104 protein-coding genes, 1 tRNA gene and 1 pseudogene (1 of these 106 cut by a window edge) are annotated in these 114,152 nt (G+C 70.8%); 60 read left to right on the top strand and 46 right to left on the bottom strand.

Annotated elements, in window-relative coordinates:
* Positions 1-32: 32 nt before the first annotated feature.
* From HFV08_RS03105 to HFV08_RS03045, 13 genes are all read right to left on the bottom strand, one after another.
* A complete protein-coding gene (locus HFV08_RS03105; RefSeq protein WP_168535512.1) occupies positions 33-848 on the bottom strand; it encodes a F0F1 ATP synthase subunit delta in 816 nt (271 codons plus the stop codon).
* Positions 845-1,402: a F0F1 ATP synthase subunit B gene (locus HFV08_RS03100; RefSeq protein ID WP_312885324.1), complete on the bottom strand. Its 558-nt coding sequence runs from the start codon at positions 1,400-1,402 to the stop codon at positions 845-847. Before HFV08_RS03100 ends, HFV08_RS03105 begins: the two co-directional genes overlap by 4 nt.
* Before the next feature lie 42 nt (positions 1,403-1,444).
* Entirely contained in the window at positions 1,445-1,669 is a 225-nt protein-coding gene (atpE, locus tag HFV08_RS03095; RefSeq protein ID WP_168535510.1) for an ATP synthase F0 subunit C, read from the bottom strand.
* Positions 1,670-1,745: 76 nt separating this feature from the next.
* Positions 1,746-2,564 carry a F0F1 ATP synthase subunit A gene (gene atpB / locus HFV08_RS03090; protein WP_168535508.1) on the bottom strand — a complete coding sequence of 273 codons (819 nt, stop codon included), beginning with the start codon at positions 2,562-2,564 and terminating at the stop codon, positions 1,746-1,748.
* A gap of 225 nt (positions 2,565-2,789) precedes the next feature.
* The gene (locus HFV08_RS03085; RefSeq protein WP_168535506.1) at positions 2,790-3,236 is read right to left on the bottom strand and encodes a Cg1360 family ATP-synthase-associated protein; all 447 of its coding nucleotides are present in this window, start codon (positions 3,234-3,236) and stop codon (positions 2,790-2,792) included.
* A 613-nt stretch (positions 3,237-3,849) separates the two neighbouring features.
* The gene (locus tag HFV08_RS03080; RefSeq protein ID WP_168535504.1) at positions 3,850-5,277 is read right to left on the bottom strand and encodes an MraY family glycosyltransferase; all 1,428 of its coding nucleotides are present in this window, start codon (positions 5,275-5,277) and stop codon (positions 3,850-3,852) included.
* Positions 5,278-5,544: 267 nt separating this feature from the next.
* Positions 5,545-6,828 (bottom strand): serine hydroxymethyltransferase, encoded by a 1,284-nt coding sequence (gene glyA, locus HFV08_RS03075; RefSeq protein ID WP_168535502.1) that lies wholly within the window; start codon positions 6,826-6,828, stop codon positions 5,545-5,547.
* Positions 6,829-7,208: 380 nt separating this feature from the next.
* Positions 7,209-7,892, bottom strand: coding sequence for an arsenate reductase/protein-tyrosine-phosphatase family protein (locus HFV08_RS03070; RefSeq protein ID WP_168535500.1), 684 nt, complete (start codon positions 7,890-7,892; stop codon positions 7,209-7,211).
* A complete protein-coding gene (locus HFV08_RS03065; protein WP_168535498.1) occupies positions 7,889-8,536 on the bottom strand; it encodes an L-threonylcarbamoyladenylate synthase in 648 nt (215 codons plus the stop codon). The genes HFV08_RS03070 and HFV08_RS03065 overlap by 4 nt, the downstream gene beginning before the upstream one ends.
* An 85-nt stretch (positions 8,537-8,621) precedes the next feature.
* On the bottom strand, positions 8,622-9,503 hold the full coding sequence (gene prmC, locus HFV08_RS03060) for a peptide chain release factor N(5)-glutamine methyltransferase (RefSeq protein ID WP_052482181.1): 882 nt from the start codon (positions 9,501-9,503) through the stop codon (positions 8,622-8,624).
* Between the two features lie 78 nt (positions 9,504-9,581).
* A complete protein-coding gene (prfA, locus tag HFV08_RS03055) occupies positions 9,582-10,658 on the bottom strand; it encodes a peptide chain release factor 1 (protein ID WP_040248321.1) in 1,077 nt (358 codons plus the stop codon).
* 191 nt (positions 10,659-10,849) lie between these two features.
* Positions 10,850-11,071: a 50S ribosomal protein L31 gene (gene rpmE, locus HFV08_RS03050; protein ID WP_168535496.1), complete on the bottom strand. Its 222-nt coding sequence runs from the start codon at positions 11,069-11,071 to the stop codon at positions 10,850-10,852.
* 215 nt (positions 11,072-11,286) lie between these two features.
* Positions 11,287-12,420 (bottom strand): LCP family protein, encoded by a 1,134-nt coding sequence (locus HFV08_RS03045; protein WP_168535494.1) that lies wholly within the window; start codon positions 12,418-12,420, stop codon positions 11,287-11,289.
* Between the two features lie 865 nt (positions 12,421-13,285).
* Between HFV08_RS03045 and HFV08_RS03040 the strand changes: the two genes are divergently transcribed.
* Both HFV08_RS03040 and HFV08_RS03035 read left to right on the top strand, forming a co-directional pair.
* Complete coding sequence (locus tag HFV08_RS03040) at positions 13,286-14,266, top strand: helix-turn-helix domain-containing protein (RefSeq protein WP_168535492.1); 981 nt, start codon at positions 13,286-13,288, stop codon at positions 14,264-14,266.
* Between the two features lie 173 nt (positions 14,267-14,439).
* A complete protein-coding gene (locus HFV08_RS03035) occupies positions 14,440-15,423 on the top strand; it encodes a helix-turn-helix domain-containing protein (RefSeq protein WP_168535490.1) in 984 nt (327 codons plus the stop codon).
* A 146-nt stretch (positions 15,424-15,569) separates the two neighbouring features.
* Here the strand turns inward: HFV08_RS03035 and rho are convergent, their stop codons facing one another.
* The 6 genes from rho to nrtL form a co-directional block, all read right to left on the bottom strand.
* The gene (rho, locus tag HFV08_RS03030; protein WP_168535488.1) at positions 15,570-17,588 is read right to left on the bottom strand and encodes a transcription termination factor Rho; all 2,019 of its coding nucleotides are present in this window, start codon (positions 17,586-17,588) and stop codon (positions 15,570-15,572) included.
* 386 nt (positions 17,589-17,974) lie between these two features.
* Positions 17,975-18,892, bottom strand: coding sequence for a homoserine kinase (thrB, locus tag HFV08_RS03025; RefSeq protein WP_168535486.1), 918 nt, complete (start codon positions 18,890-18,892; stop codon positions 17,975-17,977).
* Positions 18,893-19,202: 310 nt separating this feature from the next.
* Positions 19,203-20,261: a threonine synthase gene (gene thrC / locus HFV08_RS03020; RefSeq protein WP_040248331.1), complete on the bottom strand. Its 1,059-nt coding sequence runs from the start codon at positions 20,259-20,261 to the stop codon at positions 19,203-19,205.
* 6 nt (positions 20,262-20,267) lie between these two features.
* A complete protein-coding gene (locus HFV08_RS03015; RefSeq protein ID WP_210429726.1) occupies positions 20,268-21,587 on the bottom strand; it encodes a homoserine dehydrogenase in 1,320 nt (439 codons plus the stop codon).
* Between the two features lie 134 nt (positions 21,588-21,721).
* A complete protein-coding gene (lysA, locus tag HFV08_RS03010) occupies positions 21,722-23,113 on the bottom strand; it encodes a diaminopimelate decarboxylase (RefSeq protein WP_168535484.1) in 1,392 nt (463 codons plus the stop codon).
* 131 nt (positions 23,114-23,244) lie between these two features.
* Positions 23,245-24,387, bottom strand: a complete 1,143-nt coding sequence (gene nrtL, locus HFV08_RS03005; protein WP_168535482.1) for an ArgS-related anticodon-binding protein NrtL — start codon at positions 24,385-24,387, stop codon at positions 23,245-23,247.
* Between the two features lie 190 nt (positions 24,388-24,577).
* Here nrtL and HFV08_RS03000 point away from each other — a divergent pair, with 190 nt between their 5' ends.
* Entirely contained in the window at positions 24,578-25,204 is a 627-nt protein-coding gene (locus HFV08_RS03000; RefSeq protein WP_168535480.1) for a hypothetical protein, read from the top strand.
* Between the two features lie 212 nt (positions 25,205-25,416).
* On the opposite strand, the gene HFV08_RS02995 is transcribed toward HFV08_RS03000, so the two are convergent.
* Entirely contained in the window at positions 25,417-27,021 is a 1,605-nt protein-coding gene (locus tag HFV08_RS02995) for a S8 family serine peptidase (RefSeq protein WP_168535478.1), read from the bottom strand.
* 713 nt (positions 27,022-27,734) lie between these two features.
* Here HFV08_RS02995 and HFV08_RS02990 point away from each other — a divergent pair.
* Complete coding sequence (locus HFV08_RS02990) at positions 27,735-28,661, top strand: phosphotransferase enzyme family protein (RefSeq protein ID WP_168535476.1); 927 nt, start codon at positions 27,735-27,737, stop codon at positions 28,659-28,661.
* 7 nt (positions 28,662-28,668) lie between these two features.
* Here the strand turns inward: HFV08_RS02990 and HFV08_RS02985 are convergent, their stop codons facing one another.
* A complete protein-coding gene (locus tag HFV08_RS02985) occupies positions 28,669-30,018 on the bottom strand; it encodes an NsdA family TPR-like regulatory protein (RefSeq protein WP_512700953.1) in 1,350 nt (449 codons plus the stop codon).
* Positions 30,019-30,282: 264 nt separating this feature from the next.
* On the opposite strand from HFV08_RS02985, the gene HFV08_RS02980 reads away from it, so the two are divergent.
* Genes HFV08_RS02980 through HFV08_RS02970 form a run of 3 tightly spaced genes read left to right on the top strand, consistent with a single transcriptional unit; the run spans position 30,283 to position 31,404 of the window.
* A complete protein-coding gene (locus HFV08_RS02980) occupies positions 30,283-30,801 on the top strand; it encodes a bifunctional DNA primase/polymerase (protein WP_168535472.1) in 519 nt (172 codons plus the stop codon).
* A 40-nt stretch (positions 30,802-30,841) separates the two neighbouring features.
* Positions 30,842-31,087, top strand: coding sequence for a hypothetical protein (locus HFV08_RS02975; protein ID WP_210429821.1), 246 nt, complete (start codon positions 30,842-30,844; stop codon positions 31,085-31,087).
* Positions 31,084-31,404, top strand: a complete 321-nt coding sequence (locus HFV08_RS02970) for a hypothetical protein (RefSeq protein WP_210429725.1) — start codon at positions 31,084-31,086, stop codon at positions 31,402-31,404. The genes HFV08_RS02975 and HFV08_RS02970 overlap by 4 nt, the downstream gene beginning before the upstream one ends.
* An 85-nt stretch (positions 31,405-31,489) precedes the next feature.
* Here HFV08_RS02970 and HFV08_RS31300 read toward each other — a convergent pair.
* Positions 31,490-31,588 (bottom strand): annotated as a pseudogene (locus tag HFV08_RS31300) (DNA-binding protein); the annotation flags it as partial.
* Positions 31,589-31,846: 258 nt separating this feature from the next.
* Here HFV08_RS31300 and HFV08_RS31295 point away from each other — a divergent pair.
* Both HFV08_RS31295 and HFV08_RS02955 read left to right on the top strand, forming a co-directional pair.
* Positions 31,847-32,593, top strand: coding sequence for a hypothetical protein (locus tag HFV08_RS31295; protein ID WP_246341430.1), 747 nt, complete (start codon positions 31,847-31,849; stop codon positions 32,591-32,593).
* Positions 32,594-33,352: 759 nt separating this feature from the next.
* Positions 33,353-33,916 (top strand): hypothetical protein, encoded by a 564-nt coding sequence (locus tag HFV08_RS02955; RefSeq protein ID WP_168535470.1) that lies wholly within the window; start codon positions 33,353-33,355, stop codon positions 33,914-33,916.
* Between the two features lie 555 nt (positions 33,917-34,471).
* Here HFV08_RS02955 and HFV08_RS02950 read toward each other — a convergent pair.
* Positions 34,472-36,049 carry an RNA-directed DNA polymerase gene (locus tag HFV08_RS02950; RefSeq protein WP_168535468.1) on the bottom strand — a complete coding sequence of 526 codons (1,578 nt, stop codon included), beginning with the start codon at positions 36,047-36,049 and terminating at the stop codon, positions 34,472-34,474.
* A 515-nt stretch (positions 36,050-36,564) separates the two neighbouring features.
* Between HFV08_RS02950 and HFV08_RS02945 the strand changes: the two genes are divergently transcribed.
* The 3 genes from HFV08_RS02945 (at position 36,565) to HFV08_RS02935 (ending at position 40,316) form a co-directional block, all read left to right on the top strand.
* Positions 36,565-38,967, top strand: coding sequence for a dsDNA nuclease domain-containing protein (locus tag HFV08_RS02945; RefSeq protein WP_168535466.1), 2,403 nt, complete (start codon positions 36,565-36,567; stop codon positions 38,965-38,967).
* Positions 38,968-39,288: 321 nt separating this feature from the next.
* Entirely contained in the window at positions 39,289-39,735 is a 447-nt protein-coding gene (locus HFV08_RS02940) for a GntR family transcriptional regulator (RefSeq protein ID WP_168535464.1), read from the top strand.
* An 11-nt stretch (positions 39,736-39,746) separates the two neighbouring features.
* Positions 39,747-40,316 (top strand): HD domain-containing protein, encoded by a 570-nt coding sequence (locus tag HFV08_RS02935; RefSeq protein WP_168535462.1) that lies wholly within the window; start codon positions 39,747-39,749, stop codon positions 40,314-40,316.
* On the opposite strand, the gene HFV08_RS02930 is transcribed toward HFV08_RS02935, so the two are convergent.
* On the bottom strand, positions 40,304-40,777 hold the full coding sequence (locus tag HFV08_RS02930) for an NUDIX domain-containing protein (RefSeq protein WP_168535460.1): 474 nt from the start codon (positions 40,775-40,777) through the stop codon (positions 40,304-40,306). The two genes, HFV08_RS02935 and HFV08_RS02930, sit on opposite strands and share 13 nt — an antisense overlap.
* Positions 40,777-41,544, bottom strand: coding sequence for a helix-turn-helix domain-containing protein (locus HFV08_RS02925; protein WP_168535458.1), 768 nt, complete (start codon positions 41,542-41,544; stop codon positions 40,777-40,779). The genes HFV08_RS02930 and HFV08_RS02925 overlap by 1 nt, the downstream gene beginning before the upstream one ends.
* Positions 41,545-41,862: 318 nt before the next feature.
* Here HFV08_RS02925 and HFV08_RS02920 point away from each other — a divergent pair, with 318 nt between their 5' ends.
* The 15 genes from HFV08_RS02920 to HFV08_RS02850 all read left to right on the top strand — a co-directional run bounded on the left by HFV08_RS02920 (position 41,863) and on the right by HFV08_RS02850 (position 53,164).
* A complete protein-coding gene (locus HFV08_RS02920) occupies positions 41,863-42,162 on the top strand; it encodes a hypothetical protein (protein ID WP_168535456.1) in 300 nt (99 codons plus the stop codon).
* Positions 42,159-42,608 carry a Pycsar system effector family protein gene (locus HFV08_RS02915; protein WP_168535454.1) on the top strand — a complete coding sequence of 150 codons (450 nt, stop codon included), beginning with the start codon at positions 42,159-42,161 and terminating at the stop codon, positions 42,606-42,608. Before HFV08_RS02920 ends, HFV08_RS02915 begins: the two co-directional genes overlap by 4 nt.
* Positions 42,605-43,606, top strand: a complete 1,002-nt coding sequence (locus tag HFV08_RS02910) for a DUF2637 domain-containing protein (RefSeq protein WP_168535452.1) — start codon at positions 42,605-42,607, stop codon at positions 43,604-43,606. Before HFV08_RS02915 ends, HFV08_RS02910 begins: the two co-directional genes overlap by 4 nt.
* Positions 43,603-44,253 (top strand): GGDEF domain-containing protein, encoded by a 651-nt coding sequence (locus tag HFV08_RS02905; RefSeq protein WP_168535450.1) that lies wholly within the window; start codon positions 43,603-43,605, stop codon positions 44,251-44,253. Before HFV08_RS02910 ends, HFV08_RS02905 begins: the two co-directional genes overlap by 4 nt.
* Entirely contained in the window at positions 44,253-44,636 is a 384-nt protein-coding gene (locus HFV08_RS02900; RefSeq protein ID WP_168535448.1) for an RRQRL motif-containing zinc-binding protein, read from the top strand. The genes HFV08_RS02905 and HFV08_RS02900 overlap by 1 nt, the downstream gene beginning before the upstream one ends.
* Positions 44,637-44,716: 80 nt before the next feature.
* On the top strand, positions 44,717-46,972 hold the full coding sequence (locus tag HFV08_RS02895) for a P-loop NTPase family protein (RefSeq protein WP_312885319.1): 2,256 nt from the start codon (positions 44,717-44,719) through the stop codon (positions 46,970-46,972).
* A gap of 140 nt (positions 46,973-47,112) precedes the next feature.
* Positions 47,113-47,364, top strand: a complete 252-nt coding sequence (locus HFV08_RS02890; protein WP_168535446.1) for a hypothetical protein — start codon at positions 47,113-47,115, stop codon at positions 47,362-47,364.
* Positions 47,365-47,399: 35 nt separating this feature from the next.
* Entirely contained in the window at positions 47,400-47,588 is a 189-nt protein-coding gene (locus HFV08_RS02885; RefSeq protein ID WP_042167516.1) for a hypothetical protein, read from the top strand.
* Between the two features lie 11 nt (positions 47,589-47,599).
* Positions 47,600-48,208 (top strand): hypothetical protein, encoded by a 609-nt coding sequence (locus tag HFV08_RS02880; protein WP_168535443.1) that lies wholly within the window; start codon positions 47,600-47,602, stop codon positions 48,206-48,208.
* On the top strand, positions 48,205-48,990 hold the full coding sequence (locus HFV08_RS02875; protein ID WP_168535441.1) for a deazapurine DNA modification protein DpdA family protein: 786 nt from the start codon (positions 48,205-48,207) through the stop codon (positions 48,988-48,990). Before HFV08_RS02880 ends, HFV08_RS02875 begins: the two co-directional genes overlap by 4 nt.
* Positions 48,987-49,376 carry a hypothetical protein gene (locus HFV08_RS02870; RefSeq protein ID WP_168535439.1) on the top strand — a complete coding sequence of 130 codons (390 nt, stop codon included), beginning with the start codon at positions 48,987-48,989 and terminating at the stop codon, positions 49,374-49,376. The genes HFV08_RS02875 and HFV08_RS02870 overlap by 4 nt, the downstream gene beginning before the upstream one ends.
* Positions 49,377-49,465: 89 nt before the next feature.
* Positions 49,466-50,365: a bifunctional DNA primase/polymerase gene (locus HFV08_RS02865; protein ID WP_168535437.1), complete on the top strand. Its 900-nt coding sequence runs from the start codon at positions 49,466-49,468 to the stop codon at positions 50,363-50,365.
* Positions 50,362-51,519: an AAA family ATPase gene (locus HFV08_RS02860; RefSeq protein WP_168535435.1), complete on the top strand. Its 1,158-nt coding sequence runs from the start codon at positions 50,362-50,364 to the stop codon at positions 51,517-51,519. Before HFV08_RS02865 ends, HFV08_RS02860 begins: the two co-directional genes overlap by 4 nt.
* Complete coding sequence (locus HFV08_RS02855) at positions 51,516-51,710, top strand: helix-turn-helix transcriptional regulator (protein WP_168535433.1); 195 nt, start codon at positions 51,516-51,518, stop codon at positions 51,708-51,710. Before HFV08_RS02860 ends, HFV08_RS02855 begins: the two co-directional genes overlap by 4 nt.
* Positions 51,707-53,164, top strand: coding sequence for a tyrosine-type recombinase/integrase (locus HFV08_RS02850; RefSeq protein WP_312885317.1), 1,458 nt, complete (start codon positions 51,707-51,709; stop codon positions 53,162-53,164). The genes HFV08_RS02855 and HFV08_RS02850 overlap by 4 nt, the downstream gene beginning before the upstream one ends.
* Positions 53,165-53,212: 48 nt before the next feature.
* Here the strand turns inward: HFV08_RS02850 and HFV08_RS02845 are convergent, their stop codons facing one another.
* From HFV08_RS02845 to HFV08_RS02835, 3 genes are all read right to left on the bottom strand, one after another.
* The gene (locus HFV08_RS02845) at positions 53,213-54,211 is read right to left on the bottom strand and encodes a hypothetical protein (RefSeq protein ID WP_168535431.1); all 999 of its coding nucleotides are present in this window, start codon (positions 54,209-54,211) and stop codon (positions 53,213-53,215) included.
* Positions 54,208-54,798 carry a DUF6932 family protein gene (locus HFV08_RS02840; protein ID WP_210429722.1) on the bottom strand — a complete coding sequence of 197 codons (591 nt, stop codon included), beginning with the start codon at positions 54,796-54,798 and terminating at the stop codon, positions 54,208-54,210. Before HFV08_RS02840 ends, HFV08_RS02845 begins: the two co-directional genes overlap by 4 nt.
* A 226-nt stretch (positions 54,799-55,024) precedes the next feature.
* Positions 55,025-55,096: transfer RNA gene (locus HFV08_RS02835), tRNA-Arg, on the bottom strand.
* Between the two features lie 156 nt (positions 55,097-55,252).
* Here HFV08_RS02835 and HFV08_RS02830 point away from each other — a divergent pair.
* Positions 55,253-55,726, top strand: coding sequence for a response regulator (locus tag HFV08_RS02830; RefSeq protein ID WP_168535429.1), 474 nt, complete (start codon positions 55,253-55,255; stop codon positions 55,724-55,726).
* Between the two features lie 590 nt (positions 55,727-56,316).
* Positions 56,317-56,784 carry an HAD family hydrolase gene (locus tag HFV08_RS02825; RefSeq protein ID WP_312885316.1) on the top strand — a complete coding sequence of 156 codons (468 nt, stop codon included), beginning with the start codon at positions 56,317-56,319 and terminating at the stop codon, positions 56,782-56,784.
* Positions 56,785-56,944: 160 nt separating this feature from the next.
* On the opposite strand, the gene HFV08_RS02820 is transcribed toward HFV08_RS02825, so the two are convergent.
* The 3 genes from HFV08_RS02820 to HFV08_RS02810 are packed head-to-tail and all read right to left on the bottom strand — an operon-like array spanning position 56,945 to position 61,880.
* Positions 56,945-58,498, bottom strand: a complete 1,554-nt coding sequence (locus HFV08_RS02820; protein ID WP_168535425.1) for an MFS transporter — start codon at positions 58,496-58,498, stop codon at positions 56,945-56,947.
* Positions 58,438-60,450 (bottom strand): PEP/pyruvate-binding domain-containing protein, encoded by a 2,013-nt coding sequence (locus tag HFV08_RS02815; RefSeq protein WP_168535423.1) that lies wholly within the window; start codon positions 60,448-60,450, stop codon positions 58,438-58,440. Before HFV08_RS02815 ends, HFV08_RS02820 begins: the two co-directional genes overlap by 61 nt.
* Positions 60,447-61,880, bottom strand: coding sequence for an ATP-grasp domain-containing protein (locus HFV08_RS02810; RefSeq protein WP_168535421.1), 1,434 nt, complete (start codon positions 61,878-61,880; stop codon positions 60,447-60,449). The genes HFV08_RS02815 and HFV08_RS02810 overlap by 4 nt, the downstream gene beginning before the upstream one ends.
* A gap of 568 nt (positions 61,881-62,448) precedes the next feature.
* Between HFV08_RS02810 and HFV08_RS02805 the strand changes: the two genes are divergently transcribed.
* A complete protein-coding gene (locus HFV08_RS02805; RefSeq protein WP_312885313.1) occupies positions 62,449-63,702 on the top strand; it encodes a PAS domain S-box protein in 1,254 nt (417 codons plus the stop codon).
* 113 nt (positions 63,703-63,815) lie between these two features.
* The gene (locus HFV08_RS02800) at positions 63,816-64,634 is read left to right on the top strand and encodes an endo alpha-1,4 polygalactosaminidase (protein ID WP_168535417.1); all 819 of its coding nucleotides are present in this window, start codon (positions 63,816-63,818) and stop codon (positions 64,632-64,634) included.
* Positions 64,635-64,733: 99 nt separating this feature from the next.
* Here HFV08_RS02800 and HFV08_RS02795 read toward each other — a convergent pair whose 3' ends face one another.
* Positions 64,734-65,672, bottom strand: coding sequence for a helix-turn-helix domain-containing protein (locus HFV08_RS02795; RefSeq protein ID WP_312885340.1), 939 nt, complete (start codon positions 65,670-65,672; stop codon positions 64,734-64,736).
* A 304-nt stretch (positions 65,673-65,976) separates the two neighbouring features.
* Here HFV08_RS02795 and HFV08_RS02790 point away from each other — a divergent pair, with 304 nt between their 5' ends.
* The 3 genes from HFV08_RS02790 (at position 65,977) to HFV08_RS02785 (ending at position 68,572) form a co-directional block, all read left to right on the top strand.
* On the top strand, positions 65,977-66,357 hold the full coding sequence (locus HFV08_RS02790; RefSeq protein WP_312885339.1) for a cupin domain-containing protein: 381 nt from the start codon (positions 65,977-65,979) through the stop codon (positions 66,355-66,357).
* 276 nt (positions 66,358-66,633) lie between these two features.
* Positions 66,634-66,876 (top strand): aromatic-ring hydroxylase C-terminal domain-containing protein, encoded by a 243-nt coding sequence (locus HFV08_RS32460; protein WP_376770553.1) that lies wholly within the window; start codon positions 66,634-66,636, stop codon positions 66,874-66,876.
* Positions 66,877-67,102: 226 nt separating this feature from the next.
* Positions 67,103-68,572: an MFS transporter gene (locus HFV08_RS02785; RefSeq protein WP_246341429.1), complete on the top strand. Its 1,470-nt coding sequence runs from the start codon at positions 67,103-67,105 to the stop codon at positions 68,570-68,572.
* A gap of 388 nt (positions 68,573-68,960) precedes the next feature.
* Here the strand turns inward: HFV08_RS02785 and HFV08_RS02780 are convergent, their stop codons facing one another.
* Together HFV08_RS02780 and HFV08_RS02775 are read right to left on the bottom strand one after the other, a co-directional pair.
* Positions 68,961-69,554 carry a TetR/AcrR family transcriptional regulator gene (locus HFV08_RS02780; RefSeq protein WP_246341428.1) on the bottom strand — a complete coding sequence of 198 codons (594 nt, stop codon included), beginning with the start codon at positions 69,552-69,554 and terminating at the stop codon, positions 68,961-68,963.
* A 289-nt stretch (positions 69,555-69,843) separates the two neighbouring features.
* On the bottom strand, positions 69,844-70,440 hold the full coding sequence (locus HFV08_RS02775) for a hypothetical protein (protein WP_168535411.1): 597 nt from the start codon (positions 70,438-70,440) through the stop codon (positions 69,844-69,846).
* Between the two features lie 285 nt (positions 70,441-70,725).
* Here HFV08_RS02775 and HFV08_RS32045 point away from each other — a divergent pair, with 285 nt between their 5' ends.
* Positions 70,726-71,160, top strand: a complete 435-nt coding sequence (locus tag HFV08_RS32045; protein WP_040248360.1) for an SPW repeat protein — start codon at positions 70,726-70,728, stop codon at positions 71,158-71,160.
* A gap of 147 nt (positions 71,161-71,307) precedes the next feature.
* On the opposite strand, the gene htpG is transcribed toward HFV08_RS32045, so the two are convergent.
* Positions 71,308-73,245, bottom strand: coding sequence for a molecular chaperone HtpG (gene htpG / locus HFV08_RS02765; protein ID WP_168535409.1), 1,938 nt, complete (start codon positions 73,243-73,245; stop codon positions 71,308-71,310).
* Between the two features lie 281 nt (positions 73,246-73,526).
* On the opposite strand from htpG, the gene HFV08_RS02760 reads away from it, so the two are divergent.
* Positions 73,527-73,751: a hypothetical protein gene (locus tag HFV08_RS02760; protein WP_052482185.1), complete on the top strand. Its 225-nt coding sequence runs from the start codon at positions 73,527-73,529 to the stop codon at positions 73,749-73,751.
* 72 nt (positions 73,752-73,823) lie between these two features.
* On the opposite strand, the gene HFV08_RS02755 is transcribed toward HFV08_RS02760, so the two are convergent.
* On the bottom strand, positions 73,824-74,528 hold the full coding sequence (locus tag HFV08_RS02755) for a ribonuclease H family protein (protein WP_168535407.1): 705 nt from the start codon (positions 74,526-74,528) through the stop codon (positions 73,824-73,826).
* 517 nt (positions 74,529-75,045) lie between these two features.
* On the opposite strand from HFV08_RS02755, the gene HFV08_RS02750 reads away from it, so the two are divergent.
* From HFV08_RS02750 to HFV08_RS02740, 3 genes are all read left to right on the top strand, one after another.
* Positions 75,046-76,002, top strand: coding sequence for a hypothetical protein (locus HFV08_RS02750; RefSeq protein WP_168535405.1), 957 nt, complete (start codon positions 75,046-75,048; stop codon positions 76,000-76,002).
* 224 nt (positions 76,003-76,226) lie between these two features.
* Entirely contained in the window at positions 76,227-77,681 is a 1,455-nt protein-coding gene (locus HFV08_RS02745) for an amino acid permease (protein WP_168535684.1), read from the top strand.
* Between the two features lie 107 nt (positions 77,682-77,788).
* Positions 77,789-78,646: a GNAT family N-acetyltransferase gene (locus HFV08_RS02740; RefSeq protein WP_168535403.1), complete on the top strand. Its 858-nt coding sequence runs from the start codon at positions 77,789-77,791 to the stop codon at positions 78,644-78,646.
* A gap of 70 nt (positions 78,647-78,716) precedes the next feature.
* Here the strand turns inward: HFV08_RS02740 and HFV08_RS02735 are convergent, their stop codons facing one another.
* On the bottom strand, positions 78,717-79,589 hold the full coding sequence (locus HFV08_RS02735; protein ID WP_168535401.1) for a putative protein N(5)-glutamine methyltransferase: 873 nt from the start codon (positions 79,587-79,589) through the stop codon (positions 78,717-78,719).
* Positions 79,590-80,005: 416 nt separating this feature from the next.
* Here HFV08_RS02735 and HFV08_RS02730 point away from each other — a divergent pair, with 416 nt between their 5' ends.
* Complete coding sequence (locus tag HFV08_RS02730; RefSeq protein WP_168535399.1) at positions 80,006-80,224, top strand: hypothetical protein; 219 nt, start codon at positions 80,006-80,008, stop codon at positions 80,222-80,224.
* Positions 80,225-80,492: 268 nt separating this feature from the next.
* Here the strand turns inward: HFV08_RS02730 and ku are convergent, their stop codons facing one another.
* Positions 80,493-81,659 (bottom strand): non-homologous end joining protein Ku, encoded by a 1,167-nt coding sequence (gene ku, locus HFV08_RS02725; protein WP_168535397.1) that lies wholly within the window; start codon positions 81,657-81,659, stop codon positions 80,493-80,495.
* A gap of 125 nt (positions 81,660-81,784) precedes the next feature.
* On the opposite strand from ku, the gene ligD reads away from it, so the two are divergent.
* From ligD to HFV08_RS02670, 11 genes are all read left to right on the top strand, one after another.
* A complete protein-coding gene (gene ligD / locus HFV08_RS02720) occupies positions 81,785-82,666 on the top strand; it encodes a non-homologous end-joining DNA ligase (protein ID WP_168535391.1) in 882 nt (293 codons plus the stop codon).
* A 101-nt stretch (positions 82,667-82,767) separates the two neighbouring features.
* Complete coding sequence (locus HFV08_RS02715; protein WP_168535389.1) at positions 82,768-83,292, top strand: SRPBCC domain-containing protein; 525 nt, start codon at positions 82,768-82,770, stop codon at positions 83,290-83,292.
* A gap of 292 nt (positions 83,293-83,584) precedes the next feature.
* The gene (locus tag HFV08_RS02710; protein WP_168535387.1) at positions 83,585-84,016 is read left to right on the top strand and encodes an SH3 domain-containing protein; all 432 of its coding nucleotides are present in this window, start codon (positions 83,585-83,587) and stop codon (positions 84,014-84,016) included.
* Between the two features lie 52 nt (positions 84,017-84,068).
* Positions 84,069-85,613, top strand: coding sequence for an FtsW/RodA/SpoVE family cell cycle protein (locus HFV08_RS02705; protein ID WP_168535385.1), 1,545 nt, complete (start codon positions 84,069-84,071; stop codon positions 85,611-85,613).
* Entirely contained in the window at positions 85,610-87,076 is a 1,467-nt protein-coding gene (locus HFV08_RS02700) for a penicillin-binding transpeptidase domain-containing protein (protein ID WP_168535383.1), read from the top strand. The genes HFV08_RS02705 and HFV08_RS02700 overlap by 4 nt, the downstream gene beginning before the upstream one ends.
* A gap of 173 nt (positions 87,077-87,249) precedes the next feature.
* Positions 87,250-87,771, top strand: a complete 522-nt coding sequence (locus HFV08_RS02695; protein WP_168535381.1) for a DUF3291 domain-containing protein — start codon at positions 87,250-87,252, stop codon at positions 87,769-87,771.
* 32 nt (positions 87,772-87,803) lie between these two features.
* On the top strand, positions 87,804-88,595 hold the full coding sequence (locus HFV08_RS02690) for a Clp protease N-terminal domain-containing protein (RefSeq protein ID WP_168535379.1): 792 nt from the start codon (positions 87,804-87,806) through the stop codon (positions 88,593-88,595).
* Positions 88,596-88,825: 230 nt separating this feature from the next.
* Positions 88,826-89,755, top strand: a complete 930-nt coding sequence (locus tag HFV08_RS02685; protein ID WP_168535377.1) for an AurF N-oxygenase family protein — start codon at positions 88,826-88,828, stop codon at positions 89,753-89,755.
* Between the two features lie 70 nt (positions 89,756-89,825).
* Positions 89,826-90,551, top strand: a complete 726-nt coding sequence (locus HFV08_RS02680) for a TetR/AcrR family transcriptional regulator (protein WP_168535375.1) — start codon at positions 89,826-89,828, stop codon at positions 90,549-90,551.
* A gap of 73 nt (positions 90,552-90,624) precedes the next feature.
* On the top strand, positions 90,625-90,900 hold the full coding sequence (locus HFV08_RS02675; protein WP_168535373.1) for a DUF8847 domain-containing protein: 276 nt from the start codon (positions 90,625-90,627) through the stop codon (positions 90,898-90,900).
* Positions 90,901-91,093: 193 nt separating this feature from the next.
* Positions 91,094-92,230, top strand: coding sequence for a C40 family peptidase (locus HFV08_RS02670; RefSeq protein ID WP_168535371.1), 1,137 nt, complete (start codon positions 91,094-91,096; stop codon positions 92,228-92,230).
* An 87-nt stretch (positions 92,231-92,317) separates the two neighbouring features.
* Here the strand turns inward: HFV08_RS02670 and HFV08_RS02665 are convergent, their stop codons facing one another.
* From HFV08_RS02665 to HFV08_RS02645, 5 genes are read right to left on the bottom strand one after another with little or no spacing between them, the layout of a single operon-like run.
* A complete protein-coding gene (locus HFV08_RS02665; RefSeq protein WP_168535369.1) occupies positions 92,318-93,583 on the bottom strand; it encodes a styrene monooxygenase/indole monooxygenase family protein in 1,266 nt (421 codons plus the stop codon).
* Positions 93,584-93,634: 51 nt separating this feature from the next.
* Positions 93,635-94,291 (bottom strand): GTP-binding protein, encoded by a 657-nt coding sequence (locus tag HFV08_RS02660; protein ID WP_168535367.1) that lies wholly within the window; start codon positions 94,289-94,291, stop codon positions 93,635-93,637.
* Positions 94,272-94,673: a DUF742 domain-containing protein gene (locus HFV08_RS02655; RefSeq protein ID WP_168535365.1), complete on the bottom strand. Its 402-nt coding sequence runs from the start codon at positions 94,671-94,673 to the stop codon at positions 94,272-94,274. Before HFV08_RS02655 ends, HFV08_RS02660 begins: the two co-directional genes overlap by 20 nt.
* Positions 94,670-95,212, bottom strand: a complete 543-nt coding sequence (locus HFV08_RS02650; RefSeq protein WP_246341427.1) for a roadblock/LC7 domain-containing protein — start codon at positions 95,210-95,212, stop codon at positions 94,670-94,672. The genes HFV08_RS02655 and HFV08_RS02650 overlap by 4 nt, the downstream gene beginning before the upstream one ends.
* Positions 95,209-98,391 carry a nitrate- and nitrite sensing domain-containing protein gene (locus HFV08_RS02645; RefSeq protein ID WP_312885310.1) on the bottom strand — a complete coding sequence of 1,061 codons (3,183 nt, stop codon included), beginning with the start codon at positions 98,389-98,391 and terminating at the stop codon, positions 95,209-95,211. Before HFV08_RS02645 ends, HFV08_RS02650 begins: the two co-directional genes overlap by 4 nt.
* 367 nt (positions 98,392-98,758) lie before the next feature.
* Here HFV08_RS02645 and HFV08_RS02640 point away from each other — a divergent pair, with 367 nt between their 5' ends.
* Entirely contained in the window at positions 98,759-99,547 is a 789-nt protein-coding gene (locus HFV08_RS02640; protein ID WP_168535361.1) for a protein phosphatase 2C domain-containing protein, read from the top strand.
* Between the two features lie 38 nt (positions 99,548-99,585).
* On the opposite strand, the gene HFV08_RS02635 is transcribed toward HFV08_RS02640, so the two are convergent.
* Positions 99,586-100,101 carry a MarR family winged helix-turn-helix transcriptional regulator gene (locus HFV08_RS02635; protein ID WP_168535359.1) on the bottom strand — a complete coding sequence of 172 codons (516 nt, stop codon included), beginning with the start codon at positions 100,099-100,101 and terminating at the stop codon, positions 99,586-99,588.
* Positions 100,102-100,331: 230 nt separating this feature from the next.
* Between HFV08_RS02635 and HFV08_RS02630 the strand changes: the two genes are divergently transcribed.
* Entirely contained in the window at positions 100,332-101,171 is an 840-nt protein-coding gene (locus tag HFV08_RS02630; RefSeq protein ID WP_168535357.1) for a lysozyme, read from the top strand.
* Positions 101,172-101,331: 160 nt separating this feature from the next.
* On the opposite strand, the gene lon is transcribed toward HFV08_RS02630, so the two are convergent.
* Positions 101,332-103,803, bottom strand: coding sequence for an endopeptidase La (gene lon, locus HFV08_RS02625; protein ID WP_168535355.1), 2,472 nt, complete (start codon positions 103,801-103,803; stop codon positions 101,332-101,334).
* Positions 103,804-104,362: 559 nt separating this feature from the next.
* Here lon and HFV08_RS02620 point away from each other — a divergent pair.
* From HFV08_RS02620 to HFV08_RS02595, 6 genes are all read left to right on the top strand, one after another.
* Complete coding sequence (locus tag HFV08_RS02620; protein WP_376770547.1) at positions 104,363-104,827, top strand: GNAT family N-acetyltransferase; 465 nt, start codon at positions 104,363-104,365, stop codon at positions 104,825-104,827.
* 173 nt (positions 104,828-105,000) lie between these two features.
* Positions 105,001-105,687, top strand: coding sequence for a polyamine aminopropyltransferase (locus tag HFV08_RS02615; RefSeq protein ID WP_168535351.1), 687 nt, complete (start codon positions 105,001-105,003; stop codon positions 105,685-105,687).
* Positions 105,688-105,801: 114 nt separating this feature from the next.
* The gene (locus HFV08_RS02610; RefSeq protein WP_040248405.1) at positions 105,802-106,542 is read left to right on the top strand and encodes a response regulator transcription factor; all 741 of its coding nucleotides are present in this window, start codon (positions 105,802-105,804) and stop codon (positions 106,540-106,542) included.
* Between the two features lie 10 nt (positions 106,543-106,552).
* Complete coding sequence (locus HFV08_RS02605) at positions 106,553-107,689, top strand: sensor histidine kinase (RefSeq protein WP_168535349.1); 1,137 nt, start codon at positions 106,553-106,555, stop codon at positions 107,687-107,689.
* 280 nt (positions 107,690-107,969) lie between these two features.
* Positions 107,970-111,797 (top strand): multifunctional oxoglutarate decarboxylase/oxoglutarate dehydrogenase thiamine pyrophosphate-binding subunit/dihydrolipoyllysine-residue succinyltransferase subunit, encoded by a 3,828-nt coding sequence (locus HFV08_RS02600; protein ID WP_312885307.1) that lies wholly within the window; start codon positions 107,970-107,972, stop codon positions 111,795-111,797.
* A 162-nt stretch (positions 111,798-111,959) separates the two neighbouring features.
* The gene (locus tag HFV08_RS02595; protein ID WP_040248411.1) at positions 111,960-112,142 is read left to right on the top strand and encodes a DUF6104 family protein; all 183 of its coding nucleotides are present in this window, start codon (positions 111,960-111,962) and stop codon (positions 112,140-112,142) included.
* 61 nt (positions 112,143-112,203) lie between these two features.
* On the opposite strand, the gene HFV08_RS02590 is transcribed toward HFV08_RS02595, so the two are convergent.
* Positions 112,204-113,070, bottom strand: coding sequence for an SGNH/GDSL hydrolase family protein (locus HFV08_RS02590; RefSeq protein ID WP_168535347.1), 867 nt, complete (start codon positions 113,068-113,070; stop codon positions 112,204-112,206).
* A 268-nt stretch (positions 113,071-113,338) separates the two neighbouring features.
* Here HFV08_RS02590 and HFV08_RS32040 point away from each other — a divergent pair, with 268 nt between their 5' ends.
* Positions 113,339-114,152, top strand: partial view of a PucR family transcriptional regulator gene (locus HFV08_RS32040; RefSeq protein WP_210429720.1) — the 5' portion only. 644 nt of this gene lie beyond the right edge of the window; the window shows 814 of its 1,458 coding nt (coding positions 1-814); its start codon is at positions 113,339-113,341; the stop codon falls past the right edge of the window.

The raw sequence follows: 114,152 nt of genomic DNA, 5'->3' as shown, positions 1-114,152 counted from the left end.
CCCGCCGGGCGCCGTGCGACGCCCGAGGGCGGTCAGCCGGCCACCCGGCGGCTCGCGTCCTCGATGCGGTCCGCGATGCTGCCGTTGATGATCTCGTCGCCGACCTGCACCCTGATCCCGCCGAGGACCGCGGGGTCCACGTCCAGGTTGAGGTGCATCTCACGGCCGTAGATGCGCGCCAGGGACCTGCCCAGACGCTGCTTCTGCTGGTCGCTGAGCGGCACCGCCGAGGTCACGACGGCGACCGTACGGTCCCGGCGCTCCGCGGCGAGCCTGGACAGCTCGATCAGACCTGCCTCCAGGCTACGTCCCCGGGGGTGGGTCACGAGGCGGCCGACCAGACGCTCGGTCGTCTCCTTGGCCCGGCCGCCGAGCAGGCTGCGCAGCAGCTCGCTCTTGGCGGTGCCGGTCGCGGTGCGGTTGACCAGCGCGGCCCGCAGCTCCATGGAGGATCCGACGATCCGCGCGAAGCGGAACAGCTCGTCCTCGACCTCGTCGAGCGTGCCCGCCTGCTGCGCCGCGGTGAGATCCGCGACGGTGGCCAGCACCTCGAGCGCGTCCACCAGATCGCGCGAGCGCGACCAGCGGGAGCGCACCATCCCGGTCACCAGATCGGCGGCTTCCCCGCCCACCTGGCCGCGGAAGAGGCGGCCGGCCAGCTCGGCCTTGGCGTCCCCGGACTGCGCCGGGTCGGTCAGGACCCGACGCAGCGACACCTCGCGGTCGAGCAGCGCGGTGACGGCGGCCAGTTCCCCGGCGAGCTGCTGCGCGGAGACGGACGTGTTGTCCGTCAGCGCGTCGAGGCGCTCACGTGCGGCGGCCAGTGCCTCGCGGCTCGCGCCGTTCATCGTGCGGCCTCGGCCTTCGACGCGGTCTCGTCGAGTCCGTCGAGGAAACGGTCGATGGTGCGGCTCTGCCGGGCGTGGTCCTCCAGGGACTCCCCGACGAGCTTGCCGGCCAGGGTCGTGGCGAGCGTGCCCACGTCCTGGCGCAGCGTCTGCGCCGCGGCCTTGCGGTCGGCCTCGATCTGGGCGTGACCGGCGGCGATGATCTCCTCACGCTGCCGCTGGCCTTCCGCACGCATCTCGGCGATGAGCACGGCGCCCTGCTCCTGCGCCTCCTGGCGCAGACGCGCGGCCTCGTGACGGGCCTCGGCGAGCTGAGCCTTGTACTGCTCAAGGACGCTGTTGGCCTCGGTCTTCGCGGCCTCGGCCTTCTCCATCCCGCCCTCGATCGCCTCCCGGCGCTCTTCCAGAACCTTGTTGATGTTCGGGAGGAGCTTCTTCGCGAGGAAACCGAAGACGATGACGAAGGCGATCAGGCCGATGACGAGCTCGGGCCACGGCGGAACGAGGGGGTTCTCCTTCTCCGCCTCGGACGCCAACTGAACCAGGGCGTTCACATCAGTGCCTTTCGTCTACGGGGCTGGTCGTCGTGGTTCGTCTTAGTAGACGAACGGCATGACGAGGCCGATGAGGGCCAGCGCCTCACAGAACGCGAAGCCGAGGATCTGGTTGGCACGGATCAGGCCGGCCGCCTCGGGCTGACGGGCCAGGGCCTCGGTGCCCTTACCGAAGATGACGCCGACGCCGACGCCCGGGCCGATGGCAGCGAGGCCGTAACCGACGGAGCCGAGGTCACCGGTGACTGCAGCGAGGGTCTGGGACATGCCAGTTCTTCCTTCTCTTAACGGACCGGTGGGGGTTGGCCACCGGACGACTACGGGTTTCTTGCGGAGGCGGTGCTCAGTGGTGCTCGGCGAGCGCGCCCTGAATGAAGGTGCAGGTCAGAAGCACGAACACGTACGCCTGGACCGCCTGGATGAACAGCTCGAAGGCCGTCATCACGATGACCATCACGAACGAGACCGCGGAGTAGGCGATGCCGATGCCGTTCAGCATGTACCAGCTGGCGATGGTGAAGAGCAGCAGCAGGGTGTGGCCGGCGAACATGTTCGCGAAGAGCCGCACCGCGTGCGTGAACGGCCGGACGATCAGGTTCGAGAAGAACTCGATGGTCATGGCCAGCGGGAGCACCGGACCGAGCGACTTGTCGTAACCGGTGAAGTTCTTGAAGGCACCGACGAGTCCGTGGCGCTTGAAGGTCAGCGACACCCACAGGACGTAGACGATCGCGGCGAGGACCATCGGGTAGGCGATGATCGACGTCACCGGGAACTGCGCGAGCGGGATGATCGACCAGAGGTTCATCATCCACACGAAGAAGAACAGCGAGACGACGAGCGGTACGTACTTCTCGCCCTCGCGCTTCCCGATGGTCTCGTGGACGACCCCGCGGCGCACGAAGTCGTAACCGGCCTCGGCCACCATCTGCAGCTTGCCCGGCACCAGCTTCGGCCGGGCGAAGGCCGCCCAGAAGAAGCCCACGATGACGAAGGAACCCAGCAGCGCCAGCAGCATGGGCTTGTTGAAGTAAAGGCCCTCGGTGTCGCCCCAGAGCGGCTCGAAGAGGAACGAATGCAGGCCCGGAGCCGGAAAGCCACACCCGTCGAAGAGGTGGCAATCGGTCTCGAAGGCGAGCACCTGTGTCGAGTCAGCACTCACCGCGGGCTCCTTCAGCGTGGCGCATAGGTACGGCAACCTCGTTGTGTCGGCGCGGCGCACAGCCGCGGTTCGGCACTGGACTGGTGTTTCGGATGTGGGGGCGGCGGACGGCCATCGAGCCTCGCGCTGGGACAGGCGTCAGCTCGGATGCCCGCGCCCGCAGTGCCGCAGTTGGCACCGGACGATAGCAGGATCGCGAACACGCGTTTATCCCGCCCCTACTTCTCACGACAGAGACCCCGTCTTCTCGGACTCCTTGCTCTGCGAGGGCTCGGGTTCAACGTAAAGGATCTTGGCCTTCAGGTGCGCACGCGTCTGGGCGGCGATCCACGTCAGGGTGGTCGCCACGAGCGTGAGCGCAAAGGACTTGGGGTGGAACAGCTCGGTGTTCTTGAACGCCGCCAGGAAGACGAACAGCAGCAGGATCTGCGTCGCGTACAGCAGCAGCCCCATCATCTGGAACAGCTGCGGCAGTGAACGCGCGGTCCGCTGGAGGACGAAGAGCCCGAGCCCCATGAAGAGGATCACGATCAGCGCCGCGACCGCCGCGCCCAGAGCGCCTTCCCCACCGGCGACGGCCGCAGCGACGACAGCGGCGATCACCCCCGCACCGGCGGTGGGCACCACTGCGGGCAGCAGGGACCGGGCGTCTTTCAGCGACGAGGAGGGCATGGCGGCAACTCCGCTTACTGGGAGGGGGCAGGGTGTCGTCATGGACGAGCGTAGTGCGGGTTTTTCGAGAGAGATCTCGGGTCAAGGGACCCGCGTGAAGCGGGCCTTCGGCTCTGTCCCGGGGTCTCGTGAACGGTATCACAAACTATTTGATGAGGTCTTTACCTGTAAAGTGTGCTTGCTGTCACACATGAGAAGCAAGCTGCGCGTCTGTGCACGCCGCGAGTCGAATCGCGTGCTATTGACCCGTTTTTGGATGCAGAAGGGTACGGTCGCCGCCCCCGCCCCGTCCTCAATTTCCTTGCAGGCGGCCAGAGTCCACGCGGTGCACCGGTAGTCACACGCGCCACATGTGAGGTCTCTCGCCCCACCCGCCCCGGCCGGAAGCGGACAGCCGCACGGCGGCGGACTCCCCCGCTCCCCCGGCCCCTTGACAGCCGCGCCCGCCGCACGGCCACCGCGGAGTCAACCGCTCCGGCGCTGTGCGCTTCGCGGCCGCAACGACGAGCCGGGGGCCGCCGCCCGTGATCGGGCCCGTTTTTCTTTGCGGGCATTTGGTGCCGCGGAGAATGACGTACGAGGCCCGGAGTTGCCGCGCACGGCCGGGCGCCCCTCAGTCCTTGTGCCGACCGGCGGGCCGGGCCCAGGCACTCACCGCGGTGGCGCCGCGCGGGCGGTGGCCCACTCCGGCCACCTCGTTGCCGGCGGTGGAGCCCTCGCGGGGTTCGGCGGCGGTGCTCGCGGCCGAGGCCCCCATCCCCCGGGTCAGCAGGGCCCCTTGGCCGGCAGCCGATGCAGGACTGTTATCCGCGTCGTCGCCCGCTGAGTCCTTCGCCTCCCCCGCGGGGTCCCCGTCCTCCTGCGGCGAGGGCTCCTCGTCGCGGTAGCGCGGCGGCACCATGGCCTGCGCCCACTGCGGGGTGCGGGGGCGGAAGCGCGGCAGCAGGAGCAGGACCAGGCCGACGAAGCTCAGGGCGACCACGGCGAGGACGATCCACATCGAGGCCGAGTTGACCGAGTAGGCGAGGGCGCCGAAGGCGATCAGGGCCGACCAGAAGTACATGATCAGCACCGCGCGGCTGTGCGAGTGCCCGATCTGCAGCAACCGGTGGTGCAGATGCCCGCGGTCGGCCGCGAACGGCGACTGGCCGCGCCAGGTGCGGCGCACGATGGCGAGGATCAGGTCGGCCGCGGGGATGGCGATGATCGTCAGCGGCAGCAGCAGCGGGATGTAGACGGGCACCGTCTGGTGGACCGTCGCGCGCTCGGAGCCGGAGAAGAGGTTCATGGCGTCGGGGTCGACCTGGCCGGTGATGGAGATCGCCCCGGCGGCGAGCACCAGGCCGATCAGCATCGAGCCCGAGTCGCCCATGAAGATCCGCGCCGGGTGCATGTTGTGCGGCAGGAAGCCGAGGCACATGCCCATCAGGATCGCGGAGAAGAGGGTGGCGGGGGCGGCCGCCTCCAGTCCGTAGCCGTACCAGATCCGGTAGGCGTACATGAAGAAGGCGGCGGCGGCGAGGCAGACCATGCCGGAGGCGAGGCCGTCGAGGCCGTCGACGAAGTTCACGGCGTTGATGGTGACCACGACCAGGGCGACCGTGAGCAGGGTGCCCTGCCACTGGGTGAGGGAGACCGAGCCGACGCCGGGGACCGGCAGCCACAGGATGGTCAGGCCCTGCATGACCATGACGCCCGCGGCGATCATCTGGCCGCCGAGCTTGATCAGGGCGTCGATCTCGAACTTGTCGTCCAGGACTCCGATGATCCAGATCAGCGCGGCCCCGGAGAGCAGGGCGCGCGGCTCGTTGGAGTGGTCGAAGACCTCGCTCAGGCTGCTGAGGTGGGAGGCGACGAGCAGGCCCGCGCACAGGCCGAAGAACATCGCGATGCCGCCGAGCCGGGGCGTGGGCTCCTTGTGCACGTCGCGGGCCCTGACCTCGGGCATCGCCCCGGCCACGATCGCGAACTTCCGCACCGGTCCGGTGAGCAGATATGTCACCGCGGCCGTGATGCAGAGCGTAAGGAGGTATTCACGCACGGGCTTCCCCACAGATGTCGCTGACCGGCCTGGCCGGACAAGTCCGAAGTGCCGGGCCCCTCCGCCGGAAGGGCCATGCGGTTCGCCTCCGGACTGCCGCGCCTCGCCCCACACCCTAGATGACTTCGGACCCGCTCATCTCGACGAGGCGGCCACCGGCCGCGGAGGCGGGAGCAGGGCAGCTGCTCCCGGTGACTGTGACTCCCCGGGGCGCCGGATGGTTGCACCGCCCCGGAATCGGTGCCGTCCCGGGGACGATCGGCTCCCTCAGCCTCCGCCGTCCGCCGGGGAGCCGCCGTACGGAGGGAAGTACGCGGTGAGTTCGCCGATCTCCTCGCGGGCGGTGCGGGCGTCCCGCTCGCCGCGCAGGACGGCGGCGAAGAGCCGGCCGATCAGCGCCGTCTCGGGCTCGCGCATGCCCTGGGTGGTCAGCGCGGCGGTGCCGAGGCGCAGCCCGCGGGTCTCGGGGTGCGGCAGCGCGCAGGTGTCCACCACGAGTCCGGCGGCGGCGAGCCGGGTGCGGGCCGCGCGGCCCTCGATGCCGAGCGGTGCCGGGTCGGCGAGGACCAGGTGGGTGTCGGTGCCGCCGGTGATCACGGTGAGCCCCTCCTCGGCCAGGCAGGCGGCGAGGGCGCGGGCGTTGGCGACCACCTGCCGCGCGTAGGAGGCGAACTCGGGGCGGGCGGCCTCCCCGAAGGCGACCGCCTTGGCGGCGACGGAGTTCATCTGGGCGCCGCCCTGGGTGAAGGGGAAGACGGCCCGGTCGACCCGCTCGGCGAACTGCGCCCCGCACAGCAGCAGTCCGCCCCGGGGCCCGCGCAGCACCTTGTGGGTGGTCCCGCAGACCAGGTCGGCGTACGGGACGGGGCTCGGCGCCACCCGGCCCGCGACGAGTCCGAGCGGGTGCGCGGCGTCGGCGATCAGATGGGCGCCCACCTCGTCGGCGATCTCGCGGAAGGCGGCGTAGTCGAGGTGGCGGGGATAGGAGATGGAGCCGCAGACCAGGGCCTTGGGGCGGTGGGTACGGGCGAGGGCGCGCACCTGGTCCATGTCGAGCAGCCCGGACTCCGGGTCGACGCCGTAGCCGACGAAGTCGAACCAGCGGCCGGAGAAGTTCGCGGGCGAGCCGTGGGTGAGGTGGCCGCCCGCGGGCAGCGCCATGGCCAGCACGGTGTCGCCGGGGCGCAGCAGGGCCGCGTAGGCGGCGAGCACGGCGGAGGAGCCGGAGTGCGGCTGGACGTTGGCGTGCTCGGCGCCGAACAGGGCCCGGGCGCGGTCGGCGGCGGTGCGTTCGGCGAGGTCGACGATCTCGCAGCCGCCGTGGTGGCGGGCGCCGGGGTAGCCCTCCGCGTACTTGTTGACCAGCGGGGAGCCGAGGGCGGCGAGGACGGCCGGGGAGGCGAAGTTCTCGGCGGCGATGAGCTGGAGGGTGCTCGCCTGGCGTGCGCTCTCCGCGCCGATGATCTCGGCCATCTCCGGGTCCTGGCCGCGCAGGGCCTCGATTCCCGGTCCGGCGGCGGACTGCGGCGGGGTGGCGTGGCTGACCGGCATCTTCGGCTCCGGGCCTCTGCGGCGGGGTGCCGGTCCGCGCCGCCGGGTCCGGGTCATACGGCGGGCGCCGTGGTGGCGGTCGGCCCGGTGGCGGGACCGTGTGCACTGGGGTGTCCAATGTAGGACGCCTGGTGCCGGTCCGCCCGGTGTGGGCGCCGGGGGCGGGAGACCCGGTCTTCGGGGCGGGACGGGGCCTTCCCGGGGCGGGCGAGGGCTCTCGGACACGGACGGCCGGTGCTCTTGGACACGGACGGCCGGCGCACTCGGACGCGGGCGGCCGGTGCTCTCGGACGCGGGCCGCGGCGCGGGACTCCCGAGCGCGGCCGGGGCGGGCTCCCGTACGGGCGGGGCGCGCCCTCAGGAGCCGGGCCGGGGGCTTCTCAGGTGCGGGCCGGGACGCCGGTGAGGGCGGTGACCACCGGGTCGAGGGCCTGGTGGATCTCCTCGCCGACGGAGCGGAAGAAGGGCAGCGGGGCGCCGTAGGGGTCGTAGACCTCGTCGGCCTCCACGCTGGGGGCGAGCAGCCAGCCGCGCAGGGCGGCGGCGGCACGGACCAGGGCGCGGGCGCGCTCGGCGACGCCGTCGTCGAGGGGGTCCGGCAGGGTCGCCGGGTCGATGGCGCGCACCAGCCGGGTGAACTCCTTCAGGGTGAAGGTGCGCAGCCCGGCGGAGTGGCCCATGGAGATCACCTGGGCGCGGTGGTCGCGGGTGGCGGTGAGCACCAGGTCGGCCCGGATGACGTGGTCGTCGAGGAGTTCGCGGCCGGTGAAGCCCGCGGCGTCGGCGCCGAAGTCGGCGAGCACGGCCTCCGCGTTGGCCTCCATGGGCGCGCCCTCGTGGCCCCAGGTGCCGGCGCTCTCCACCAGGAGGCCGCCGATGACGACGGGGCCCGTCTCGCCGGTGGGCAGGCCGGGGCCCGCCAGGCCCAGGCGGTGGGCGAGGGCGTGGCGGGTCAGCCGCTCGGTGATCGGCGAGCGGCAGACGTTGCCGGTGCTGACGTGGAGGATCCGGAAGGTGCCGCCGTATGCGGCGCCCGCTATGCCACGCCCCTCAGGGGCCGTCAATTGGCCACCTCGAGGTCGGGGACCACCTTGCGCAGCTCCTCGGCGTGCAGGGCGCCGGCGCGCAGCAGGACCGGCACCTTGCCCGTGACGTCCACGATCGAGGAGGGGACGATGCCGGGCGTCGGGCCGCCGTCGAGGTAGACGGAGACGGCGTCGCCGAGCATCTGCTGGGCGGCGTCGCAGTCCTCGGGCGCCGGGTGCCCGGTGAGGTTGGCGGAGGAGACCGCCATCGGGCCGACGTCGGTGAGGAGTTCGATGGCGACCGGGTGCAGGGGCATCCGGATGGCGACGGTGCCGCGGGTGTCGCCGAGGTCCCACTGGAGCGAGGGCTGGTGCTTGGCGACCAGGGTCAGGGCGCCGGGCCAGAAGGCGTCGACGAGTTCCCAGGCCATCTCGGAGAAGTCGGTGACCAGGCCGTGCAGGGTGTTCGGGGAGCCGATGAGCACCGGGGTGGGCATGTTGCGGCCGCGGCCCTTGGCGTCGAGCAGGTCGTTGACGGCCTCCGAGCTGAAGGCGTCGGCGCCGATGCCGTAGACGGTGTCCGTGGGCAGCACGACCAGCTCGCCGCGGCGGACGGCGGACCCGGCCTCACGCAGACCGGTGATCCGGTCGGTCGCGTCATTGGTGTCGTATCGCCGAGCCATCGTTACCTGTCCTCCTCGGTTGGGTTCCTGCTGCTGCTCACGGGGAGCGGGGGGCCAAGGCGGCCGCGGGGCGGTCGCCGGAGCGTCACGGCAGTGCCTTGCGGGCCGTCGCGAAACGCGGCCGGTTGTTCAGGTCGGGGTGGTCGGCGGCGTCCGCCCAGCCGCATTCCTCGTTGAAGATCCACGGCACCTGGCCCCCCTGGGTGTCGGCGTGCTCGACGACGACCACGCCGCCGGGGCGCAGCAGCCGGTGCGCGGTGCGTTCGATGCCGCGGATGGTGTCGAGCCCGTCCTCACCGGAGAACAGGGCGAGTTGGGGGTCGTGGTCGCGGGCCTCGGGGGCGACGTACTCCCACTCGGTGAGCGGGATGTACGGCGGGTTGGAGATCACCAGGTCGACCTGGCCGCCGAGTTCGGGCAGGGCGGACAGGGCGTCGCCCTTGTGCACGCTGACCCGGGAGCCCTCGGCGTTCCTGCGGGTCCACACCAGCGCCTCCTCGGACAGCTCCACGGCGTGCACCCGGGAGCGGGGCACCTCCTGGGCCATGGCGAGGGCGATCGCGCCGGAGCCGGTGCACAGGTCGACGATGAGCGGCTCGACGACGTCCATCGCGCGTACCGCGTCTATCGCCCAGCCGACCACCGACTCGGTCTCCGGGCGGGGCACGAACACCCCGGGGCCGACCTGGAGTTCCAGATAGCGGAAGTAGGCGAGGCCGGTGATGTGCTGGAGGGGCTCGCGGGCCTCGCGGCGGGCGACGGCCTCCCAGTAGCGGGCGTCGAAGTCGGCGTCCGGGACCCGGTGCAGCTCGCCCCGCTTGACGCTGTGCACGAAGGCGGCGAGCTCCTCGGCGTCATTGCGCGGGGAGGGCACTCCGGCGTCGGCCAGCCGCTGGGTGGCCTGGGCGACTTCCGCGAGCAGCACGCTGCGGGGGCTTGGGGGTCGCTCCCCGAAATACTGCTGCACGCTGGGCCTCCAGGGGCTGAGCTGTTGTCCGGGTGGGCGCGGGGGCGGCCGGTGGACCGCGGTGCGCCCGGTGCCGCCTCAGGCGGCGGCGAGCTTCGCCGCCGCGTCGGCGTCGACGCAGGCCTGGATCACGGCGTCCAGTTCTCCGTCGAGCACCTGGTCCAGGTTGTACGCCTTGAAGCCGACGCGGTGGTCGGAGATGCGGTTCTCCGGGTAGTTGTACGTACGGATCTTCTCCGAGCGGTCGACCGTGCGCACCTGGCTGCGGCGGGCGTCCGCGGCCTTGCTCTCGGCCTCCTCCTGCGCGGCGGCGAGCAGCCTGGAGCGCAGGATACGCATCGCCTGCTCCTTGTTCTGCAGCTGGCTCTTCTCGTTCTGGCAGGAGGCGACGACCCCGGTGGGCAGATGCGTGATGCGCACCGCGGAGTCGGTGGTGTTGACGGACTGGCCGCCGGGACCGGAGGAGCGGTAGACGTCGATCCGCAGGTCGTTGGCGTGGATCTCGACGTCGATCTCCTCGGCCTCGGGGGTGACGAGCACCCCGGCGGCGGAGGTGTGGATGCGGCCCTGCGACTCGGTGGAGGGCACCCGCTGCACGCGGTGCACCCCGCCCTCGTACTTCAGGCGGGCCCAGACGCCCTGGCCGGGCTCGGTGGCGCCCTGGCCGCCCTTGGTCTTCACGGCGACCTGGACGTCCTTGTAGCCGCCGAGCTCGGACTCGGTGGAGTCGATGACCTCGGTCTTCCAGCCGACGCGCTCGGCGTAGCGCAGATACATCCGCAGCAGGTCCCCGGCGAAGAGGGCGGACTCGTCGCCGCCCGCGCCGGCCTTGATCTCCAGGATGACGTCCTTGTCGTCGCTGGGGTCCCGGGGCACCAGGAGCAGCCGCAGCTTCTCGGTCAGCTCCTCGCGGTGCCGGTCGAGTTCCTTGACCTCGGCGGCGAAGTCGGGGTCGTCGGCGGCGAGTTCGCGGGCGGTCTCGATGTCCTCGCCGGTCTGCTTCCAGGAGCGGTACGCGGCGACGATCGGGGTCAGCTCCGCGTACCGCTTGTTGAGCTTGCGCGCGTTGGCCTGATCGGCGTGCACGGCGGGGTCGGAGAGCCGCTTCTCCAAAGAGGCGTGCTCGCCGACGAGGTCCTCGACCGCCTCGAACATCTGGGTGCTCCTGAGTTGGGGTGCCCCCGTCTCCTCGCGGAGCCCGGGGACGTACGAAGGGGGTGCGCGGCCCTGCGCGGGGCCCGCTGCGCGCGGTCGCGGGGCTGCCGCGCGCGGTGCGGGTGTCCCGAGCAAAAACGCCGGTCCAGGCGCGCCCCGAGGGGCGGCCGTGGACCGGCGCGGTCGGCTCGCTACTTCTTGGAGCCGGCGGCCTTGCCGAAGCGGGCCTCGAAGCGGGCCACGCGGCCACCGGTGTCGAGGATCTTCTGCTTGCCCGTGTAGAACGGGTGGCACTCGGAGCAGACCTCGGCACGGATGGTGCCGCTGTTGATGGTGCTGCGAGTGGTGAACGACGCACCGCAGGTGCAGCTGACCTGGGTCTCGACGTACTCGGGGTGAATCTCGCGCTTCAAGGGAATCTCCTGTGTTCTCGGGAGGGCACCGGGTCGCCTGCGCGGATTGCGGGGCGTGAACCGGGACCGACGGGTCAGTCTGCCAGGACTGTCCGCATCTCCCAAAACCGGGGTGGGGCCCCCGGTATTCCCCGCGCCGTCGCAGGGGCCCGCGCGAGGGGCGTGCGCCCGGCGACGGGGCGCGCGAATCGCTCCACGCGCCCCGCCCCGGCGGCTCAGCCCGCGCCGACGACGCCGCCCGCGGAGCCCTTGTCCCCGGCGGAGTCCTTCGTGGCGGAGGCGGGGATCGGCCGGTCCTCGCGCAGGGCGGCCCAGACCTTGCGGTCCGCCTTCTCCTGGGGCAGGACCCGGTTCGGGTCGGCGGGGTCGTACTCGACCGGCAGCGTCACCATCTTCATGTCCCCGCCGCCGATGCCGCTCAGGCCGCGGGCGAAGCCGGAGAGGTCCCGTACCGAGTCGAGGCCGGAGTCGGTGGTGACCGCACTGGTGGCGGTGTCGGCGAGGTCGTACATCTTCTTCGGGCTGCCGAACACGTCGACCTGCTTGACCTGGGCGATCAGCGCCTTGATGAAGGCCTGCTGGAGCTGGATGCGGCCGAGGTCGCTGCCGTCGCCGACCGCGTGCCGGGTGCGGACCAGGCCGAGCGACTGCTCGCCGTTCAGCTGGTGCCTGCCGGGGTCGAGCCGCAGATGGCTCTTGGGGTCGTCGATCGGCTTGCTGGTGGTGATGCCGACCCCGCCGAGGGTGTCGATCAGCTTCTTGAAGCCGGTGAAGTCGACTTCCAGGTAGTGGTCCATGCGGATGCCGGACAGCGACTCGACGGTCTTCACGGCGCAGGCCGGGCCGCCGATCTCGTAGGCCGAGTTGAACATCTGCCGCTCGGCGGCCGGGGTGGTGCCGCCGCCGTCCTTGGACTCGCAGTCGGGCCGGCTGATGAGGGTGTCCCGGGGGATGGAGACCACGCTGGCCTTCCGGTGGCCCTCGTAGACGTGCACCACCATCGCGGTGTCCGAGCGGGCGCCGCCCTGGTCCCTGCCGTACTCGGCGTTGGCGCCGGAGCGGGAGTCGGAGCCCATCACCAGGATGTCCTGGGAGCCGTTGTCGACGTTCTCCGGGCGGTCGTCGCCCTTGAGCTGGTTGTCGATGTCCACGCCGGTGATGTTGTCGTCGAGCTTGAAGTACAGGTACCCGGCACCGGTGCCGCCGAGCACGACCAGACCCGCGGCGGTCCACGCGGTGCCGAGGAACACCTTGCGGCGGGTGCTCTGGGGCTTGCGGCGCCGCCCCTTCGTGTTCGTGCGGCGGCGCGGACCGGGCGTACCGGTATCGGGCGTGTGCGGCTCGCTCATGTGCTTCCTCGGTCCTCCTGCGGTCGGCAACCCCCTGCTTCAGGGCCTGTGACAACGGCGTCGGTCCTACCGGTAGACGGCGGGACCCGCAGAAGGGTTGCACAGGGCTCTGTGCAAGCCGCGTGACCGGTGAAACACCAAACGTGATCGGATCGTTGCCGAACCCCGGTCCCACCTGCGCGTTTCCAGGACCCGATGATCACAGGAACGGGGCGGCGGGCGGCCGAAATCTGTGGCGAAGGTCTCCGGAAGCGGCACGACAGCCGCGCGGAAGGGGTGATTCCGCTACCCGTACGGAAGCGGGGTACGCGCGCGGAACTGCGGAGAGCGGGCGCGCGGACGCACGCGAGGGCGCGGCAGGGCGGCGGGGTACGGGGCCGTGCGCGTGTGCCCACGACTCCCCCGTGGCCGTAGGCACACGCACCCATCCCCCGATATCCCGCGGGCTGCGCAGGGAGCGGCCGCTCCCCCGTGGCGGTCCGTCCCCCGTGACGAACTGGCGGACCGCGCCGTGCGGTCCACTCCCTGCAACAACCTCTGAAGGACATCTTCCGCCTCTGCGGTCCTCTTGTCGTTGGCCCACAGCGCACAGAATCCTTGACGCTGCGCGCACACCCCGCCCCCCACGGGCTCCACCGGGGAGCGCACGCGCGTACGTGTACCGGCACAGCCCAGCACAGTCACCACAAAGCGCACACAGACCCTTCACGCAGCAACTGCGGCGCAGGTCACACCCGCCCCACCCGGGGGCGTGGCCCGCCCGTCGCACACCGCAAGCACACCGCGAACGCCCGCTCGCCCGGGCCGAGTTGAATGACTCACGTCACACGGGCGAGGATGCGCGCGCCAAGCCATTGGGGGCAACGTGATCGAGTTGGAGTTCCGGGGCGACGACCTTTCCGGGGCCGAGCGCTTCGCACACTGGCGGGAGCTGGCCCTGAAGCGGCCCGCGCCGGTGACGGTGCGCGCGGAGGACACCGAGCGCTTCGCCGCGAATCTGCGACTGCTCGCCCTCGGCCCGGTCCAGGTCTCCGAGGTCACCAGCCCCTCCCTGTGGTCCTTCCGCACCGCCGCCCTGATCCGGCGCTCGGACCCGGAGCTGTACGAGCTGACCCTGCCGCTGCAGGGCCGCTCCTATGTGGCGCAGGAGGGCGTCACCACCGAGCACACCGCGGGGGCGCTGGTGCTCTCCAGCACCTCGCACCCCTTCGAGACGGGGGTGCGCGCGGCCCGCGGCCCGGCCCGGGTCGCCAAGATCTATCTGCCGCGCAGCCTGCTCTCGGTGCCCGCGCCCGCGGCCGACAGCCTGCTCGCCCGGCCGCTGCCCGCGGACAGCGGGATCGGCGCCCTGTTCACCCAGTTCGTCACCGGGCTGCTCGCGGACAGCTCGGCGTACGGCCCCGCGGACGGCCCCCGGCTCGGCACGGTGCTCCTGAACCTCTCGGTCGCCCTGCTCGCCCACCACACCGACGAGGAGCGGCGGCTGCCCCCGGAGAGCCGCAGCCGCACCCTGTTCCTGCAGATCCAGGACTTCGTCCGGCGCAACCTCGGCGACCCCTCGCTCTCCCCGGAGACGGTCGCCGCCGCCCACCACATCTCCACCCGCTACCTCCACCGCCTGTTCCAGGACCACGAGTTGACCGTCGGCGGCTGGATCCGCACCGAGCGCCTGGAGCGCTGCGTACGGGACCTCACCGACCCCAAGCAGCGGCACACCCCGATCAGCGAACTCGCGGCCCGCTGGGGCTTCAGCCACCCGGCCGCCTTCAGCCGCGCCTTCCGCGCGGCCTACGGCAGCTCGCCGAGCGAGTACCGCGCCCACCACCGGCTGCGGCTGGTGGGCTGAGGGAACCCGGCGACCGCACACCCGCGCGCGGAACCGCCCTGGGACACAACTGGGTCAGGGCGTTGAACAAACACTTATCAAAAGGCGGTTGAGTAGACGGTGCCCGAACGGACGGGTGGGAGGACCGTGGGAGGCCGAGCGGCCCTCTCAGGTACCTCAGGAGGTGGGGGACGATGAGCGATCTGGACTTCCGCGGCGAGGAGCTGGCCGGACCCGAGCGCTTCGAGCACTGGCGCACCCTGGCACTCGACAGCACGGTGCCCACCGATCTGTCCTCCGAGCACGTGGAGGAGTTCGAGTGCAGCCTGCGCGGCTTCCTGCTCGGCCCCGTCAAGGCCCTGACCACCACCTGCCCCACCATCGCCGCCCGCCGCACCCGCCGCCACATCGGCGCCTCCGACCCGGAGATGTACGAGCTGTGCCTGCCCCAGCAGGGCACCGGCCACCTGGACCTGGGCCGCGCCGGCACGGTCTCCTTCGGCCCGGGCACCGTGGTGGTGGGCACCACCTCGCTGCCCTTCGTCTCCTCGGCGCGCGCCCAGGGCGGGCTGGTCTCGGTCACGAAGTTCTACGTACCGCGGCGGCTGGTGCCGATACCGGCGCACAGCGTGGACACCCTGCTCGCCCGGCCGCTGCCCACCGGGGAGGGGGTGGGCGCGCTCTTCGGGCAGCTGCTGCTGCGGCTCGCCGAGGAGTCGGACACCTACCGCCCCGCCGACCGCGCACGGCTCGGCACCGTGGTGGCCGACATGTTCGCCGCGGTGCTCGCCCACCACCTCGACGCCGAGCGCAGCATCCCGCCCGAGAGCCACCGGCGCACCCTCTTCCTGCGCACCCAGGACTTCATCCGCCGCAATCTGCACGACCCCTGGCTCACCGCGGACACCGTGGCCGCCGCCCACCACATCTCCACCCGCTACCTCTACCGCCTCTACCAGGACAACGGCCTGACGGTACGCGCCTGGATCCGCGACCAGCGGCTCGACCGGTCCGCCCGCGAACTGGCCGACCCGGCCCGGGTCCACCTGCCCATCCACGAGTTGGCGACCCGCTGGGGCTTCAGCCACCCGGCCGCCTTCAGCCGCGCCTTCCGGGACGCCCACGGCCTCGCGCCCAGCGACTACCGGCGGCTGCACCTCTCCCCCGCGGCGCCCTGACCGCGCCGCCGTCCCGGTAGGGAGTCCTGCGGACCGCCGTGCGCGCACCGCCGTACGCGGACGAGGCCGCCCCCGCCACGCGCGCTGCGTGACGGGGGCGGCCTCTCGGACGTACCGGCACTGCGGGGCCGACTGCCGGGCGGGGCTCAGTCGTTGCCGTTGCCCGGGGTCGGCGTCGTCTTCTGGATCTGGAGCAGGAACTCCGCGTTGGACTTCGTCTGCTTCATCTTGTCCAGAAGCAGCTCGATCGCCTGCTGCTGGTCGAGGGCGTGCAGCACCCGGCGCAGCTTCCAGACGATGCCCAGCTCGTCGCTGCCGAGCAGGATCTCCTCCTTGCGGGTGCTGGACGCGTCGACGTCCACCGCCGGGAAGATGCGCTTGTCCGAGAGCTTCCGGTCGAGCTTGAGCTCCATGTTGCCGGTGCCCTTGAACTCCTCGAAGATCACCTCGTCCATCCGCGAGCCGGTGTCGACCAGCGCGGTGGCCAGGATGGTCAGCGAGCCGCCGTCCTCGATGTTGCGCGCCGCGCCGAAGAACCGCTTCGGCGGGTAGAGCGCGGTCGAGTCGACACCACCGGACAGGATGCGCCCGGAGGCCGGGGCCGCGAGGTTGTACGCGCGGCCGAGGCGGGTGATGGAGTCGAGCAGGACGACCACGTCGTGGCCCAGCTCCACCAGGCGCTTGGCGCGCTCGATGGCCAGCTCCGCGACCGTGGTGTGGTCCTCGGCGGGGCGGTCGAAGGTCGAGGAGATGACCTCGCCCTTCACCGACCGCTGCATGTCGGTGACCTCTTCCGGACGCTCGTCGACGAGGACGACCATCAGGTGGCACTCGGGGCTGTTGTGCGTGATGGCGTTGGCGATCGCCTGCATGATCATGGTCTTGCCGGTCTTCGGCGGGGCCACGATCAGACCGCGCTGGCCCTTGCCGATGGGCGAGACCAGGTCGATGATGCGGGTCGTCAGCACCCCGGGGTCGGTCTCCAGGCGGAGCCGGTCCTGCGGGTACAGCGGGGTGAGCTTGTTGAACTCCGGCCGCCCGCGGCCGTGTTCGGGCGCCATGCCGTTCACCGAGTCCAGGCGCACCAGGGCGTTGAACTTCTCGCGGCGCTCGCCGTCCTTGGGCTGGCGCACCGCGCCGGTGACGTGGTCGCCCTTGCGCAGGCCGTTCTTGCGGACCTGGGCGAGCGAGACGTACACGTCGTTGGGGCCGGGCAGGTAGCCCGAGGTCCGGATGAACGCGTAGTTGTCGAGGATGTCGAGGATGCCCGCGACCGGGATCAGCACATCGTCCTCGGAGACCTGCGGCTCGCTGACCTCGTCGCGTCCGCGGCGGCCCCGGCGGTCGCGGTAGCGGCCCCGGCGCCCGCGGCGGCCACCGCCGTCGTCGTCGAAGTCGTCGTCCTTGCCGCGGTTGCCGCCGCCGCCCTGCTGGCGCTGCTGCTGACCGCCGCCGCCCTGGGCCTGCTGGTCGTCCTTGCCGCCGCGGCGGTCGCGGTCGCGGCCGTCCCGGTCGCGGCCACCGCGCTCACGGCGCTCCCGGCGGCCCTGGCGGCCCTCGCCGCCCTGGTCCCCGTCGCCCTTGTGCTCGGCCTGGCCGGCGTCCTGCCGGCTCTCGCCCTTGGACTCGCCCTTGGCGTCGGCGGCCTTGGCGTCCGTCTTGCCCTCGGCGGTGTCCGCGGCGCGCTCGGCGCGGCGGCGGGAGGTGCCCTGCGGCTCGTCTCCGGCGCCCTGGCCGGGGATCTCGATCTGCGAGCCGGACTTCGCCGGAGCCTCCGTCGTGGCGGCCGGAGCGCTCTGCTCGGCCTTGGCGCCCTCGGCGGAATCGCCGGTACGGGCCCGGGAGGTGGTGCGGCGCTTGGGCTTGGTCTCGGCGTCGGTGCTCTTCGCCGCGGCGCCCTCGGCCTGGGAGCCGCCCCCCGCCTGCGCCTCCTTGATGACCTCGATCAGCTGGCTCTTGCGCATCCGCGCCGTGCCCCTGATCCCGAGGCCGGAGGCGACCTGCTGCAGTTCGGCCAGCACCATGCCCTCGAGGCCGGTGCCGCGACGGCGCCGCGTGCCGGCCGCAGCGCCGGAGGCAGGCGCGGCGGAGGCGTCCGTGGCGGGCGTGGCGGCAGAATCGACGCTGCCGTCAGTCACGCCCATCAGATCGGTGGTGTCGCTCACGAAGGGTCCTTCCCTGGAGCGGACGTCGGCCTGTCTGGCTCGGCGACCGGTTGTGCTGTCCGGCAATGGCCCTTGCTTTTCGGACCGTGCCGGGGCGGTGGTCCCGCCGAAGCGGCGGAAGAAACAACGGGTGATGGCGATTCCCCGAGCCGTGCCACGGATTTCTGGAAGTCACGCGGCTCGGTCACGCCGTTCCGGAGCGTGCTCGGCACCTCTCAGCGCTGTGCGCCGAGCAGGTTGGGAGGCTCCCGGAAAATTGGCTGTCCCGAAGGGGGACACGAAGCACCTTGTCCATGGTAGGGCCATGGTGGGGTCGGGTGCAGACTTGAGGTTAACACTACCGGATCCAACAAATATTCCCCCTCTCGCTTTCCGGCAATCGTGTATCAGGGCGCAAGCGGCAGCACGCTCGCTCCCGTGCCGTCCAGGGCGAGCCGGTTCGCGGCCCAGCCCTCACCCGCGAGCGTGGCCACCTTGTCCGCCGCGGACTCGTCCACCAGGGCGAGCACCGTCGGTCCGGCACCGGAGATCACCGCGGGCACCCCGTCGCCGCGCAGCCGCTCGACCAGGGCCGCGCTCTCCGGCATCGCGGGCGCGCGGTAGTCCTGGTGCAGCCGGTCCAGGGTGGCGGGGAGCAGGAGTTCGGGGCGCCGGGTGAGGGCCTCGACGAGCAGTGCGGCACGGCCCGCGTTGGCGGCCGCGTCGACGTGCGGGACGGTGCGCGGCAGCAGCCCCCGGGCGGTCTCGGTGAGCACCGGCTTGCCGGGTACGAAAACCACCGGGACGAGCGAGGCGGCGGGTTCCATCCGGATCGCGCGGGCCGCGCCGCCGTCCAGCCAGGAGAGCGTGAACCCGCCGAGCAGGCAGGCGGCGACATTGTCCGGGTGCCCCTCGATCTCGGTGGCGAGTTCGAGCAGCGCGGCGTCGTCGAGCCGGGCGTCGCCGCCGATGGCCACCGCCCGCGCGGCGACGATGCCCGCGCAGATGGCGGCGGAGGAGGAGCCGAGTCCGCGCCCGTGCGGGATGCGGTTGGCGCAGACCACCTCCAGGCCGCGGGGCTGCCCGCCGAGCAGGTCGAAGGCGGTGCGCAGGGACCGTACGAGCAGGTGGTCCTCGTCGCGCGGCAGGCTCTCGCTGCCCTCGCCCGCGATGTCGATGTGCAGCCCGGAGTCGGCGACCCGGACCACGACGTCGTCGTACAGCCCGAGGGACAGCCCGAGGCTGTCGAAACCGGGGCCGAGGTTGGCGCTGGTGGCGGGGACGCGCACGCGGACGGCGGCGGCGCGGAACGCAGGACCGGCCATCGCTCGATGACTCTCCTTGAACGGCGGGTGTGTGCGAGGTGTGTGCAAGGTTCCAGGCTTGCTCGACGAGGCTTGTTCTCGGCATGGGGAACCCGGGGCCGCGACCCAGGCGGCAGCTGCGGCACATGCAGCGTGGCGGGTTCGGTACAGCCTATCGAAGGTTGCCTGGTCGGCGACATAGGGCGCACAGGAGGCGCACGATGCGTGTCGCCACGGGCACGTGCACCCCCCGTACTCTTTCCGGTCTTCCGCCCGCTCGCGCCGGTGTCCGGCCGGCCGCGGACGGTGCGGCGGCGCGGCCGGAAACCGCTCAGGCGAGGCCGAGGCGCTCCGCCGCGGTGGCGGCGTCCACCGGTACCGTCACCGGCTGCGGCGCGCCCGCCACCGCCCAGTCCGGGTCCTTGAGCCCGTTGCCGGTCACGGTGCAGACGATGCGCTGGCCGCGGTCGACCTTGCCGAGCTCCGCCGACTTCAGCAGACCGGCGACCGAGGCGGCCGAGGCGGGCTCGACGAAGACGCCCTCCTGGGAGGCCAACAGCCGGTAGGCGCGCAGGATCTCACGGTCCGTCACCTCGTCGATGAAGCCGCCCGACTCCTCCTGCGCGGCGAGCGCGAACTTCCAGGAGGCCGGGTTGCCGATCCGGATCGCGGTCGCGATCGTCGAGGGGTCCTTGACCACCTCGCCGCGCACGATCGGCGCCGAACCCGAGGCCTGGAAGCCCCACATGCGCGGGGTGCGCGAGGAGACCCCGTCGGCCGCGTACTCGCGGTACCCCTTCCAGTACGCGGTGATGTTCCCGGCGTTGCCGACCGGCAGCACATGCAGGTCCGGCGCCTCGCCGAGGGCGTCCACGATCTCGAAGGCGGCCGTCTTCTGGCCCTCGATGCGTACCGGGTTGACCGAATTCACCAGCGCCACCGGGTAGTTCTCGGAGAGCGCGCGGGCCAGCGTCAGGCAGTCGTCGAAATTCCCGTCCACCTGGAGGATCTTGGCGCCGTGCACGAGGGCCTGGCCCATCTTGCCGAGCGCGATCTTGCCCTGCGGCACGAGCACCGCGCTGACCATGCCCGCGCGCACCGCGTAGGCGGCGGCCGAAGCCGAGGTGTTGCCGGTGGAGGCGCAGATGACCGCCTTGGCGCCCTCCTCCTTGGCGCGGGTGATGGCCATCGTCATCCCGCGGTCCTTGAAGGACCCGGTCGGGTTGGCGCCCTCGACCTTGAGATGGACCTCGCAGCCCGTGCGCTCGGAGAGCACCTGCGCGGGTACGAGGGGCGTGCCGCCCTCGCGGAGGGTGACGACCTCGGTGGTGTCCGAGACGGGCAGCCGGTCCCGGTATTCCTCGATGATTCCGCGCCACTGGTGGGTCATTGCTGGTTACTCTCCTTCAACCCGCATGATGCTGGCGACACCGCGCACCGTGTCCAGGCCCCTGAGCGCCTCGACGGTGCCGCTGAGGGCCGCGTCGGGCGCGCGATGAGTGACGACGACGAGAGAGGCCTCGCCCCCGTCGCTTGCCGTGTCCTGGAAGTCGGGGCGGCTCTGCTGACGCACCGTGTCGATGGACACGCCGTGCTCCGCGAAGACCGTCGCGACCTGGGCGAGCACGCCCGGCTTGTCGGCCACGTCAAGACTGATGTGGTACCGCGTCACGACCTCGCCCATCGCGGAGACGGGCAGATTCGTGTACGCGGACTCGCCGGGCCCCGTTGCCTCGCCGAGCTTGTTGCGGCATACCGCCACGAGGTCGCCGAGCACGGCGGAGGCGGTCGGCGAACCGCCCGCGCCGGGCCCGTAGAACATCAGCCGCCCGGCCGCCTCGGACTCCACGAAGACGGCGTTGTAGGCCTCGCGGACCGAGGCGAGGGGGTGGCTCAGCGGCAGCATCGCCGGGTGCACCCGGGCGGTGACCGAACCGCCGTCCGCGGCCCGCTCGCAGATGGCGAGCAGCTTGATGGTGCAGCCCATCGCCCGGGCGGAGGCGAAGTCCGCGGAGGTGACCTCGGTCATCCCCTCGCGGTAGACGTCGTCGAGCCGGACCCGGGTGTGGAAGGCGATACCGGCGAGGATCGCGGCCTTGGCGGCGGCGTCGAAGCCCTCCACGTCGGCGGTGGGGTCGGCCTCCGCGTACCCGAGCGCGGTGGCCTCGTCGAGCGCCTCCTGGTACCCGGCGCCGGTGGTGTCCATCTTGTCGAGGATGAAGTTGGTGGTGCCGTTGACGATGCCGAGGACCCGGTTGACCTTGTCCCCGGCGAGCGATTCGCGCAGCGGGCGGATCAGCGGGATGGCGCCGGCGACGGCGGCCTCGTAGTACAGGTCGCGCCCGTACCGCGCGGCGGCGGCGTGCAGGGCGGCGCCGTCCTTGGCGAGCAGCGCCTTGTTGGCGGAGACGACCGAGGCGCCGTGCGCGAAGGCCTCGGTGATCAGTCCGCGGGCGGGCTCGATGCCGCCGATGACCTCGACCACCACGTCGATGTCGCCGCGCTTGACCAGGGCGGTGGGGTCGGTGGTGATCAGCGCCGGGTCGATGCCCTCGCGCACCTTGCCGGGTCTGCGGACGGCGACTCCGGCCAGCTCCACGGGCGCGCCGATGCGCGCGGCCAGGTCCTCGGCGTGCGCCGTCATGATGCGCGCCACCTCAGAGCCGACGACCCCGCAGCCCAGCAGCGCCACCTTCAGCGGACGCGTACGCATCATCCGACCTGTGCCTTTCCTCGACCCTTGCCTGTACCGGGGCGCACAGCGGTTCCGTACACCCGGGGTGCGCTCCAGTCTCACGCACCGGACGGGACTTTCTATGCCACGTCCGGATCGTGAGACATCTATTTCATCTATCCGACATCGAGCCGCAGGAGATCTTCCTCCGTCTCCCGCCGGACGATCACCCGGGCCCCGCCGTCCGCGACCGCCACCACGGGCGGCCTGAGCGCGTGGTTGTAGTTGCTCGCCATCGAGCGGCAGTACGCGCCGGTCGCCGGGACCGCGATCAGGTCCCCCGGCGCGAGGTCCGCGGGCAGGAAGGCGTCGCGTACCACGATGTCGCCGCTCTCACAGTGCTTGCCCACCACGCGGACGAGCATCGGCTCCGCCTCGGAGGTCCGCGAGACGAGCGCCACGCTGTACTCGGCGTCGTAGAGCGCGGTCCTGATGTTGTCCGACATCCCGCCGTCCACCGAGACGTACGTCCGCAGCCCCTCCAGCGGCTTGAGCGTGCCCACCTCGTACAGCGTGAAGGCGGTCGGGCCGACGATCGCGCGCCCGGGCTCCACCGAGATGCGCGGGGTGCGCAGGCCCGCGGCCTCGCACTCGCGGCCGACGATCTCGTGCAGCGACTTGGCGATCTGGTGCGGCTCGCTCGGATCGTCCTCGGAGGTGTACGCGATGCCGAGGCCGCCGCCGAGGTCGATCTCCGGCAGCTCGACGCCGTGCTCGTCGCGGACCTCGGCGAGCAGGCCCACCACCCGCCGCGCGGAGACCTCGAAGCCGGCCATGTCGAAGATCTGCGAGCCGATGTGGCTGTGGATGCCGACGAGTTCGAGCCCGTCCAGCTTGAGCGCGCGCCGCACCGCCTCCGCGGCCTCTCCCCCGGCGAGCGCGATGCCGAACTTCTGGTCCTCGTGCGCGGTGGCGATGAACTCGTGGGTGTGCGCCTCGACGCCGACCGTCACCCGGATCTGCACCGGCTGCCGCTTGCCGAGCCGCTCCGCCACATGCGCGACCCGCACGATCTCCTGGAAGGAGTCGAGCACGATCCGCCCCACCCCGGCCTCGATGGCCCGCTCGATCTCCGCCACGCTCTTGTTGTTGCCGTGGTAGGCGATCCGCTCGGCGGGCATCCCCACCGACAGCGCGGTGGCCAGCTCCCCGGCGGAGCAGACGTCGAGGTTGAGCCCCTCCTCGTGCAGCCAGCGCACCACGGCCCGGGAGAGGAAGGCCTTCCCGGCGTAGAAGACGTCGGCGCCGGGCCCGAAGGCCTCCCGCCAGTCGCGGCAGCGGGCGCGGAAGTCCGCCTCGTCCAGGAAGTAGCCCGGGGTGCCGAACTCCTCGGCGAGCGTGGCGACATCGATCCCGCCGACGGTCACCGCCCCGTCCTCGTTCCGGCTGACGGTGCGCGACCAGACCTTGGCGTCCAGGGCGTTGAGGTCGGCCGGGGGCCCCGAGTAGTGCCCCTCGGGCAGTACGTCCGCGTGGCGGGGTCCGGCGGGGTGTGCGGAACGGCTCATGTCGTGCGCTCTCTAGGTGTCGTCGTCGTCCGGCCGCGGACGGTCCTGCGGGCGGACCCCGTGCCCCTCGCGCACGCCGTCGTGCCCGTGGTGATGGGAAGGGTCATGGTGGTCACCGTGGTCCGTGGCCTTCACAGATGTTCGGGTGCGTCGATGCCGAGGAGGGACAGGCCGCCCGCGAGCACCGTCCCGGCGGCTTCGGCGAGTGCGAGCCGGGCGCGGTGGGCGGCCGAGGGTTTCTCGGGGCCGAGCGGCAGGACGCGGATGGCGTCATGGAACCGGAAGAACGCGTCAGCGGTGACGACGAGGTGCCGGCACAGGCGATCGGGAGCGTAGTCGGTGGTCAGGGCGGAGAGCAGGGCGGGGTAGGCGGCGAGGGCGCCGAGCAGCCGGTCGGCGGCGCGGGTTCCGGGGTCCTCCGGCTGCTCCGGCCGCCGATTCTCGTACAGCTCACCGGCCTCGGCGGCGAAGCCGAGATCCCGGGCGTTGCGGACCAGGGCCCGGCTGCGGGCATGCGCGTACCGCACCCGGAAGAGCGGATTCCCCTCCCGCTGCGCGAGCAGCGGCACAAGCCCCGGCCCCTCCTCGGTACCGAGCCGCGGCCGCTCGTGCGCGGGCGGCCGCAGCAGCGCCCACCGGGCGGCGTCCCGCCCGAGCGCGTTCGGATCGAACCCCCGGGGCGCGGGCACCGGCCGCACCACCGTCCGCCCCGCCGCACCCTCCGGCACCCCGTACGCGTCCACCCGCACCCCGAGGTACCCGACCCACCCGGGCTCCGCCTCCGCGGCACAGCCGAGCCGCACGGGGACGCCCTGGGAGAGCAGCACCCGCCGCACGGCGTCGGCGACCACGGCCGCGCGGGGCTCGTCGGGGAAGTGGAGCGTGCGGGGGGCGGAGGCGGACGGCACGGCCCGGGGGGCGGGAAGGTGCCCGTAGGCTGCCGCCCCCCGCGCGAGGATCTCCCGTACGAGAGCGGCCCGGCCGTCCCCGTCCAGGGTGAAGCTCAGGAATCCGGGCCCGGTGACCTCGACATCGGCGACCCCGGGCACCCGCAGCCCGAGCACCCGGCGCCGCAGCACCCGCGCCACCGCCTCCGGCGGCTGCCCCGCGGGCCCGGCCAGCCGCAGGGCGACATTGCTGGCGTAGCTCCCGGCCCCGCCCGGCCGCGCCCGCTCGACCACGATCCGCTCCGGCACGGCCACCCTCAGCTCCCCCGCCGCGACAGCGGACCGCACGGCTTCCGAGAGCGCGTGCGAGAGATCAGCGGGGGTCACGGAGGAAGCCTAGGCGAGGAGGGTGGGGTCGGGGGAAACGAGTATCGGGGTGGTTCGGGTCACAGGCGGGCGGGGACCAGGACGGTACGGGGCTCACCGGGCGGGTGTTCCCGGGTTGCGGGGGCTCCCTGGGCGGGTGTTCCCGGGTTACGGGGGCTCCCTGGGCGGGCGCTCCCGGAGAGGGGGACCGATGTCCTGGGACGCCGTGGGCTATCTCGGGCTGGCGCTGATGGCCGTGGGCGCGGTCGTCGCGGTCCACGAATTCGCGGTGCACGGCGCACGTGAACAGGCCGCGGTGGACACCGGCCGCGCCGCCTTCGACCACTGGGTACGCACCCGCGGCGGCACCCCGCACGACCTCCCCGACCCCACCGCCGTCCTGCCCGCCGCCCTGCGCGACCGGGCCCGACTGGTACGCCTCGCCCGGCACGGAGCGTACGAGGGCGGCTGGATCGCCCTGGTCGAGTACAGCGAGGACGACCCGGAGGCCGAGTACCTCCTCGCGGTGACGGTCGGCATACCGGCGGGCGTCGAAGCCCCGGATTCCTCCCGCGGTCCACGCCTCGGCTCCCGCCGCTGGGCCCGCGCCCTCGCCGGTTCACTCGGCCTCGACGAGCCGTCCACCGCCGCACTGGAGGAGGCGGCTGCCGCCTCCCGGGGCACGCTGTGGGCCGGCGACGGCCACCTCACGGTGATCCACCAGGGGCTGCGCAACACGGTGCTGCGGCGGGGGGTCGCCCAGCCCGAGGCGCTGGTGGGGGTGCTGGACGCGGTGGCGGAGATGGGGACGATCCTGGGGACCACGCGGCAGCCGTGAGGCTTCGCCCTCGGCGGTGCCGCAGTTCCCGTACACCGGCCCCTTGTGAGACGCATCGGCCCGGCTCATGGGCAGCGGCCCCGCCGGGAAGATCCCGCCGGGGCCGCTACGGACAGCTCGGACACGGACGGGGCGGGAGCAGGAGCCCGAAGCCGGTGAGCCGGGGCGCCGGTCAGCCGGTCAGCCGGTCAGCCGGTCAGCCGGTCAGCCGGTCAGAACTTGAGGGACCAGGCGTTGATGTAGCCCGTGTCGTTGACCCAGTTGTCGGTCACCCGCAGCTTCCAGGTGCCGTTGGCGGTCTTCTGGTCGGCCTTCACCGAGACGGTGCTCCGGACATCGGCGGCGGAGTCGTACTGGTCGTAGTTCTTCAGGAGGAAGACACCTCCGTCGGGGGCGACCAGTTCGACCCGCAGGTCACCGCGGAAGGAGTGCCGCAGGTCCATGGTGACCGCGAGCGCGGCCGGGGCCTTTCCGGCGACACCGGTGACCGTGATCGGTGACTCGACGGTGCTGTTGTCGCGGATCGGGTAGTCGTCGGTGTTCTCGAACCGGCCGTCTCCCGAGGGCGGCGGGGTGTCGCCCCCGGCACCGGTGAAGAGCAGGCGGTTGGGGGAACCGGCCCGCGGGTCGGTGACCTTGTCCGGCGTGGCACCGCCGACCAGCTTCTCGCGGACCTGGGCCGGGGTCCAGCTCGGGTTGGCGGAGAGCAGCAGGGCGGCGGCTCCGGCGACGTGCGGGGTCGCCATCGAGGTGCCGTTCATCGACAGGGAGCCGGTGTCGCTCGTGGACGAGGAGGACACGATCTTGTCGCCGGGGGCGAAGATGTCCAGGCAGGAGCCGTAGTTGGAGCCCTGGCCGTTGGACCAGCCGGTGGCCCGGGCGTCCGCGCTGTTGGTGGCGCCGACGGTGATGGCGTTCGGCGTCGAGCCCGGCGAGTACGAGCAGGCGTCGGCGTTGTTGTTCCCGGCCGCGACCACCCAGGTGACCCCGGAGGCTATGGAGGAATTGACGGCGTCGTTGACGGACTGGGTCTTGCCGCCACCGATGCTCATATTGGCCACCGAGGGCTTCTTGGCGTTCTTGGTGACCCAGTCGATGCCCGCGAGCACCGGCGCCCAGGTCTCGCCGGAGGTGCCCTCGCAGTTGAGCACCCGGACGCTGACCAGCTTCACGCCCTTGGCCACACCGTAGGAACCGCCGCCGACCGTACCGGCGACGTGGGTGCCGTGCCCGGCGCAGTCGGAGGCGTTCGAGTCGTCGTCGATGAAGTCGTAGCCGCTGACCGCCCGGCCGCCGAAGTCCCGGTGGCTCATCCGGACCCCGGAGTCCACCACATAGGCGGTGACATCGGAGGCGGTACCGGAGTACGTGTACGCCTTGTCCCCCGGCAGATCGCGCTGGTCGATGCGGTCCAGACCCCAGGAGGGCGGATTCTGCTGGGTGTCGACCGCGTACGCCGCCGCGTCGGCCTCCACCCGGGCCACCGAGGGGTCGGCGGCCAGCTTCTTCGCCTCGGCCTCCGCCATGTTCACCGCGAAGCCGCGCAGGGCGGCGGTGTACGTGAAGCGCAGGTCCCCGTCGTGTCTCTCGGCCAGGGTTCTCGCCGAGGCGGGGATGTCGGCCCGGGCGACGCTGTCCTTGAGCGTGACCAGGTAGGAGCCCTCGACGGCTCCGGGCCGGTCGGCGCCGACGATCCGGCCCTGGCCCCCGGACGGTTCCGGCGAGACCGCGCCGGCGGCCCCGGCGGCTCCGACGAGCAGAGCGGCACTGACACCGAGGGCGAACAGGCGCCGGATATGGCGAGCGTCTGACTCCATGGCTTCTCCTTGAGGAAGTGGTCGGAGAGGAAGGGGCGCAGAGAAACGGGCGGACGGGACGGAAAGCCCGCGGACGAGCGCGGTAAGGCCCGTGGGAAGACATGAGGAGGCGAATTCCCCACGGGCCGAACCGCCGTACGGAACCGGGAAGCGCGGGCCACCGGACAGGGCCGGCCCTTCGGTCGGCACCGAAAGCCGTCGCCTTCGCCACCCCCCGGGGCCACCACCGGACCGCACCCGAGAGACGCTGGGACACGTCCGATCCGACCCACGCCAAAGATCCGCCCCCCGCACCCTCGGAGCAATACGGGCAACTACCCAGGAAATAGGGCCGTTTGACGACATGGTGCACGTAGCACGTAATCAACCTCGACACCGGTCCCGTCGATCCCGCCGACCAGAACGCCCGCACGGGCACCGGGTTGCCGGCAGCCGTGCGGGCGGACTAGGGGGCAGCGGCGGAGTGCCGGTGGGCGAGCAAGCGCCCCGTGAGGGCTGTCGGCGTACTCGGAACTCAGCGACACCAGGGCGAACCGGTCGTCCACCGGCATCAACTTCGCCGACACGGTCGCGGCCGAACGCGCCTGCTCTCCAGCACCCGGCGTCTGACCAGCGGAGACGGAGCATCCTTGCCGCCGCAGGCCGAGATCATCACGCCCCTCCTACCGCGGACCTCCTGTCGGCCCCGGAAGCCAGGCGGTAGCGTCGATCGCATGATCTCGGGCGACGGCACATCGCGGAACGGAGCGACGGACCTCACCGAGGAAAGCGCGGACGCCGTCTTCCGCGAAGCGTGCGAAGCCGTGAGCCTCGACCCGGCGGGGGCGGAGCTGCTGCGGCTCGGATCGAACGCCGTGTACCGGCTCGCGTCGTCCCCGGTGATCGTCCGCATCGCCCGTGATCCGGAAGTGCTGGAGGAGATGCGGCGCACCGTCGGTGTCGCACACTGGTTGGAGTCGGAGAACTTCCCCGCGACCCGCGTCGTGCCGGGGGTGGAGCAGCCGGCATTCATCGGCGGCCGGGTCGTCACATACTGGCGGAGCGCTCAGGACGAGATCGCGTACGGGCGGCTGGACGAGCTCGCGGACTTGCTGAAGCGGCTGCACCGGTTGGAGGAGCCGAAGGCGCTGGGCCTGCCGCACTTCGACCCGTTCGCGGAAGTGCGGGATTCGCTCGGCCGGCTGGACGGCGTCCGGGAGGAGGACCGCACGTTCCTGGAGGAGCGGGCCAGGCAGCTCGACAAGGAGTACCACCGGCTGGAATTCGTGCTGCCCTTCGGAATGATCCATGGAGACGCGAACATCGGGAACCTACTCCGCGGCTGCGACGGCCAGGCCGTCCTCATCGACCTGGACGGCTTCGCCCTCGCTCCGCGCGAATGGGATCTCGTACTCACCGCGCTCTACTACGACCGCTTCGGCTGGCACACCAGCGCCGAGTACGAGTCGTTCGTCCGCCACTACGGATTCGATCTGGTGAACTGGCCCGGCTACCCGGTCCTGGCCGATGTCCGCGAACTCATGATGATGCTCTGGCTCGGCCAGCAGGTCGCGACGAGTGGCAAGTCCGCAGAGGAGTTCGCACGTCGGGTCGACACGATCCGGGCGGACGGCAGCCGACGGGACTGGCAACCGTTCTGACGCTTCCTCACGCTGCACGCCCGGCAGCGATCCACAACCTGTGGTCGGCGGCCTCGTCGTGGAAGTCGCGGACGAAGGCCGTCTCACCGACCGATCCGAGATGCTGCCGGAACTCCGCGAGATAGCTGACGCAGCGCGCGGATTCGAGCTGTTCGCCGAGGTCGAGCGCGTCCAGTGCCACGCGGCAGGCCTCTTCCGCATCGCCCGCGCGAAGGTGCGCGTCCGCCAGCACCATGGTCGCGAAGAAGTCGCTCCGCACATGGCTGCCGCTCATGGCGTTCTCGGCATTGGCGACGGCCCGGCGGGCGCTGTTGACATCACGGAAGCAGTGCGCGGCCTCGGCCGCCAGCTCCGCCTCGTCGAAGTACGTGATCCACTCGGGCTCGTGAGTGTCGTTCCGGCGCTCCAGCGCGCTCGCTGCCTCCGCGAGCGCCGTTTCGCATGCCTGCCGGTCGCCGGTTCGAGCCAGCGCGCGGGCCTCCATGGCGTGGAACTGGGCCATCAATGTCGGAGTGGCCACCCCCGAGATGCCCATCCGCGCCGCTCGGGCGAGCGTGGCGGCCTCGGTGTACTTCCCGAGGAACGTGGCCTGGTGGCTCATGGCGGACAGGATGCTGCCCGCGAGTCGGCGGTCGTCGCCGTCCTGGGCGAGCCGCAGCGCCTGGAGGAAGTACCGCTGCGCGAGGCCGTGATGACAGGAGTCGTACGCCATCCAGCCCGCGAGGAGCGTCGCCTCAGCGACCGTTGAGAACAGGGCTCGTCCTACGGACTCCTTGTACTGGCCCTTGAGCAGCGGTGCCACATCACGGCTGAGGTAGTGGATCACTGCGTGCCGGGCGTGCTCACCTCCGAAGCGGTCGTCCAGGGTGGCGAACATCTCGCTCGTCGTCTTCACCGTGGCCACATCTGAGAGCCCTACGCGCACGCGTCCATCGACCGGCTCGGCGGGGAACGCGGGCTCGGGCGCCACCAGCCAGCGCAAGGACGCCTCGCTCCAAGCGGCGGCGGAAGTCTCCGAGAGGAGCAGCGGTTCGTACCCGTTGAGGTCGGCGCGCCACAGCTGGTCCACCGCGCTGATCGCGCTCTCCGGGCTCGGCGGATAGCGCGTCTCCAGCAGGTGACCGTCCTGTGTGGTGGGGCTGATCAACCCGAGCTGCGCGGCGGTCACGTCCAGCGCTTCGCAGAGCAGCGTGCCGTAGAACTCATCGGGGCTGCTGTGCCCGTTCTCCCAACTCGCCACTCGGCGCTTCACGTTCGTGTCGCTCGGGAGTGCCTGACCACGATGGGCCGCCAGGCGCCGGAGTTCGCTCACCAACCGTGACTGACTCCACCCGCGGCCTTTGCGGGCGGCCTGCACGAGTACGGCTCTCGGCTGTACCTCACTCGTCACCGGTGCCCCCCTTGCCGTGTTCCGGTCCACCGTTCACCGCGTCACGCTGCGAAGTCAAGGCATCACCGGCGCAGGTGGCGAAGTCGGGGGTGACGGGGGATGACGCAGGTCGAGGTGACGGATCGTTCCCCGTCACCTTTCGTCATCTCCCCAGCTCAGGGGTGTGCGTATGAGGCTTGTCGCACAAGGCGGCGGATGTGCCGTCGGACAGACCGACCGAGGTGAGATGACGTGCAGAGGACGACACGACGCGGCATTGACTGGCTCGCTGCTGCGGCGGACGAGCCGGAGAAGTGCAAGGCCGTATGGGCGGACGATCCTCGGCGACCGTGCGTCCTGCCGACGGGGGAACACTTCGACGCGGTGGTTCTGGACGAACGTGTCGGCCTGGAGACCTTCGATCAGCTCGACCGTCGGCGGCTGCCTCTCGGGCCGGTCATGGTCGACCACGCCTCGCGACAGGTCGGCTTCCTCCTGCCCGCGAAATCGGAGCAGCGATTCGCGCGCATGCTGCCCGAGGATGCCGGCAACGGTTGTCTCGCGTACAAGTACCTCGGCATCGGCGGCAACATCGTCGTGCCCGGCCCGATCGCGCTGAGCGGCGACCGCTACGAATGGCTGCGGGCCCCCGTAGGGCACTCGGACTGGAGCCCGGCTCGGACCGCCGCGCTGGCAGCCATGTTCGTCGCGGCACACTCGCTGATCGTCCGCGCGGACCAGTACGGCAGGGAGCTCTCCGGTGGCTGCTGAACAGCACCGCGACCGGCACGACTCCGCGAGCTGATCGCCGCTGGACAGTCGTGAGTGGTACGAGGCGCGAGACGCGGTCGTCGCTCTACGAGACGTTCTCACCGCCGCTGGGTTGGACAGGGAATTCCCGTACCTGCGCGCGGATCTGAATGCCTTCGGCTACGGCGTCATCGAACTCGGCCGCGTGTCCCCGGAAACGGCCGAGCGCTTGGCCGAGCTGCTGAGGCTCGCGCTGTCCCCTATGGACTGCGCGGCTTCGTCCGAGCAGATGGAGAAGAGGGGATGACGGACGCGCAAGGCGTGTGCATGCCTCAAGCGGAGATTTCGGACCCGGCGGTGCCGTACGTACGCGGCTGGTCTGCCGCGCGACAGAGCACGGACGCGCTGGCTGAGCAGCTCATGGCCCTGGGACTCAGCGCCGACTTCCCTGCCCTCAAGGCCGGTGTGAATGTGCGAGGCGACGGGATAGTCCGCCTCGGTGCCATCCGCCCGGACGCCGCGTCTCTTCTCGCCCTTTTGCTGACGGCTGGCCTCACCGTGGAGATGGCCCGAAACGAGAACCGCCCGGGCGGCGATGACGGCGCCTCGACTGACGCGGCATAGCCTCAAGTCCACCGAGCCCATCCTTCGAGTAGGCCGCCGCACAGCCGGGACCGGCGCCCCGGCGCCGCAGCCCGGACAGTGCGGCGGAGTACTTGTGCCCGTGCAGCCCGGCATCTTTGAGGGACTCCGCTGCCGCTTTCGCCGCTTGTTCGGTGCCCGACTCCACCTTGACGCGGGGCAGTGCCTGCCCGACTGGAGAGCCGTATGCCCGGCACCAGTGTCAAGCACCGTTGTCGGTGCCTAGTGGCATGCTCGCGGCCATGAGTCTCCACAAATCGTTACCGGCGGGGTGGCGCCGGCGCGCGCGGCGCGGGGCGACGAAGCGATAGCTGAACTCCGTTCTGACCTTGATCGGCTCGGCTACGGATAGTGGCCCATTCCACCGCGAATGAAGCTTGCTCTACGGCATGCGTCCGCAGCGGAAGCCCCGTGCGTCATATTCATGCCTGCTGCGAGCACGCTCGCTTACGTTGTGGTCGCGTACTTCGCGATCGTGCTGGTTTTCTACCGCGATCAGGACCAGCATTGGTTCTGGTTGCTTGCCTGGACAATCTCGGTTGCGTTGCTCATGAAGCTGTGTGTGAAGACGAGAGGCGCGAGTGTTCCATTCATCCGCAACCAGGCCACCTTGGAATGCAAGGCAACGATTCGCGCCTGTACGGAAGCATATGAGGCCGACCACGCCCGGCGTGCGGAGAAGCTGTTCGCGGTTGGGATCGTGCTGCGCCGTCTTGAAGGGGCCGTGATGCGGGCGCATCGCCGCTCGGGAGTCGTCGCCTTCCTTTCTCACCGTCGGCGAGAAGTGCGGGTATACGCGGGCCAGGTGGTGGCCAAGTTGCGCGAAGTGGAGGCTGCCCTCGATCACAGTCCCCATGCGGAAGCGCTCAGCGAGATTGCCGGCTTGGCTGTGACGATCGCTGAGCAGCACGTGAACGGCCACACCGGAGCACTTCTCCCCAAGCCATTACTGGAGGGCATGAAGCCGGTTCGCGACCGAGAGGTACTCCGGGTAGCAGCCGCAGTTGTCCTGATCGCCGGAAGCTTCGTCGGGCTGGCCTCCCTTGGCCTTCCAGACATCGCGACAGTTACGGCAGGAACCGCTTGGGCCGTATTGATCCTCATGGTCCTTTTCGGCAGCAATTGCACGCGCTATCTTCCCGTCTTTGAGCTCTTCAAGCGGGGCCCCTGATAGCCAGGTGGGGATGGACAGGGCTCCGAGTGCTACTGCCCGCCCGGGCGCAGCGGCGACCCTGTCGTCCTGGCTTCCAGCACGCGCATCCACACCCATCTGCTGGCCCAAATGGCCCCTGATCTTGCTCGACGCGAGACCCGAACTGGGGAGGCGGCTAGAGCCGTGGAGCCGACCGCCCCAGCACAGCGGGCTTCTTCCCCACCACGGCGTTCACTCCAGCCGCGCGACCGGCGTAGCGAGCCGCCTTGAAGACGCAGAGAAGGATTAAGCCATCCCGGCCGCAGAGTGGGTAGACCAACTCCAGGTCGTCGCCCGTGATCACTGACAATCAGCGGGTCCGAGCCATGTTCGACTGCGCACGCGCAAACGCCCCGCATTCAGGGAAATCCCTGACGGCGGGGCGTTATGGCACCTCGTACGAAGTGCCCCCGGCAGGATTCGAACCTGCACACACAGCTCCGGAGGGCACACCAAGAGAATCTTCTAAAGTGGCAATGACCAGGCAGTACGTCGCAAGTGGCTGATTCACCACCTGATCTCTATCGCGTATCATGCGCAACTTGCTCAGTGCGGGGCACTGTTGCAGCATCCTGCTCCCATGAAGACCTGCCCGGAGTACTCTGCGTGACGCGACACTGAACCCGGCAGACCGTGGCTAGGGGCACCCTGAAGCGCGGGGAGGGCGTGTACGGGAGCGGCGCCCCCTCATCCGTCTTTCTTGAAGTTGAGACGAGGGCAACCTGGTTGCGGTAAAAGATGGATGTCGACGAAGAAGCGCTGAATCGAGGACTCGACGAGTTGTCCACTCCACCTCCACCCGCCTCACACCAAGGGGCAAATGCAACTAATCCCACCATTCCGCATCAAGATGGAAGTTCTGGTGCCGGTAGCGCCCAGCCAGTGCCGGGGAGTGCCTCCGAGCCTGAGCATACGCCTTTACAGAAGCTCGGCACATGGTTCATGTGCGCAGTTGTTTTTGCGATTCTTCCGCCAATTGCGCAACTAGTTCAAGAGACTTCCCTGAAGAATCATCAGGCTCCGGGGTTCTTCGAGTTTTGCGCCCGAGCCGACTTGTACATCGTATGTATGGGTCTCGCGGCTTCGGCGATCGCGCAGGCACACATGCGAGCTAAAAGTGTTCCTCTCTTTTGGACGCTTTGGAATGTTGCTGTCTTGCTGTTCGCAACCTTCCTTGCCGCCGGTGCAGACGATAAAAATATTGACCCAGCGGTGCTGGGTCGAAATTCGTTCATCTTGCTTATCACCACACTGCTAAGTGCCGGGTTCACGACTTACCTCAGCGAGCGGGGGCCAGAGTAATGGACGCCGAACTCATGACCACCCTGATTACCGCGGCTCTTGCAGGAGCTTCAGCCGTTGGTGCATTGGTTACTCTACTCCATGAAAATGGTCTAGAATTACTTAAACTTATGCGGTCTATGATAGGACGAAATGGCGGGAATTCCAAGAAGCCGTAGTCATGGAGAGCTCGGGTTTCTTCATGAGATAAAGCAGGGATCGCCATGAACGGTTAGGTTCGGTAAATGAAGCGTCATGGAAAAGCGATTACGTTGGTTCGATGAGGGTGCACCCAAACTCAGGGAGGTACTCGAACGGCTTGGGCTTGGCGGTGAGTTCCCGGACGACGAGTTCTACGCTTGTCCATGCTGCCTAGTGACCTATCCGCGTGCAGCCGGCAGAGGTCGCCTGTCGGGTCGGCAACTCGCCCGAAGTGATCCACCGCGTCTACGAGGGGTGTATCTACGACCAAGAGGAGGTCATGAACAAGAAGATCGAGCGAGAGTTGGATTGGCCGTAGTTGGCTGGTGGTGCTGCATGCCGCAGGGCTGGTGACACCGGCCCTGCGGCTGTTTTCTAGAGATCGGGCGCGGAGGAGACCCAGTCGTAGTCTTCAGCAACTTTCGGTATCGCATATTTGGTTGCTTCGAGGTACTGAGCTGACAACACGTTGCGGGCATCCTCTCCGAGGAGGCGCCGGACGAGCTGCTTGTCATCTCGGGCAGATAGAAGCGCGAGGCCGTAGATGCGTTGAAATATCGGGCGAGCCTCGGAGTCTGTTCGAGTGCGGATGATGTCCTTGCACGCCGACGGGTCGAGGCGTGACAATCGCTGGGCTGCGACGGAAATTTGATGGATGTCAGTGCTGTTTTCGAGCCAGTCCTGCATGAGGTGAATGAACTCCCGGTTCTTTACTCCGGGGACAGCCAGTGCGAATTGTGCAGAGGCCCAGGGAATCGCTGACCATGGAGCTTCATGGAAACTGCTCAGCCAAGCGCAGTACTTGTCCAGAAGGTCTCGATCTTCCTTTATTGCGTCCCGGAAATATCTCCCGAGCCTGTCAGCGACATGCGATAGCCGGACAGCTGCCAGCAGCCATTCTTCAAAGCTGGCATAGTGATTATGCTTTCGCAAGGTTACAAGCACTCGATTGATCGAAGTGCTCGGTAGCAGGTGGGGGTTAATAAGGGCGGCCGACTCGATACTTTTTAGTTCGGTGAGGTCAACTTCTTCAACTGGAGTTGCCTTAACGTCGGAACCGAATCCGTTCAGGATAAGTCGACGCTTCATGGGAACGGGAAGCTCTTTGAGGGCATCAAGCAAGACGTCTTGCTGTATATCCTTGATAGGAGCGAGGTTACTCTTGGAGGCATTCGCCTCCAGGCCTAGCTCCCGTACTCGCCCTTGGAAGTCCAAGAAGAATCGGTAGAGTTGCTCTTCTTCGCCGGTGACGTATATGTCATCCATCCATCTGACTGCGCCAGTCAGAACCCCTCGTCCGAGCCTCTTTGAGATCGAGTCATCCAGCGGCGTCATGTAGCGGTTGGCGAGGATTGCGGATGGCCAACTGCGCTGAGGGAGTCCGCTCCGTGACGACATTTGGTCATGCTTGTGGAGGATATGCTCTATGAGCTGGGATCCGGCATTCTTTCCCGCGTCGTCGTAGACGATGCTCGCCATCCTATCTACGCTGATGGAGGCGAAGAATGATGTGATGTCGGTTCCCAGGGCAAACGCTGAGCTCTGTTCACGGTTTTCGAAGAAAGACATATAGTCTTTCCATTCGTTGCCGTTATTCACCAGGTCTGGACCGTTGCGAAGTCTCCAGCCGTGAACCCAGTTCGGCAGATCAGCATGCAACTTTCCTGCCACTAGATGCACCGCTGCGGCGTAGGCAATTTTGCAGTCGAGTGACATTACGACGGCGGGGCGTACGCCAAGGCGACTCTTGGGCACAATGATCGGCTCGAACCATGGGTCCCTGCGCGTTCTGAAAGATCCGTCTCTTTGGACAATCTCAGCCCAAGGGAAATCGTCGGGTCGGCTGGTTATCCAGTTCAGCTCCGGCCACGCCCACGGATCCCGGTACCAATCCCCGTACATTTCAGTCCGGCAAATCTCGGCGGCCTTCTTCGCGTCCAGCCCAAAGTTCATACTCCGCCCCCGCCCAGGTTGCCAGGAAAAGAATGGTATGGCGTGCGATTCACCGTTGGCAACGGACTTGTGCAAGGGGATGCTTTCGTGTCTCGCTTGCTTCAGACGTCCTCGGTCGGCCGAGCAGCGAACCGGGTTGCCAGCGGCCGTCCCGATCTCTATCGCAGGTCTATCGCGATCGGTGCGCAGCAACGACAAAGAGTCGGACCCAGCGAGACTGGATCCGACTCTTGATGTCTGGCACTTCAGCAGTTCAGCGGGTTGATCACGCTGTTCCTGCGAAGTGCCCCCGGCAGGATTCGAACCTGCGCACACGGCTCCGGAGAGATTGTGCCGTTCAAGCCTGATAGAGCCTCTGACCAGCGGGGGAGCGCGACCAGAGCGCCGCCGTAGGACTTGTTGTGTCGGAGGTGTGTCGCGCAGCCAGCGATTGGCGACACGTTGCGGAGCCGACGGGTGCGTGGCCGTTTGCATGTTGCATGCCAGCGAGGGGCAGTTCGCCTACCATCGTCCATATGGTAAGCGGGAGAAGCGAAGAGGCAGCCGGGGCTTCCCTGGGCACGACTTACACCAGGCTCACCTCGGCGTTACCTGAAGACAAGAGGAATTCAGCCCCTGCAACCCGGGCCCGCTTTGAGTACCAGGATGAATGCATCGTTAGTCTCATCCTGGATCACCTGCGGGGCGACCTGGAGGGTGTCCTCGTTGAGCATTCAACGGACGTCGTGCTAATACCTAAGCACGACAAGCCTGAACTGATCTCTATCAAGCATAGAGAGCCTCACCATGCCTCTGATGCAGGATGGACTTGGAGTTCACTGGCCAAGGACTCGGTGCTAGCCGATCTATATTCGGCTTGGGAGCATGCTGATCGGCGGGCATCGGTCGCTTTCGTAAGCAATGCAGGACTCAGTGGCCCTTCAAAGATTCTCTGGGAAGCGTGCCGAGGAAGTGAAACTGCCAAAGAGCAGGCTTCTACCCGGCTGAGTAAGTCTCTCAAGATTGATAAGGTCGATGCTCAAGACTTTATCGCCGATCTGCACATCCCGCAGCATCCATTGCCTCGACGTAACGAGATCACCGATGTAGGCGTGAGGAAGATGGAGGCATACCTTGTCGGGTCCGGGCGAAAGCCTTGGTACGCCGAAGCGTGCTACCTGGCAGTCTTGGCCAGAGTGGCTAGGGCAGGTATTGAACTTCCAGAATCAAGAACTGCGACGCCGCGCCACCTTGGTGCCACGGTGAAGGCGTGCGTACAAGCCGAAGATCTGCGCAAATTTAATGCACGCTACATTGCCGCTGATGAGGTCCGTGAGTTGATCTCGGAGGAATATGCTAGGAAGCAAGCTGATGCAGCACCGTTAGTAGTTGGGTCGGGAACGATTGAAATTCGCCCCCCAGGCGCTTACGATCCGATTGCTGATTTGGGAGTTCACCTTCCCACTCGGCGAACTGATTGGAAGGATCTGCCCCGTTATGTGTCGCGAAGTGTGGACACTGAACTCGACGAAGCTCTCTCTCGGGGAGGATTCGTTGTAATTGAGGGTAATTCTGCGGCCGGCAAGTCGCGAACTGGTTATGAAGGACTCAGGCGAAATGCGGAAGTGCTTGGATGGAAAGCTGTCGTAGTGCCTAGTAGTGGCCAAGCTCTTCGTGATCTCCTGACCTCGGGGCATGATTTCAGTAACAGTATTGTTTGGCTTGATGATCTGGAACAGTTCATGGGGAAAGGAGGGGTGGATGCGGGGCTAGTTCGTTCTCTTTGTGCACACCGTAGTGCGGCTGTATTGGCTACGATGCGTTCTCAGGCTAAGGCCGCACTTTACACTTCCGCTAGGTCTGACCCGACCGCCCGAAAGACGCTGGCTATTGCAACCGTGCTCCGAGTGGAAAGGAATCTTGATAGAAGCGAGCGCATGCGGGCAGCACTCTTGCGCGAAGATCCCCGAATTGCTGATGCTCTCGACCGGGCTGGTGAGGCTGGTTTTGCCGAGTACATTGCGGCTGGCCCATCGGCAGTGGAGCGTTGGCTAAGCGGGAAACACGGCGGTAACGAAGTAGGCGCCGCTCTGGTATCCGCAGCAGTTGATTTTCGGCGTGCCGGATATTTGGCCCCTGTTCCAGGTGATTGGCTTAGGGCGACCTACGGACATTATGTGGACCCTCGTCTTCGCCGTCGAGTTAGAGCCGAGGATGTAGATGCGGCTTTCGTGTGGGCGACGGAAGAAGTTGAAGGAGCTAGTTCATGTCTTGAGCCGTACGGTGAAGAAGACAGGTACCGCGTGTTCGACTATCTCGTTGACTATGCCCAGCAGCAGTCGGCAGGTGGGGAGCAAGATCCCACAGAACGTAAATTTTTCTCGGAAGTGAGCGATGTGCCGGACATCATCTGGCATGAGCTGCAAGATCGAATCTCTCTTGATGATCCACAATTCATGAGCTGCGTCTCGGTAGCCTCAGTTTCGAGTCACCCTGGGCTAGCCTATTCCTTTAAGCAGGGCAAAGACGCTGGACGTATTAAGAAGCGCTATCTTGAGTCTCCGGACAGGCTCCTGAATTTTGCGCAAGCCTGCTTGTCTGTCAGGATGTGTATCGCCTGCCAATGTGCAGTGCTGGGGGTTGACCTGCTTCGGCTTGTACGCGCAATGATTGAGTCTGTGAAAGCTTTCCATAGCTCGGTTACGGGCCTCCCGGATTCGTCGCAGATCATATCTCTAGACGCGCTAGAAAGCCTGATTGAAGATGAGTTGGGCGGCGCCTTCAAGGAGGCGCTCGATGAATGCCCAATCGCCGATTTGAGGGTGGTCGGGGAAGCGTTCGCGAGTGAAGGTCGACTCGAAAGCGCGGAAATATGGCGCATGTACCTGAGTGATCGCAAAAATGGATCTGGTGGCCAGCTTCTTCTCTTTGAAGAATAGAACGTATCTGGTGTTGCTGTCGACGCGGCGGAGGCTTTGCGGCTCCTTGCCTTCTGGCGTGGCAGATTAGATCGGAAGTCGCCTCCGGCTCCTACGCCCACCGGGAGGTCGGCTCCGCCGACGGCTGTAACACCCCGGGTGTTACAGCCGGGCTGTGACCAGACAGCTCGGACAGCGGCGCTTCGAGCTGTCCGGTCCATTTACGCAGGTGAGAGCCCTAACCGGACAGCCGGACACGTGGGACACTCCTGTCCGAAGACGCACTTCATGGCCCAGTGGCACTCTTGACAGCGGGCCATGAGTGGAATGAGAGGAGCCGAAGTGCCGGAGGCCAGTCCGCGCGGAACCTACCTGGTCATTGCGGAGACGCTGCGAAACGAGATTCAGGCCGAAGGGGACAGGGAGGCGCTGCCGTCGGAAGCAGAGCTGATGGACACGCACCGAGTCTCCCGGAACACGATCCGTCGCGCGCTCAAGGTTCTCGAAGGTGATGGGGTTGTCGAGTCCGCTCCCGGTATCGGATGGCGCGTGGTCCGGGGAGGCGACCGCCGGTCGCTCGCGGAACGCATGACGGACGTGATCCAAGAGGACTCCCTCTCGATCGGTGACGCGTACCCGTCCGAAGCGAAGCTGTGTGAGCGGTTCGGAGCGTCCCGGACTGCCGTGCGTCGGGTTCTTGCCCAGATGGAGGGGAACGGGGTGCTTGCCACCGTGCACGGCAAGGGACGAACCGTGTGTGCACTCCCGACTCACGTCGCCCGGTCGTAGGCTTAGCCGCCATGGGACTGACTGAGTGGGCATACACGCTCTCTGAATCGCTGCTTTCCGAGCCGCTCCCGCGCCGGTGGGCGCACTCACTCGGGGTCGCCAAGTGTGCTCGCTCCCTGAGCCCCATCCTGGGGGACGACGCGCAGCTGTTGGAGGCCGCTGCCGTGCTGCATGACATCGGCTACTCGCCAGCCATTGCTGCTACGGGCTTCCACCCCTTGGACGGCGCGCGGTTCCTCAGAGATCAGGAAGGCGCGGACGAACGGGTTGTTCGTCTTGTGGCGCATCACTCCTGTGCCTTGCTCGAAGCGGAGGAACGCGGGCTCCGTCGGGAACTTGAGAGCGAGTTCGAGCTAGAGCGCCCCGACCTGGTCGACGCCTTGCTCTACTGCGACATGACGACGACGCCGGACGGGACGCAGACAACGCCGGCCGCACGACTGGATGAGATCGTGCAAAGGTACGGCCCGGACACCATCGTCGGGCGGTTCATCCAACGCGCGGCCCCCGAGATCCACGCAGCATCGAAGCGTGTCGGGGAGCGGATGGCGGATGTTTCGGTCGGTGGTCAGCCGATGTAGGGTTCCCGCCGCGCGTCATCGAGACCGTGCCGGATGCGCAGCATCATCGAAGGGTGGATATCCAGCCCGTCAAGGTCCGCTGGGTCAACCCAGCGGACCTCTTTCGATTCACTACTTGTGCGCAGGGAACCGCCGACCGAGTGGGCCCGGAAGCAGATAGAGAACTGTTGACGGACTTCGCCGTCGTCGTACGCCAAAACGTGCTCGGGGTCCGTGTAGAGCCCGACGACGTTGTCTACTTCGACGTCGATACCGGTCTCTTCCCGGACCTCACGAACAACCGTGTCCGCGATGCGCTCGCCAATATCGTGGCCACCACCGGGCAGAGCCCAAAGACCATTGTCGGTCTTGTGGATGAGCAACAGTTTCCCCGCATTGTCGCGGACAACTGCCGTCACCGAGGGGACCACCGAATTTGCCTTAGGCGCGTTCGGGTCGCGGAAGTAGTCAATGCGGCTCATCAGTGTGTGCCTTCCCAATCGTCGGGTGACGAGATCGGACGGGCCGACTGCCACACCTTTTCAACGCTCTCAGCGTAGGCGTCGAAGAGTTCACCGCCGGGCACGCGTTGCAGATGGAGCACGGGAGCCATGTAGGCGCCGACCCCGTAGAGGTGGCCGTTCGCCAGCAACTCGTCATCGGCCCGGTAGATCGAGTTGTAGAGAGTGGTGCCGTGCAAGCGGAACTCGACACCGGGGAGGCCAAAGAGCGGGCCGTAGTTGATGAGGGCGTTGCGAATCTTGCCCGCCATCGCGGCGCCGATCCCTTCGTCGTCGCCCCGTACGGCCACGGCCGGCGACTCTGGCTCTCCCAACATGAAGCGGATGGGGACTCTGTCAGCCGACTTCTCTTTCACGATGCGGTGAAACATCGCGTCCTCGGTGAGCCAGAACCCCGAGTACACCAGTAGGTCAAACTGCCGGGTCGCTTTGGAGTACAGGTTCGTCCAAAGGGTCTGCATCACGACGGACCGGTGCGGATACAGCCTCACCAACTCCGCGTTGCCAGTGGCGGTCACTTCGGCCGACGTTCGTTCGTCCGGCCAGAGGTACGAGACTTCGCACTTCAGAAGTGAGGCGGTCGCGTACTGGAAGCGCCGATACGGCTTGCGGTCTGGGTCATTGATCCAGCGTTCGACCGTCTTGGCCGCGACACCGAGCCGTTCAGCGACCTCGTCAAGGGTCAGGCCCAGGTCGACTATGGCGCCACGCAGTCGCTCGTTCGCCACGTCCAACCTCCGCTCACTCGGGACGACTTGGTACGACTTCACGCTAGCCAAGGACGACCCGAGTCGTACAGGTGCGAAGTCGAGCGTCGCTGTCATCGCAGCCACTCTGTAGGTACATCGAGCGCGAGGGGCTCGCGGAACGTCAACAGTCGAAGGGCTTGACGCAGCGAACCTCTCACTGCACGATGAGGAACACGTGATACATGTTCTCTATCTCGGAGGACGTGTACCGCCGCGCACATGTTCGGTGGCGGGACTCCCCAGCAAGGTCGCCCGCCGCCGGACCTCTCCCTGTCCCATCGATTCAGGAGAACGTCCATGCGTACGTACATCGGCAGTCAACAGGCCGTATCCGCTGAGGACTTCGCGGAACTGGCCCTCGGTACCCCGGTTGAGCTGTGGCTCGGGGTGGAGGGTGAGAGCGAGATGGAGCGCGCGGCTCGGATGGACGCGGCGCGCGACATCTTGGCCGACCCCGAGTACCGCAACCTGCCGGACGACGTGGCCCGCATCGCCGCTGAGGTGATCGAGGCGCACGCACCGGAGCTGTTCAACGTCGTCCCCCTGGCGCGTCCAGCGGGGTTCCGTCGGCTCTCCCGGAAGGGGGCTGCGGCATGAGCGCCCTGGAGACGAAGCTGACGACCGCGCACGCTGAGGTGAAGGCCGAGATCGCGCGGACCGACAACAAGACCGCTCTGTTGCTGGCGTTCGTCGGCGCGGTGGTGGCCGGGGCTTGGACGGTCGCCAAGGACATGCCGCTGAACACCGCTTCCTGTGTGGTGGGTGGCGCGGGCATGGCGCTGTTGGTCGCTGCGGCGGGTCTGCTGCTGCGGTCGGTGCGCCCGAACCTGCGCGGTCGGCACGGCTTCCCGTTGTGGGCGACGCTCACGGCTGAGGAGATCACCACTCAGCTGCGTGAGGACCGTCTCAGCGCGGACATCGCGGGTCTTTCCCGCCTCGCGATGGCCAAGTTCAAGGGCCTGCGCCGTGCGGTTGACCTCATCTGCGCAGGTGGCGCGCTGCTCATCCTCGCGGCCCTGATCGTGGCCGGAGGTGCGGCATGACGACGACGCAGAGCATCGAGCGTCCGGCGGTGCCGCCGCTGACGCGCCCGGAGATGGGGCTTGCCGGACTTGGCGCGCTCGCCGCGGCGGGGGTCGGGGCCCTGGGCCTGATTGCCTCGTTCGACGCGGTCTCCTCTGCTGCGGCGCGGTGGGGGTTCGGTGAGCCGTGGATGTTGCCGGTCGGTATCGACGTGGCCATTCCGGTGTTCACCGTGGCCAACCTGCTGTTGATCCGGATGGACATGGCGCTTGCGTGGGTGCGGTTCGTGCCCTGGGCGCTGACGCTGATCACGTGCGGGCTGAACGTCGCCGCTGGGGAGTCGCTGTGGGCCAAGGTGGCACACGGCACGATGCCCTTGCTGTGGGTGGTGTTCTCCGAGATCGGTGCGCACATCTACGCCGTGCGGATCGGCGCTGCGACCGGCCGGCGGATGGAGAAGGTGCGGTTCTCCCGGTGGATGCTGGCCCCGCTGTCGACGTTCGGTCTGTGGCGGCGGATGACGCTGTGGGAGATCACGTCCTACTCCGAGGCGCTGAAGCGAGAGCGTGAGCGGCAGTTGGCCCGTGCCCGGCTGCGTGAGGAGCACGGTCGGCGGTGGCGGTCGAAGACTCCGCGCCCGGAACGCGTGCTACTGAAGCTGGGTGAGCTTGCCCCGGCGGGCGAGGACGTTCCGCCTGTGCCGCCGACGGAGACGCCGAAGTCGAAGCCGGAGGCGCCGAAGCCGCCGCGCAAGCGCCCGGCCAGCACCAAGGGCAAGGCAACGAAGGCGCCGCGGACCCCGGCCGAACTGCTCACCGAGGCACGCGATGCTACGGCGGACTGGACGGACGACGCGATCAACGCGGAAGCAATCCGCACCACACTGCACTGCTCTGCCGCGAACTCCCGTGTCCTGCGTGACCTGCTGCTGAACGAGCGGGCCGAGGGGCGCCGCCTGCACTCCGTCGACGGCGACGACGAAGGCACCGACGAGGGCACCGAGGGGGCGGCGGCATGAACACCCTGATGACCATGCTGGCCGCGGCGGCTCCGGTCGCCTCCGGCTGGACGGCCCACACGTTGTGGCTGCGGCGGCGCCTGAACGTCGCCCGTCGTGACCCGCTGACCGGGCTCCGGACGCGCGAGGGATTCACTCGCCGCGCCACCGCCCTGTTGAGGGACCCGCGCGCGGTGGTGGTGCTCGCCGACGTCGACAAGTTCAAGCAGATCAACGACACCTTCGGGCACGCGGCCGGGGACGGGCTGTTGAAGGCGACAGCGGACCGGCTCGCCCACCACGTCGGCCGGTCCGGGGTGGCCGGGCGGCTCGGGGGCGATGAGTTCGCTGCCGTCCTGATCGACGACCACGGCACCGCTGGAGACATGCTCGCCGTGCTGCACGGCGTGCTCGCTCGCCCGGTCGACGGCCAGGACCCCGACGTACACACCACGGTCGCTCTCGGCTGGGTGCGTGCCGCCGACTTCCCCGATGACGACCTGTCCGCGCTGCTGCGTCGTGCGGATGAGGCGATGTACGCGGCCAAGCAGGCTCGCGCCGGTACCCGCCGTGCGGGGCTGGGTCGGCTGTTCGCCACCGTCACCGGACGGCGCGCAGGCCGTACCGGCGCCCGCTCGGACGCTCCGGTCGTAGGGGTGGCTGCCTGATGTCGACGTACGCCAAGTGCTTCGACCCGGACGGGACCCGGTTCGGCATCCCCACGTTCCCGTGGCGGTTCGCCCCGGACGGCTATGCCACCCGCCGCCAGCTGCGTGAGAAGGGGCTTCGGCCGGGCGGGCAGCCGGTCGCCGCGCAGGTGATGCGCCGCCACGGGGGCCGCAAGTCCGGCGTTCAGGTCGCCTACCTCTACCGCATCGACTGTGCGAAGCCGGTCCGGCCGATGACCTCGCGCAAGTGGGGCGCGCTCGCTCTGGCGATGCTCGCCCGCCGCACCTGCCCGCAGTGCCGGTTGACCTACAGCTACTGCATCCCGACCTCGCTTGGGGTGTGCGTCCCCTGCGCCTACCCCGAAGACCAGCGCGCCGCCTAACCCACGTTCGTACGGGGCCCGGTCTCAACCGACCAAAGCAGCGGCCGGGCCCCGTATCCCTCCCGAGAGAAGGAACCCAAGTGAAACACCCCGACGACGACAACGAACTGTTCAACAGGCTCGAAGCCGAGATGGGCGCCGACTCCAAGGGCGACGTGGTCGACCTGGACAAGGCGCGGTCGGCCCGTACTGAGTCGGCCGACGGCACCCCCGACGCGTCGCCCGACTCCGCGCCCGACCGGTCGGGCGACCCGAAGCCGACCGAGTCGGCCGACTCGGAGACGGGGGAGTCGGACGACTCCGGCCCGGCTCTGGTCGACCGTCCGGCGCCGACTCGGTCGGGCCCCGGTCTGATCGACCGCATCCGCGACTCCAAGCGGCTGGACATCATCCCGGTGTGGATGAAGTCGGGCGCGGAGTTCAAGGACGCGATGGGCTGGCTGGCCGGGCACGTCTGGCACACCATCGCCTTCCACGCGGTCCGCGTGCCGTTCCTGTACGTGCCCAAGCTCATCTGGCGCTCCCCGAGCGGCCTGGTCAACGCCTTGGGCAGGGTCGGCCGTTGGGCGGTCGACGCGGAGGGCGAGCCGCTGCGGCAGGCAGAGGCGCGCCGCGAGAACTCCGAGCTGTACCTGAAGCTGTCTCGGCAGCGGGACCGCCGGGTACGCCTGCGGATGCTCCTCACGTTCCTTGGCGGACTGTTCGCCCTGGTCGTGGGCCTGTTCCTGGTGTTCGGGGCGGAGCTGATGACACAGGTCATCGCCGCTGCGGTCACCGTGCTGACGCTGGGCTGGCTGAGGGCGCCGGCGGATGCGCCGCTGGCTACCCGCGCGGTCATCAAGACCGAGGTGCAGAAGCTCACCAGCGACATCGTGGTCAAGGCCATGGCGTCCATCGGCATCGGGCAGATTGCATCGGCGGTCGCCAAGGGACAGGACGGCATCCGGTTCGTCGCCCCCATCACCCGTGAGGGGCCGGGCTGGCGCGCTGACATCGACCTGCCGTTGGGCGTGACCGTCGCAGACGTGGCCGACCGGCGTGCCCGGCTCGCCTCCGGCCTGCGCCGCCCGCTGGGCTGCGTGTGGCCGGACGCCGACCCCAACGAGCACGAGGGACGGCTCATCCTGTGGGTCGGTGACCGGGACCTGTCCAAGACCGGCACCGTGAAGTGGGCGCTCGCCAACGTCCGCAAGCACGACATTTTCAAGCGCGTCCCGTTCGGCATCGACCCGCGCGGCCGTGCCCAGTCCGTACCGATGATCCAGCACAACATCCTGGTCGGCTCGCTGCCCGGCCAGGGCAAGACCGCCTCCGTGCGCGTGCTGGCCTGCGGCGCCGCGCTTGACCCGAGCGTGGAACTGTGGCTGCACGAGAACAAGGGAACCGGCGACCTGGACTCCCTCGAATGCGTCAGCCACCGGTTCGTCTCCGGCATCGACGACGACTCGATCCGGTACGCGGCCGACTCCCTGAAGTTGCTGCGCGAGGAAGTCATGCGCCGTGCCGCGGCTATCAAGAAGCTGCCGCGGGATCTGTGCCCGGACAAGCGCGTCACCCGCGCCATCGCTGACAAGCGCTCGCTGAAGCTGTGGCCGCTGGTCGGTGTGTTCGACGAGTGCCAGAACCTGTTCGCCCACCCCAAGTACGGCAAACAGGCTGGTGACGATGCGGAGTTCATCATCAAGCTCGGTCGTGCCCTGGGTGTAATCCTCGTGCTGGCCACGCAGCGGCCCGACAAGGACTCGCTTCCGACGGGCATCAGCGGCAACGTCTCCATCCGCTTTGCTCTCAAGGTCGCCGGACAGGTCGAGAACGACATGATCCTCGGTACGAGCGCGTACAAGAACGGCGTGCGCGCCACGTCGTTCCGTCCGGAGATCGACGCCGGTAACGGCTACCTCGCCGGCGCCACCGCGCTCCCGGTGGTGGTGCGCACCGCCTACCTGGACGACCCGGCCACCAACGCCATCGCTCAGCGCGCGCTCGCCCTGCGCAAGGCCGAAGGCACCCTGTCCGGGCATGCCCTCGGGGAAGACACGGACAGCACGTCGGGACCGTCGTACGACCTGCTTGCCGACGTGGCCGCGGTCGTGCCGCCGTCGGAGAAGCGCGTATGGAACGAGCGGATCGCCGCCCGGCTCACGGAGCTGCGGCCGGAGGTCTACGGCGGCTGGAAGGGCGAGAACGTCACCAGCGCGCTCAAGCCGCATGGCATCAAGACCACCGGCGTGGCTGGGACGACCGACGACGGCGAGCGCACCACGCGCCGCGGCATCGTCCGCGATGACGTCACGAAGGCAATTGCGGAGCGTGACGAAAACCGGGGTGCCGCCTAGCCCCGCCGGACAGCTACCGGTAGCGGGCTCACCTGCTACCGGTAGCACCCCCGCTAGCACCCCGCATAGCACCTGATCTGCCATCTAGCGGATAGCACCCCACCTGCGAAAACCCCGGAAACCCCGAGAAAGGGCCCCCGATGACCCTCATCGCCCTTGCTGTCGCCTGCCTGATGCTCGTCACGCTCGGTTACAGCGCTCTGTGTGCGGCCAGCCCGTTCGGCACCTGCCGCACGTGCAACGGCTTCGGCTTCGCCACCACCACTGACCGCAAGGGACGCCCCAAGCGCGGCAAGAGCTGCCGCCGCTGCAAGGCCACCGGCAAGCGCATACGCGCCGGGCGGTGGCTCTTCAACCGTGCCCAGCGGATCTACCGCGAAGGCACCAACTGACCACCCGTACGCACCACTCGAAGGAGGTTCCGCCCGTGGCTGTCACCGTCTCGCTCGTGGCTCTGTTCGGACTCGTTCTGTTCTTCCTGCTGCGCTCCAAGTCCCTCGGCTACGGCTCCGCGTTCACCGCCGCCGCCTTCGGCTTCTTCCTCGCCTCCACCGGCGCATCCGGCCCCATCAACGAACTCACCGCCGCCGTCATCGACGCCATCCAGAGTCTCTGAGGAGTCCGGCCATGAACGAACAGATCATCGCCCGGCACTGGCTCGGCATCATCGCGCCCAAGGCGGCGCCCGCCGTCGCCACGTCCACCGTGCTCATCTTGGCCCGTATCTGGAACGTCAACGGCGCCGAACACTCCCTCGGCAACGCCGTGCTCATGACCGTGCTGTCCCTCGGAGCCGCTGCGGCCGGCGCCTGCGCCTCCCTCGGTCGCTCCGGTGACGGCGTGCTCGCCGGGACTGCGTTCGCCGCCTCCGGCGGGCTCGCCCTGGCCGGGGTCGCCGGATACGCCGACGGGCTGTCCCTGCCGCTGCTGCTGTGGGCGCTCACGACCGCTGTTGCCTACGGGCTCGCCGCCCGGTACTGGCGCACCGACCGGCGGGAGCGCGTGGCGTACGAGCGGCACGTGACCGATCGCCGCGAGGAACGCGCCCACATCGAACGCGTCGAAACCCTCCGTGCCACCACACAGATCGAGGTGGCCCGCACCGGTGCCGCCTACGCCGAACAGCTCGCACAGGCCCTTGTCACCCGCGCTGCGCTGCCCGGCTTCGACCCGCAGGCGCTCAACCGGGCGGGGCTCCCACAGCTGCCCGCCGTCGAGGAAAGGCAGGCCCGGTGAGGTTCTTCCTCGGTACTCATCAACCGCATTGGCTGGGCACCGCGAATGTGCCGCTGTTCGTCTCCTACCGCCGTCTCGCGACCCGCCGCACGCTGCCGCGAGCCATAGCGCCGTGGGCCCTGGACTCGGGCGGGTTCACCGAACTGTCCATGCACGGCAAGTGGCGGACCACCGCCAGCACCTATCTCGCCGCGGTCCGCCGCTTCCGTGACGAGATCGGCCGCATGGCCTGGGCCGCTCCGATGGACTGGATGTGTGAGCCCTGGATAACCGGCCTGACCGGCCTGAGCGTGAGCGAACACCAGCGGCGCACGATCGACAACTTCCTTCACCTGCGCAGCGCGGCCCCAGACCTGCCCATCATTCCCGTCCTCCAAGGCTGGGAGCTGGACGACTACCTTGCCTGCGTCGACGCCTACGAACGGGCCGGTGTCGACCTGGCTGCCGAACCCGTCGTCGGACTCGGCTCCGTGTGCCGTCGCCAGGCCACCGGGGAAGCCGCCGCGATCGTCACGACCCTCGCTGCGCAGGGGCTGCGGCTGCACGGCTTCGGTTTCAAGACCCTCGGCTTGCGCAGCTGCGGACACAGCCTCGCATCGGCTGACTCCCTCGCCTGGTCCTACGACGCACGCCGCAAACCGCCCCTGCCCGGCCACCCGCACAAGAACTGCGCCAACTGCCAGCCCTACGCCCTCAACTGGCGCACTCGCACCCTGAACAGTCTGCCGCCGTGGCACCAACCGCCACTCGGTGGCGACACCCCCGAAGGAGACGCAGCATGACGCCCCGAACCGAGAGGCCGACCATGACGAACGCGCACCTCCAGGACCTGGCGAACCAGGCCGCGGATGCGATCCGCAGCCTCAACCACGCCACCCAGAACGCCAAGGGAGAGCTGAACTACCCCAGCGACGCGTACACGTTGGTTGCCTCACTCGCACAGCTCACCCAGCGTCTGCCGCAGAGCTTCGAGCAGATCTCCCGCTTCCTGGGGGCGCTCGCCAAGACCGGGGCGGTTACGGCGGACCACGGTGCGCCGGATGACCACCTTGCCGAAGCCCGCTCCGGCCTTGCCTCCGCCGTGCTGATCGCACAGACCCTCACCGACCGCTTGGACCGCGCGCACAGCGCCCTCGGACCGCTCGGCTACGACATCGGCTCCGAGTAGCAACGCCGCGGCGGCGGGACTCCCCAGCAAGGTCGCCCGCCGCCGCGGTTCTCCCTGCCCATCCGAAGACAGAACAGGAGATCCCCAGCATGCCGTACCCGGACGGCTCTGCCCAGCTCGCCGCTGCGCTTGACGCAGCGTCGCGCGACTGGCACGTCTTCCCCCTCCGGCCTGGAGACAAGCGCCCCGCCATCACCGCGTGGGAACAGCGCGCCACCACCGACCCGGACCGCATCACCCGCTGTTGGACGCATGCCCCCTACAACGTTGGTATCGCCACCGGCCCTTCCGGCCTGGTTGTCATCGACCTGGACAGGCCCAAGCACCCCGACGACACTCCGTCGGCGGACTGGGCCGCGCACGCGGTCACCGAGGGCGCCGACGTGCTCGCCGTGCTCTGCGCGCGCCACGGTCAGCCGTTCCCCGGCAACACCTACACGGTCCGCACATGGAGCGGCGGCACGCACATGTACTTCGCCGCACCCGAGGGTGAGCCCCTGCGCAACACCGCCGGGGACAGCGCCCGCGGGCTGGGCTGGAAGGTCGACACGCGTGCTGTTGGCGGACTTGTCGTCGGCGCGGGCAGCACTTTCAACGGGCACCCCTACAAGGTCGTCCACAACGTTCCTGTGGCGCCGCTGCCGGGCTGGCTCGCCGAACTGCTGCGCCCGGCGCCGCTGCCTCCGCAGCGACCGGTCACGGTCGCCCTCGGAGGAGACGGGAGGCGCACGGCGTTCCTGAACGCCGCAGTCAACGGCGAGTTGGCCCGCGTCACCAACTCCGGTGAGAACGAGCACAACACCAGCCTCTACCTCGCGTCCGTCGCCCTCGGCCAGCTCGTAGCCGGGGGAGAGCTGAGCGAGGCGGACGTGACTGGCTGGCTCCTGTCCGCCGGGCTTCGTGTCGGCCAGGGCGAGCGTGAGGCACAGCGCACCATCGCCTCCGGCCTGCGAGCCGGGGCACGACGCCCCCGGACGGTCGCAGCATGAGCACTAACCCCATCCCGCCCCTGCACCTGTACTCCGTGCCCAGCGACTCCGAGCCAGCACGCCCGGCGCCGCCCAAGCGAGAGCGCCCCCGGACCGCATGGACGGCTGATCAGCTCATGGCCGCCCACTTCCCCGAGCCGAAATGGGCCGTGCCCGGCATCCTCGCCGAAGGCGTCAGCGTGCTCGCCGGACCCCCCAAGGTCGGCAAGTCCTGGCTCTCCCTCGGACTGGGCCTGTCGGTCGCGGCCGGAGGCACGGCGTTCGACTCCGTGCCCGTACAGGGCGGACCCGTGCTTTACCTCGCGCTCGAAGACACCCCGCGCCGTCTCCAGACCCGCATGGGCAAGCTCTTGGGCGGACAGCCAGCCCCCGCCGGGCTCACCCTGGTCACCGAATGCCCGCCCTTCCCCCAGGGCGGCATGGAGGCCATTGCCCAGTGGTTGGAGCGCAACCCCGACGCGCGCATGGTCGTCATCGACGTGTTCGCCAAGATGCGCGGGAACGCGCCGCAAGGGGTGTCGGCATACAACGCGGACTATGTCGCCGTCGGCTACGCCAAACGGCTCGCCGACCACTACGGCGTTGCTGTCGTCCTCGTGCACCACGTCCGCAAGGCAGGCTCCGAGGACTTCCTCACCGAGGTCTCCGGCACCAACGGAATCGCCGGAGCCGCGGACGCAACGCTCGTACTGAAGCGCGCCCGCGGACAGGCGGACGGCATCCTGCACGTCACCGGCCGCGATGTCGACGAAGCCGAGTACGCCCTCAGCTTCCAACCCGCCTCCGGCGCCTGGCACCTGTTGGACGGACCGGTCACCGACCACACCGTCAGCGACACCCGCGCCACGATCCTGCGTTACGTCCGCGCCCACCCCGGCGCCAAGCCGAAGGACATGGCGGGCGAACTACCGAACGTCGACCTGGACACGATCCGCCGCACTTGCAACCGCATGGCCGACGCCGGACAGCTCACCAAGGACCCCGGCGGCCGGTACTACCCGGACACCGGGACCCGGACAGAGGGCGCCCAAGAGGTGTCCGCACTGTCCGGCTGTCCGGTTACCCCCTCTGACCAGCACGAACACCCCGGACAGTCGGAACTGGAGCTGTCCGGCCTGTCCGGTGCGGACGAAGCCGAAGGGATGGCGGGATGAGCGCCCGTACGCGGGACGAAAAGATGACCGTCAAGGAGATCATCGATGATCTGAAGGTTGCCCCGTCGACCTTCTACCGGTGGCGCCAGCTCGGGAAGGGGCCCCGCTCGATCAAGCTCCCGAACGGCGACGTGCGGATCCGGCGGTCGGAATACGAGCGTTGGCTTGCGGAGCGGGAGGACGCTGCGTGAGCACCGAGAACGACACCCCTGCCGGGCGCCCTCGCGGGTCAGCCCGGCCGGGCTACTCCTTCGACGTCAAGCTGTGGAAGGTGTCGAAGACAGGCCGTAAGTCCCGCCCGTGGCGCCTCCGGTGGGTGGTCGCAGGGCAAGTGCACGGAGACACGTTCACCACGTCGGCTCTTGCGGAGAGCCGTCGGTCTGAGTTGTGGCAGGCCATGAACCGGCGTGGTGAAGCGTTCGAGATCGAATCGGGGCTGCCTGAGTCCGAGGTGCGCGCAGCTGCCGAAGCCGCCGAGGCGGCGGACGCTGAACCGCCGTTGAGGTGGTTCGAGTTCTGCCGGAAGTACGTGGCCGGGCGGTGGCGCACGAGTGCGGCCAAGAGTCGTGAGGGCATGGCTGATGGTCTCGCGGCCGTGACGCTCGCCATGGTGAAGCGCGGGGACGGCGCCCCCGAGGATGAGTTCCTTCGGTTGGCCTTCCGGTGGGGAATAGTGCCCGCGAACGAGGGGGAGGATCCGCCGGCCGAACTCAAGGCCGCGTATGACTGGATCACGACGGCCGACCGGCCGTTGGGCGATGTCTCCGACGCTGAGGTGTTCGAGGGTGTGCTGTACCGCGTCAGCTACAAGCTGGACGGCACCCCCGCTGCGGGCGACACGTACAAGCGGCGCCGTCGCGCCCTGAACGCCGCTCTCGAACACGCAGTGGCCACGGGGAAGCTCCCAGAGAACCCGCTTCAGCGGACCCGCCGGAAGCGCGTCGGCTCCAACGACGTGGTAGACCCGCGCGTCCTGGTGAACGCCGTACAGGCTCGGCAGTTGCTCACGTCCGTCTCCTACGTCGGTTCCTGGGATCGCTGCCGTGGGCGGCGCCTGGTGGCCTTCTACGCGGTCCTGTACTACGCGGGACTCCGGCCCGCTGAGGCGGTCGGACTACGACTGTCTGACTGCCACCTGCCAGAGAATGGCTGGGGCACACTGACGTTGCGGGAGACACGCCCCGTCTCAGGCAAGCAGTGGACCGACTCTGGAGAGCGACACGACCGCCGGGGCTTGAAGGGGCGCGAAGCATCTACCGACCGCCCGGTCCCCATCCCGCCCACCCTGGTTGCGATCCTCCGGGCGCACCTGAATGAGTTCGGGACAGCGAAGGAGCGGCGCGTGTTCGGCAATGAGCGCGGAGGAGTGGTCGGCTCATCCACCTACTGGCGGGTGTGGGAGGAAGCGCGGAAGTACGCGCTCCCGCCGGAGCGTGTCGATTCGCTGTTGGCCGGACGCCCGTATGACCTGCGGCACGCCTGCATCACGCGCTGGCTGAACGCTGGGGTGCCTATCGCAGAGGTTGCCCGCCGGGTCGGAAACTCCCCGGAAGTGATCCATCGCCGGTACCACGGCTGCGTTGACGGGCACGAGGAACTTTCGAACGTGAGGATTGAACTCGCCATGCAAGAAGAGGGAGATTGAATGACAGCGGGCCGTCAGGTTTTTTCTGACGGCCCGCTGATGCCTCTGCTATTCAGTTTCCTGTTCTCCCGGTTCGATCTCGCGCCGGAGACGGATTGGGGCGTCAAGGGGGAAAACATCCTGCGGATAGAACAGTTCCATCTCGTCGTTATCCCCATGCGTACCCAGGAAAACGTACTCAGTTACAGTTCGCCCTCCGTCACGGGTGAGTCTGCGGCGTTCCTCAACGACTAGATGAACGTCGTCGCCCAATTTCCACGGAACCTCGGTGATCTGGCCGGGCTCAAACTTCAATGCTACGGCTGGGCTGGATGGCGGCTTGATCACGGCCACACCTGAAAGCTTCATTTCAGTGACGCGCCCTGAGATGTTGCGTCGTACGCGTGCGAATGCTTCAGCATGTGTTTTCCGAAGCTCGCGGACGTACTGCTTGCCTGTTTCGGTGAGGGCTGAGCTGTGGACAGAGCCATCGCCTGAGAACCAGCGCAACTGCACGGCTAGATCGAAGCGGTCAAGCGCGCTCACCAGCTTTGAAAGACTGGAGAGCATAGGCGTCCACTCGGTGACATCTTCTCTAGCCTCGACCGTTTTTACAGCGTCAAACAATACGCTGATAGCCTGTTCTGCTACCTCGGCATTGTTGTCTTCTGTTGGATCCCCGCCATCCGTCAATTCCTCTTCGGAGTGTGCTTTTCTCGTTGCAGGGCGCACATGTAGGACGGTACTGCCTGACGAGATGCCGACGAGTTCAAGCTCCACATCTTCGTCAGTCGATGCTGTGACTCCGTCTTGGAGGGGCTTAAGCAGGGCGTTGCCAACGGAAAACCTGAGGCCGCCCCTGCCCGCCTCGTCTCCAGTTAGCCGGATGGTTAGTTCCTCACGGAGGCGGGCTTTCGGGTCCCACCGCTGCACGGAAGACAGCCATTCGGCTCGTTGCTCCGAGTCGACAGTGTCTTCGTCCTGCTCTGCGGAGTCCTCGTGCTCAAGCCACTGGTCCAAGTCGGCGCGATGACTCTCCAAGACGCGCCGCCGCCAACTCGTGGTCACAGCGTCACCTCCAAGTAGCCTCGCTTGGGAACTGCACTCTCCAGCGTAGGCGCATCCTTCTGGCCGGCAGGTCTGCAACGCTGCCACCAGTCATCCCATGCTCCGCGCTGACGCAAGTACTCAAGCTGTGGATGCTCAAGCACGTCAAGGTCAAAAACGGAGCTGATGGGGTGGTAGCGCACCTCAAGAGCTGAGAGCAGGTACTCCCTCTCAGTGTGTATCCGTGTGAACGCCTTGGTCATCCACCCCGACCGAGGCTTTCCCTTGATCGCTTGCGCGGCTGCATCGTTGACGAAGACGGTGAGATCAGCGTTCCTGGGATTGAGTCGAGAGCTGACGAAGCTGCCTCCGAGCCACACGCAGTGCACGAGCGACTCCCCCTTCAGCGTCTCACTGAAGTGCTCATCCAGGCGGAAGAAGTGCCCCATGTAGAGCTCGAAGCCGTTCCAGATCTGCTCGCGAGTCGTAGAGCCTGTGAAGCGCTCGCTGTCGACCAGCAGTGCACGGGCTTCGTCACCGTCGACCTGGTACCTGCCAGGCGCGAGGAAGTAGTCCTGTCCATTCGCTTGAACAGTGAAGTCGATCACCGGCACCCCCTACCCTCAACCGGCCCTCGGACGCTACACGAAGGCACGGACAGACGGACAGTGGGCAGCTCACGTCTCCCTCAGACGGAGTCGAGCCTGTGTCGGAGGTGCGTCGCGAACAGTGAGAGACAACGAGAAAGAGCGGGAATCAGTGAGACTGACTCCCGCTCTCTCATGTCGGCATCCGCCCAGCTCAGCGCGTGATTCTTACTGGCTGTCTGGCGAGTGCCCCCGGCAGGATTCGAACCTGCGCACACGGCTCCGGAGGCCGTTGCTCTATCCCCTGAGCTACGGGGGCGTGGCCTGCGCTTCTGCGTGGCGACGGGTAGAACACTACCAGCTTCGCGGGGGTCCTCAGGAACGGGTTTTGTGGGGCGGGGAGGCGGGTGTGGGCGGGGGTCGACGGAGCGGGTGGGGTGGAGGGGGGCCGTAGGGGTCGGGGGCACCCTCGCGGGTGGAAAAAGGGAAAACCCGGACGCGGGGAGGGGGCCCGTCCTACTCTCGATGTGTGCCAGGCGTGTCCGGTCGGGTGCTTGTTGTCGATGACAACAAGGTGATCCGGCAGTTGATCAGGGTCAACCTCGAGCTGGAGGGCTTCGAGGTCGTGACCGCGTCCGACGGTGCCGAATGCCTGGAGGTCGTGCATGAGGTACGGCCCGATGTCGTCACCCTGGATGTGGTGATGCCCCGGCTGGACGGGATCAGTACGGCCGCCTGCCTGCACGCGGATCCGCGGACCAGGAAGCTGCCGATCGCGATGGTCACCTCCTGTACCCGGTACGAGGTCGAGCGCGATCTGAAGTTCGGGATCGACGCCTTCGTACCCAAGCCCTTCGAGCCGAGCGAGCTCGTCGAGGTGGTCAAGCGGCTCCTCACCCCCGAGGGCGGCTACGACGCGGGGGAAGCGGAGTGGGCCGGTCTTTCCTGACCCGGCCCCTGACCTGACCCAGCCTGCCTGCCTGCCTGCCTCCAACATCCCTTCCTCTAGTGCCGTTTCCCCTCCATCTGGTCTATCCGGTTCGTCGCCGGGAGCGCCAACGACCCACGCCCCTGCGGGACTTCGCCGCGCCGAGCCGTGCCACGTCCGCCCCTCCTCCCCCGACCGCGCGAAATGTGCGGGTTCCCCGGGGATCGGAGTGACCTGTGGTGTTGAGGGGTAGAGCGGCGTAGAGCGGTGACGGGGAGACAGATCTTCCGGGCGCATCGAGGCCACGTGGGAGGTTTTTGCGTGGTGATGTGTCATGCACCGAACATGTTCGCACCATACGGTGCGTCGAGGAGAAGGGCGCCGACGCCATGAACAGATCCGCTTCCAGGGGCTTCCTCCGTATGGGCCTCGCACTGGGTGCCGCAGTGGCGTCGACCGCGCTGGCCGCGACGGCGAGCGCGGCGGTTCCGGCCACCGGGACACAGGCGCAGGGGCAAGGACAGAAGCAGGCCCGGGAACAGGCACAGGAACGGACGCAGGGAGCCGTCGCCGGGGCGCGGGCCGCTGAGGCCGCGCGAGGGTGTGCGGTGGTGTACTTCGACCTGGGCGAGACGCTTGTCCACACGGGCGAGGACGACAGTACGAGTTATCTGCCCGGGGCCGCGGAGTACCTGCGCGAGTTGCGGGAGCGGCACATCAAGGTCGGGCTGATCACCAATGTGCCCTCCGAGTGGGGTTCGACGGACGCCGAGCGGGCGGCGGTCCTGAAGAAGGAGGTCGACTCGACCTGGAAGGGTTCGGCGCCCTTCGCCTGGGCCGACTTCGGGGACCGGATCCTGACCCCGCGTACCGAGGCGGAGCGCAAGCCGGCGCCCGTGCTCTGGGAGCGGGCCAAGGCGAACTCCGGCGGCTGCCGCCTCGTCTACGAGGCCGAGACGGTCGAGGAGACCGAGGCCGCCGCCGCCCTCGGCTATGTGGCCTACCAGGTCGGGCAGCCCTCCCGGCCCGCCTATCTCCCGGCCCGCGTCATCGAGTTGCTGGCTCAGCTCCCCCGCTGAGGGAGTTGCTTTGCTCAGCTCCCGTTGACGCGGAAGGACGCGGGTCGCCCTCACGACCCGCGCCCTCCGTACGCCCGCACCCATGGACTCCCATAGCCCCCGTGGACTCCCATGGACCCCATGGATCCCCTGGAGATGAGATCAAGGTGCGGGCGGGTCTCTATACGCCGGCCTTCGACTGCGCGTCGGCTCCCGACTCCGCGTCGGCCTCCGGCTGTACGTCAGCCTCAGGCCGTACGTCGTCCATATCCACATCCATGGCCTGGGCGCTGACCCCTGCCTTCGCGCTCTCCGGGCCTCCCCCGTTCTCCTCCAGGTGTCGTTTCAACACCCCGCTGCGCAGCACCAGTTGGAAGGCGCCGAGGAGGACCGCCGTCGCCAGGGCGCTGTGCCACAGGAGGGCGTCGAGGTGGCCGGCGGAGAGGTAGGCGCCGACCGCGATGGCTGCCAGGGCGCAGACCGCGCGGTCCACGATCGACTCGACCGACAGGAGGGTGGCGCGGGGGGCGTCGGCGGGTACGGCGTCGTTGACCAGTTTGCGCTGGACGGGGTAGGCGAAGCCGGTGGCGGCGGCGAACAGGCAGAGCAGGGCGATGACCGTCCAGGGGCCGCCGAGGATGATGCCCGCCAGGGTGGCCGCGAGCGCGAGGCTGAGGATCGAGACCCAGGCCACCGGGGTGAGACGGCGGCTCAGCCACTGAGGGCGTGCGGAACCCACCGCCTCGGCGACCGTCATGGCGGCGAGCACCCCGCCGTGCGAGGACTCGGCGATGCCGTGGTCGAGCAGGATCGGCTGGAAGAGGTTGACCTGGCAGATCCGGGAGAGCGTGAAGACGGCCACGCCCTGCACCATCACCAGGGCCAGCCACGGCGAGCGGGCGACACAGCGCAGCGCCGTACCGGCATCCCGCAGGAAGGCGCCCCGCCCGGGCCGGGCACCCGCCTTTCCGCCGCCGGCACGGGCTCCGGCGCCCGAACTCCCCTTGCCGGACGCCGACTTGACCGTACGGCCACTTCCCGCGGAGCCCGGCTCCCCCGTCGGCCCGGCCAGCCGCGGCAGCGCGATCGCGCAGGCCAGTGAGCCCGCGGCGCTGGCGGCGCTCAGGACGTAGGGGGCCGCGTGGGCGAGGGCCATCAGGGGGCCGACGAAGGGCCAGCACAGGACCTTGGCCGCGAGGCCGAGGGCGCGGGCGGTGCCCTCGGCCTTCAGGTAGTGCTCGTCGCACTTCTCGGCGCGCAGACCGTCGTACAGGTACGCGCTCGCCGCGCCCGAGGTGAGGGAGCGGCCCGCGGCGATGGCGAGGAAGTGGACGAGGAAGCCGGTGTAGGAGGGGCTGAAGACGGGGGCGAGGTTGGCCGCCGTCATGACGACGGCTCCGGCGCGCAGGCAGTTGCGGGTGCCGATGCGGTCGGCGATCAGCCCGGTGGGGATCTCGAAGAGGCAGAAGGCGACGTAGTAGATGCTCTGGATGCCGAAGATCTGGCCGTCGGAGAGGCCCGCCGCCTTCTGGTAGGCGTAGAAGACCGGCATCCACCACAGCAGGTTGAAGAGGAGCTGGAAGCCGTAGTTGAGCCGGATGATGCGGCGGGCGGTGTCGGTCAGGGTGGTGGCCGTCGGGCGCGCGGCGGAGCGCGGGAGCGGCAGGCGGGCCCTCACAGCGCGTAGGGGCGGATCTGAACCAGGCGGAAGTCCCCCTCGTCGGTGAGCAGCCATTCGATGTCCAGCGGCTGGTCCACCTCGGGCGCGCTGAAGTGGGACTGGAGCAGCCGCCCGGTGAGGGACAGGTCCGCGAGGCGGGCGCGGGTGCCGGCCGGCAGGCCCTCGCTCCAGGAGCCGAGGGCGACCGTGCGCCCGCCGCCCTCGACCGTGTTGTAGAGGTACTGCTGCGGCAGCACCGCTCCCTCGACGACCTGTTCGGGCGAGCCCGGGGAGCAGTTGAGGTAGACGTTGCGGAAGTCCTCGCGCCGGGTGGGGTTGCAGGTCACCAGGACGCCGCCGAGGGCCGCGGGCACGTACTCCTGGACGATGACGCCCATGTACGTGTCGTCCAGGGAGATGCCGACCTGGTGGCGCAGCCGCACGCTGCGCGGGGAGAGCAGCGAGGCCCACACCTGGCGTACGGCGTCGAGGAGTTCCTCGGTGCCGCGGACCGTGGTGACGGAGTCGTAGACGCCGGCGGCGGAGAAGCCGGGGAGGTCCTCGGCGTTGGACGAGGAGCGGACCACCAGGCGGCTGCCCGCGGCGAGCGGGGCGGGGAAGGCCTGGATGATCTGGCGGGTGACGGAGTCGGGCATCGGGGTGTGCCGGATCAGGTGCTGGATCTGCAGGCACAGCGAGTCGAGCACCTCGGTGGCGTCGAGTTCGAGCGCCATCTTCAGCTTGCCGATGCCCTGTTGGAGCGCCGGGGAGGAGGTGAGGAAGCGGTGCTGGAGCGAGAAGGGGAGCGCGACGCCCTCGGGGGCCTCGACCGTACCGGCGACGAACGCGGCTGCCGCGGACCGGAGTTCGGCCGTGGAGGGCGAGGGCAGGCCGAGCCGGACCGCGAGGTGGCTGTAGAGGTCCTCGCGGGGCGGGCGGGGGCGGCCGTAGAAGGCGGTGAGGTCGGCGGTGCGGCTGTCGAGTACGTGGTGCAGTTCGCCGAGGTTGGCCGCCTTGGTGCCGTAGCGGTCGCGGTCGGCGCTGCGCAGCCGGTGCAGGGCGAGCACGGGCGCGTCTTCGAGCAGCGGCGGTTCGAGGCGGATGCGCTGCTGGTGCCAGGCCGGGGCGCGCAACTGCGGTTCCTCGTCGAGGCGTTCGAGGCTGATCTCGTCCTCGCGCACCCGGTAGCGGACCCAGGCGCCGTCCAGGCCGTCCTGCGCGACGAGTTGGGCGAGGTCGCGGACGACGGCGTTGGGGATGCCCCAACCGGAGGCGAGCACATTGGTGTGCGAAAGCGGGGTGATGGGCGCGGTGTTGAGGAATCCGGCGACCCGCGGCACGTCGTCCGGCAGGCAGGGCATGGCGACGATGTCCGCCCAGCCGAGGGAGTCGGCGGCGGCCTCGTACTCCTCGGTGGTGCGGAAGTAGCGCAACCGCCCTGTCGCGTCACCGACGTTGAGCGGGGTGCGGTTCCTGGTGCCGAAGAGTTCGTGGCTGAGGATGCGCGGCAGGCGCTGTTCGCTGATCGCGGCCAGCTCCTCCTCCTGGCCGTGGTTGGCGGGCTTGAGCAGCAGCGGCAGCCGGCCGTCGACCCGCTCGCGGACGAACTCGTAGAACTCGGTGAGGAGTTCGCCGTTCATGGTGTCGGCCTCGGTCGTCTCCATGACGAGGAAGGTGCGTTCGCGGCCCTCGGCGTCCTCGTCGGTGTGCAGGGAGAGCACGCCGAGCAGGAAGCGGCGCTCGGGGTCCATGTAGACGGAGGCGTTGAACTCGTCGAGTGCGGCGTCGAGTTCGTCCAGGTCCATGCCGAGGACGCGGGTGGCGATGTAGTTGACGTGGAAGGGGTGCGCGGCGGTGTCGAGCAGGTGCCAGCTGTGTTCGGCGCGGTCGACGACGACCTTGAGGTACGGGTGGCCGGCGAGCACCCCGGAGAGGGTGCGGAACAGCGGCAGCGAGAGGTTCTCGCCGATGACGGTGCGGTCGGTCGCCGGTTCCGGGGCGCCGGTGGAGAGCAGGGCGGTGCTCATGCGGGGACTCCCTCGGGGCGGGCGGCGGACAGCGCGGCGGGTCCCTCGGCGGGCACGGTGGGCCCCGCGGGCACGGATCCGGCGGGCGGCAGGACGGCGGGCAGCGCGGCGATCAGGACCGCGAAGTCGCGCAGCACGGTCGCGGCGTCGGTGGCGGAGAGCAGGCACAGGGCCGCCATGGTGTTGGCCCCGGCGGCCGGGTCGTAGACGGGGACGGGGGTGCCGTCGGGCAGGGAGCTCTCGGCGACCACGGAGAGCCGGCTGCCCGCGGCGAGCGGGACGTTCTCGCGTACCACCGGGAAGTCCCAGTTCCTGCGGTCCGGCCAGGCGGCGCCCGAGCCGTCGACCGCGAGGACGACGAGGGAGCCGGCCGCGCCGCGGGCGTGCTCCGGGGTGAGGGCCTCGGCGGGCCAGTCGACCGGGCGGCCGAGGAGCTGGTCGACGAGCATGCCGACCAGGTCGAGGCCGAAGACCTCCTCGATCTGCGGGACGGTCATCGCCCCGCCGAACCGGGCGGCGGTCTCGATCAGCCACATCCGGCCGTCGGCGCCGAGCTTGATCTCGGTGTGCGTACCGCAGTTGTCGAGGCCGAGGGCGTCCACGGCGCGGCGGGCCAGGTCGACCACGCGGGCCTGGGCCTCCTCGGGCAGCAGGGCGGGGGTGATCCCGGCGCGCTCGGTGAACGGCTCCACGGTGGGCATCCGGCCGCTGAGGCAGACGGGGTGGAAGACGCCGTCGGCCACCACGCCCTCGACGCTGACGTAGTCGCCCCAGCCGGGCTCCTCGAACCAGGCGCTCGCGGTGCCGGTGACGATCTCCTCGACCACGAAGTGCGCGTTGGCCTCGGCGACATGGAGTTCGGCGAAGCCCAACTGGGCGGATTCGGCCATGACCTGGCGGGAGCGCTGCCAGGCGGCGGCCACCTCGTGCGGCTCGCGGATGATCTGGTGGGCGGTGGAGCCCGCGCTCCAGGCCGCCTTGAGGAGCATCGGGAAGGAGAGTGCGGCGGCGGCCTCCAGGAGGTCCGCCTCGGTGGCGACGGGGCGGAACTCGGGTTGCGGCAGGCCGTGTTGACGCCAGGTGCGGCGCATCATCCGCTTGTCGCGGGCGAGCGCGGCGGCGGCGCCGGGTCCGGCGAGGCCGAGCTGCTCGCAGGCCTCGGCGACGGCGACCACCGCGTACTCGGAGCAGGTGAGCACGGCCTCGGCGCCGACGGCTCTCGCCCGCGAGACGATCAGGGAGACCAGGTCGGCCCGCTCCGCCTCACCGGGGGTCACGACCGAGGCGCACAGGCTCCCGGCCGATTCGGCGACGGAGGAGGGAAGCGCGCTGAGCGCCAGCAGGTGCACCTCCGCCCGCGCGGCCGCCCGGTTCAGGACGTAGCCGAGCGGCGGACCACCCTTGGCATGCACCAACAGCACCTTGCTCACTGAAGTTCGTCTCCCATCGTTTCTTCGGTCCCGTGCGATTCGTCGACTCGTGTGTGCCGGACGACTCTGCGTCGTGCGGCGGCTGCGCCCTGCGGCTCGTGCGGGCCGTGCGGTGACTCGGCGACCGCGCCGGGTACCGGCCGTGTCGCGTCCTGCCCGTGGCGCCCGTGCTCCGTGGTGCTCCGGTCCCGCGGCCCGGTCCGGCGGCGGTGCGGTCGCCGTCGAGGGGGCGTGGCGGAGTGCCACGCGCGTAGATCACCAGAACGTGTCCGGCCGCATACACAAGGGAATCAGGCGCCGGGGGCCCCGGTTCGCCATCGAGGGCGTCCCCGGGTCAGGCAAATGCCAGAGTTGCAGGCCTTGTCGAGTGAGGGTGAAGGTTCTGTGATCACCTATGGCGCGCCCGGCGGGAGGGGCGCCCACACTGGCAGGTCGGCCGAGAACCGAGCATGCGCGGGATGCCCAGGGGATACGCATCGCTTGTCAGCCCGTGTCAGCCAGTTGAACACTTGACGGAAAGGCCGCTGTGGACGAGTCCGGTCTCAAGGCACTTCTGGAACATCTCCCCGTGTCCTGGTGGGAGGTTGACGAGCAGTGGCGCGTACTGGAGCGGGGCGGCGGCGCCTTCGCCGACCTGCGGACCGCGCAGCGCTTCCTCGACCGGCTGCGCCAGGAGCTGCCCGCCTCCGGGCACTTCGCCGCCGAGGGCCGCTGGCAGGCCCAGTTCGACGGCCGGACCTTCGATGTGAGCTGGCCGCTGGACGAGGACCGCCCCGAGGGCCGCAGCCGCGGGCTCGCGGTGGAGGTGGAGACCCCGGCCGCGGGCGGCCGCCGGTACGCCGCCTTCGCGGACTTCGCCGACTTCGCCCCGGCCGCGGCCTTCCTGCGCGACCGCGCGGGCCGCTATCTGTGGGCCAACCACGCCTACGCCCACCTCTACGGGACCACCCCGGAGCGGATCGTGGGCCGGCACATCGAGGACTTCGACTCCCCCGCCGACGCCGCGCAGTTCCGCGCCCTCGACCAGGAGATCCTCGGCCGCGGCAAGCCGGTCCGCCACACCCTGAGCTACCAGCGCGCGGACGGCGGCACCGGGCAGGCGGCGGGCCACCGCTTCCCCGTCCAGGAGAACGGCCAGACCTGTGTGGCCGGGATCTACGTGGACATCACCGAGCACACCCGCGCCATGCACCAGCGCCGGGAGGCCGAGGAGAACCTGCACGCGCTGCGCGACCACAGCGGGCTGCCCTGCGTACTGCTCTCGGCGGGCGGCCGTATCGAGCAGGCGAGTACGGCCGCCGCCGAGCTGTTCCGCACCCCGCTCCCGGAACTCCTCGGCCGCCGGGCGCACACCCTGCTCGCCGCGACTCCCGACCTCGGCCAGCTGCGCCGCCGGTGGAGCGGACTGATAGCCCGCCGTGTCAGACGGGTGGAGACCTCGGTGGTGCTCCTCGACGCGCAGGGGCGCCGGCGCCGCGCCCGGCTCCATCTGACGACCGTGGGCCGCTCCGCCGACCGCGCCACCCATGTCTGGGCCGTCGTCACCCACCAGAGCCTCGCCCACGAGGCCCATCCGGCGCTCACCCCCGCGCAGATCCGCATCCTGTCGCTGCTCGCGGAGGGCAGCAGCAACGGCGAGATCGCCACCTCCCTCAAGCTCTCCCGGCAGACGGTCGACTACCACCTCAGCCGCCTGCGCGAACTCCTCGGCGCGGCCACCCGCCCCGCCCTGGTCGCCCGCGCCTACGTCCTCGGCATCCTCGCCCCGGACGCCTGGCCCCCGCGCTCGGCCACCGCCACCCACCCGCTCAGCTCCACCTGAACCGCCGGGCGGTACCGCCTCCCGGACGGCCGCGCTCGCCCTGGTACCCGTAGGCTGCTGCCGGTTTCCGCCGTCATCCGCCCTCATCCGCCGTCCTGTGCCCGGGAGTTCCTGTGCGTCAGCCCTCTGCCCGGTCCCGGCTCACCCGCGCCCTGGCCGGTACGGCGGCGGCGGTGCTGCTCGCCGCCTGCGCGCCCGGCGCCGGTGCGAAGGAGGAGTCCGCGCCCGCCCTGCCGCCGCGCCACGCGGGCCTCGACTACCAGCTGGGCGGCGCCTATCCACCCCCCGAGGGTGTCGGGACCGTCGTCCGCGACCACACCGCGCGCCCCGCGAAGGGCCGGTACAGCATCTGCTACGTCAACGCCTTCCAGGCACAGGAGGGCGCCGAGTCCGACTGGGACGAGGACCTGCTCCTGCGGGACGCGGAGGGCGGGATCGTCTACGACGGCCCCTGGAACGAGGCGGTGCTCGACATCCGTACCGCCGAGAAGCGCGAGCGCGTCGCCGCGAAGGTGAACGGCTGGATCGACACCTGCGCGCGCAAGGGCTTCCAGGCCGTGGAGCCGGACAACTACGACACCTTCGACCGCTTCGGCAGGTATCTGAGCGCCGGGGACGCGAAGGCCCTCATCACCCTGCTCTCCGCCCACGCCCACGACCGGGGCCTGGCCGTGGCCCAGAAGAACACCGCGGAGCTGGCCCCCGAACGGGAGCGCACCGGCCTGGACTTCGCCGTCGCCGAGGAGTGCGGCGCCCACCGGGAGTGCGAGGCCTACGCCGAGGCCTTCGACGACCGGGTCCTGGTGATCGAGTACGAGAAGGCGGGCCTCAGCCGGGCCTGCGCCGGGTGGCGGGACCGGCTGAGCATCGTCCTGCGCGACCCGGACGTCTCGCCCGCCGGGGACCCGGGGTACGTACGCGAGACCTGCTGACGGCGGGGACGAGTTCCGGGCGGGGGCGGGCGGGGCAGGCCCACCGCCTGACAGCAGAGCTTCCCGGCGTAGGGCCGGATGCTCGCAAAGCCCCGCGCCTCAGCCCTCCGCGGGCCCGAAGCGGCGCCGGTAGGCGGAGGGGCTGATGCCGGTCGCGCGGCGCAGTTGCAGGCGCAGATTGGCGGCGGTGCCGAGACCGCTGCGGCGGGCGACCACCTCGAAGCGGGACTCGCCGCCTTCGATCAACCGGCAGGCCAGGGTGAGGCGTTCGGCCGTCAGCCAGGCCAGCGGGGTGGTGCCCAGCTGGGCCTGGAAGCGGCGGTGCAGGGTGGCCGGGCTGACCGCCGCCCGCGCCGCGAGGGCGGCGACGGTGAGCGGGGAGTCCAGCCGCTCCTGGGCCCAGCCGAGCACGGAGGCAAGCGACCGGTCCGGCGGCTCGGGGATCGGACGCTCCACGAACTGCCGCTGCCCGCCGTCCCGGTGGGCGGCGAAGACCAGCCGCCGGCTCACCGCGCCCGCGATCTCGGCCCCGTGGTCCCGGCGGACCACATGCAGCCCGAGGTCGAGCGCCGCCGCGCTCCCGGCGGCGGTCAGGATGTCCCCGTCGTCCACGAAGAGCACATCGGACTCCAGCCGTACGGCGGGGAACCGCGCCCGGAAGGAGTCCGCCCACTGCCAGTGCGCGGTGGCCCGCCGCCCGTCCAGGACCCCCGCCTCGGCCAGGGTGAAGGCACCGCTGCAGAGGCCGATCAGGCGCGCGCCCCGGGCGTGGGCCCGCCGCACCGCGTCCAGGACGGCGGGGCGGCGCGGGACCTCGATGTCGGGGCGGTTGGGCACGATCAGGGTGTCGGCGTGCTCGGCCGCCGCCAGCGGGGCGACCCCGGTGAGCGTGAAGAAGCCGTCCCGCATCAGGGTGCGGGGCCGCGGGGAGCAGAGCGTGAAGTCGTACAGCTCGCGGCCGAGTTCGGGTCGGTGCAGGCCGAACACCTCGGTGGCGCAGCCGAGTTCGAAGGGGTTGGAGTTCTCGTCCACGATCACCACGACCCGGTGCGTACCCGCCGCGAACACCGCCCGGTCCTCGGCCCGCGCCCGCGGCGCCGACTCCGCCCGCGCCCGTGCCGGTGCCCGCGTCTTCGACTGCGAGGATTCTTTCGCCATATGCGATTCCTAGCACTCGTACCGGCGGACCGGAACGGCCGAGGATGAGCCCATGAGCAAGGAATCGAGCAGGGAACCGGACAAGGAACCGAGTAGGGAACCGGGCAAGCAACCGGACAAGAAGCCGGGCAGGGAATCCCCGAGCGGCGCACGCCGGGGCACCGGACCCCATGGCGGCGAGCCGATCGTCCTCGCCGAGGCGCTGGCCTCCTTCGACGCGCTGTGGAGCCCCCGGGTGGTCACCCGCGTCAACGACTACGACGTACGTCTCGCCAAGGTCGAGGGCGAGCACCTCTGGCACGTCCACGAGGACACCGACGAGTTCTTCCTCGTCCTCGGCGGAGAGCTGCGGATCGGGCTGCGCGAGCCCGCCGGGGAGCGCACCGTACGGCTGCCGCGGGGCTCGGTCTTCACCGTGCCGCGCGGCACCGAGCACAAGCCCGCCGCCCCGTCCGGCGCCACCCTGCTGCTCTTCGAGCCCACCGGTACGTCCAGCGTGGGCGACCGGCACGAGGAGGTTCCGGACCACGTGGACGCGACGACCGGGCACCCGCTCGCACCGTGACGCAGGGGGGTGGGGGCCGCCGCCGGACCAAGGGCTCCCCCACCGCCCGACCTCGGTAAGCACCTGATCAGACCGCCTTTAGGGGGGCTTCCCAGACTCGGGAGCACCACGGCGCGGGGCCACCGAGCACCGGCGGTCAACAGCGAACTCACCCTGGACGCACGGCACTCCGGGCGCCGACGGGTGCTCTCCACCGTACCGCCTTCCTCAAGGGGGCCGGGACTCGGCGCGTTCCAGCGCCAGGTGAACCGCTTCCCGGACAGCGACTCCGAGCCGATGCCGGAGTCCGCGGACCTGCGCGAGCTGCACCGGCTGGCCGCCGGCCGGGGCGGACCGCCTTCCGGCGCGCCGTGGGCCCTCCGAAGGCGCGCGCGGAGAGGCTCGGCATCCACAAGGCGATGCGCACCGGCGCTGCTGGTGCGCCCGGACGGCCACATCGCCTGGGCGGGCGAGCCGGACCGGGACGCCGAGGGGCCGCACGCGGCGCTGACCCACTGGTTCGGCGCGCCCGCGGCCTGAGCGGACGGCGCGGGAGGCGGCGCTGTGCCGCCGGCTGACGCCGCCTCATCTCCCGCTGTACGGAAGCAGTTTGAGGCCGGGGGACGGCCACGATTGAAAAACGTAGGCACCCTCCGTATCGTAAACAGAGCCACCCTCCGTTTAGGTGGTCGCCGCGGGTGCCCGCCGTGTGCCGACGCCTGCCCGTGTTGTCCCCGCGCCCTGAAGATCTCCCCCTGGAGGAACCATGTCGGCTCCGTCGACAGTGGGCAGTCCGGTCGGCTCCGGAGCCGCCGAAGCACCCCGCAACCATCAAGGCCTCGCGCTCACCGTCATCCTCGCCTGCCAGCTGATGGTGATCCTGGACGCGACGATCGTGAACATCGCGCTCCCCGACATCCAGGGCGACCTGCACTTCTCGCCGACCAACCTGGCCTGGACCGTCAACGCCTACACCCTGGCCTTCGGCGGCCTGCTGCTGCTCGGCGGCCGGACCGGCGACATCCTCGGCCGCCGCAAGGTCTTCACCGCCGGCATCGCCGTCTTCACCGTCGCCTCGCTGCTCGGCGGCTTCGCCACCAACGACACCTGGCTGCTCGCCGCCCGCGCGCTCCAGGGCGTCGGGGCCGCCTTCGCGGCGCCGAGCACGCTGGCGCTGCTGAACACCAACTTCGAGGGCGAGGCCCGCACCAAGGCGCTGTCGATCTACTCGGCGGTCTCCGGCGCGGGCATGGCCTTCGGCCTGATCGCGGGCGGTCTGCTCACCGACTGGCTGTCCTGGCGCGCGGTGCTCTTCATCAACGTCCCGATCGGCCTCGGCATCCTGATCCTCGCCCCGCTGTACGTGCGCCAGCCGGAGCGCCACCCCGGCCGCTTCGACATCGGCGGCGCGCTGGCCTCCACCCTCGGCATGGGCTCCCTGGTGTACGGCTTCATCCGCGCCTCCGAGGACGGCTGGGGCGACGGCGGGACCCTAGGCTCCTTCGCGGCGGCGGTGGTGCTGCTCGCGGCCTTCCTGGTCATCGAGACCCGCGCCGAGCAGCCGATCACCCCGCTGAAGCTGCTGCTGCACCGCAACCGGGCCAGCGCCTACACCAACATGCTGCTGCTGCCCGCGACGATGTTCGCGCTCTTCTTCTTCCTCACCCAGTTCCTCCAGAACGTCCTGGACTACAACGCCGTCCAGACCGGCTTCGCCTTCCTGCCGATGGCCCTGACCCAGTTCGGCATGGCCCGGCTCTCCCCGAAGCTGCTGCCCAGGTTCGGCCCCAAGCCGCTGCTCGTCACCGGTGGTGTGCTGGTCACCGCGGGCATCGTCTGGCTCACCCAGATCGACGCGGGCAGCAGCTACGCCGCCGCGGTCGTCGGGCCGATGCTGCTCTTCGGCACCGGTTCCGGTCTGAGCTTCCTGCCGCTGAACATGATCATCCTCTCCGAGGTCAAGCCGCAGGACGCGGGTGCCGCCTCCGGCCTGCTCCAGGCGATGCAGCAGATCGGCGCGACGCTCGGCCTGGCCATCCTGGTCAACCTGTTCGAGACGGCGCGCAAGGACGCGACGCCGCCCGCCGGTTCCAGCGCGGACCAGGCAGCACACCACGTCCTCAGCGAGGGCATCGCTTCCGCGGCGGTCGGCGGCGCCGCCTTCGCGATCGCGGCGCTCCTCATCTCGCTGTTCGCCGTGAAGATGCCCAAGCCGCCCGCCAGGCCGCCCGCCTGAGCCGGCAGGCGCCCAACGATCGGAAGCGAGCGAGAGCATGTCCGAAACTCGGCCGGCAACGGTGCCGGTGTCCGTACTGGACTTCCGTCCGGTGGTCAGCGGCTCGGATCCGGGCCAGGCCCTGCGTGACACCGTCACCATCGCCCAGCGCTCGCCGAACCGGTCGACTGCTTCGCCCAGTCGCCGCAGGGGGCCGGAGACGCTGCGCGAGAAGATCGCCGCGTTCCTGGAGCGCACCCGGGGCCGACCGCGGGCCGGCCCGCCTCCGGCTGAGGCACAGGCCACCGGACCCGGCTCTCCCCCGACCGGGTCCGGCTCCGCCGTCTCCCGCGCGCCCGGGGGCGCACCTCCGCGCCCCCGCCCGCACGCCGGTCGGGCCGCGTGCCGGTCAGACCTCGCGCGGCACCAGCCCCCACAGGGCCAGCTCCAGCATCCGGTGCGTACGGTCCTGTCCCGCCGGGGAGCGGCGGGCCGCCCAGGCGAGTCCGTTGACCAGGCTGAGCAGTTCGCCGATCTCCACGTCGGGCCGGACCGCCTTGCTCTCCTGGGCCCGGACGAGCAGCGCCTCCCCCGCGCTGAGCATGCGGGTGTGGCAGTCGCTCGGGCTGGAGGTGGCGTCGTCGAGCATGCTGGTCATCAGCGAACCGGCCAGGCCCTGGTAGGTCGTCGCGTGCTGGGCGGTGGCCCGCAGCCAGTCCATCAGGGCCTCGCCGGGCGCCGGGGAGTCGAGGAGCGCGCGGGCCTGCTCCTGCAGGCCGACGACGGACTCGTGGAAGACGGCCTCCAGGAGGTCGTTGCGGGTCGGGAAGTGCCGGTAGAGCGTGCCGATGCCGAGACCCGCCCGCCGGGCGATGTCCTCCAGGGACGCCTCCGTGCCGTGTTCCGCGAACGCCGCTCTCGCCGCGTCGAGCAGCCGCGTGTAGTTGCGGCGCGCGTCGGCGCGCATGGGACGCCGTACGGCGGACGTTTCGGTCGCGTCCATGGGTACTCCCTGCGTTCGCGGCCGGGCCCTGTTCGCCCGGACTTTCCTGCACCAAACGGAGACACCCTCAGCTTACGTCCTCCTCCAAGACACCGCCGAGTACCGCCTCAGCGCCGGCCGGGATCCTGCGCAGGAGTCCGCCGCCCACCCGCAGGGAGGCAGTTCGACCGGAAGGCGACGGGCAACTCAACTCCTCTCAGAAATCAGGGAGTTGGGAGAGCGGACACCCGGCAGGACTGTAAGCCCGCTCCGGTGTCACGCCCTCCCGGACCTCACGCCCTCGGGGACCTCACGCCTTCTTGGGCGTCACGATCTTCTCGAAGCCCTCGCTCTGCTCCCAGCGGAGGTAGTAGAGCCCGGCGTCGCTGTCGTAGACGAAGAGGACCCGGCTGCCGTCGTCGTTCAGGGAGGTGTCTCCCCAGCCGTCGAAGTCCTTGGTGATGTCGATGTCCCAGTCGGTCAGCTCGCCGGTGCCGACGCCCGCCACGGACTCGGTCGGGGGCTCGCCGTCGTAGCAGTAGAGACCGAAGTCGGCGATGAGCGAGACGGTGCCGTTGACCTCGGCGAGGTCGACGCCCTGGCAAAGGTCGGTCTTGGTCTTGTAGAGCGTGTGCCAGGCGCTCCACTTGGTGGCGCCGGCGGCCTGGTGGCGCTCCTGGACGCCGGTGCCCTTGACCAGGCGCACGGTGACCTTGCGGCCGTCGCCGAGCGTCAGCGTGGACTGGTAGTCGTCCTGGACGCGCGGCTCGGTCCGGCTGTCGGAGGCGCCGCCGTCCTCGCCGGAGGTGTCGGCCCCCACGCCCTGGGCGGTGCCGTATCCGGCCGCCAGCAGTGCCGCCGCCGCCACGGAGGCGAGCGCGGCCCGGTGCGCCTTGCGCAGTCCCACGATGGATTCCTCTCTGCCTGCTGCCGGAGCACGCCGAGCGGCGCGCCCCGTCTTCTCCCGGGGCGCCGGTACGTCCGACACCCCTTCAGGGAGAGGAGACGTACCGCACAGGCGGCCGGTTCCTCATCCCTCGCGTCCGCACAGGGGGCGAGAACCAGCCAGCGAGCGAAACCTCGCGAAAGGCACTAAAGCGATACCAAACCGGCGGTCGATATCAGAAGCGCATAAGCCTAGGATAAATATGTCGAACACACGCGGATCAATCGACCTGAGGACGTGATTGGCGTGGCTGCTTCCACCACACCCGACATCCATCAGCACCCGGACATCATCGATCTCAAGGCCCGCTCCGAAGCCGCGGCCGCCTCGCCCGCCTCCCAGGCGGCCGAGGCACTGTGCCTGCTGGCCGGCCTCTTCCTCGCGGCCTCGCCGTGGATCGTGGGCTTCAGCGGACTGACCGCCCTGACGATCACCAACCTGATCGCCGGCCTGGCCTTCGCCTTCCTGTCCATGGGCATGGGCAACGTCTACGAACGTACGCACAGCATGAGCTGGGCGGCGGCCGGGATCGGCGTCTGGACGATCCTGGCACCGTGGGTGATCTCCGGCGACATGTCGACGACCAGGACCGTCCTCTGCAATGTGATCACCGGCGGCGTCATGTGCCTGGCCGCCCTGGCGACCGCGGGCCTGGCCTTCGGAGGAGGACGCAAGCGGTAACACGGCGCGCAACGGCACACCGGTACGCACCGGGAGCCCGACCCGGCGCCCGGGCGGGACGGCCGGTGCGGGCGGAGTCGCGGTGTCAGCCGCGCCCCTCCGTCCGCACCGGCCCGGCTCCTCGCCCGGCGCCCGGGTCCCGCTCGCTCAGAGCCCCGCCGCCAGCCTCCCCGCCAGCACCCGGGTGAAGCGGGCCGGGTCCTTCAGTTCGCCGCCCTCGGCGAGGAGGGCCATGCCGTGCAGGAGTTCGGCGGTCTCCGGGAGGGCGCCGTCCAGCGGGTCCTCGGCGTGGGAGGCGCGCAGGGCGGTGACCAGGGGGTGGGTCGGGTTGAGTTCCAGGATGCGCTTGACGCGCGGGAGTTCCTGGCCCATGGCCCGGTACATCTTCTCCAGGGTGGGGGTGACGTCGTCGGAGTCGCCGACGATGCACGCCGGTGACGTGGTCAGCCGGGAGGAGAGGCGGACCTCCTTCACGTCCTCCGCGAGGGCGGAGGTCATCCAGGAGAGCAGACCGGCGAAGTCCTTCTCCTGCTGGGCGCGCTCCGGGTCCTCCTCCTTGTCGTCCTTCTCGGAGTCGAGGTCGACCTGCCCCTTGGCGATGGACTTGAGGGCGGTGCCGTCGAACTCGCGGACCTGCTCCACCCAGACCTCGTCGACCGGGTCGGTGAGCAGCAGCACCTCGAGGCCCTTGTCGCGGAAGGCCTCCATGTGCGGGGAGTTCTCCAGGAGGGAGCGGGACTCGCCGGTCAGGTAGTAGATGTGCTCCTGGCCCTCCTGCATCCGGGAGACGTAGTCGCGCAGGCTGGTCTCCTGCTCCGGGTCGTGGGTGGAGGGGAAGGAGCAGATGTCGAGGATGGCCTCGCGGTTGTCGTAGTCGCTGAGCAGGCCCTCCTTGACCGCGCGGCCGAACTCGCCCCAGAAGGTGCGGTAGCGGTCGGCGTCCTTGGCGCGCATCGACTTGACCGTGGAGAGCACCTTCTTGACCAGGCGCCGGTGCATCAGCTGGATCTGGCGGTCCTGCTGCAGGTTCTCCCGGGAGACGTTGAGGGAGAGGTCCTGCGCGTCCACGACGCCCTTGACGAAGCGCAGGTAGTCCGGGAGCAGCGACTCGCAGTCGTCCATGATGAAGACGCGCTTGACGTAGAGGTGCACTCCGCGCCGGGCACCCTGCTGGAAGAGGTCGAGGGGCGCCCGGGAGGGGATGAACAGCAGCGCCTGGTACTCGAAGGTGCCCTCGGCCCGGGTGTGGATCGTCTCCAGCGGGTCGTTCCAGTCGTGGCTGACGTGCTTGTAGAACTCCTGGTACTCCTCCTCCTTGATCTCCTCCGGGGAGCGCGCCCAGAGCGCCTTCATCGAGTTGACGGTGTCGGTGACCTGCTTGGTCTCGCCGTCCTCGGTGCGCTCGGTGGCCAGCCGGATGGGCCAGGGGATGAAGTCCGAGTGCTGGCGGACGATCTCGCGGATCTTGTGCTCGGCGGAGTAGTCGAAGAGCGCGTCCTCGGTGTCCTCCGGCTTGAGGTGCAGGGTGACCGAGGTGCCCTGCGGGGCGTCCGCCACCGGCTGCAGGGTGTAGGTGCCCTCACCGCTGGACTCCCAGCGGGTGCCCTCGCCCTCCCCGGCCCTGCGAGTGACCAGGGTGACCTTGTCGGCGACCATGAAGCTGGAGTAGAAGCCGACGCCGAAGTTGCCGATGAGGCGGGCGGAGGCGGCGCCGTCCTTGGACTCCTGGGCCTCCTTCAGCTTGCGCGCGAACTCGGCCGTACCGGACTTGGCGATGGTGCCGATCAGCTGCACCACCTCCTCGCGGGACATGCCGATGCCGTTGTCGCGCACGGTGAGGGTCCGCTGCCCGGGGTCGGCCTCCAGGGCGATGTGGAGGTCGGAGGTGTCCGCGTCGAGGTCGCTGTCGCGCAGCGATTCCAGACGCAGTTTGTCCAGGGCGTCCGAGGAGTTGGAGATCAACTCCCTCAGGAAAATGTCCTTGTTCGAGTAGATCGAGTGCACCACCAGCTGGAGAAGCTGGCGGGACTCGGCCTGGAACTCGTACGTCTCGACCTGCTCGGTCTGGTCGGCCTGGCTGTTCACGGCACTCCTCGCGAAGAGAACTCACTCATCCCGGTGCGCCGCTGCCACCGGCGCACCGTCCCCGTGCGGGTGCTCGCCGAGCCGGTCCCACCGGCCGCTCCCCCGGCTGTCCCGCGAAGGGGGACGGCGGAGCGCGCAGCAGGGCTGCACCTGCGGCTCAGATTTTGCCGGGTGGGACGGGGAAATCTCCAGTCAGGCCCGCGACGGTGCCGCACCGCACACTGCCCGGGGCGCCCGGCCCGCCCGCACCCCGCCCCCAACTCCCCTCTACACTGCGGCGGATGACGAGCAACGTGACGTGTACTCAGTGCGGGACGCCCGGCCTCGCGCCCGGTTTCATCGAGGACGCCGGCGAGCACTCCCGCGGGTACGCGCGCTGGATCGCGGGCCCCCTGGAGCGCGGCCTGCTCGGCGGCGCCAAGCGCCTGGGCCGCGAACGCCATCAGATCGACGCCTACCGCTGCCCCAAGTGCGGCCACTTGGAGCTGTTCGCGGTTCAGGAGTAGTCCGGGGGCGGGAGGGGCGACGGGGGGACCGGGCCCCGAGCGGGCCTCTGCCGAGGGCGCTCCCCCCGGTGATCAGCCCGCGGCGGCGCCGGTGCGGCACTCCGGGTGGCCCCAGCCGTCATCGTTCCTGGCGATCAGTTCGCCGGCCGGGTAGGGGCGCCCGCAGCGGCAGCGGCCCGGGAACTTCGCCTTCAGGGTGCGGGCGGCGCCGTCCTTGGGGGTGCGGCGGGCGCCGCCTGCCGCCTTGCCGGTGCCGCGCGCCTTGCCGCCCGCCGGGGCCGCCTTGGGGGTGGCCGGGGGTTCGGCGGAGCCCTGGTCGCTGCCGAGGGGTTCCTGGAGCTGGGCCGCCTGGCTGGCCGCGCGGTCGGCGAGGTCGTTGAGCGGGTCGCCGTCGACCTGGTGCGCGGGCACGTAGCGGAACTCCACGGTGCGGCCTTCGAGGAGGCGGTCGATGCTCTCGACCAGTTCCCGGTTGGCGACCGGCTTGCCGGAGGCGGTCTTCCAGCCCTTGCGCTTCCAGCCGGGGAGCCAGGTGGTGACCGCCTTCATCGCATACTGCGAGTCCATCCGGATCTCCGCCTCCACCGCGGGGTCCAGCCGGGTCAACAGCTGTTCCAGGGCGGTGAGTTCGGCGACGTTGTTGGTGGCCGTGCCCAGCGGGCCCGCCTCCCAGCGGGCCGGTACCTCCTCGGTGTCGGCGATGACCCAGGCCCAGCCCGCTGGTCCCGGATTCCCCTTCGATGCCCCGTCGCACGCGGCGATCACTCGTTGTGCCATGCCCCGATCATCTCAGCCCCGGCGGGCCCCCCGGTCCGGCACCCGGCACCGGGTCGCCGCGGCATCGGGCAATCCCCCGCCGCGGCGCCTGTATACCGTACGGCCGCACCCCGCAGGCGTATTGCGGTTTTTTTATCAAGGGGGCGGGGGGTGAGGGCATATGCCCGCGCTTTGTCCGGCGGTTTTGTCCGGCGGGAGTTCCGTACCGGCGGATGCTTCGGCACTGCCGGAGATCACGCCGGAGATCACCGCGGGAGCCCGGTGAGCAGGACCGCGGTCCGGGTCCGCCGCCGAATCGGGGACGGCGGCGGCGCACCGCCACGGAAAGTCCGCGAGACCACTGCGCGCAATTCACGGAACCCGGCCCAGGGAAGTGCACAACACCCCCTGACTTCCTCTTAGATCACCAGTAGTGTGTGAGCCGCTACCGCCGAGCACGAATTGCGAGGGGTGGAATCCGGCTGACCGGAATGGCGGTTGTCCGGCGTGCCAAGTACACGGAAACGGGGGAGAGCGCGTGACGGTGGAATCGTTCGCCGGCCAGTACGTATGGCATCCGGCGGCCGACGACCGGCAGCTGGCGCGCGCCTGCGTGGATGTCAGGGCCGGGCGCTACCTCAGCGCCCAGGAGGCCTTACGCGATTGCCGCCAGGACTTCGACCTTCGCGCCCACCGCTCCCTGGTCCTCGCCTCCGAGGCCGCCGACTCCGACCTCGCCGAGCGCTGGCTCGACGAGGAGCCGGGGCCCGAGGCGGCGCTGCTCTGGGCGCGGGTGGCGATGCTGCGCGCGCTGCGGATGGCGGGCACCGACGACGGGCGCACCGGCCAGCTGACCCGGATCGCCTTCACCGCCTGCGAGCGGGCGGCCGTGATGTTCCCGGCCGACCCCACGCCCTGGGTGGCGCAACTGGCCCTCGCCCGGCTCGACGGGATGCGGGACCCGGCGCCCGAGGGGCTGATGACCGGACCGCCGGGCCCCTGGCGCCTCTTCGTACGGATCCTGCGCCTGGACCCCTGGCACCGCGAGGCCCACCACCGGCTGCTCTCCTACTACTTCGCCCGCAACGGCGGTTCGGCGAGCGCCCGTTGGGACGTGGCCACCTTCCTCAGCCACCGGGCCCCGACCACCTCGCCGCTGCGGCTGCTGCCGCTTGTGGCGCTGGTCGAGGACTACGACCCGACGGTGCCGCTCTCGCTGAAGGTGTGGGAGCAGCCGCAGTGGCGCAAGACCGCGCTGAGCATCTACCACACCTGGTTCCCGCAGGTCACCGACGCCCGCTTCACGCCGGTGCTCGACCTCAGCTACCTCGCCCAGGCCCTCTTCCTGGCCCGGTGCGAATTCGAGGCGCGGGCCGTCTTCACCGCGATGGGCCCCTACGCCTCCCGGATGCCGTGGCACGCCTTCGGCGAGCCCGCGGAGCAGCTGAGCCGGGCCAGACGGCTGTGCGGACTGCCCGTACCCGCTCCGTCCTGAGGAGGTCCCCCTCCCCCGGCGGGCCGCCGACAGCCTTGTCCCGCCGGGCGGTTCCCATCCCTGTACTCCCCCGAGTCCCGGAGTACGCCGGCCCCACCCGGCGACTCCTCCGTCCCCCACCCCCCAGAAAGGTCGCGGCCGTGTCCGAGCGCACCACCCGCCGCACGCAGGCAGCACCCCCCACCGCATCGGCGACCCTCGACGACGATGCGACGCTGCATGCCATGGGATATCCGCGGAAACTCACACGGCGTTTCCGCGCCTTCGACAACTTCGCCATCTCCTTCACCATCATCAACATCATCTCCGGCATCTTCTCCTCCTTCGGAATGGGGATGAACGCGGGCGGTCCGCGCATTCTCGTATTCGGCTGGATCGGCGTCTCGGTGATGGTGCTCTTCGTCGGTGCGGCAATGGCGGAAATCGCGTCCGCCTATCCGACGAGCGGGGCGCTCTACTTCTCCGCGGGCAAACTCGCGAAGAAGCACAAGGGCGCCTGGTCCTGGTACACGGGCTGGCTCAACTTCGTCGGCCAGATAGGCGGCACGGCGGCCACCGGCTATGCCGCGGCCACCTTCATCCAGGCCTATGTGTCGATGCAGTGGTCCTCGTACCACCCCACGCTCCAGCAGACCGTGCTCATCACCGCGGGCATCCTGGTCGTCCAGGCGCTCGCCAACACCTACACCGTGCAGCTGGTGGCGATCCTGAACCGGATCTCGGTGTGGTGGCTGCTCGTCGGCATGGTCATCATCGTGACCACCCTGATCGTGGTCCCCGACCAGCACCAGTCGGCCGGTTTCGTGACGCACTACGCCAACAACACCGGCTTCGAGAACGCGATTTACGCGGGAATGCTGGGCCTGCTCGTCACCAGCTGGACTTTCACCGGCTTCGACGGCAGCTTCCACATGTCCGAGGAGACGGTCAAGGCAACGGTCAACGCCCCCAAGGGAATTGTGCGGGCGATCGGCTATTCCGCGGTGACCGGCCTGCTCCTCATGCTCGCCCTCGTCTACGCGATCCGCGACTACGGCAAGGAGGCGGGCGCCGACGCGCCACCGGTCCAGGTGCTCATCGACGCCCTCGGCACCGGCACCGCGAAAATGCTGCTGCTCATCGTCATCGGCGCGATGCTCTTCTGCGGACTGGCGAACATGACCAGCAACACCCGCCAGATCTTCGCCTTCTCGCGGGACGGCGCCATGCCGGGCTCCCGCCTGTGGCACTCCGTCTCGCCCCGCACCCGTACCCCCGTCAAGGCGGTCTGGCTGGCGGCGGCCTGCTCACTGGTCCTGGTGATCCCGGGCTGGTGGTCCCATGTCGCCTTCTCCGCCGTGGTCAGCGTCAACGTGGTCGGGCTCTTCCTCGCCTACGCGGTGCCGATCTTCCTGCGGCTGCGCCTCGGCGACGCCTTCCAGCCCGGCCCGTGGAACCTGGGCCGCTGGGGCAAGCCGGTGGCCGCGATCGCGGTGCTGTGGATCGTGTTCAGCAGCGTGCTGTTCATGCTGCCGCAGGTCTCCCCGATCGACGCGACCTCCTTCAACTACGCCCCGATCGCCCTCGCCGTGGTCCTCGCCATCGCTACCGTGTGGTGGTTCGCCACCGCCCGCAGGCGCTTCCAGGGTCCGGTCAGCTACGGCCGCCCGGACGAGGTCGCCGCCATGGACCTGATCTGAGCAACCGCCCCGCACAGCAACCCGATCCGGGGCGGGCACGGCCGGTCTCCCCGCCGGCCGTGCCCGCCGCCGCGCGAGGACCGCGCCACCGCACGAAAGGCAGCCCCATGCAGCCGACGCACCCCGAACTCACCCTCAGCCGCGCCCGTCTCGACGAGTGGCACCGGATCGCCGACTGGGCCGCCGAGGAGCAGTGGAATCCGGGCCTGCGCGATGTGCACGGCTTCCACCCCACCGACCCGGAGGGCTTCTTCGTCGGCAGGACGGGCGGGCAGCTCGTCTCGGCCGTCTCCGTCGTCAACTACTCCGCGCGCTTCGCCTTCCTCGGCTACTACCTGGTCCACCCCGAGCACCGCGGCCGGGGCCTCGGCCTGCGCACCTGGCAGGGCGCCTTCCCGCACGCGGGCGCACGCGTGGTCGGCCTCGACGCGGTCCCCGCGCAGACCGCCACCTACCGGCGCTCCGGCTTCCACTCCCAGTACGAGAACGTCCGCTACGCGGGGCGCCCCGCGCTCTCCGGCCCGCCCCACCCGGACGTGCACCCGGTGGGCCCCGAGCACCTGGACGCCCTCGCCGCCTACGACGCGCGCTGCTTCCCCGCCGAGCGCGCCTCCTTCGTACGGCGCTGGCTCACCGCCGAGGGGCACCACGCCCATGTGTATCTGCGCGAGGGCGAGGTCGCGGGCTACGGGGTGCTGCGCCCGGCCCGCGCGGGCCGCCGGGTGGGACCGCTCTTCGCCGACAGCCGGGAGGGCGCCGAGGCCCTGCTCGACGCCCTCGCCGCCCACCTGGGACCGGAGGAGGAGCTGTGGATCGATGTGCCCGAACCACGCGCCGAGGCCGTGGAGTCGGCCACCGCCCGCGGACTGACCCCGCGCTCGGTGACCACCCGGATGTACACCGACCCGGCACAACCGCCGCACCTGGAACGGGTCTACGGCGTGACCAGCCTCGAACTGGGCTGAGCTGTAGGGGAGTTCTCCAAGCAATCTGACCAACCGCCCTGGTCCGCAGGGCAGTTGATCTCCCTGGCAGTTACGACCGCGGCCGGGTCCCCACCACCACGGTCGCCTGCTCCTCCGCGTCGCTGTGCACCTCGGCGGTGAGCCCGCCCTCGGTGAACAGCCGGGCGGCCCGGGCCGATTGGCGGGCGCCGGTCTCCACCAGGAGGACGCCGCCGGGGGCCAGCCAGTCCCGGGCCGAGCCGCTCACCCGGCGCAGCACGTCGAGTCCGTCGCCGCCGCCGTCGAGCGCGGTGAGCGGCTCGTGCTCGCGTGCCTCGGCGGGCAGCAGCGGGACCTCCCCGGAGGGTACGTACGGGACGTTGGCGAGGAGGATGTCGATCCGGCCGCGCAGGGTCCCGGGCAGCGCCTCGTACAGGTCCCCCTGGTGGACGGTGCCGCCCACCGGGGCGAGGTTGCGGCGGGCGCAGTCGACGGCGGCGGCATCGATGTCAGCGGCGTGCAGCGCGGCCGCTCCCAGCGCGGTGGCGAGGGCGAGGCCGAGCGCGCCCGAGCCGCAGCAGAGGTCGGTGACCAGGGCGCCGGGGCGGCCGAGCGCGAGGGCGCGGTCCACCAGGTACTCGCTGCGCCGCCGGGGCACGAAGACCCCGGGCCCGACCGCCACCCGCAGCCCGCGGAACTCGGCCCAGCCCAGCACGTGTTCGAGGGGCAGCCCGGCGATCCGGCGCCGCACCATCGCCTCCAGGGCGGCATCGTCCGGGGCGGCGGCGATCAGCAGCGCGGCCTCGTCCTCGGCGAAGACACAGCCGGAGGCGCGGAGCCGGGCGACGAGAGCGGAATCCGGGGCGGGCACCCGGTCCGGTACGGGCGGCTGGTCCCGGACGGGCGGTACGGGAGAGGGGTCACCGGAGCCGGGAACGGGGCCGCGGGACGGGGAACCTGACATGAGAAGAGCGGGGCCTTTCGGACGGACGAAGGGCGCTCCCGGGTTCACCCGCGGTGCGGGGATCCCTGTGCCGTCCCGAGGCGCGAGGTCCTGAGGCGTGAGCACCCTGCCTGACGTGCGTTGATGGGGCTCACCTCCTCGGCGTCGGATCGGACCGGCCACAGTACAGGAGCCGCCGCGCGGGGCGCACCCCGCGGGGCCCTTGCCCGGAGCGCCCTCCCGGCACCCGTCCGCCGCCTCCCGGTCGCCGTACGAGGGCCGTGTCCCGGGGCCGGCCGCGCAGTGGTTCAACCAATAGGCACCCCCGGGCACCGATGGCGTATACGTGGAGGGAGTCCCGGGCACCGCCCCCCACGGAGGCCGGACAGCGGACCGTGAGCGGCAGTGCGCGAGCCGTCAGCACCGAAGGAGTTCGTATGACCCGCTGGGATCGTCTGAACCCGATGAGCCACCCCAACCGTCCGCCGCGTACCCCCGCCGAGCTGGCCGTCGCCGAGGTGGAGGCGGTCGAGGTGGAGGCCGTGGAGACCAGGGAGGGCGGCTGGTCCCTCCCCGCCCGCGGTGCCGTCCAGGACCTCACCCCGCCGGGCACCGGCACCCCCGAGCGGACCCAGGAGGAAACCGACCCGCGGTGAGCGGAAGCGGTCCCCGACCCGGGCCGCCGCCGGGCACCTCCCGCCCGGCGGCGGCCTTTCGCGTACGACCGGCACGCGCCTACGCGCCTCCCGCACCTCCCGCACCCAGCGGCGGACTTCCGCGTACAGCCGCCCCTCACGCAGGCGCCTCCCGCTCCGGGCCCGCACCACTCACGTAACGCCTCCCGCGCCGGGCCCGCACCACTCACGTAACGCCTCCCGCGCCGGGCCCCGCCACCCGCGTGACGCCTCCCGCCCCCGATGGCGGCTACGAGGCCTTGCGCCGTGAACTCGTCTTCTTCGCCGTCGACTTGGCGGAGGCGGCAGACTTCGCCGGTTGCCGGGCGGCGGACTTCGGGGCTGCCGCGGACTTCGCCGCCGTCTTGCCCGCCGTCTTCCTGGCGCCCTGCCGGGAGGCTGAACTCCCCGACTGTGCGCTCTTCTTGGCTGCGGTGGCCCCCGAACCCGCCTTGGCCGTCGACTTCTTGGCGGACGTCTTCTTCGCCGCCTTCTTCGCGGTGGAGGTGGACTTCTTGCCGCCGACCTCCTTGGGCCGGGCCGGGGCGGACCGCCGGGCGGTGGCGGAGCCCTCGCCGGACTCCCGCGGCAGCCGCCGCACCTCGGCCATCTCGGCCGCGGACCCGCCGCCGCCCTCCCCGCGCGCCTCCTGGGCTGCGCGTACCGAACTCTGCAGCGCCGACATCAGGTCGATGACCTTGCCGCCCTTGCGTTCGGCGGCCGGGGCCGGGGCGAGGGCCTCGCCGCCCGCCTTGGCCGCGATCAGCTCCTCGACGGCCTCCCGGTACTCGTCGTGCAGGCTCGACAGATCGACCTCGCCGAGGGTGTCCATCAGGGCGTCCGCCAGGTCGAGTTCGGCCTCGCGGACGGTGACCTCGGCGTCCGGGGCGACCCCCTCGGTGGTGCGGATCTCGTCCGGCCACAGCAGCCCGTGCATGGCGATGACGTCGTCGACCACGCGCAGCATCCCGAGCCGCTCGCGGCCCCTCAGGGCGAACTTGGCCACCGCCACCTTGCGGCTGCGCTTCAGCGCCTCGCGCAGCAGGGTGTACGGCTTGGTCGCGGGGGCGCCGTTGGCCGCGAGGTAGTAGGCGGCGTCCATCTGGAGCGGGTCGATCCGGTCGGCCGGGACGAAGGCGACGATCTCGATGGTCTTGGCGGTGCTCAGCGGCAGCGCGGACAGCTCCTCCTCCGAGATCGGGATGATCGAGCCGTCGACGTCCTCGTAGCCCTTGCCGATCTCCGACTGGGTGACCTCGCGGTCCTCCAGCTCGCAGACCTTGCGGTAGCGGATGCGGCCGCCGTCCTCGGTGTGGATCTGCCGGAACGAGACATTGTGGTTCTCGGTGGCGTTCACGACCTTGATCGGGATGCTGACCAGGCCGAAGGAGATGGCGCCGTTCCATATGGATCGCACGATCTGACACCTTTGCTGGAGGGCCCGCCGGGGGACCGCCCACCGGTCCCGTACGGGAGTGACCGCCCGGGGGCTTTTCTCCCGCTTCGATGGGCTTGGCTCGGCTTTCGTGGGATTCTCATCGTATGACGCCCATCACGGAGGTGGAGGGGCGACGGCTGGCGCTCAGCAACCTCGACAAGGTCATCTATCCGGCGCGCCACTTCACCAAGGGCGAGGTGGTCCACTACTACGCGAGCGTGGCCGGCTCGCTGCTCGCGCACCTGTACAACCGGCCGGTGTCCTTCCTGCGGTTCCCCGACGGCCCCGAGGGGCAGCGGTTCTTCGCGAAGAACGTGCCGCCGGGTACGCCCTCCTGGATCAGGACCGCCGAGGTGCCGCACTCCGACGGGCCCGCGCGGCAGGTCCTCGTACAGGATCTGGCGACCCTGGTCTGGTCGGCCAATCTGGTGACGGAGTTCCATACGCCCCAGTGGCAGGCGGACGCCCACGGGATCGCCGACCGGCTGGTCCTCGATCTCGACCCCGGGGCGCCCGCGACCGTCGTGGAGTGCTGCGAGGTGGCGCTCTGGCTGCGCGAGCGGCTTGCCGCCGACGGGATCGAGGCCTTCGCGAAGACCTCCGGCGCCAAGGGCCTGCACCTGCTCGCGCCGATCGAGCCGACCCCCTCGGGCGAGGTCACCGGCTACGCCAAGGGGCTCGCGGTGGAGGCGGAGCAGGCGCTGCCCGGGCTGGTCACGCACCGGATGACCAAGAGCCTGCGGCCGGGCCGGGTGTTCGTGGACTTCAGCCAGAACGCGGCGGCCAAGACCACCGCCACCCCGTACACCCTGCGGGCGCGGACCGAGCCCTCCGTCTCGGCGCCGGTCACCTGGGAGGAGGTCGCCGACTGCCGGGACGCCGCCCGGCTGCACTTCCTGGCCGACGACATCCCCCCACGGCTCCAGGCCCACGGCGATCTGCTGGCCCCGCTGTTCAACCCGAACCGCGCCCGGCCGCTGCCCTGAGACCGGAGATCCGGGACCCCGCCGCCCCTCCCGAACCCCGCGACCGACAACCCGCAACCCACACCCACACCCACACCCACACCCACGTGAGGAACCCCTTCATGAGCGAGAACGGCAAGGCGCGCCGCACCACGGACGGGCCCACCGAGCCGGGACCGGACCGGGAACCGGCCGCCCCGGCGGACCGGATCGAGCGGGAGGTCCGCATCGCGGCGCCCATCGAGCGGGTCTGGGCGGTGCTCACCGAACCCGGGCACGTCGGCGAGTGGTTCGGGCAGGGGGCGCCCGCCCAGATCGATCTGCGTCCCGGCGGGATCATGCAGGTGGACCACGGGAGCGCCGGGCAGTTCCCGACGAAGATCGTGAAGGTCGATCCCCCGCAGCACTTCGCCTATCTGTGGGCGAGCGGCTATCCGGGCGACATCGCGGTCCCCGGCAACGCCACCCTGGTCGAGTTCACCCTGGCGGCCGAGGGCGAGCGCACCCTGCTCCACCTGACCGAGAGCGGCTTCACCGAGGTGCCGGTACCGCCGGAACACCCGGAGGCCTCGTACGAGAGCCATGTGGCGGGGTGGAACGAGCTGATCGAGGTCCTGCGGACGTACGCGGAGCGCACCGGGCGGTGAGGGCCGGGCCGACCGGCGGCGGGCGGGGGCGGGTCCGGCGGCGGGTCCGGGCATCCGGACCGAGGGCCATGCGGGCGATTTCGGCGGGAGGGGGTGCGCGGGAACGGGGAGGGGAGCCACCGGCTGCGCTGTCCCGGGCGCCCAACTCACGTACCCCGCACGGCGATTGAGCCGCAGCGCCGATGCGCCGCCCCGCCTCCGAGCACGCAGCGTGATCTTTTGCGCACGTTATGTGGACGTTTTAGTGTGAACCTGCTCATATCACCCTCAAACGCCTTCCTCTGGAGGACACATGTCTGTGCGGTCTCTCGCGCACCGAATCGCCATAACTGCCGCTGCCGGCGCCCTCACGGCCGTCGCCGTGACCGGTTCCGCCTTCGCGGCCGGTGCGGACCCGCAGCCGGTCGGCGAGGACGCGCTGCCGGGCGTCACGAACCAGCTGCCCTCGGACCACACGGCCGAGACGCAGTGGTCGCCGGACTCGCACCGCTACTACAAGGGCCGGGTCATCGCCCGCAGCGGACTGCTGCTGCGCGAGGCCCCCACCCGCAGCAGCGACGTGATCGGCTCCAAGCCCTACGGCGCCTACGTCCACATCTACTGCAAGACCAAGGGCGACAACGTCGACGGCAACTGGCGCTGGTACCTCCTCGCGGACGGCACCTGGGCCTGGGCCTCGGCCCGCTACATCGAGAACATCGGCCCGGCCCCCCGCTGGTGCTGACCCACCCCCACAGAACAGGACATAGCGTCCGGTGCTTGCTACGTTCCCCGGCATGACCGGAACGACGGCGGGCGCGGCCCCCGAGGCCACGCGCCGCCCTCCCCGGGGCCGCGGCACCGAACTCGGTCTGCTCGTCCTGGCCGTTCTTCTCCCGGTCTACGGCTACTGCGCCGTGGGCCTGGCGAAGAACGGCACCCTCCCGCCCGGCGCCGCCGGTCACGGCGCCGGGCTCGGTGCGTTCGCCCTCCTCGCCCATCTGGTGGTGCGCCGGCGCGCCCCGTACGCCGATCCGCTGCTGCTGCCGATCGCCGTGCTCCTCAACGGACTCGGCCTGGTGCTCCTCTTCCGCCTCGACCTGGAGACACCGGAGCACCGGGCGGCGCCCGCGCAACTCGTCTGGTCCACCGTCGGCATCGTCCTCTTCCTCGCGGTGCTCCTGCTGCTGCGCGACCACCGGGTGCTGCGGCGCTACGCCCATCTGAGCGTGTGCGCCGCCCTCGCGCTGATGCTCGCCCCCGTCTTCTTCCCCGCGGTCAACGGCGCCCGGATCTGGATCAGGGCGGGCGGACTCTCCCTGCAACCGGGGGAGTTCGCGAAGGTGCTGCTCGCCGTCTTCTTCGCCGCGCACCTCGCCGCCGGGCAGCAGGCCCTGGTCCACACCGGGCGGCGGCTCGGCCCGCTGCGGCTGCCCACCGGGCGGGTGCTCGGCCCGGTGCTCACCGTCTGGCTGCTCAGCGTCACGGTGCTGGTCCTCGAACGCGACCTCGGCACCTCGCTGCTCTTCTTCGGCCTCTTCGTGGTGCTGCTCTACGCGGCCACCGGGCGGATCGGCTGGATCGCCGCCGGTCTGCTGCTCGCCTCCGCGGGCGCCTGGCTCGTCGGGCGCTACGAACCGCATGTGCACGCCCGGATCACCGAGTGGCTGCACCCCTTCGCCTCCATCGAGGCGGGCGAGGGCCCCGGGCAGCTCGCGCAGTCGCTCTTCGCCTTCGGCGCGGGCGGGGCCACCGGGACCGGGCTCGGCCTCGGCCACTCGGTGCTCATCGGCTTCGCCGCCAAGTCCGACTTCATCCTGGCCACCGCGGGCGAGGAACTCGGCCTCGCCGGGCTCTCGGCCCTGCTGCTGCTCTACGCGCTGCTCGTGGAGCGCGCCTACCGGGCGGGCCTCGGCCTGCGGGACGCCTTCGGGCGGCTGCTCGCCACCGCCTTCGCCGCGGTGCTCGCCCTCCAGGTCTTCGTCATCGCGGGCGGGGTGACCGGACTGATCCCGCTGACCGGCATGCCGATGCCCTTCCTCGCCCAGGGCGGCTCCTCGGTGGTCACCAACTGGGTGATCGTGGCCCTCCTGATCCGGATGAGCGACTCCGCCCGGCGGCCCCGGACCGCGGCCGACACGACGACCGGCACGACGGCGGACACGGCGGCCGAGACGGCGGCGGACACGGCGGCCGAGACGGCGGCGGACGCGACAGCCGACACGACAGCCGCCGGGAACACCGCCCCCGGCCCCGCCCCGGCCACCACCGCGAAGGGCACCCCCGAGGCCGCCCCCGCGCCCCGCCCGCTCGCCGCACACGCGGAACAGGACGCCCCATGACCCGGTACATCCGCCGGGTGGCCCTCTGCTGCCTGCTACCGCTGCTCGCGCTGCTGGTCAACGCCGGGCGGCTGCAACTCGTCGAGGCCGGTTCGCTGGAGGCCAACAGCGCCAACCGCCGGGCCGGGATCGAGCGCTACCAGCAGCCCCGCGGCGAGATCCTGGTCGCCGGGCGCGGCATCACCGGCTCCAAGGACACCGGCGAGAACCTGCGCTACGAACGCACCTACCGCGAGGGCCCGTTGTACGCCCCGGTCACCGGCTTCGACTCCCAGACCTACGGCAGCAGCCTCCTGGAGAGCGCCGAGGACGCCGTGCTCTCCGGCACCGACCCGGCCCTCGCACCCTTCGGCTCACTCGCCGCGCTCGCCGGAGCGGACCCGGGCCGCAGCCCCGGCGGGCGGGTGTTCACCACCCTCGATCCGGCCGCCCAGCGCGCCGCCTTCGAGGGGCTCGGCGACCGCAAGGGCGCCGTCGCCGCCCTCGACCCCTCCACCGGCCGGGTCCTCGCCCTGGTCTCCACCCCCTCGTACGACCCGGGTGTGCTCTCCGGCACCAGCGCCTCGGTGGGGCGCAGCTGGAAGCGGCTGGAGGCCGACCGGGACCAGCCGATGCTCAACCGGGCCGTCCGGGGAACGTATCCGCCCGGCTCGACCTTCAAGGTGGTCACCGCCGCCGCGGCCCTGGACGCGGGCCTGGTCCGGGACCTGGACGCGCCGACCCGCTCCCCCGACCCGTACCGGCTGCCGGGTACCGACCGGCTGCTCGGCAACGAGGCGCGCGGCTGCCGGAACGCCTCGCTGCGCTATGCCTTCGCCTGGTCCTGCAACACCGTCTTCGCCCGGCTCGGCGTACGGACCGGGCTGCCCGCGATGAGCCGCACCGCCGGGCACTTCGGCTTCGACGACGCCTCGCTGCGCATCCCCTTCCCGGTCGCCCCGAGCACCTTCGACACCGGGATGGACCGGGCCCAGCTCGCGATGTCCGCCATCGGCCAGTTCGACACCCGGGCGACCCCCTTGCAGATGGCGATGGTGGCGGGGGCGGTCGCGGCGGGCGGCGCGGTGAAGCCGCCGTACCTGGTGGACAAGGTGACCACCGGCGAGGGGCGCACGGTGCGCAGGACCGCCGGTGCCCGGGCCCGGCAGGCGATGACCCCGGCCACGGCGCGGCGGCTGGCGGAGCTGATGACCACGGCGGTCGAGGAGGGCAGCGGCAGGAAGGCGCGGATCCCCGGCGCGACGGTCGGCGGCAAGACCGGCACCGCCCAGCACGGCGTCGCCAACTCCGGTACGCCCTATGCCTGGTTCGTCTCCTGGGCGCAGAGCGAGGCCGGGGACGCGCCGCCGGTCGCGGTGGCCGTGGTGGTGGAGGACGCGGCGGCCGACCGCGCGGAGATCAGCGGCGGCGGCAGCGCGGCACCGATCGCCCGGGCCGTCATGGAAGCGGCGCTGGGGCGCTGAACTGCCGGGCGGCGCACGCCAGTTGCCGCCACGCGCCGTCGAATGCCCGCCGCACGCCGCCTGTTACCCGCCGCCCGTCTGCTGCCGGTCTGCTGCCCCGAAGCCGGTCGCGGGAGTTTCTCAGCTTCCGGACCGGGCCCGGGTCCCGCCCGGAGTCCGCCTATCGTGCCGCCATGGCAGCCGAGAGCACACCCTTCGAACTCGCCCAGATCAATATCGCCCGCCTCAAAGCCCCGCTGGACTCACCGCAGTTGAAGGACTTCTCCGACAACCTCGACCCGGTGAACGCGATCGCCGACACCGCGCCCGGATTCGTCTGGCGGCTCCAGGGCGAGGGCGACGACGCCACCGACCTGCGCCCCTACGAGGACGAGTGGATCATCGTCAACATGTCGGTGTGGCGGGACCCGGAGTCCCTGACCGCCTTCATGTACCAGGGCACGCACCGCGAACTCCTCGCCCGCCGGAGGGAGTTCTTCGAGCGGCTGGACGAGGCGGTCACCGCCCTGTGGTGGGTGCCCGCGGGGCATCTGCCGACCGTCGCCGAGGCGCGGGAGCGCCTGGACCACCTGCGCGCCCACGGCCCGCACCCGTACGCCTTCACCCTGCGCACCACCTTCCCCGCACAGGAGACCGCGCCCCTCGCCCCGGAGCGGGCGGACCAGGAGACCCCACAGGGCGCAACCCAGGGTTGACACCTCGCGGCATGTCAACTTACGGTTGACACATGACCGAACCTGCCCGCATCACCAGCCAGGTCCGTCTGGACGACCTGATCCAGGCCATCAAGACGGTCCACACCGACGTACTGGAACAGCTCACCGACGCCGTGGTCGCCGCCGACCACCTCGGCGAAGTGGCCGACCACCTCATCGGCCACTTCGTCGACCAGGCCCGCCGCTCGGGCGCCTCCTGGGCCGAGATCGGCCGCAGCATGGGGGTCACCCGGCAGGCCGCCCAGAAGCGCTTCGTACCGAAGGACCCGGGCGAGGCACCGGCCCTCGACCCGAACCAGGGCTTCGGCCGCTTCACCCCGCGCGCCCGCAACGCGGTGGTCGCCGCGCACGACGAGGCCCAGTCCGCCTCACACGCCCAGGTGCGCGCCGAGCATCTGATCCTCGGCCTGCTCGCCGAGCCGGAGTCGCTCGCGGTGCACGCGATCACCTCCCAGGGCGCCACGGTCGAGCAGGTCCGCGGCGCCGCCACCGAGGCGCTGCCCGGCCCCGCCGAGAACCCGCCGGAGCTGATCCCGTACGACGCCGGGGCGCGCAAGGTCCTGGAGCTGACCTTCCGCCAGGCCCTGCGCCTCGGGCACAACTACATCGGCACCGAGCACTTGCTGCTCTCGCTCCTGGAACACGAGGACGGCACCGGGGTCCTCTCCGGCCTCGGCGTGGACAAGGAGCGCGTCGAGGCGGAGGTGACCGCCCTGCTCGACCAGTTCACGGCCGCCGTCGGCCCGAGCACCGAGGGAGCCGACGGGACCTCCGGCACCGCGGGGACCGGCCCCGGGGACTGAGCCGCCCCGGCCCGCTTCCGCGCACCCGCCCGCCCGACCGTCCGCCCCTCGGCCGCCCCCGCCTCCGGCACTCCGGAGCCGGGGGCGGCCTCCGTATGCCGGGGCCCCGCTCCCCGGGCGTTCAACAAGTCCCGCGCAGGGGATTGACGGCCTTGCTGACAAGCAGTCTCATAAGGCGGAGACCTCCGCGGTCCCGAGAGCCCGAGTACCCGTACGAAGAGGTGTCGACGATGACCACCGTGCCCGAGTCCGTGCTGCTCAGGGACGCCCTCGGCCTGCTGAAGGACCGCGAGGAGACCGCCCTGCGCCTGCTCGACTCCTCCGCCCGGCACTCCTTCGACCCCGACCGCGAACTCGACTGGGACGCCCCGCTGGAGGACGGCAAGTGGTTCTGGCCGCCGGAGCTGGTCTCGCTCTACGGCACCCCGCTGTGGAAACGGATGTCCGAGGAGCAGCGGCGGGACCTCGCCCGGCACGAGGCCGCCTCGCTCGCCTCGCTCGGCATCTGGTTCGAGGTCATCCTCATCCAGCTCCTCGTCCGCCATATCTACGACAAGTCGCTGACCAGCAGCCATGTGCGGTACGCCCTCACCGAGATCGCCGACGAGTGCCGCCACTCGATGATGTTCGCGCGCATGATCCACAAGGCCGGGGTGCCCGCGTACCCGGTCTCGCGGCTCAACCACAATCTGGCCAGGATCCTCAAGACGGTCTCCACCACCCCCGGCTCCTTCGCCTGCACCCTGCTCGGCGAGGAGATCCTCGACTGGATGCAGCGGCTGACCTTCCCCGACGAGCGGGTGCAGCCCCTGGTCCGCGGGGTGACCCGCATCCATGTCATCGAGGAGGCCCGCCATGTCCGGTACGCGCGCGAGGAGTTGCGCCGCCAGATGGCGACCGCGCCCGCCTGGGAGCGGCAGCTGACCGTCCTCAGCGCCGGGGAGGCGGCCCGCGTCTTCTCCGTCGCCTTCGTCAACCCGCAGGTCTACGCGAACGTCGGCCTGGACCGCCGGGAGGCCGTCGCCCAGGTCAGGGCCAGCGGCCACCGCCGCGAGGTGATGCAGGCCGGCGCCCGGCGGCTGACCGACTTCCTCGACGACATCGGCCTGCTGCGCGGCGTCGGCCGCCCCCTGTGGCGCAGCTCCGGGCTGCTTGGCTGAGCCGCCCGCCGTGGCCGGGACCCGGAGGGCGCACCACTGCCCGGCCCCGAAGCCGGTTACCCTGCCTGGCATGACCTCGGCAGCCACCCCGCGCGCCTACCGGCGGCTCAGCGTCGAGGACCGGCGCGCCCAGCTCATCGACACGGCGCTCCAGCTCTTCGCCCACCGCGCACCCGAGGACGTCTCCCTCGACGACGTCGCCGAGGCCGCCGGGGTCTCGCGCCCGCTGGTCTACCGCTACTTCCCGGGCGGCAAGCAGCAGCTCTACGAGGCCGCCCTGCGCGGCGCCGCCGACGTACTGGAGCAGTGCTTCGCGGAGCCCGAGGAGGGCCCGCTGATGCAGCGCCTGTCCCGGGCCCTGGACCGCTATCTGGCCTTCGTGGTCGGGCACGACGCCGGGTTCAGCGCCCTGCTCCAGGGCGGCAGCGTGGTGGAGACCTCCCGGACCAGCGCCATCGTGGACGAGGTGCGCCGCGCCGCCGCCGAGCAGATCCTGCGCCACCTCGGCGTCACCGATCCGGGCCCGCGGCTGCGGATGGCGGTGCGGATGTGGATCACCGCGGTGGAGGCCGCCTCGCTGATCTGGCTGGACGAGGGCAAGGACCCCTCGGTCGAGGAGCTGCGCGACTGGCTGGTGGAGAACCTGGTGGTGCAGCTGGTCACGGCCGCGGGCCGGGACGAGCAGATCGCCGAGATCGTGGGGTACGTGCTGTCCCTGGAGGAGCCCGGCGGCGTGATACCCCGGCTCGCACAGCGCATCCTGCCGCTGGTGGAGGCGGCGTCGGAACTGGGGTGAGCGCCCGGCCCCTGACCCCGTGCCGCCCGGGCCCGCGGATCCCGGCACCCGGCCCTTCGGCCACACTGGCGGGGTGAAGAGCGAAGACACCCCCTTCTTCGGCGGCCCCCTGGACGGCCGGGTGCTGCCGGTGCTGCTCGGCCCCACCGGTCACCCCCCGAAGACGTACCGGGTCCCCGTCCCGCACCCCGAGGGCGGCGAGCCCACCGTCCTCGTCTACCAGCGGGTGGCCGCACCGCCGAGCCCCCGCCTCGGGCTGCACCGCGGCTGGGTTTACGAGTACGACCCCGAGGGCGATCCGCGCGGCGGCCCGAAGTGGCCGTGGACCAGGCGGCGGGGACGGGACTGAGTCCACGGGCCGCCCGGATCCGCAAGCCCGGACCGCCCTCCGCTGCGCCACCCGTGGGCGCGCCCCCGCGTCCGGCACCCCTGGGCGGGTGAGCTGTCCGCCCGCGCGGGCCCCAAATCCACCTCCGCGCCCCCTGTCCGGCGGATGCTCGCGGTTGTGGGGCGGACGCTCCGTCCCGCACGGAGGTGATCAGGTGTCAGGCAGACATGTGCGCTGGGTCTGCTCGGCCGCCACCGCGGGGCTGGTGGCCGGTGCGCTCGCCGCCGCGCCCGGGACGGCCGGGGCGGCGCCCCGGGTGCCGGGGCCCGGCGAGAGTTCGGTGGCCGGGCTGCTCACGGAGCTGCAGGGCCTGTACCGGCGTACCGAGCAGGCGAACGAGCGCTACCACACCGCGGCCGAACGCCTGAAGCGGCAGCGGGCCGAGGTCAGGGGGCTCGACCACAAGCTGTCGGCCACGCGGTCCTCGCTGCACCGCGGCCGGGCGGAGGCGGGGCGGCTGGCCCGGGTGCAGTACCAGGGGCACAGCGGGCTCTCCCCGTATCTGCGGCTGCTGCTCGCGGGCGACCCGCAGCGGGCGCTCGACGAGGGCCATGTCATCGGCCGGGAGTCCGCGCGCCGCACCGCCACCGTCGAGCGGCTGACCCGCGACGCGCACAAGGCGGCCGGTCTGCGCGGCAAGGCCCGCAAGGCGCTCGCCAGGCAGAAGCGGCTCGCGGAGCGGCAGAAGCGCCAACGGGACGCGGTACGGGGCCAGTTGCGGCAGGTCGAGGAGCTGCTCGCCGGGCTCAGCCCGCAGGAGCTCTCCTCGGTCTCGCAGTTGGAGCGCGCGGACGCGGCCAGCGCCCGCGGCTCCCTGGTCACCGCGGGCGCGCTGAGCGGCTACCGGCCGCCCTCGAAGGCCGGGGCCCGGGCCCTGTCGTACGCGGTCCGGCAGATCGGCAAGCCCTACCAGTGGGGCGCGGCCGGGCCCGGTGCCTTCGACTGCTCGGGGCTGACCTCGCGGGCCTGGGCGCACGCGGGGCGGCCGCTGCCGCGCACCAGCCAGCAGCAGTGGGCGCGCCTGAAGCACCTGGCACTCTCCGAACTCCGCCCGGGCGACCTGGTGTTGTACTTCCCCGGCGCCACCCATGTGGCCCTCTACCTGGGCGGCGGCATGGTGGTGCAGGCACCCCGGCCGGGCGCGGCGGTGAAGGTCTCCCCGCTCGGCTCGAACCCGGTGCTCGGCGCGGTCCGCCCGGACCCGGAGGGCAGGCCGCTCACCGGCTGGCACCCGCCGAAGCTGCCACCGGGCGCCACCGCGGGCTCGGACGCCGGGTTCCGGGGGCTCTGAGGGGGCGGGGCCGCGCGGTACGGGTGCGCGCGGCCCCGCCGGGCCAGCCCGATGAGCGGAGGGGCCCGATGGGCCGGAGAGGCCGGATCAGCCGAGTGCGGCGGCGGTCTCGGTGAGGTAGGCCTCGGTCTTCTCCGGCTCGAAGAAGAAGTTCTCGAAGTCGGCCGGGTCGTTGAAACCGCGGGCGAACCGGTCGGCCACGGGCGGGAGTCGGCCCGCGGCGCCGATCAGTGAGAGGACGTGCGGGGGCGGGGCGGCCAGCATCGCGTTGCTCCACTTGGTGACGTGCCGGGCGCTGTCCCAGTAGCGGGCGAAGGTGGCCCGCATCCACTCCTCGTCGAACTCCCGGTCCCCGTGCTCCAGGATCGCCTCCAGGTACACCGCCGCGCAGACGGCCGCGGAGTTGGCGCCCTGCCCGGTGATCGGGTCGTTGGCGACCACGACGTCCGCCACCCCGAGGACCGCGCCGCCGCCGGGCAGCCGCCCGACCGGATTGCGCACCGTCGGGGTGTACCGCCCGGCCAAGGTGCCGCCCGCGTCGGTGAGTTCGACCCGGGTGGCGCGCGCGTACTCCCAGGGCGTGTAGCGCTCCATCAGGCTCAGGGTCAGCGCCAGGTGCTCCGCGGGGTCGGTGACGGTGCCGAAGACGTCTAGCGGGCCGCCGGGGATGCCCTCCCAGAAGAGGATGTCGGCGCGGCCCGAGGTGGTCAGCGTCGGCATCACGAACAGCTCGCCGACCCCGGGCACCAGATTGCAGCGTACGGTCTCGGCGTCCGGGAGTTCGGGCCGGTGGCCGAGGCCGTGCACATAGGAGACGGCCAGCGCCCGCTGCGGGGTGCGGTACGGGGAGTGCTCGGCGTCGCGCGCGAAGAGCGAGACCAGCTCGCCCTTGCCCGCGCAGACGAGCACCAGATCGTGGCTGCGGGTGAAGAAGTCCAGGTCGGAGACGGCGGCGCCGTGCACGACCAGTTGGCCGCCGCGCTCGGTGAAGAGCTCCGTCCAGCCCGCCATCTTCAGCCGCTGGTCGACCGACTGGGCGAAGCCGCCCAGGTCGCCGACCCAGTCGACGGCCCGCGTCAGGGGCCCCTCGGGCTCCTCCTCGGGCGGCGGCCCGGCCACCGAGACGCCGAGCCCGGTGATCCTCGGGGCCTGCTGCTCCCAGAGGTTGAGCCCGAGCGCGCGCTCGTGGCCGAGGGCGCGCGGGAACATGCACTGGGTGGACATCACGCGTCCGGTCCGGATCTCGTCCGCGGTCCGGTTGGAGACCAGGGTGACCTCGTACCCGTGCGACTGGAGTCCGAGGGCGAGTTGGAGTCCGGACTGGCCTGCTCCGACCACAAGTATCTTGCGCATACGGGGTGTTCTCCTCCTGCGGCTGAGTGGCGGGGTCGCGTCCGGCGCCGGTCACACGGGGGCGGGTTCCGGGCTCTGCTCGTAGGCGTGCCCGACCAGCGCGAGCAGCGTCTCGACGACCGGGGCCCGCTTGCGCGCGTCCATCACGAGCAGCGGCACCTCCTCGGGCACCGAGAGCGCCTCGCGGACGTCGGCGACGGCGAACTCCTCGGTCCCCTCGAAGTGGTTGACCCCCACCACGTACGGGAGTCCGCTGCGCTCGAAGTAGTCCAGGGCCGGGAAGCACTCGGTGAGCCTGCGGGTGTCGGCGAGGACCACGGCGCCTATCGCGCCGCGCACCAGGTCGTCCCACATGAACCAGAAGCGCTCCTGGCCGGGTGTGCCGAAGAGGTAGAGCACCAGGTCCTGGTCGAGGGTGATCCGCCCGTAGTCCATGGCGACCGTGGTGGTGGTCTTCAGCGGGACCGCGCTCACGTCGTCGGTGCCCTCACCGGCCTCGGTCATCAGGGCCTCGGTCTGCAGCGGGGTGATCTCCGAGACCGTGGTGACCAGGGTGGTCTTGCCCACCCCGAAGCCGCCCGCGATCACTATCTTGGTCGCGGTGGGCGCCCGACTGCGGTCCAACTGCCAGGCCTGGACCTGGCCTTCGTCCTCCACTTCGCCCAAGGCGCCCTCGGCGGCGGCGAGTTCAGAGACGGCGGAGTCCATCCAGCACCCTTTCCAGCAATGCGCGGTCCGGCTGTCCCGGGCCGTGACCGGTACCGTACACACGGATCTTGCCCTGGTCGGCGAGATCGCTCAGCAGGACCCTGACCACCCCGAGCGGCATCTTCAGCAGCGCGGCGACCTCGGCCACCGTACGCATCCGGCGGCAGAGCGCGACGATGGCCCGCATCTCCGGCATGACCCGGGTGGAGGGGTCCCCGCGGACCAGCTCGGGGCGCTCCGGCGGGGCCTCCAAGGCGGCCACGAAGGTCTCCACGAGCAGGACGTGCCCGAAGCGGGTCCGCCCCTGGGTGAGCGAGTAGGGGCGCACCCGGGCGGGCTTGCGGTTCCTGCCCCGGCTCGGCAGCCCCCGGGCACCGGTCACTGCGCGTGTTCCATCGACTGCCGCAGCTCGCTGCGGAGTTCGGGGGTGAGCGCATGTCCGGCCCGGCCCACGAAGAGCGCCATGTGGTAGGCGACCACGCTCATGTCGCAGTCCGGGGCGGCGTGCGCGCCGAGCAGCGAGCCGTCGCTGATCGCCATGATGAACAGGCTGCCCTCGTCCATCGTGATCATGGTCTGCTTGACGCCGCCGCCGTCCATCAGGCGGGCCGCCCCGATGGTGAGGCTGCCGACCCCGGCCACCAGGGTGGCGAGGTCCCCGCTGGAGTCCTTGGGGCCGGGCTTCGCCTCCGGGGCGCCGGTCCTCGGCTGCTCGCCGAGGAGCAGGTCCGAGGAGAGCAGCAGCAGCCCGTCGGAGGAGACCACCGCGACCGAACGCAGCCCCGGCACCTCCTCGACCAGATTGGTCAGCAGCCACTGCAGATTGCGCGCCTCGCTGCTCAGTACCGGCTCCGGCCGCGGCTCGCGGGCCGCCGGGCCGGATGAGCGGCCGGTGCGGGGCGTACGCATGGGAGCGGTCAACTGGTTCCCTCCTCGACTGGGTCCCCCGGTCCTTGGGCCTCACCGGTCTCCCCGGCGATCTCGGCGTCCGCGTCCCGTCTCCCGGCGAGCGCGCCCCGGTGGAAACCACCGAGCCTGCGCCGCAGTTCCTGCGGGTCGACACCACCGGACCTCGGCTGCGGGACCGGCACCGGCTCCGCGGCCTTCGGCGTCCGCCTCGGCAGTCCCTTGTCCGTCAACTCGTCCCAGGGCGCGGGCTCGGGGCCCATGGCGGGGAGCGGGGTCGCGTACGGGGCGGGCGGTGCCTCGTACGGGGCGGACGGCTGCTCCTGGTGGGGGGCCGACCGCTCCTGGTGGGGGGCGGGTTGCTGTTCCTCGCGGAGGGACCGCGGCTGTTCTGCGGCAGCGGGCGGCTGCTCCTCGTGGGAGGCCGGTGGGGCGTCCGAGGGGGCCGTCGCCCCGTCCTCGGCGCGCTCGTGCCGGTCGGGGCCGATCGCGTACGGATCCGTGCCGGAGCGCGGGGCGGGCTCGGACGCGGGGCGCGAGGCAGGGGCGGGCTCCGGCGCGTGCGCGGGGTCGGGCTCCGGCGCGGGCTCCCGTCCGTACGCGGGATCGGACTCCGGCGCGGACTGCCGTACGTACGCGGAGGCGCGCCCGGGTACCGGTACGGGCGCGGGGGTGCGCTCGGGTTCGGGTGCGGGCTCCGGTGCCGGGGCGGGCTCCGCCGCGGTGGCCTCCTCGGAGGCCCGTACGGCGCGCTCCGCGGCGGCGATCAGGGGGTCGTCGCCCTGCGCGGACGCTCCGGGCGGGGTGTCCCCGGGTCCGGACGGGGTGTCTCCGGGTCCGGGCGGGGTGTCCCCGGCGGCGCTCTCCGCGGGCTCGGCAGGTTCGGGGGCCGGGCCGGATTCCGGAACCGGGGCCCCTTCCGAGGCCAGGGCCGCAGCAGATTCCGAGGCCGGAGCCAGGGCAGTTTCCGAGGCCGGGGCCGGCAGGTCCTGCCCGGCCGTGGTGTCCGAACGCCCGTACAGCGCGTTGGAGTTGGCCTCCGCCTCGGAGCCCGGGAAGCGTACGGCGGAGGCCGCGCTCGGTGCCGGGGCGTCGGCGGGGGTGGTGGGGGCCTCGGTGAGGACCGCCTTGGGCAGGACGAGGACGGCGGCCACCCCGCCCTCCTTCTGCTCCCGCAGCTGCACCCGGACCCCGTGCCGGTGGGCGAGGCGCCCGGCGACGTACAGGCCGAGGCCGAGCCCGCCCTCCGGGTCCTCGCCCTCGGCCCTGACGTACGGGGACTCGGGGTCGAAGCCGACCAGGCGGGCGTTGAGGACGCGCAGGCGCCCGGCGCTCGCGCCGATGCCCTCGTCCACGGCGGAGAGCATGAGGTCGCCGTTCTCCAGGAGCTGGCCGGAGATCTCCACCGGGGTGTCGGGCGGGGAGAACGCGGCCGCGTTGTCGAGGAGTTCGGCGAGCAGATGGCTCAGGTCGTCCGCGGCGAAGCCCACGATATGGGCGTGCGCGGGCAGCGCGGTGATCCGGACCCGCTCGTAGCGCTCGATCTCGCTGACCGCCGCGCGCACCACGTCGACCAGGGGCACCGGGCCCGGGTCCTGCTGCCGGTGGTCGGCGCCCGCGAGGATCAGCAGGTTCTCGCTGTGGCGGCGCATCAGGGTGGCGAAGTGGTCCAGCTTGAAGAGGGTGGCGAGCCGGTCCGGGTCCTGCTCGCGCTCCTCCAGCCTCTCGATGGCGCCGAGTTGACGCTCGATCAGGCCGAGGGTGCGCAGCGCCAGGCTGACGAAGGTGGCGTGGATGCTGTGCTCCATCCCCTCCAGCCGGGCGGTGGACTCGGCCAACTTCCCGCGCAGTTCCTCGCGTTCCTCGGCGAGCATCTGGCGCTGGCCGATCAGGTGGCGGCGCTCGCCCTCCAGGGTGCCGAGGCGCTCGTGCAGGGCGACGGCGTGCGCGTGCAGGGCGTTGACGGAGGCCACGATCTGGGCGAACTCGTCGTTGCGGCCGGTGAAGCGGACCGGTTCCTCGGTCTCGGGCTCCCCCGCGAGCCGGGCGGAGCCGAGCCGCAGCACCGCGAGCGGCCGGGTCAGGGAGCGGAAGGTGGCCATCGCGAAGCCGGCCGCGAGCAGCAGGCAGACGCCGGCCAGCGCGATCCGGATCTCCAGGGCGGTGACGTCCTCGTCGCGCAGGGCGGCGAGATCCTTGCTGCGGCGGACGTTGAGGGCCGACTCGGCGCCGCGCATCAGCTCGATCCTGGCGCGCAGCACGGCGTCGGTCCGGCCGCGGTCCAGGGCGAGTTCGGCGGCGGAGAGGGCGGGCTCGTCGGTGAGGCGGCCGAGCAGTTGCTCCGCCTCGGTGACGCCGTCGCCGGTGACGGCCGAGTCGTAGGAGCGCAGGGCCTTTTCGGGCGCCGTCTCGCGGAACTCGGCGAGGGCGGTGCCGGAGCGCAGATGCGCCTCGCGGGCCGCCTCGGTGAGGGTGCGGCGCTGCGCGCGGTCGGCCTTCTTCTCCGCGTAGCGGGTGACCGTCGCGCCGGTGACCGGGTCGAGGGTGGTGATCTTCGTGCCGCGCGGGACGGCGAGGGCCGCGCCGAGCAGTCCGCGGGCGGCGGAGGTCTGCGCCACGGCGGTGTCCAGCTCGGCCAGGGCGTGCGAGCCGCTGGGCGCGCGCCCGGGCAGCTGCTCCGCGAACCGCTCGGCGAGGGCGTGGAGTTGGGCCAGCGGGCGGGCGTAGGCCTGGTGCGCCTGGAGGGCGGTGGTGCCCTCGGCCCGGGCGGTCTCGCGGGCCCCGGCGACGGCGCCGAGGGCGGCCGCGAGGGCGGCCGGTGCCTCCGGGCGCAGTTCGGCGAGGCGCCGGTCGACCCGGTCGCGGTGCTCGGCGGAGGAGGACTCGGCCGAGCCCCCCGCGGCGAGGCGGGCGGTCTCGGCATCGCGCTCCTCGGCCAGGGCGTGGGCCAGGGCGAGGGCCTCGGCCAGCTGTTCGGAGCCGGTCACCGCCTGCTGGGAGTCGCTCAGCCTGCCGGTCGCGTCGGCGATGCCCGGGGCGGCGGCCCCCGCGACGGCCGCGGCGACCACGGCGACGGCCACCACCAGGCGGTTGCGCACCCGGGCGGGCCGCTTCGCGGGTGTGGCGGGGGAAGGGCTGGTGTCCTCGGGCGAGGACGCCGTGGCACCCGTTGGCCGAGGCCGCTTCTTCTGCACCGGTGCTCGCATTCCTGACTCGTCCGCCACTCGGCCCGGGTGACGGTCCGTCCACTGGCGTGCCCCACCCGGTAGGGCACCCGACCCTTCCAGTGCCTGCGGGCGGCGGACGCACATCGCCTCCCCGGCCACCGGAAGGAGTGAACATCGAGCGGGAGTTGACGGGCAAATTCCCCCTGCACACTCCGTGGGCACCTGCGCACCCTCGGGTGGACTGCGCACGCGGGCTTTGGCAGGATGCGCCACCACCGACGACACGGAAGAGATCATTCCGGGCCAATTCCGGCGGCTGACCTGTGCGGACACCGGATCCGGTCGTCGGGTACACGCCATCTCGGCCGGGGGGCGGCTCGGGCAGACTTGCCCCATGCGCATCGAACTCGCGAGCCGTCCGGGGACCGCGGACCGCCCCAACGAGGACTACCTCTCGATCGCCGTGCCCGCTTCCGGACTGGGCGGAGCCCTGGTCCTCCTCGACGGGGTGACACCCCCGCCGGGGGACGACGGCTGCCTGCACTCGGTGCCCTGGTTCACCGCCCGGCTCGGCGGCGCCCTCGGCGAACTGTCGATTTCCCGCCGGGAGTTGGAGCTGCCCGGGATCCTCGCCGCGGCCATCGCTCGTACCGCCGAAGCGCACTCTTCAACCTGTGACCTTTCTCACCCTCGCACCCCCCAGGCCACCGTGGTGGTCGCCCGCTGGGACGAGGAGCGCCTGGAGCATCTCGTCCTCTCCGACTCCGCCCTGCTCCTGGAGGCCCCGGACGGGGAGGTGAGCGCGGTCCTGGACGACCGGATCGCGCGTCTGCCGCGGGCCAGCCTCGCCTCGGCCGCGGTGGCCGACGCGACGGTGCGCAACAAGGAGGGCGGCTTCTTCACCGCCGCCGCGGACCCGGCGGTCGCCGCCCGCGCGGTGGCCGGGCAGCTGCCCCGCACCCGGGTGCGCGCCCTCGCCGCGCTCAGCGACGGCGCGAGCCGCTGGGTGGAGACCTTCAAGGAGGGCGACTGGCACGCCTGCTTCGCCCTCCTTCGCGAGGAGGGCGGGGAGGCGCTGATCGACCGGGTGCGCGCCCTGGAGCGTGCCGACGCCGAGCAGCGCCTGCGGCTGCGCCGCGGCAAGACGCACGACGACGCGGCGGTGGGCTTCGTCGAGTTCTGAGCGCCCCCCGCGCCCGGCCCGACCGCTCCCCGCTGTCCCTACTCCTCGCCGTCCGAGTTCAACCGCCCGATCAGGCGGGCGAGTTCGGCGACCTCGGCCCGGTCCCAGCCCGCCATCTGCCGTACGTAGCGGGCCCGCCGGGCGTCGCGTACCGCGCGGAAGCGGGAGCGGCCGGTCTCGGTGAGGTCGACCAGCCAGGCGCGGCCGTCCGCCGGGTCGGGGGCGCGGGCGACGATGCCGAGGTCCTCCAGGGCGCGCAGCTGGCGGCTCATGGTCGCCTTGCCGACGCCGATGAAGGCGGCGAGCGCGGTGGCGCGCTGCGGGCCCGACTCCTCCAGGCGCTGGAGCAGTCCGTAGGCCGCGGGCTCCAGGTCGGGGTGCACCTGGCGGGCCATCTCGCCCGAGCGGGCCCGGGCCCGGCGGAAGAGCAGCGTCAACTCGCGTTCCAGTTCCAGGAATTCGTGGTCCACACCAGTTTCCGTCCCGGTCCCGCTCGGCCGATCGCCGCCTTCGGGCCTTCGAAGGTTCTCGTACTCGTGCACGTCAGCGCCCATCCTGGTCGGTACTCGGGGGTCCGGGTCCTGAAAGTTTCCGCCACCGGCCCGGCGTCGCCGCAGCTCGGTCAGTATTTCGCAGGCGTAGACCAACGGCAGCGCACGGGCCCCCTTCCCTGCCGGGGTCTACGTGCGTAGCGTCCCCGGTGACATGCCACCGACAACATCAGGTGGTCCCCCCACTGGGCTCGTCCTCTCCCGAGCTCCGCCAGATCTTCCGGAGGCACGCGATGTTCGTGCGCAGATCCCGTTTCGCCCGCCGTACCCGCCTCGGCGTGTTCGGCGCCCTGCTCGCAGCGCTCTCGCTGCTGCTGACCCTCCCCGCCACCGCGCAGCCCGCGCCCGCGGACACGCCCGCCGCCCCCGAGCGCGGCGACGCCCACCTCGGCATGGGCGTCCTCGCCCACGACGGACAGGGCGGCCGGCCCGGCGGCTCGCTCGCCGCCACCACCGAGGGCGTCGACGTCAGCGGCCACCAGGGCAGCGTCGACTGGGGCGCGCTCTGGAACAGCGGTGTGAAGTGGGCCTATGTGAAGGCCACCGAGAGCACCACGTACCAGAACGAGTCCTTCACGCAGCAGTACAACGGCTCGTACGACATCGGCATGATCCGCGGCGCCTACCACTTCGCCACCCCGGACACCGCGAGCGGCGCCGCCCAGGCCAACTACTTCGTGGACCACGGCGGCGGCTGGTCCAAGGACGGCCGCACACTGCCCGGCGTGCTCGACATCGAGTGGAACCCGTACGGCGACGCCTGCTACGGCATGGCCGGGGCCCCGATGGTCAACTGGATCGCGGACTTCCTGAACACCTACAAGGCCCGCACCGGACGCGACGCCGTGATCTACACGGCCACCAGCTGGTGGACCCAGTGCACCGGCAACTCCGCCGCTTTCGGCGCCACCAACCCGCTGTGGATCGCCCGCTACAACACCGCCCCCGGTGAGCTGCCGGCGGGCTGGGGCACCCACACCATGTGGCAGTACACCTCCACCGGCCCGATCGTCGGCGACCACGACCAGTTCAACGGCGCCCTGGACCGCGTCGTCGCCCTCGCCAACGGCTGATCCACGGCTCCTCCCCCGGGCCCCGGTCCCCACACCGCGGCCCCGCCCAGGACGACGGGCCTCCCTCCGGTGCAGTGAGGGAGGCCCGTTTCCGTGCGCGGGGCCGGTGCCGGAGCGGCGGCAGGGGTGCGGCGGGCAGCCGCCGCACCCCTCTTTGGTCTCAGGCCGCGACCGGGATCCGCTCCGCTCCGTCCGTCGCGGGTTCCAGGGCGAGTTCGAGCACCTGGCGGACGTCGGTGACGGCGTGCACGTCGAGCTTGTCGAGCACCTCCGCCGGTACGTCGTCCAGATCGGCCTCGTTCCGCTTGGGGATCACCACGGTGGTGATGCCCGCCCGGTGCGCGGCGAGCAGCTTCTGCTTCACCCCGCCGATCGGCAGCACCCGCCCGGTCAGCGAGACCTCGCCGGTCATCGCCACATCGGTCCGTACGAGCCGGCCGCCGAGCAGCGAGGCGAGGGCGGTGGTCATGGTGACACCGGCGCTCGGCCCGTCCTTGGGCACCGCGCCCGCCGGGAAGTGGATGTGCACGCCGCGCTCCTTCAAGTCCGCGACGGGCAGCTCCAGTTCGGCGCCGCGCGAGCGCAGGAAGGAGAGCGCGATCTGCGCCGACTCCTTCATCACCTCACCCAGCTGGCCGGTCAGGGTCAGCCCCGCGGCCCCGGTCTCCGGGTCCGCGAGCGAGGCCTCCACGTAGAGCACGTCGCCGCCCGCCCCGGTCACCGCGAGACCGGTGGCCACGCCGGGCACCGAGGTGCGCCGCTCCGCCGGGTCCTGGGCGGACTCGGGCACATGGTGCGGGCGCCCGATCAGCGCGCGCAGATCGGCGTCGGCGACCGTGAACGGCAGCTCCCGCTCGCCCAGTTCGTGCTGGGCCGCGATCTTGCGCAGCAGCCGCGAGAGGGAGCGCTCCAGGTTCCGCACGCCCGCCTCGCGGGTGTACTCCCCGGCCAGCTTGCGCAGCGCGCCCTCCTCGATCTCCACCTCGCTGGGCTCCAGGCCCGCCCGCTCCAGCTGGCGCGGGAGCAGGTGGTCCCGGGCGATGACGACCTTCTCGTCCTCGGTGTAGCCGTCGAGCCGGACCAGTTCCATCCGGTCGAGCAGCGCCTCCGGGATGGCCTCCAGGACGTTGGCGGTGGCGAGGAAGACCACATCGCTCAGGTCGAGTTCGACCTCCAGGTAGTGGTCCCGGAAGGTGTGGTTCTGCGCCGGGTCGAGCACTTCGAGCAGGGCCGCCGCCGGGTCGCCCCGGAAGTCCGAGCCGACCTTGTCGACCTCGTCGAGCAGCACCACCGGGTTCATCGAACCGGCTTCCTTGATCGCCCGCACGATCCGGCCGGGCAGCGCGCCCACGTACGTACGCCGGTGGCCGCGGATCTCCGCCTCGTCCCGTACGCCGCCGAGGGCGACCCGGACGAAGGAGCGGCCCATGGCGTGCGCGACCGACTCGCCGAGCGAGGTCTTGCCGACGCCGGGCGGGCCGACGAGGGCGAGCACCGCTCCCCCGGCCCGGCGGCCACCGGTCCCGGTCTCCGCGCCCTTGCCGCCGTCGATCACGCCGAAGCCGCGGTCGGCCCGGCGCTTGCGCACCGCCAGGTACTCGGTGATGCGCTCCTTCACGTCCTCCAGGCCCGCGTGCTCGGCGTCGAGCACCGCCCGGGCGCCGGAGATGTCGTAGGCGTCCTCGGTCCGCTCGTTCCACGGGAGTTCGAGGACGGTGTCCAGCCAGGTGCGGATCCAGGAGCCCTCGGGGCTCTGGTCGCTGGACCGCTCCAGCTTCTCGACCTCCTTGAGCGCGGCCTCCCGCACCTTCCCGGGCAGGTCCGCGGACTCCACCCGGGCGCGGTAGTCGTCGGACTCGTCCTCGGCGCCCTCGCCGTTCAGCCCGCGCAGTTCCTTGCGGACCGCGTCCAGCTGGCGGCGGAGCAGGAACTCGCGCTGCTGCTTGTCGACGCCCTCCTGGACATCCTTGGCGATGGACTCGGCCACCTCCTGCTCGGCCAGGTGCGCCCGCAGCTGCTCGGTGGCGAGCTTCAGCCGCTCCACCGGGTCGGCGGTCTCCAGGAGCTCCACCTTCTGGGCGGTGCTCAGGAAGGGCGAGTACCCGGAGTTGTCGGCGAGCTGGGAGACCTCGTCGATCTGCTGGACCCGGTCCACCACCTGCCAGGCGCCGCGGTCCTTCAGCCAGCTGGTGGCGAGCGCCTTGTACTCCTTCATCAGTTCGGTGACCGCGCCCGGCAGGGGCTCCGGCACCTTCTCCTCCAGGGCCAGGCCCTCCACCCACAGCGCGGCGCCGGGCCCGGTCGTGCCCGAGCCGATACGCACCCGGCCGCGGCCGCGGATCAGCGCACCGGGGTCGCCGTCGGACAGCCGCCCGACCTGCTCCACGGTGCCGAGCACACCGGTGCTCGCGTAGGTCCCGTCGATCCGCGGGACGAGCAGCACCCGCGGCTTGCCGGGCTCCTCGCGCGCGGCGGCCTGGGCGGCCTCGACGGCGGCCCGGACCTCGCCCTCGCTCAGGTCCAGCGGGACCACCATCCCGGGCAGCACGACCTCGTCGTCGAGCGGCAGCACGGGCAGGGTGAGCACCGCGGACGACTCGGGCGCCCTGAATTCACCGGACTCAGCAGCCATGATCTCCCCTTCGGCAGTCAACTTGAGCTATGCCGACTCAATGCTTGTGAGCCGGAGAATGTTCCCCTGAGGGTGTTCGCCGTGAGCGATCGGACATCGGCGGGGAGCACGCGGGCCGTATCCACCGGGTTCTCCCGTATCCACCGGATTCAGGGCAGCAACCGGACCCCACCGGAAATTCCGGCGACAGCCGCCCCGCGCACGGCTACGCTCCTGGGCGCGCGCGGCAGTTGAGCCCGCGCGGTCCGCGCCGGGACCCGGGAGCACCGGGCAGCGCGGGGGCGGGGAAGAGCGGAGGCCCGGCAGCACGGGCCGGGGAGCAGAAGAGGGAGGCCGAGGCCATGGCTTGCCGGACGGCACTTCCGCATGCCCTGACCCGGGCTTCCTGAACGGACGACGTACGGCCCGGGTCTTCTCCGCCACAGACCTGGAGCTCCACGTGTCCACTCCTTCTTCTTCCGGCCCGGCTTCGCCTTCCGGCCCTTCTTCTTCCGGCCCGGCTTCTCGTGCTTCCTCCTCCGGGGGCACCGCCGCGTCCTCTCCCACTCCCTCCTCCCTGGTGACCCCCCGCCTCCTGCTGCGGCCCTGGACGGAGGCCGAGCTGCGCGCGGTGTGCTCCGGTGACCGGCTGCCGGGCTGGGCGCCGGACTTCCCCGCCGAGGGGGACCAGGTGATCGCCGGTTTCCTCGCCGGGCAGCCGGCGGCGCGCGGCGAGTGGGGGCACCGGCAGGTCACCGAGCGGGACGGCGGGCTGGTCGTCGGTTCGATCGGCCTTTTCTGGCCACCGTCCGCGGGCTCCCTGGAGATCGGCTACGGCGTCGTCGCCTCCCGCCGGGGCCGCGGCTACGCCACCGAGGCCACCGCCGCCCTGGCCGCCCACGGGCTGCGGGCACCCGGGGTGCACACCGTCACCGCCCAGGTGGAGACCGCCAACCCGGCCTCCGTACGCGTACTGGAGAAGGCCGGAATGCTGCTGGTGAGCAGTGCCGACGGGGTGGCGCGGTACGCGCTCGGCACCGGCTGAGCCGGGGGCCGCGCCGCGGCCCGCCGCACCCGCGCCCGGTCCCCGCGGTGTTCCGCCCCGCGGGGACCGGGCGCACCGGCGGGGGCCGGGGCTGCGGGGCCCGGGCCTTCGGCGGGCCCCACGGCCGGGGTCCGGATTCGGCCGGTGCGCGCGGCGTGCGGCACAGTGTCGCCATGCACTTGGCCTCACCCGCGGGCGAGCCGCAGGTACTCGACCGCCGCACCGGACCGCACGGCGAAGTGGTCCTGCGCCGCCACGGCGCGCTGCTCCAGATCATCGCCAACGGCTGCTTCCTGATGGACACCTCCGACGGCCGCTCCGAGCGGCTGCTCGTCGACGCGGCGCTCGGCGCCCTCGACGACCGCCCGCGGCCCGCGCTGCTCCTCGGCGGCCTCGGCGTGGGCTTCTCGCTGGCGCACGCCGCCGCCGAGCCGCGCTGGGGGCGGATCACCGTGGTCGAGCGCGAGGATGCCATCGTCGACTGGCACCGGGACGGGCCGCTGGGCGAATTGTCCGCCGCCGCCCGCGCCGACACCCGTACCGCGATCGCGCACACCGATCTCCTCGCCCACCTGCGCGATCCGGCGGCGCCCCGCTACGACGCACTCTGCCTGGACATCGACAACGGCCCCGACTGGACCGTCACCGAGGACAACGACGGCCTCTACTCCCCCGCCGGGCTGGCCGCCTGCGCCCGCAGGCTCACCCCCGGCGGGGTGCTCTCCGTATGGTCCGCACAGCCTTCCCCGGCGTTCGAGTCGGCATTGCGGGACGCCGGGTACGAAGAGGTACGTACCGAGGAAATCCCGGTCGCCCGGGGCGTTCCGGACGTGGTGCATCTCGCGGTGAGGCCTGGATAGCGGCGGGGTGGTCACTGCCCGTACGCTGCTGGGCATCACCGGATCATTCAAACGTGAAGCGCAACGTGGAATCCTTATTCCCGGATTCCGGAAAGCACAGTCAGGGGCGGGGCGATGGAGCAGACACAGACCTCCCACAACGGCGCGGGCAGTGCCGCGCCGGGTGCACAGCGGCGGGTCCTGGTGGTCGAGGACGATCCGACGATCGTCGACGCCGTCTCCGCCCGGCTGCGCGCCGAGGGGTTTCTGGTGCAAACCGCGGGCGACGGTCCCTCGGCCGTGGACACCGCCGAGGCCTGGCAGCCCGACCTGCTGATCCTCGACATCATGCTGCCGGGCTTCGACGGCCTGGAGGTCTGCCGCCGGGTGCAGGCGCAGCGGCCGGTGCCGGTGATGATGCTCACCGCGCGCGACGACGAGACGGACATGCTGGTCGGCCTCGGTGTGGGCGCCGACGACTACATGACCAAGCCCTTCTCGATGCGTGAGCTGGCGGCCCGGGTGCACGTGCTGCTGCGCCGCGTGGAGCGGGCCGCGCTCGCCGCCGCCACCCCGCGCAGCGGCATCCTGCGCCTGGGCGAGCTGGAGATCGACCACTCGCAGCGCCGGGTGCGGGTGCGCAGCGAGGACGTCCACCTCACCCCGACCGAGTTCGACCTGCTCGTCTGCCTCGCCAACACCCCGCGCGCGGTGCTCTCCCGCGAGCAGCTGCTCGCCGAGGTCTGGGACTGGGCGGACGCCTCGGGCACCCGTACCGTCGACAGCCACATCAAGGCCCTGCGCCGCAAGATCGGCGCCGAGCGGATCCGCACCGTGCACGGCGTCGGCTACGCCCTGGAGACGCCGACGCCATGACGGCACGACGATGAGCCACCCGGGCGCCCCGCGCGGGGCGGGCGGCCTCCGCTCCCGGACCCTCTCCTCGCGGCCCTTCTCGGTGAAGGCGAAGCTCGGCACCCTCGTGGTGGTCTCGGTGTTCATCACCACCGGGCTGCTGATGATCGCCGTGCGCACCGAGACCGAGCTGCGCTTCATCACCGTCTTCTCGGTGATCGCCACCCTGCTCCTCACCCAGTTCGTGGCGCACTCGCTGACCGCCCCGCTGGACGAGATGAACATCGTCGCCCGGTCCATCTCCAACGGGGACTACACCCGCCGGGTCCGGGGCGCCGACCGCCGCGACGAGCTGGGCGACCTGGCCTCCACCATCAACCGGATGGCCGACGACCTGGAGGCCCAGGACCGGCAGCGCAAGGAGCTGGTGGCGAACGTCTCGCACGAGCTGCGCACCCCGATCGCCGCGCTGCGGGCGGTCCTGGAGAACGTCGTGGACGGCGTCTCCAGCGCCGACCCGGAGACCATGCGCACCGCCCTCAAGCAGACCGAGCGCCTCGGCCGCCTGGTCGAGACCCTGCTCGACCTCTCCCGCCTGGACAACGGCGTGGTGCCGCTGAAGGCCCGCCGCTTCGAGGTCTGGCCCTATCTCTCGGGCGTGCTCAAGGAGGCCAATATGGTCGCCTCCCAGCGCGCCGGGATCGCCTCCGGCTCCGGCCGGCACACCCGTACGGACGTCCATCTGCACCTGGACGTCTCCCCGCCGGAGCTGACCGCGCACGCGGACCCGGAGCGGATCCACCAGGTGGTGGCGAATCTCATCGACAACGCGGTGAAGCACAGCCCGCCGCACGGCCGGGTCACGGTGCGCGCCCGCCGCGGCCACCATCCGGAGTCGCTGGACCTGGAGGTCCTGGACGAGGGTCCCGGCATCCCGGAGTCCGAGTGGCACCGCGTCTTCGAGCGCTTCAACCGGGGCAGCCACGGCGGCGACCCGGCCAACCCCGCCAAGAGCCACGGCTCGGGCAGCGACGGCGGCACCGGCCTCGGCCTCGCCATCGCCCGCTGGGCGGTGGATCTGCACGGCGGCGCGATCGGGGTGGCCGAATCCTCTCGGGGCTGCCGGATCCAGGTCACCCTTCCGGGCCTTCCGCATCCCCCGGGTTGACGTAGGGTTCGAAGCGGAAGATCGCGATCCGCGGCCGGGCCGCCGGGGAACGCCCTGGACAGGGCCCGCGAGCGGTCCACCGGGCGGCGGGGCCCGCACTTCGGCGTTGCCGAGTGCATCAAACCGCGTTTGTTTCCCGCCATTTCCACGCCTGAAACACGCATTCTGATGTGACTTACACGACGGATGAGCCGCCCGGCCTGCATCCGGGCGTCAGGGGGGCGTAGCCTTTATTTCCGCTGTCCATCACCTTGTGAAGCGGAAGAGGGCGGTTGCCGCCGTGTCGCCACAGTCCCCCAGTAACTCGACCTCCCCCGGCCTGAAGCCGGGCGGGACCCCGACCACTGACCAAGACGGTCAGGGGAAGAACCCTGCTGCCGCCTTCGGTCCGAATGAGTGGCTCGTCGACGAGATCTATCAGCAGTACCTCCAGGACCCGAATTCGGTAGACCGCGCCTGGTGGGACTTCTTCGCCGACTACAAGCCCGGGGGCGGTGCCACCCAGGCCAAGCAGACCGCCGCGCCCGCGGCCCCCGCCGCACCGAGCGCCCCGGCCCAGGCCCCGGCGCCCGCGGCCCCGGCCGAGCCCGCGCAGGCCGCCCAGCCGGCGCAGCCCGCTCCGGCGGCTGCCGCGCCCGCGAAGCAGGCGGCCCCGGCCGCCAAGCCCGCCGCCGCTCCCGCCAAGGCCGCCCCGGCGGCCAAGGCCAAGGCCAAGGAGGAGCCCGCGGCCGAGGCCACGGGCGGTCCCGAGCTGGTGACGCTGCGCGGCCCCTCGGCCGCCGTCGCGAAGAACATGAACGCCTCGCTGGAGCTGCCGACCGCCACCTCGGTCCGCGCGGTCCCGGTGAAGCTGCTCTTCGACAACCGGATCGTCATCAACAACCACCTCAAGCGCGCCCGGGGCGGGAAGATCTCCTTCACGCACCTGATCGGCTACGCGATGGTGCAGGCGATCAAGGCCATGCCGTCGATGAACTACTCCTTCGCACAGAAGGACGGCAAGCCGACCCTGGTCAAGCCCGAGCACGTCAACCTCGGTCTCGCCATCGACCTGGTCAAGCCGAACGGCGACCGCCAGCTCGTGGTCGCCGCGATCAAGGCCGCCGAGACGCTGAACTTCTTCGAGTTCTGGCAGGCCTACGAGGACATCGTCCGCCGCGCCCGCGACAACAAGCTGACGATGGACGACTTCTCCGGCGTCACCGTCTCGCTGACCAACCCGGGCGGCATCGGCACCGTGCACTCCGTGCCGCGCCTGATGCCCGGCCAGGCCGTGATCATGGGCGTCGGCGCCATGGAGTACCCGGCGGAGTACCAGGGCACCTCCCAGGACACCCTGAACAAGCTCGGCATCTCCAAGGTCATGACGCTGACCTCGACCTACGACCACCGGGTCATCCAGGGCGCCGCCTCCGGCGAGTTCCTGCGCAACGTCGCGAACCTGCTGCTCGGCGAGAACGACTTCTACGACGAGATCTTCAAGTCGCTGCGCATCCCGTACGAGCCGGTGCGCTGGAACCGCGACATCGACGCCTCGCACGACGACGACGTCACCAAGGCCGCCCGGGTCTTCGAGCTGATCCACTCCTACCGGGTGCGCGGCCATGTCATGGCCGACACCGACCCGCTGGAGTACATGCAGCGCAAGCACCCCGACCTGGACATCGCCGAGCACGGGCTCACCCTGTGGGACCTGGAGCGCGAGTTCGCGGTCGGCGGCTTCGCGGGCAAGACCCTGATGAAGCTGCGCGACATCCTCGGCGTGCTGCGCGACTCGTACTGCCGCACCACCGGCGTCGAGTTCATGCACATCCAGGACCCCAAGCAGCGCAAGTGGATCCAGGACCGCATCGAGCGCCCGCACTCCAAGCCGGAGCGCGAGGAGCAGCTGCGCATCCTGCGCCGACTGAACTCCGCGGAGGCCTTCGAGACCTTCCTGCAGACGAAGTACGTCGGCCAGAAGCGCTTCTCGCTCGAAGGCGGCGAGTCCGTCATCCCGCTGCTCGACGCGGTGCTCGACTCCGCCGCCGAGAACCGGCTCGACGAGGTCGTCGTCGGCATGGCCCACCGCGGCCGCCTGAACGTCCTCGCCAACATCGTCGGCAAGTCGTACGCGCAGATCTTCCGCGAGTTCGAGGGCAACCTCGACCCGAAGTCGATGCACGGCTCCGGCGACGTGAAGTACCACCTGGGCGCCGAGGGCACCTTCACCGGCCTGGACGGCGAGCAGATCAAGGTCTCGCTGGCCGCGAACCCCTCCCACCTGGAGACGGTCGACCCGGTCATCGAGGGCATCAGCCGCGCCAAGCAGGACATCATCAACAAGGGCGGCACGGACTTCACCGTCCTGCCGGTCGCCCTGCACGGCGACGCGGCCTTCGCCGGCCAGGGCGTGGTGGCCGAGACCCTGAACATGTCGCAGCTGCGCGGCTACCGCACCGGCGGCACGGTCCACATCGTCATCAACAACCAGGTCGGCTTCACCGCCGCCCCGGAGTCCTCGCGCTCCTCGATGTACGCCACCGACGTGGCCCGCATGATCGAGGCGCCGATCTTCCATGTGAACGGCGACGACCCCGAGGCCGTCGTCCGGGTCGCGCGGCTGGCCTTCGAGTTCCGTCAGGCGTTCAACAAGGACGTCGTGATCGACCTCATCTGCTACCGCCGCCGCGGCCACAACGAGTCGGACAACCCGGCGTTCACCCAGCCCCTGATGTACGACCTGATCGACAAGAAGCGCTCGGTGCGCAAGCTCTACACCGAGTCCCTCATCGGTCGCGGCGACATCACCCTGGAGGAGGCCGAGCAGGCGCTGCAGGACTTCCAGGGCCAGCTGGAGAAGGTCTTCACCGAGGTCCGCGAGGCCGTCTCGCACCCCGGCGAGGCCCATCTCCCGGACCCGCAGGCCGAGTTCCCGGTGGCGGTGAACACCGCGATCTCCCAGGAGGTCGTCAAGCGCATCGCCGAGTCCCAGGTCAACATCCCCGAGCGGGTCACCGTCCACCCGCGCCTGCTGCCCCAGCTGCAGCGCCGCGCGGCCATGGTCGAGGACGGCACCATCGACTGGGGCATGGGCGAGACCCTCGCGGTCGGCTCGCTGCTCCTGGAGGGCGTCCCGGTCCGGCTCTCCGGCCAGGACTCCCGGCGCGGCACCTTCGGCCAGCGGCACGGCGTCCTCATCGACCGGGAGACCGGCGAGGACTACACCCCGCTCCTGTACCTCTCCGAGGACCAGGCCCGGTACAACGTCTACGACTCCCTGCTCTCCGAGTACGCGGTGATGGGCTTCGAGTACGGCTACTCGCTGGCCCGCCCCGAGTCCCTGGTGATGTGGGAGGCGCAGTTCGGCGACTTCGTCAACGGCGCGCAGACCGTCGTCGACGAGTACATCTCCGCGGCCGAGCAGAAGTGGGGCCAGACCTCCGGCGTCACCCTGCTGCTCCCGCACGGCTACGAGGGCCAAGGCCCGGACCACTCCTCGGCCCGTATCGAGCGCTTCCTCCAGCTGTGCGCGCAGAACAACATGACGGTCGCCATGCCGACCCTGCCGTCGAACTACTTCCACCTCCTGCGGTGGCAGGTGCACAACCCGCACCACAAGCCGCTGGTGGTCTTCACCCCGAAGTCGATGCTGCGCCTGAAGGCCGCCGCCTCGAAGACGGAGGAGTTCACCTCGGGTCAGTTCCGCCCGGTCATCAGCGACGACAGCGTGGACCCGTCGGTGGTCCGCAAGGTCGTCTTCTGCGCGGGCAAGCTGTACTACGACCTCGACGCCGCGCGGAAGAAGCGCGAGGCGGACGACGTGGCGATCATCCGCCTGGAGCGCCTGTACCCGCTGCCGGGTACCGAGCTCCAGGCCGAGATCGCCAAGTACCCGAACGCCGAGAAGTACCTCTGGGCGCAGGAGGAACCGGCGAACCAGGGTGCCTGGCCGTTCATCGCGCTCAACCTGATCGACCACCTGGACCTGGCGGTCGGTGCCGACATCCCGCACGGCGAGCGGCTGCGGCGCATCTCGCGCCCGCACTCCTCGTCCCCCGCGGTCGGCTCCGCCAAGCGCCACCAGGCCGAGCAGGAGCAGCTGGTGAACGAGGTCTTCGAGGCCTGAGCCAGGTCCACCCGGACCCGAGCCGCCGGCCGCGGACAGCGACCGAGGGCCCGCTCCCACCCGTGCAGCGCACGGCGGGGGCGGGCCCTCCGGCATGTCCGGACGCCCCCGGCCGCGGCCTACCATGGGGGGCGGCACATCCGTCCCCCTCAGGAGCTTGAGTTGTACTTCACCGACCGTGGCATCGAGGAGCTGGAGAAGCGGCGCGGCGAGGAGGAGGTCAGCCTCGCCTGGCTGGCCGAGCAGCTGCGCACCTTCGTGGACCTCAACCCCGACTTCGAGGTCCCCGTCGAACGCCTGGCGACCTGGCTGGCCCGGCTGGACGACGAGGACGAGGACGAGTGAGTACGGGGGCGGGCGAGTACGGGGCGCGTGAGTACGCGGCGCTGCCGGTGAAGGACGCCCTCTAGCCCCGCACGGCCCGCGCCAGTGCCTCGCCCACCGCCTTGGAGCCCGCCCCGTTGGGGTGCAGCGGGGCTGCGGGGGCGGAGGGGACGAGGCCTTCCAGGTGGCGGTCCCCGGGGGCGGCGCAGGCGTCGTGGCCCCGGGTCGCCGCGTAGGCGTCCACGAAGGAGGCGCCGTGGGCGGCGGCCTGGTCCCGCAGCGCGGCGCTCAGCTTGTCGACGGAGCGCTGGAGGTAGTCGCCGTCCCGGGCCCAGATCGGCTGGGTGGGCCAGCAGCCGCCCTGCCGGATGTAGTCGCCGTAGCCGACCACGAAGACCCGGGCCCGCGGCGCCCGCCGGTGGATCTCGTCGAGCGCCGCGCCCAGCTGCGGTGCCCAGGCGGCGACGGCCTCGCCCAGCTGGTCGCCGCCGCCCTTCGTATAGCGGTCGGCGCAGCTCGAACCGAGCGGTTCCGGCGCCAGGTTGACGCAGCCGAGGGCGGCCGCGACCAGGTTGGTGTCATTGCCGCCGACGGTGAGGCTGACCAGGTCGGTGTCCGCGCCGAGCGCCTCGTACTGCGGGGCCACCACACCGAACTGCCGTCCCGCGAGGTCGCCCACCTTCGCCCCGGAGCAGCTGACGTCGTCCAGCTCGGCGCCGAGGCGCTCGGCCGCGACATCCGGGTAACCGGAGCGGGAGGCCAGGCAGAGCGGGTGGGCGAGGTCGGGCGCCGGTACCAGCGGGGCGGCGGCGAAGGAGTCGCCGAGCGCCACGTAGTCGAGCGGCTCGGCGGCGCGGCCCGGGGTCACCAGGGCCGCGGAGATCAGGGCGGCGCATCCGGCGGCGACCGCGAGGCGGCGCGCGGTCCGTGCGGGGGTACGGGAGGGCATGGGGCTCCTTCGGTCCTTGTGCCGCGCCACGGTGCGGGGCGCGGCAGAGGGCGGCGGTCGGGACGCCCGGCGGCGGTGCCGCGCTCACCGGGCCGCACCATCCTGGGGCGCGGGCGCCCCGGGAGCGCCGGGACGGCGGCCAGCCTTGCGGGGGCGCTGTTGTGACGGGTCACAGTGCGGCGGCGGTACGGGCGGCTCGCTGGCAGCGGGCCCGGGCCGCGTGCTAGTCCTGGCGGGACCACCAGAACGACCACGCGAGGGGGCGCCCATGACGACGAGCCGTCCGGGGCCTACGAGCCCCGCGCCGGGCACCGGATCCGGCCGGGTGCCGCCCCAGGCGCCGCCGTTCACGCTGGCCGGCCGCCCGCTGCACACCCTCCTCACCTCCCGCTCCCGCCCGCTGGTGGACGCGGTGGTCGCCCGGCTCGCGGGCGAGGTGCCGACGTACTCGGCGCTGCCCCCGGAGGCGCTGCGCGGGGAGATCGCGCGGATCGTCGAGCTGAACATCGCCCTCTGCGCCGAGGTGCTGCGCACCGGTGAACTGCCCGGCCCCGAACAGCTCGCGGGGCTGCGCGAGGGCGCGGCCCGGCGGGCGGAGGAGGGCGTGCCGCTGGAGGCGGTGGTGAGCGCGTACCACATCGGGGTGCAGCTGTGCATGGACGAGGTACTGCGGGAGGCGGCCCCGGCCGACCTGCCGGCGGTGCTCGGTGCGAGCGCGCTGGTCCTGCGCTATCTCCAGGTGATGACCTCGGCGGCCTCCGGCGGCTACGTCCAGGCGCGCCAGGCCTCCTTCGGTGACGAGTACATCGCCCGCCAGGCCCTGCTCTCCGCCCTGCTCGACGGCGCCGACCTCACGGGCTCCGCCGCCGCGGCCGGGGTGCCGCTGCCGGAGTGCTACCTCGTACTGAGCCTGGCGGTGGGCGCGCACCCCGACGAGCGGGCCAGCGGCGTCAGCACCACGGTGGCGGCCCGGCGCAAACTCCGCCGTTTGCGGGTCGAGTTGGAGCGCCATGTCGAGGGCGCCGTCCTCTCGATGCTCTCGCCCGAGGGCGGCCTCGCCCTGGTCCCGCACCCGGTCCCGC

Source organism: Streptomyces physcomitrii, assembly GCF_012273655.1.
GTDB classification, from domain to species: Bacteria; Actinomycetota; Actinomycetes; order Streptomycetales; family Streptomycetaceae; genus Streptomyces; species Streptomyces physcomitrii.
This window is presented reverse-complemented; position numbering and strand designations above follow the sequence as displayed.

What these genes read in the sequence shown, in the direction of transcription:
- HFV08_RS03105 (WP_168535512.1), bottom strand. Translation starts at nt 848, where the DNA reads ATGAACGGCGCGAGCCGCGAGGCACTGGCCGCCGCACGTGAGCGCCTC.
- atpE (WP_168535510.1), bottom strand. Translation starts at nt 1,669, where the DNA reads ATGTCCCAGACCCTCGCTGCAGTCACCGGTGACCTCGGCTCCGTCGGT.
- HFV08_RS03085 (WP_168535506.1), bottom strand. Translation starts at nt 3,236, where the DNA reads ATGCCCTCCTCGTCGCTGAAAGACGCCCGGTCCCTGCTGCCCGCAGTG.
- glyA (WP_168535502.1), bottom strand. Translation starts at nt 6,828, where the DNA reads ATGCCGGTCAGCCACGCCACCCCGCCGCAGTCCGCCGCCGGACCGGGA.
- HFV08_RS03065 (WP_168535498.1), bottom strand. Translation starts at nt 8,536, where the DNA reads ATGGCTCGGCGATACGACACCAATGACGCGACCGACCGGATCACCGGT.
- prfA (WP_040248321.1), bottom strand. Translation starts at nt 10,658, where the DNA reads ATGTTCGAGGCGGTCGAGGACCTCGTCGGCGAGCACGCCTCTTTGGAG.
- HFV08_RS03045 (WP_168535494.1), bottom strand. Translation starts at nt 12,420, where the DNA reads ATGAGCGAGCCGCACACGCCCGATACCGGTACGCCCGGTCCGCGCCGC.
- HFV08_RS03035 (WP_168535490.1), top strand. Translation starts at nt 14,440, where the DNA reads ATGAGCGATCTGGACTTCCGCGGCGAGGAGCTGGCCGGACCCGAGCGC.
- thrB (WP_168535486.1), bottom strand. Translation starts at nt 18,892, where the DNA reads ATGGCCGGTCCTGCGTTCCGCGCCGCCGCCGTCCGCGTGCGCGTCCCC.
- thrC (WP_040248331.1), bottom strand. Translation starts at nt 20,261, where the DNA reads ATGACCCACCAGTGGCGCGGAATCATCGAGGAATACCGGGACCGGCTG.
- HFV08_RS03015 (WP_210429726.1), bottom strand. Translation starts at nt 21,587, where the DNA reads ATGATGCGTACGCGTCCGCTGAAGGTGGCGCTGCTGGGCTGCGGGGTC.
- lysA (WP_168535484.1), bottom strand. Translation starts at nt 23,113, where the DNA reads ATGAGCCGTTCCGCACACCCCGCCGGACCCCGCCACGCGGACGTACTG.
- HFV08_RS03000 (WP_168535480.1), top strand. Translation starts at nt 24,578, where the DNA reads ATGTCCTGGGACGCCGTGGGCTATCTCGGGCTGGCGCTGATGGCCGTG.
- HFV08_RS02995 (WP_168535478.1), bottom strand. Translation starts at nt 27,021, where the DNA reads ATGGAGTCAGACGCTCGCCATATCCGGCGCCTGTTCGCCCTCGGTGTC.
- HFV08_RS02990 (WP_168535476.1), top strand. Translation starts at nt 27,735, where the DNA reads ATGATCTCGGGCGACGGCACATCGCGGAACGGAGCGACGGACCTCACC.
- HFV08_RS02970 (WP_210429725.1), top strand. Translation starts at nt 31,084, where the DNA reads ATGACGGACGCGCAAGGCGTGTGCATGCCTCAAGCGGAGATTTCGGAC.
- HFV08_RS31295 (WP_246341430.1), top strand. Translation starts at nt 31,847, where the DNA reads ATGCCTGCTGCGAGCACGCTCGCTTACGTTGTGGTCGCGTACTTCGCG.
- HFV08_RS02955 (WP_168535470.1), top strand. Translation starts at nt 33,353, where the DNA reads ATGGATGTCGACGAAGAAGCGCTGAATCGAGGACTCGACGAGTTGTCC.
- HFV08_RS02950 (WP_168535468.1), bottom strand. Translation starts at nt 36,049, where the DNA reads ATGAACTTTGGGCTGGACGCGAAGAAGGCCGCCGAGATTTGCCGGACT.
- HFV08_RS02945 (WP_168535466.1), top strand. Translation starts at nt 36,565, where the DNA reads ATGGTAAGCGGGAGAAGCGAAGAGGCAGCCGGGGCTTCCCTGGGCACG.
- HFV08_RS02935 (WP_168535462.1), top strand. Translation starts at nt 39,747, where the DNA reads ATGGGACTGACTGAGTGGGCATACACGCTCTCTGAATCGCTGCTTTCC.
- HFV08_RS02930 (WP_168535460.1), bottom strand. Translation starts at nt 40,777, where the DNA reads ATGAGCCGCATTGACTACTTCCGCGACCCGAACGCGCCTAAGGCAAAT.
- HFV08_RS02920 (WP_168535456.1), top strand. Translation starts at nt 41,863, where the DNA reads ATGCGTACGTACATCGGCAGTCAACAGGCCGTATCCGCTGAGGACTTC.
- HFV08_RS02915 (WP_168535454.1), top strand. Translation starts at nt 42,159, where the DNA reads ATGAGCGCCCTGGAGACGAAGCTGACGACCGCGCACGCTGAGGTGAAG.
- HFV08_RS02910 (WP_168535452.1), top strand. Translation starts at nt 42,605, where the DNA reads ATGACGACGACGCAGAGCATCGAGCGTCCGGCGGTGCCGCCGCTGACG.
- HFV08_RS02905 (WP_168535450.1), top strand. Translation starts at nt 43,603, where the DNA reads ATGAACACCCTGATGACCATGCTGGCCGCGGCGGCTCCGGTCGCCTCC.
- HFV08_RS02900 (WP_168535448.1), top strand. Translation starts at nt 44,253, where the DNA reads ATGTCGACGTACGCCAAGTGCTTCGACCCGGACGGGACCCGGTTCGGC.
- HFV08_RS02890 (WP_168535446.1), top strand. Translation starts at nt 47,113, where the DNA reads ATGACCCTCATCGCCCTTGCTGTCGCCTGCCTGATGCTCGTCACGCTC.
- HFV08_RS02880 (WP_168535443.1), top strand. Translation starts at nt 47,600, where the DNA reads ATGAACGAACAGATCATCGCCCGGCACTGGCTCGGCATCATCGCGCCC.
- HFV08_RS02870 (WP_168535439.1), top strand. Translation starts at nt 48,987, where the DNA reads ATGACGCCCCGAACCGAGAGGCCGACCATGACGAACGCGCACCTCCAG.
- HFV08_RS02865 (WP_168535437.1), top strand. Translation starts at nt 49,466, where the DNA reads ATGCCGTACCCGGACGGCTCTGCCCAGCTCGCCGCTGCGCTTGACGCA.
- HFV08_RS02860 (WP_168535435.1), top strand. Translation starts at nt 50,362, where the DNA reads ATGAGCACTAACCCCATCCCGCCCCTGCACCTGTACTCCGTGCCCAGC.
- HFV08_RS02855 (WP_168535433.1), top strand. Translation starts at nt 51,516, where the DNA reads ATGAGCGCCCGTACGCGGGACGAAAAGATGACCGTCAAGGAGATCATC.
- HFV08_RS02820 (WP_168535425.1), bottom strand. Translation starts at nt 58,498, where the DNA reads ATGGCTGCTCACCGACGAGGGGGACTTCCGCCTGGTTCAGATCCGCCC.
- HFV08_RS02815 (WP_168535423.1), bottom strand. Translation starts at nt 60,450, where the DNA reads ATGAGCACCGCCCTGCTCTCCACCGGCGCCCCGGAACCGGCGACCGAC.
- HFV08_RS32460 (WP_376770553.1), top strand. Translation starts at nt 66,634, where the DNA reads ATGCCGGAGTCCGCGGACCTGCGCGAGCTGCACCGGCTGGCCGCCGGC.
- HFV08_RS02785 (WP_246341429.1), top strand. Translation starts at nt 67,103, where the DNA reads ATGTCGGCTCCGTCGACAGTGGGCAGTCCGGTCGGCTCCGGAGCCGCC.
- HFV08_RS02780 (WP_246341428.1), bottom strand. Translation starts at nt 69,554, where the DNA reads ATGGACGCGACCGAAACGTCCGCCGTACGGCGTCCCATGCGCGCCGAC.
- HFV08_RS02760 (WP_052482185.1), top strand. Translation starts at nt 73,527, where the DNA reads ATGACGAGCAACGTGACGTGTACTCAGTGCGGGACGCCCGGCCTCGCG.
- HFV08_RS02755 (WP_168535407.1), bottom strand. Translation starts at nt 74,528, where the DNA reads ATGGCACAACGAGTGATCGCCGCGTGCGACGGGGCATCGAAGGGGAAT.
- HFV08_RS02745 (WP_168535684.1), top strand. Translation starts at nt 76,227, where the DNA reads ATGGGATATCCGCGGAAACTCACACGGCGTTTCCGCGCCTTCGACAAC.
- HFV08_RS02740 (WP_168535403.1), top strand. Translation starts at nt 77,789, where the DNA reads ATGCAGCCGACGCACCCCGAACTCACCCTCAGCCGCGCCCGTCTCGAC.
- HFV08_RS02735 (WP_168535401.1), bottom strand. Translation starts at nt 79,589, where the DNA reads ATGTCAGGTTCCCCGTCCCGCGGCCCCGTTCCCGGCTCCGGTGACCCC.
- HFV08_RS02730 (WP_168535399.1), top strand. Translation starts at nt 80,006, where the DNA reads ATGACCCGCTGGGATCGTCTGAACCCGATGAGCCACCCCAACCGTCCG.
- ligD (WP_168535391.1), top strand. Translation starts at nt 81,785, where the DNA reads ATGACGCCCATCACGGAGGTGGAGGGGCGACGGCTGGCGCTCAGCAAC.
- HFV08_RS02715 (WP_168535389.1), top strand. Translation starts at nt 82,768, where the DNA reads ATGAGCGAGAACGGCAAGGCGCGCCGCACCACGGACGGGCCCACCGAG.
- HFV08_RS02710 (WP_168535387.1), top strand. Translation starts at nt 83,585, where the DNA reads ATGTCTGTGCGGTCTCTCGCGCACCGAATCGCCATAACTGCCGCTGCC.
- HFV08_RS02705 (WP_168535385.1), top strand. Translation starts at nt 84,069, where the DNA reads ATGACCGGAACGACGGCGGGCGCGGCCCCCGAGGCCACGCGCCGCCCT.
- HFV08_RS02700 (WP_168535383.1), top strand. Translation starts at nt 85,610, where the DNA reads ATGACCCGGTACATCCGCCGGGTGGCCCTCTGCTGCCTGCTACCGCTG.
- HFV08_RS02695 (WP_168535381.1), top strand. Translation starts at nt 87,250, where the DNA reads ATGGCAGCCGAGAGCACACCCTTCGAACTCGCCCAGATCAATATCGCC.
- HFV08_RS02690 (WP_168535379.1), top strand. Translation starts at nt 87,804, where the DNA reads ATGACCGAACCTGCCCGCATCACCAGCCAGGTCCGTCTGGACGACCTG.
- HFV08_RS02685 (WP_168535377.1), top strand. Translation starts at nt 88,826, where the DNA reads ATGACCACCGTGCCCGAGTCCGTGCTGCTCAGGGACGCCCTCGGCCTG.
- HFV08_RS02680 (WP_168535375.1), top strand. Translation starts at nt 89,826, where the DNA reads ATGACCTCGGCAGCCACCCCGCGCGCCTACCGGCGGCTCAGCGTCGAG.
- HFV08_RS02665 (WP_168535369.1), bottom strand. Translation starts at nt 93,583, where the DNA reads ATGCGCAAGATACTTGTGGTCGGAGCAGGCCAGTCCGGACTCCAACTC.
- HFV08_RS02660 (WP_168535367.1), bottom strand. Translation starts at nt 94,291, where the DNA reads ATGGACTCCGCCGTCTCTGAACTCGCCGCCGCCGAGGGCGCCTTGGGC.
- HFV08_RS02640 (WP_168535361.1), top strand. Translation starts at nt 98,759, where the DNA reads ATGCGCATCGAACTCGCGAGCCGTCCGGGGACCGCGGACCGCCCCAAC.
- HFV08_RS02635 (WP_168535359.1), bottom strand. Translation starts at nt 100,101, where the DNA reads ATGGGCGCTGACGTGCACGAGTACGAGAACCTTCGAAGGCCCGAAGGC.
- HFV08_RS02630 (WP_168535357.1), top strand. Translation starts at nt 100,332, where the DNA reads ATGTTCGTGCGCAGATCCCGTTTCGCCCGCCGTACCCGCCTCGGCGTG.
- lon (WP_168535355.1), bottom strand. Translation starts at nt 103,803, where the DNA reads ATGGCTGCTGAGTCCGGTGAATTCAGGGCGCCCGAGTCGTCCGCGGTG.
- HFV08_RS02615 (WP_168535351.1), top strand. Translation starts at nt 105,001, where the DNA reads ATGCACTTGGCCTCACCCGCGGGCGAGCCGCAGGTACTCGACCGCCGC.
- HFV08_RS02610 (WP_040248405.1), top strand. Translation starts at nt 105,802, where the DNA reads ATGGAGCAGACACAGACCTCCCACAACGGCGCGGGCAGTGCCGCGCCG.
- HFV08_RS02605 (WP_168535349.1), top strand. Translation starts at nt 106,553, where the DNA reads ATGAGCCACCCGGGCGCCCCGCGCGGGGCGGGCGGCCTCCGCTCCCGG.
- HFV08_RS02590 (WP_168535347.1), bottom strand. Translation starts at nt 113,070, where the DNA reads ATGCCCTCCCGTACCCCCGCACGGACCGCGCGCCGCCTCGCGGTCGCC.